This window comes from Acinetobacter entericus (assembly GCF_026168575.1).
Classification (GTDB): domain Bacteria; phylum Pseudomonadota; class Gammaproteobacteria; order Pseudomonadales; family Moraxellaceae; genus Acinetobacter; species Acinetobacter bouvetii.
On the sequence record NZ_JAPEQW010000001.1, the window covers coordinates 172,107 to 287,449 of the forward strand.

The 115,343-nt window shown below is 45.3% G+C and carries 104 protein-coding genes, 3 tRNA genes, 1 other RNA gene and 1 pseudogene (2 of these 109 cut by a window edge); 68 read left to right on the forward strand and 41 right to left on the reverse strand.

Annotated elements, in window-relative coordinates; translation table 11 throughout:
* Together OKC24_RS00860 and ypfJ are read left to right on the forward strand one after the other, a co-directional pair.
* On the forward strand, nt 1-90 hold the 3' end of the coding sequence (locus tag OKC24_RS00860; protein ID WP_130144154.1) for a DUF808 domain-containing protein. 855 nt of this gene lie to the left of the window's left edge; the window shows 90 of its 945 coding nt (coding positions 856-945); its start codon lies off the left edge, out of view; it ends in the stop codon at nt 88-90.
* 31 nt (nt 91-121) lie between these two features.
* Complete coding sequence (ypfJ, locus tag OKC24_RS00865; RefSeq protein WP_131275995.1) at nt 122-1,024, forward strand: KPN_02809 family neutral zinc metallopeptidase; 903 nt, start codon at nt 122-124, stop codon at nt 1,022-1,024.
* A gap of 77 nt (nt 1,025-1,101) precedes the next feature.
* On the opposite strand, the gene OKC24_RS00870 is transcribed toward ypfJ, so the two are convergent.
* A complete protein-coding gene (locus tag OKC24_RS00870; RefSeq protein WP_130144152.1) occupies nt 1,102-1,656 on the reverse strand; it encodes a hypothetical protein in 555 nt (184 codons plus the stop codon).
* A 227-nt stretch (nt 1,657-1,883) separates the two neighbouring features.
* Here OKC24_RS00870 and OKC24_RS00875 point away from each other — a divergent pair, with 227 nt between their 5' ends.
* The 7 genes from OKC24_RS00875 (at nt 1,884) to OKC24_RS00905 (ending at nt 11,693) form a co-directional block, all read left to right on the forward strand.
* A complete protein-coding gene (locus tag OKC24_RS00875) occupies nt 1,884-3,383 on the forward strand; it encodes a cation:proton antiporter (protein ID WP_130144151.1) in 1,500 nt (499 codons plus the stop codon).
* 403 nt (nt 3,384-3,786) lie between these two features.
* Nucleotides 3,787-4,020 carry a BapA/Bap/LapF family prefix-like domain-containing protein gene (locus OKC24_RS00880; protein WP_228257550.1) on the forward strand — a complete coding sequence of 78 codons (234 nt, stop codon included), beginning with the start codon at nt 3,787-3,789 and terminating at the stop codon, nt 4,018-4,020.
* Nucleotides 3,971-4,216 carry a BapA/Bap/LapF family prefix-like domain-containing protein gene (locus OKC24_RS00885; RefSeq protein WP_228257549.1) on the forward strand — a complete coding sequence of 82 codons (246 nt, stop codon included), beginning with the start codon at nt 3,971-3,973 and terminating at the stop codon, nt 4,214-4,216. The genes OKC24_RS00880 and OKC24_RS00885 overlap by 50 nt, the downstream gene beginning before the upstream one ends.
* Nucleotides 4,188-7,589, forward strand: coding sequence for an Ig-like domain-containing protein (locus tag OKC24_RS00890; protein ID WP_265464526.1), 3,402 nt, complete (start codon nt 4,188-4,190; stop codon nt 7,587-7,589). Before OKC24_RS00885 ends, OKC24_RS00890 begins: the two co-directional genes overlap by 29 nt.
* A gap of 9 nt (nt 7,590-7,598) precedes the next feature.
* Entirely contained in the window at nt 7,599-10,901 is a 3,303-nt protein-coding gene (locus tag OKC24_RS00895; RefSeq protein WP_265464527.1) for a BapA/Bap/LapF family large adhesin, read from the forward strand.
* 6 nt (nt 10,902-10,907) lie between these two features.
* Nucleotides 10,908-11,300, forward strand: a complete 393-nt coding sequence (locus OKC24_RS00900) for a type I secretion C-terminal target domain-containing protein (RefSeq protein WP_228257547.1) — start codon at nt 10,908-10,910, stop codon at nt 11,298-11,300.
* 72 nt (nt 11,301-11,372) lie between these two features.
* Nucleotides 11,373-11,693, forward strand: a complete 321-nt coding sequence (locus OKC24_RS00905) for an MGMT family protein (protein ID WP_130144150.1) — start codon at nt 11,373-11,375, stop codon at nt 11,691-11,693.
* A 48-nt stretch (nt 11,694-11,741) separates the two neighbouring features.
* On the opposite strand, the gene OKC24_RS00910 is transcribed toward OKC24_RS00905, so the two are convergent.
* Together OKC24_RS00910 and OKC24_RS00915 are read right to left on the reverse strand one after the other, a co-directional pair.
* Nucleotides 11,742-12,182 carry a universal stress protein gene (locus OKC24_RS00910; RefSeq protein WP_005008236.1) on the reverse strand — a complete coding sequence of 147 codons (441 nt, stop codon included), beginning with the start codon at nt 12,180-12,182 and terminating at the stop codon, nt 11,742-11,744.
* Nucleotides 12,183-12,486: 304 nt separating this feature from the next.
* Entirely contained in the window at nt 12,487-12,882 is a 396-nt protein-coding gene (locus tag OKC24_RS00915; RefSeq protein WP_130144149.1) for a hypothetical protein, read from the reverse strand.
* Nucleotides 12,883-13,063: 181 nt separating this feature from the next.
* Here OKC24_RS00915 and OKC24_RS00920 point away from each other — a divergent pair.
* Nucleotides 13,064-13,140: transfer RNA gene (locus tag OKC24_RS00920), tRNA-Met, on the forward strand.
* Nucleotides 13,141-13,386: 246 nt separating this feature from the next.
* Here OKC24_RS00920 and OKC24_RS00925 read toward each other — a convergent pair.
* Nucleotides 13,387-15,012, reverse strand: a complete 1,626-nt coding sequence (locus tag OKC24_RS00925; protein WP_130144148.1) for an NAD+ synthase — start codon at nt 15,010-15,012, stop codon at nt 13,387-13,389.
* Between the two features lie 369 nt (nt 15,013-15,381).
* On the reverse strand, nt 15,382-15,891 hold the full coding sequence (locus OKC24_RS00930) for a hypothetical protein (protein ID WP_130144270.1): 510 nt from the start codon (nt 15,889-15,891) through the stop codon (nt 15,382-15,384).
* A 144-nt stretch (nt 15,892-16,035) separates the two neighbouring features.
* On the opposite strand from OKC24_RS00930, the gene OKC24_RS00935 reads away from it, so the two are divergent.
* The 5 genes from OKC24_RS00935 to OKC24_RS00955 all read left to right on the forward strand — a co-directional run bounded on the left by OKC24_RS00935 (nt 16,036) and on the right by OKC24_RS00955 (nt 22,667).
* Complete coding sequence (locus OKC24_RS00935; RefSeq protein ID WP_252151875.1) at nt 16,036-17,526, forward strand: AAA family ATPase; 1,491 nt, start codon at nt 16,036-16,038, stop codon at nt 17,524-17,526.
* The gene (locus tag OKC24_RS00940; RefSeq protein WP_131275993.1) at nt 17,514-18,956 is read left to right on the forward strand and encodes a VWA domain-containing protein; all 1,443 of its coding nucleotides are present in this window, start codon (nt 17,514-17,516) and stop codon (nt 18,954-18,956) included. Before OKC24_RS00935 ends, OKC24_RS00940 begins: the two co-directional genes overlap by 13 nt.
* A 245-nt stretch (nt 18,957-19,201) precedes the next feature.
* Nucleotides 19,202-20,158: a metal-dependent hydrolase gene (locus tag OKC24_RS00945; RefSeq protein WP_005008248.1), complete on the forward strand. Its 957-nt coding sequence runs from the start codon at nt 19,202-19,204 to the stop codon at nt 20,156-20,158.
* Nucleotides 20,159-20,193: 35 nt separating this feature from the next.
* Nucleotides 20,194-21,057, forward strand: a complete 864-nt coding sequence (locus OKC24_RS00950) for an SDR family NAD(P)-dependent oxidoreductase (protein ID WP_265464531.1) — start codon at nt 20,194-20,196, stop codon at nt 21,055-21,057.
* Nucleotides 21,054-22,667: a flavin-containing monooxygenase gene (locus tag OKC24_RS00955; protein ID WP_131275991.1), complete on the forward strand. Its 1,614-nt coding sequence runs from the start codon at nt 21,054-21,056 to the stop codon at nt 22,665-22,667. The genes OKC24_RS00950 and OKC24_RS00955 overlap by 4 nt, the downstream gene beginning before the upstream one ends.
* Before the next feature lie 136 nt (nt 22,668-22,803).
* On the opposite strand, the gene gltA is transcribed toward OKC24_RS00955, so the two are convergent.
* The gene (gltA, locus tag OKC24_RS00960) at nt 22,804-24,081 is read right to left on the reverse strand and encodes a citrate synthase (protein WP_005008253.1); all 1,278 of its coding nucleotides are present in this window, start codon (nt 24,079-24,081) and stop codon (nt 22,804-22,806) included.
* A gap of 1,022 nt (nt 24,082-25,103) precedes the next feature.
* On the opposite strand from gltA, the gene sdhC reads away from it, so the two are divergent.
* The 13 genes from sdhC to pgaD all read left to right on the forward strand — a co-directional run bounded on the left by sdhC (nt 25,104) and on the right by pgaD (nt 43,585).
* Entirely contained in the window at nt 25,104-25,502 is a 399-nt protein-coding gene (gene sdhC / locus OKC24_RS00965) for a succinate dehydrogenase, cytochrome b556 subunit (RefSeq protein WP_035361753.1), read from the forward strand.
* Nucleotides 25,502-25,867 carry a succinate dehydrogenase, hydrophobic membrane anchor protein gene (sdhD, locus tag OKC24_RS00970; protein ID WP_004651296.1) on the forward strand — a complete coding sequence of 122 codons (366 nt, stop codon included), beginning with the start codon at nt 25,502-25,504 and terminating at the stop codon, nt 25,865-25,867. The genes sdhC and sdhD overlap by 1 nt, the downstream gene beginning before the upstream one ends.
* Before the next feature lie 12 nt (nt 25,868-25,879).
* On the forward strand, nt 25,880-27,778 hold the full coding sequence (locus tag OKC24_RS00975; RefSeq protein ID WP_130144144.1) for an FAD-binding protein: 1,899 nt from the start codon (nt 25,880-25,882) through the stop codon (nt 27,776-27,778).
* A 14-nt stretch (nt 27,779-27,792) separates the two neighbouring features.
* On the forward strand, nt 27,793-28,503 hold the full coding sequence (locus tag OKC24_RS00980) for a succinate dehydrogenase iron-sulfur subunit (protein ID WP_005008258.1): 711 nt from the start codon (nt 27,793-27,795) through the stop codon (nt 28,501-28,503).
* 843 nt (nt 28,504-29,346) lie between these two features.
* The gene (locus OKC24_RS00985; RefSeq protein ID WP_005008259.1) at nt 29,347-32,169 is read left to right on the forward strand and encodes a 2-oxoglutarate dehydrogenase E1 component; all 2,823 of its coding nucleotides are present in this window, start codon (nt 29,347-29,349) and stop codon (nt 32,167-32,169) included.
* A 16-nt stretch (nt 32,170-32,185) separates the two neighbouring features.
* Nucleotides 32,186-33,403: a 2-oxoglutarate dehydrogenase complex dihydrolipoyllysine-residue succinyltransferase gene (gene odhB / locus OKC24_RS00990; protein WP_005008262.1), complete on the forward strand. Its 1,218-nt coding sequence runs from the start codon at nt 32,186-32,188 to the stop codon at nt 33,401-33,403.
* Nucleotides 33,404-33,463: 60 nt separating this feature from the next.
* On the forward strand, nt 33,464-34,900 hold the full coding sequence (gene lpdA / locus OKC24_RS00995; protein WP_130144143.1) for a dihydrolipoyl dehydrogenase: 1,437 nt from the start codon (nt 33,464-33,466) through the stop codon (nt 34,898-34,900).
* A 176-nt stretch (nt 34,901-35,076) separates the two neighbouring features.
* Nucleotides 35,077-36,243 carry an ADP-forming succinate--CoA ligase subunit beta gene (sucC, locus tag OKC24_RS01000; RefSeq protein WP_130144142.1) on the forward strand — a complete coding sequence of 389 codons (1,167 nt, stop codon included), beginning with the start codon at nt 35,077-35,079 and terminating at the stop codon, nt 36,241-36,243.
* Nucleotides 36,244-36,255: 12 nt separating this feature from the next.
* Entirely contained in the window at nt 36,256-37,146 is an 891-nt protein-coding gene (gene sucD, locus OKC24_RS01005; protein WP_130144141.1) for a succinate--CoA ligase subunit alpha, read from the forward strand.
* A gap of 248 nt (nt 37,147-37,394) precedes the next feature.
* Nucleotides 37,395-39,851, forward strand: a complete 2,457-nt coding sequence (pgaA, locus tag OKC24_RS01010) for a poly-beta-1,6 N-acetyl-D-glucosamine export porin PgaA (protein ID WP_265464538.1) — start codon at nt 37,395-37,397, stop codon at nt 39,849-39,851.
* The gene (gene pgaB / locus OKC24_RS01015) at nt 39,851-41,719 is read left to right on the forward strand and encodes a poly-beta-1,6-N-acetyl-D-glucosamine N-deacetylase PgaB (RefSeq protein WP_130144139.1); all 1,869 of its coding nucleotides are present in this window, start codon (nt 39,851-39,853) and stop codon (nt 41,717-41,719) included. The genes pgaA and pgaB (OKC24_RS01015) overlap by 1 nt, the downstream gene beginning before the upstream one ends.
* Nucleotides 41,719-42,996: a poly-beta-1,6-N-acetyl-D-glucosamine synthase gene (gene pgaC, locus OKC24_RS01020; protein ID WP_130144138.1), complete on the forward strand. Its 1,278-nt coding sequence runs from the start codon at nt 41,719-41,721 to the stop codon at nt 42,994-42,996. Before pgaB (OKC24_RS01015) ends, pgaC begins: the two co-directional genes overlap by 1 nt.
* Entirely contained in the window at nt 42,983-43,585 is a 603-nt protein-coding gene (gene pgaD, locus OKC24_RS01025) for a poly-beta-1,6-N-acetyl-D-glucosamine biosynthesis protein PgaD (RefSeq protein WP_131275989.1), read from the forward strand. The genes pgaC and pgaD overlap by 14 nt, the downstream gene beginning before the upstream one ends.
* Nucleotides 43,586-43,593: 8 nt before the next feature.
* Here pgaD and pgaB (OKC24_RS01030) read toward each other — a convergent pair whose 3' ends face one another.
* The 4 genes from pgaB (OKC24_RS01030) to OKC24_RS01045 form a co-directional block, all read right to left on the reverse strand.
* Nucleotides 43,594-44,769, reverse strand: coding sequence for a poly-beta-1,6-N-acetyl-D-glucosamine N-deacetylase PgaB (pgaB, locus tag OKC24_RS01030; protein WP_252151874.1), 1,176 nt, complete (start codon nt 44,767-44,769; stop codon nt 43,594-43,596).
* Between the two features lie 350 nt (nt 44,770-45,119).
* Complete coding sequence (locus tag OKC24_RS01035; protein WP_265464544.1) at nt 45,120-46,829, reverse strand: flotillin family protein; 1,710 nt, start codon at nt 46,827-46,829, stop codon at nt 45,120-45,122.
* Nucleotides 46,830-46,928: 99 nt separating this feature from the next.
* A complete protein-coding gene (locus OKC24_RS01040) occupies nt 46,929-47,570 on the reverse strand; it encodes a YqiJ family protein (RefSeq protein WP_130144134.1) in 642 nt (213 codons plus the stop codon).
* Nucleotides 47,571-48,044: 474 nt separating this feature from the next.
* The gene (locus OKC24_RS01045) at nt 48,045-48,587 is read right to left on the reverse strand and encodes a hypothetical protein (protein WP_130144133.1); all 543 of its coding nucleotides are present in this window, start codon (nt 48,585-48,587) and stop codon (nt 48,045-48,047) included.
* A 323-nt stretch (nt 48,588-48,910) separates the two neighbouring features.
* Between OKC24_RS01045 and cysD the strand changes: the two genes are divergently transcribed.
* From cysD to OKC24_RS01060, 3 genes are all read left to right on the forward strand, one after another.
* Entirely contained in the window at nt 48,911-49,825 is a 915-nt protein-coding gene (gene cysD, locus OKC24_RS01050) for a sulfate adenylyltransferase subunit CysD (protein WP_005008282.1), read from the forward strand.
* Nucleotides 49,826-49,988: 163 nt separating this feature from the next.
* A complete protein-coding gene (gene cysN / locus OKC24_RS01055; protein ID WP_131275976.1) occupies nt 49,989-51,602 on the forward strand; it encodes a sulfate adenylyltransferase subunit CysN in 1,614 nt (537 codons plus the stop codon).
* 141 nt (nt 51,603-51,743) lie between these two features.
* Entirely contained in the window at nt 51,744-52,019 is a 276-nt protein-coding gene (locus tag OKC24_RS01060; protein WP_130144131.1) for a hypothetical protein, read from the forward strand.
* Nucleotides 52,020-52,022: 3 nt separating this feature from the next.
* Here the strand turns inward: OKC24_RS01060 and OKC24_RS01065 are convergent, their stop codons facing one another.
* Together OKC24_RS01065 and OKC24_RS01070 are read right to left on the reverse strand one after the other, a co-directional pair.
* Nucleotides 52,023-52,826 carry a hypothetical protein gene (locus OKC24_RS01065; RefSeq protein WP_130144130.1) on the reverse strand — a complete coding sequence of 268 codons (804 nt, stop codon included), beginning with the start codon at nt 52,824-52,826 and terminating at the stop codon, nt 52,023-52,025.
* 269 nt (nt 52,827-53,095) lie between these two features.
* On the reverse strand, nt 53,096-54,253 hold the full coding sequence (locus OKC24_RS01070; protein WP_131275975.1) for a sterol desaturase family protein: 1,158 nt from the start codon (nt 54,251-54,253) through the stop codon (nt 53,096-53,098).
* Nucleotides 54,254-54,548: 295 nt separating this feature from the next.
* Here OKC24_RS01070 and OKC24_RS01075 point away from each other — a divergent pair, with 295 nt between their 5' ends.
* From OKC24_RS01075 to OKC24_RS01085, 3 genes are read left to right on the forward strand one after another with little or no spacing between them, the layout of a single operon-like run.
* Nucleotides 54,549-55,079: a PadR family transcriptional regulator gene (locus OKC24_RS01075; RefSeq protein ID WP_130144128.1), complete on the forward strand. Its 531-nt coding sequence runs from the start codon at nt 54,549-54,551 to the stop codon at nt 55,077-55,079.
* Nucleotides 55,076-55,417 (forward strand): DUF3861 domain-containing protein, encoded by a 342-nt coding sequence (locus tag OKC24_RS01080; protein ID WP_131275974.1) that lies wholly within the window; start codon nt 55,076-55,078, stop codon nt 55,415-55,417. Before OKC24_RS01075 ends, OKC24_RS01080 begins: the two co-directional genes overlap by 4 nt.
* Nucleotides 55,410-55,670 (forward strand): DUF2798 domain-containing protein, encoded by a 261-nt coding sequence (locus OKC24_RS01085; protein ID WP_131275973.1) that lies wholly within the window; start codon nt 55,410-55,412, stop codon nt 55,668-55,670. Before OKC24_RS01080 ends, OKC24_RS01085 begins: the two co-directional genes overlap by 8 nt.
* Before the next feature lie 6 nt (nt 55,671-55,676).
* Here OKC24_RS01085 and OKC24_RS01090 read toward each other — a convergent pair whose 3' ends face one another.
* Both OKC24_RS01090 and OKC24_RS01095 read right to left on the reverse strand, forming a co-directional pair.
* On the reverse strand, nt 55,677-56,024 hold the full coding sequence (locus OKC24_RS01090) for a thioredoxin family protein (protein ID WP_131276077.1): 348 nt from the start codon (nt 56,022-56,024) through the stop codon (nt 55,677-55,679).
* Nucleotides 56,025-56,101: 77 nt separating this feature from the next.
* Complete coding sequence (locus OKC24_RS01095) at nt 56,102-56,620, reverse strand: N-acetyltransferase (RefSeq protein ID WP_265464551.1); 519 nt, start codon at nt 56,618-56,620, stop codon at nt 56,102-56,104.
* Between the two features lie 68 nt (nt 56,621-56,688).
* Here OKC24_RS01095 and OKC24_RS01100 point away from each other — a divergent pair, with 68 nt between their 5' ends.
* The 3 genes and pseudogenes from OKC24_RS01100 to OKC24_RS01110 all read left to right on the forward strand — a co-directional run bounded on the left by OKC24_RS01100 (nt 56,689) and on the right by OKC24_RS01110 (nt 59,156).
* Nucleotides 56,689-57,681 (forward strand): NAD(P)H-quinone oxidoreductase, encoded by a 993-nt coding sequence (locus tag OKC24_RS01100; protein ID WP_131275972.1) that lies wholly within the window; start codon nt 56,689-56,691, stop codon nt 57,679-57,681.
* A 233-nt stretch (nt 57,682-57,914) separates the two neighbouring features.
* Nucleotides 57,915-58,112: a hypothetical protein gene (locus tag OKC24_RS01105; protein WP_131275971.1), complete on the forward strand. Its 198-nt coding sequence runs from the start codon at nt 57,915-57,917 to the stop codon at nt 58,110-58,112.
* A 141-nt stretch (nt 58,113-58,253) separates the two neighbouring features.
* A pseudogene (locus OKC24_RS01110) lies at nt 58,254-59,156 on the forward strand (helix-turn-helix transcriptional regulator).
* A gap of 140 nt (nt 59,157-59,296) precedes the next feature.
* Here OKC24_RS01110 and OKC24_RS01115 read toward each other — a convergent pair.
* Both OKC24_RS01115 and OKC24_RS01120 read right to left on the reverse strand, forming a co-directional pair.
* Nucleotides 59,297-59,382, reverse strand: a tRNA-Leu gene (locus tag OKC24_RS01115).
* Between the two features lie 14 nt (nt 59,383-59,396).
* A tRNA-Cys gene (locus tag OKC24_RS01120) sits at nt 59,397-59,470 on the reverse strand.
* Nucleotides 59,471-59,622: 152 nt separating this feature from the next.
* Between OKC24_RS01120 and folD the strand changes: the two genes are divergently transcribed.
* Both folD and OKC24_RS01130 read left to right on the forward strand, forming a co-directional pair.
* A complete protein-coding gene (gene folD, locus OKC24_RS01125) occupies nt 59,623-60,471 on the forward strand; it encodes a bifunctional methylenetetrahydrofolate dehydrogenase/methenyltetrahydrofolate cyclohydrolase FolD (RefSeq protein ID WP_131275970.1) in 849 nt (282 codons plus the stop codon).
* A 181-nt stretch (nt 60,472-60,652) separates the two neighbouring features.
* Nucleotides 60,653-61,321, forward strand: coding sequence for a class I SAM-dependent methyltransferase (locus OKC24_RS01130; protein ID WP_130144121.1), 669 nt, complete (start codon nt 60,653-60,655; stop codon nt 61,319-61,321).
* 101 nt (nt 61,322-61,422) lie between these two features.
* On the opposite strand, the gene OKC24_RS01135 is transcribed toward OKC24_RS01130, so the two are convergent.
* From OKC24_RS01135 to OKC24_RS01145, 3 genes are all read right to left on the reverse strand, one after another.
* Nucleotides 61,423-61,854, reverse strand: coding sequence for a hypothetical protein (locus OKC24_RS01135; protein WP_130144120.1), 432 nt, complete (start codon nt 61,852-61,854; stop codon nt 61,423-61,425).
* 159 nt (nt 61,855-62,013) lie between these two features.
* The gene (locus OKC24_RS01140; protein WP_130144119.1) at nt 62,014-63,345 is read right to left on the reverse strand and encodes an MFS transporter; all 1,332 of its coding nucleotides are present in this window, start codon (nt 63,343-63,345) and stop codon (nt 62,014-62,016) included.
* Nucleotides 63,346-63,581: 236 nt separating this feature from the next.
* Nucleotides 63,582-64,901, reverse strand: coding sequence for an MFS transporter (locus tag OKC24_RS01145; RefSeq protein ID WP_130144118.1), 1,320 nt, complete (start codon nt 64,899-64,901; stop codon nt 63,582-63,584).
* A gap of 256 nt (nt 64,902-65,157) precedes the next feature.
* On the opposite strand from OKC24_RS01145, the gene glpD reads away from it, so the two are divergent.
* Entirely contained in the window at nt 65,158-66,690 is a 1,533-nt protein-coding gene (gene glpD, locus OKC24_RS01150) for a glycerol-3-phosphate dehydrogenase (protein ID WP_130144117.1), read from the forward strand.
* Between the two features lie 106 nt (nt 66,691-66,796).
* Here the strand turns inward: glpD and OKC24_RS01155 are convergent, their stop codons facing one another.
* Nucleotides 66,797-67,165, reverse strand: a complete 369-nt coding sequence (locus tag OKC24_RS01155) for a hypothetical protein (RefSeq protein ID WP_265464558.1) — start codon at nt 67,163-67,165, stop codon at nt 66,797-66,799.
* Between the two features lie 105 nt (nt 67,166-67,270).
* A complete protein-coding gene (locus OKC24_RS01160) occupies nt 67,271-69,103 on the reverse strand; it encodes a phosphoenolpyruvate carboxykinase (GTP) (RefSeq protein WP_130144115.1) in 1,833 nt (610 codons plus the stop codon).
* A 412-nt stretch (nt 69,104-69,515) separates the two neighbouring features.
* Here OKC24_RS01160 and OKC24_RS01165 point away from each other — a divergent pair, with 412 nt between their 5' ends.
* From OKC24_RS01165 to OKC24_RS01185, 5 genes are all read left to right on the forward strand, one after another.
* On the forward strand, nt 69,516-70,454 hold the full coding sequence (locus OKC24_RS01165; RefSeq protein ID WP_131275969.1) for a diacylglycerol/lipid kinase family protein: 939 nt from the start codon (nt 69,516-69,518) through the stop codon (nt 70,452-70,454).
* Nucleotides 70,435-71,205: a metallophosphoesterase family protein gene (locus tag OKC24_RS01170; protein ID WP_131275968.1), complete on the forward strand. Its 771-nt coding sequence runs from the start codon at nt 70,435-70,437 to the stop codon at nt 71,203-71,205. The genes OKC24_RS01165 and OKC24_RS01170 overlap by 20 nt, the downstream gene beginning before the upstream one ends.
* 199 nt (nt 71,206-71,404) lie before the next feature.
* Nucleotides 71,405-71,695: a co-chaperone GroES gene (locus OKC24_RS01175; RefSeq protein ID WP_130144112.1), complete on the forward strand. Its 291-nt coding sequence runs from the start codon at nt 71,405-71,407 to the stop codon at nt 71,693-71,695.
* Between the two features lie 67 nt (nt 71,696-71,762).
* Complete coding sequence (groL, locus tag OKC24_RS01180; RefSeq protein ID WP_131275967.1) at nt 71,763-73,397, forward strand: chaperonin GroEL; 1,635 nt, start codon at nt 71,763-71,765, stop codon at nt 73,395-73,397.
* 144 nt (nt 73,398-73,541) lie between these two features.
* Nucleotides 73,542-74,699 carry a helix-turn-helix transcriptional regulator gene (locus tag OKC24_RS01185; RefSeq protein WP_131276326.1) on the forward strand — a complete coding sequence of 386 codons (1,158 nt, stop codon included), beginning with the start codon at nt 73,542-73,544 and terminating at the stop codon, nt 74,697-74,699.
* 61 nt (nt 74,700-74,760) lie between these two features.
* Here OKC24_RS01185 and OKC24_RS01190 read toward each other — a convergent pair whose 3' ends face one another.
* Nucleotides 74,761-75,957, reverse strand: a complete 1,197-nt coding sequence (locus tag OKC24_RS01190; protein WP_131276325.1) for a hypothetical protein — start codon at nt 75,955-75,957, stop codon at nt 74,761-74,763.
* A gap of 63 nt (nt 75,958-76,020) precedes the next feature.
* Between OKC24_RS01190 and OKC24_RS01195 the strand changes: the two genes are divergently transcribed.
* Nucleotides 76,021-76,188, forward strand: coding sequence for a hypothetical protein (locus tag OKC24_RS01195; RefSeq protein WP_219189895.1), 168 nt, complete (start codon nt 76,021-76,023; stop codon nt 76,186-76,188).
* Here the strand turns inward: OKC24_RS01195 and OKC24_RS01200 are convergent.
* Nucleotides 76,185-76,679: a copper resistance protein NlpE gene (locus OKC24_RS01200; RefSeq protein WP_131276324.1), complete on the reverse strand. Its 495-nt coding sequence runs from the start codon at nt 76,677-76,679 to the stop codon at nt 76,185-76,187. The two genes, OKC24_RS01195 and OKC24_RS01200, sit on opposite strands and share 4 nt — an antisense overlap.
* A gap of 295 nt (nt 76,680-76,974) precedes the next feature.
* On the opposite strand from OKC24_RS01200, the gene OKC24_RS01205 reads away from it, so the two are divergent.
* On the forward strand, nt 76,975-77,535 hold the full coding sequence (locus tag OKC24_RS01205) for a 1-acyl-sn-glycerol-3-phosphate acyltransferase (protein WP_051065821.1): 561 nt from the start codon (nt 76,975-76,977) through the stop codon (nt 77,533-77,535).
* A 116-nt stretch (nt 77,536-77,651) separates the two neighbouring features.
* Here the strand turns inward: OKC24_RS01205 and OKC24_RS01210 are convergent, their stop codons facing one another.
* Entirely contained in the window at nt 77,652-77,993 is a 342-nt protein-coding gene (locus OKC24_RS01210; protein ID WP_131276323.1) for a hypothetical protein, read from the reverse strand.
* A gap of 266 nt (nt 77,994-78,259) precedes the next feature.
* Here OKC24_RS01210 and OKC24_RS01215 point away from each other — a divergent pair, with 266 nt between their 5' ends.
* On the forward strand, nt 78,260-78,715 hold the full coding sequence (locus OKC24_RS01215; protein WP_131276322.1) for a hypothetical protein: 456 nt from the start codon (nt 78,260-78,262) through the stop codon (nt 78,713-78,715).
* A gap of 177 nt (nt 78,716-78,892) precedes the next feature.
* Here the strand turns inward: OKC24_RS01215 and OKC24_RS01220 are convergent, their stop codons facing one another.
* Nucleotides 78,893-79,627 (reverse strand): sulfite exporter TauE/SafE family protein, encoded by a 735-nt coding sequence (locus OKC24_RS01220; RefSeq protein WP_265464565.1) that lies wholly within the window; start codon nt 79,625-79,627, stop codon nt 78,893-78,895.
* 312 nt (nt 79,628-79,939) lie between these two features.
* Between OKC24_RS01220 and OKC24_RS01225 the strand changes: the two genes are divergently transcribed.
* Nucleotides 79,940-80,161, forward strand: a complete 222-nt coding sequence (locus tag OKC24_RS01225; RefSeq protein WP_131276320.1) for a hypothetical protein — start codon at nt 79,940-79,942, stop codon at nt 80,159-80,161.
* 170 nt (nt 80,162-80,331) lie between these two features.
* On the opposite strand, the gene rsmD is transcribed toward OKC24_RS01225, so the two are convergent.
* Together rsmD and mrdA are read right to left on the reverse strand one after the other, a co-directional pair.
* A complete protein-coding gene (gene rsmD, locus OKC24_RS01230; protein WP_131276319.1) occupies nt 80,332-80,892 on the reverse strand; it encodes a 16S rRNA (guanine(966)-N(2))-methyltransferase RsmD in 561 nt (186 codons plus the stop codon).
* Between the two features lie 8 nt (nt 80,893-80,900).
* Nucleotides 80,901-82,949: a penicillin-binding protein 2 gene (mrdA, locus tag OKC24_RS01235; RefSeq protein ID WP_131276318.1), complete on the reverse strand. Its 2,049-nt coding sequence runs from the start codon at nt 82,947-82,949 to the stop codon at nt 80,901-80,903.
* Between the two features lie 242 nt (nt 82,950-83,191).
* Here mrdA and OKC24_RS01240 point away from each other — a divergent pair, with 242 nt between their 5' ends.
* The 4 genes from OKC24_RS01240 to OKC24_RS01255 all read left to right on the forward strand — a co-directional run bounded on the left by OKC24_RS01240 (nt 83,192) and on the right by OKC24_RS01255 (nt 86,102).
* Complete coding sequence (locus OKC24_RS01240) at nt 83,192-83,710, forward strand: hypothetical protein (protein ID WP_130147765.1); 519 nt, start codon at nt 83,192-83,194, stop codon at nt 83,708-83,710.
* A gap of 64 nt (nt 83,711-83,774) precedes the next feature.
* Entirely contained in the window at nt 83,775-85,091 is a 1,317-nt protein-coding gene (locus OKC24_RS01245; protein ID WP_130147763.1) for a DUF445 domain-containing protein, read from the forward strand.
* Nucleotides 85,092-85,168: 77 nt separating this feature from the next.
* The gene (gene adk / locus OKC24_RS01250; RefSeq protein ID WP_130147761.1) at nt 85,169-85,828 is read left to right on the forward strand and encodes an adenylate kinase; all 660 of its coding nucleotides are present in this window, start codon (nt 85,169-85,171) and stop codon (nt 85,826-85,828) included.
* An 85-nt stretch (nt 85,829-85,913) separates the two neighbouring features.
* Entirely contained in the window at nt 85,914-86,102 is a 189-nt protein-coding gene (locus tag OKC24_RS01255) for a hypothetical protein (RefSeq protein WP_130147759.1), read from the forward strand.
* Nucleotides 86,103-86,262: 160 nt separating this feature from the next.
* On the opposite strand, the gene nth is transcribed toward OKC24_RS01255, so the two are convergent.
* On the reverse strand, nt 86,263-86,952 hold the full coding sequence (nth, locus tag OKC24_RS01260) for an endonuclease III (protein ID WP_130147757.1): 690 nt from the start codon (nt 86,950-86,952) through the stop codon (nt 86,263-86,265).
* Nucleotide 86,953: 1 nt separating this feature from the next.
* Nucleotides 86,954-87,748, reverse strand: a complete 795-nt coding sequence (locus tag OKC24_RS01265; RefSeq protein ID WP_130147755.1) for an RnfABCDGE type electron transport complex subunit B — start codon at nt 87,746-87,748, stop codon at nt 86,954-86,956.
* 582 nt (nt 87,749-88,330) lie between these two features.
* On the opposite strand from OKC24_RS01265, the gene gdhA reads away from it, so the two are divergent.
* The gene (gene gdhA / locus OKC24_RS01270) at nt 88,331-89,674 is read left to right on the forward strand and encodes an NADP-specific glutamate dehydrogenase (RefSeq protein WP_005008365.1); all 1,344 of its coding nucleotides are present in this window, start codon (nt 88,331-88,333) and stop codon (nt 89,672-89,674) included.
* 121 nt (nt 89,675-89,795) lie between these two features.
* Here gdhA and OKC24_RS01275 read toward each other — a convergent pair whose 3' ends face one another.
* The 3 genes from OKC24_RS01275 to rlmH form a co-directional block, all read right to left on the reverse strand.
* Nucleotides 89,796-90,569 carry an META and DUF4377 domain-containing protein gene (locus tag OKC24_RS01275; protein ID WP_130147753.1) on the reverse strand — a complete coding sequence of 258 codons (774 nt, stop codon included), beginning with the start codon at nt 90,567-90,569 and terminating at the stop codon, nt 89,796-89,798.
* A 158-nt stretch (nt 90,570-90,727) separates the two neighbouring features.
* Nucleotides 90,728-91,504 (reverse strand): dioxygenase family protein, encoded by a 777-nt coding sequence (locus OKC24_RS01280; protein WP_130147751.1) that lies wholly within the window; start codon nt 91,502-91,504, stop codon nt 90,728-90,730.
* A gap of 113 nt (nt 91,505-91,617) precedes the next feature.
* Entirely contained in the window at nt 91,618-92,100 is a 483-nt protein-coding gene (gene rlmH, locus OKC24_RS01285) for a 23S rRNA (pseudouridine(1915)-N(3))-methyltransferase RlmH (RefSeq protein ID WP_005008370.1), read from the reverse strand.
* A 162-nt stretch (nt 92,101-92,262) separates the two neighbouring features.
* On the opposite strand from rlmH, the gene OKC24_RS01290 reads away from it, so the two are divergent.
* Nucleotides 92,263-93,207, forward strand: coding sequence for a M28 family peptidase (locus tag OKC24_RS01290; protein WP_130147749.1), 945 nt, complete (start codon nt 92,263-92,265; stop codon nt 93,205-93,207).
* A 602-nt stretch (nt 93,208-93,809) separates the two neighbouring features.
* Here OKC24_RS01290 and OKC24_RS01295 read toward each other — a convergent pair.
* From OKC24_RS01295 to OKC24_RS01305, 3 genes are all read right to left on the reverse strand, one after another.
* Entirely contained in the window at nt 93,810-94,187 is a 378-nt protein-coding gene (locus OKC24_RS01295; RefSeq protein WP_130147747.1) for a VOC family protein, read from the reverse strand.
* A gap of 182 nt (nt 94,188-94,369) precedes the next feature.
* Nucleotides 94,370-96,796, reverse strand: coding sequence for an endopeptidase La (gene lon / locus OKC24_RS01300; RefSeq protein ID WP_131276317.1), 2,427 nt, complete (start codon nt 96,794-96,796; stop codon nt 94,370-94,372).
* Between the two features lie 147 nt (nt 96,797-96,943).
* Nucleotides 96,944-97,531 carry a 5-formyltetrahydrofolate cyclo-ligase gene (locus OKC24_RS01305; RefSeq protein WP_130147743.1) on the reverse strand — a complete coding sequence of 196 codons (588 nt, stop codon included), beginning with the start codon at nt 97,529-97,531 and terminating at the stop codon, nt 96,944-96,946.
* A 305-nt stretch (nt 97,532-97,836) separates the two neighbouring features.
* On the opposite strand from OKC24_RS01305, the gene OKC24_RS01310 reads away from it, so the two are divergent.
* The 3 genes from OKC24_RS01310 (at nt 97,837) to OKC24_RS01320 (ending at nt 100,279) form a co-directional block, all read left to right on the forward strand.
* Nucleotides 97,837-99,069, forward strand: coding sequence for a YncE family protein (locus tag OKC24_RS01310; protein WP_130147741.1), 1,233 nt, complete (start codon nt 97,837-97,839; stop codon nt 99,067-99,069).
* 109 nt (nt 99,070-99,178) lie between these two features.
* Nucleotides 99,179-99,637, forward strand: coding sequence for a hypothetical protein (locus OKC24_RS01315; protein ID WP_130147739.1), 459 nt, complete (start codon nt 99,179-99,181; stop codon nt 99,635-99,637).
* Between the two features lie 285 nt (nt 99,638-99,922).
* Nucleotides 99,923-100,279 carry a DUF1304 domain-containing protein gene (locus OKC24_RS01320; RefSeq protein WP_130147737.1) on the forward strand — a complete coding sequence of 119 codons (357 nt, stop codon included), beginning with the start codon at nt 99,923-99,925 and terminating at the stop codon, nt 100,277-100,279.
* Between the two features lie 391 nt (nt 100,280-100,670).
* Here the strand turns inward: OKC24_RS01320 and ssrS are convergent.
* From ssrS to OKC24_RS01335, 3 genes are all read right to left on the reverse strand, one after another.
* A non-coding RNA gene (gene ssrS / locus OKC24_RS01325) (6S RNA) lies at nt 100,671-100,855 on the reverse strand.
* A gap of 99 nt (nt 100,856-100,954) precedes the next feature.
* The gene (locus OKC24_RS01330) at nt 100,955-101,242 is read right to left on the reverse strand and encodes a cell division protein ZapA (RefSeq protein ID WP_005008385.1); all 288 of its coding nucleotides are present in this window, start codon (nt 101,240-101,242) and stop codon (nt 100,955-100,957) included.
* A gap of 2 nt (nt 101,243-101,244) precedes the next feature.
* Nucleotides 101,245-101,796: a hypothetical protein gene (locus tag OKC24_RS01335; RefSeq protein WP_130147735.1), complete on the reverse strand. Its 552-nt coding sequence runs from the start codon at nt 101,794-101,796 to the stop codon at nt 101,245-101,247.
* Nucleotides 101,797-101,860: 64 nt separating this feature from the next.
* Between OKC24_RS01335 and OKC24_RS01340 the strand changes: the two genes are divergently transcribed.
* The 6 genes from OKC24_RS01340 (at nt 101,861) to OKC24_RS01365 (ending at nt 110,607) form a co-directional block, all read left to right on the forward strand.
* Nucleotides 101,861-102,478, forward strand: coding sequence for a UPF0149 family protein (locus OKC24_RS01340; RefSeq protein WP_130147733.1), 618 nt, complete (start codon nt 101,861-101,863; stop codon nt 102,476-102,478).
* 77 nt (nt 102,479-102,555) lie between these two features.
* A complete protein-coding gene (gene pepP / locus OKC24_RS01345) occupies nt 102,556-103,878 on the forward strand; it encodes a Xaa-Pro aminopeptidase (RefSeq protein WP_130147731.1) in 1,323 nt (440 codons plus the stop codon).
* A 742-nt stretch (nt 103,879-104,620) separates the two neighbouring features.
* Nucleotides 104,621-107,401: an ImpA family metalloprotease gene (locus OKC24_RS01350; protein ID WP_130147729.1), complete on the forward strand. Its 2,781-nt coding sequence runs from the start codon at nt 104,621-104,623 to the stop codon at nt 107,399-107,401.
* Between the two features lie 329 nt (nt 107,402-107,730).
* Nucleotides 107,731-108,939: a 2-octaprenyl-6-methoxyphenyl hydroxylase gene (ubiH, locus tag OKC24_RS01355; RefSeq protein ID WP_130147727.1), complete on the forward strand. Its 1,209-nt coding sequence runs from the start codon at nt 107,731-107,733 to the stop codon at nt 108,937-108,939.
* Nucleotides 108,940-108,941: 2 nt separating this feature from the next.
* Nucleotides 108,942-110,180: an FAD-dependent monooxygenase gene (locus tag OKC24_RS01360; protein ID WP_171457756.1), complete on the forward strand. Its 1,239-nt coding sequence runs from the start codon at nt 108,942-108,944 to the stop codon at nt 110,178-110,180.
* A gap of 178 nt (nt 110,181-110,358) precedes the next feature.
* Complete coding sequence (locus OKC24_RS01365) at nt 110,359-110,607, forward strand: hypothetical protein (protein ID WP_005008401.1); 249 nt, start codon at nt 110,359-110,361, stop codon at nt 110,605-110,607.
* A gap of 15 nt (nt 110,608-110,622) precedes the next feature.
* Here OKC24_RS01365 and OKC24_RS01370 read toward each other — a convergent pair whose 3' ends face one another.
* Both OKC24_RS01370 and rsmI read right to left on the reverse strand, forming a co-directional pair.
* Entirely contained in the window at nt 110,623-111,039 is a 417-nt protein-coding gene (locus OKC24_RS01370) for a hypothetical protein (RefSeq protein WP_131276315.1), read from the reverse strand.
* Nucleotides 111,040-111,235: 196 nt separating this feature from the next.
* Nucleotides 111,236-112,084 carry a 16S rRNA (cytidine(1402)-2'-O)-methyltransferase gene (gene rsmI, locus OKC24_RS01375; RefSeq protein ID WP_130147721.1) on the reverse strand — a complete coding sequence of 283 codons (849 nt, stop codon included), beginning with the start codon at nt 112,082-112,084 and terminating at the stop codon, nt 111,236-111,238.
* 10 nt (nt 112,085-112,094) lie between these two features.
* On the opposite strand from rsmI, the gene OKC24_RS01380 reads away from it, so the two are divergent.
* From OKC24_RS01380 to OKC24_RS01395, 4 genes are all read left to right on the forward strand, one after another.
* The gene (locus OKC24_RS01380) at nt 112,095-113,042 is read left to right on the forward strand and encodes a penicillin-binding protein activator (protein ID WP_265464571.1); all 948 of its coding nucleotides are present in this window, start codon (nt 112,095-112,097) and stop codon (nt 113,040-113,042) included.
* A gap of 39 nt (nt 113,043-113,081) precedes the next feature.
* Nucleotides 113,082-113,489 (forward strand): YraN family protein, encoded by a 408-nt coding sequence (locus OKC24_RS01385; RefSeq protein ID WP_130147717.1) that lies wholly within the window; start codon nt 113,082-113,084, stop codon nt 113,487-113,489.
* Between the two features lie 66 nt (nt 113,490-113,555).
* On the forward strand, nt 113,556-114,248 hold the full coding sequence (locus tag OKC24_RS01390) for a BON domain-containing protein (protein WP_130147716.1): 693 nt from the start codon (nt 113,556-113,558) through the stop codon (nt 114,246-114,248).
* Complete coding sequence (locus tag OKC24_RS01395; protein WP_130147714.1) at nt 114,238-115,119, forward strand: alpha/beta hydrolase; 882 nt, start codon at nt 114,238-114,240, stop codon at nt 115,117-115,119. The genes OKC24_RS01390 and OKC24_RS01395 overlap by 11 nt, the downstream gene beginning before the upstream one ends.
* A gap of 26 nt (nt 115,120-115,145) precedes the next feature.
* Here the strand turns inward: OKC24_RS01395 and nudC are convergent, their stop codons facing one another.
* Nucleotides 115,146-115,343 carry the final stretch of an NAD(+) diphosphatase gene (nudC, locus tag OKC24_RS01400; RefSeq protein ID WP_265464572.1) on the reverse strand. 579 nt of this gene lie beyond the right edge of the window, so 198 of the gene's 777 nt are visible here — the last part of the coding sequence; its start codon lies beyond the right edge, outside the window; the stop codon is at nt 115,146-115,148.

The window sequence follows — 115,343 nt, forward strand, 5'->3', positions numbered from 1 at the left end:
GCAGCCGGTTTGATTGTCCTGCTGATTGTTGCCTTAATTCAGAAAATTTGGCCAAAATCCAATAAAGCCTCATCTGAAGAAACACATTGACAGCAGAATTTAAAAAATAAGGAAGATCACTATGCGCTGGAAAGGCCGAAGGGTAAGCAGCAATGTTGAAGACCGCCGCGGCGGCGGAGCCAAAGCCGGCGGCATCAGTATTTTGGGCTTAGTGGTTGCATTTGTCGCGTGGAAATTTTTTGGCGCAGATCCGCAGCAGGCATATCAAGCGACGAAACAGGCCACCCAGCAGGCGTCTTCAGCGGAAGTAAAAGGGCTGGACAATCCGACGCCGGAACAGCAGGAAGCCATGGATTTTGTCGGAACGGTTTTGGCGGACACGGAAGATACCTGGTCTGAAATTTTTAAAACGCAGCTGAATATGCAATATGCAGCGCCTAAATTGGTGATGTTCAATGGCGCAGTCAACTCGGGCTGCGGCACAGCACAGTCGGCAATGGGCCCGTTTTATTGCCCAACGGATCAAAAAGTCTATATTGATACCGCATTCTTTAAAGATATGCGAACACAGATGGGCATTGTCGGCGAACAGAATCAGACTGAACTCCAGCGTCAGGATCAGGCTGGGGATTTTGCTCAGGCCTATGTGGTGGCTCATGAAGTTGGGCACCATGTGCAGAATTTGCTGGGCATTTCATCTCAGGTGCAGAAAGCGCAGACGCAAGCGTCTAAGGTTCAGGCCAATCAGCTGTCTGTACGCTTAGAACTGCAGGCAGACTGTTTTGCAGGCATTTGGGCCAATAAAAATCAGGAGCGCACACAGTTCCTAGAGCAGGGTGATGTTGAAGAAGCGATTGATGCTGCGCATAAAATTGGCGATGACTATTTGCAGAAAAGCGCAACGGGGCAAGTTGTGCCAGACAGTTTTACTCACGGCAGCAGCCAGCAGCGCATGCAATGGTTTGAGATGGGCCTTAAATCTGGAAAAATTGACAGCTGTGATACTTTTAAGGCTTCAAGCTGATTTTTGAAATGAACGGATCAAAAGAGGATAAAAATATCCTCTTTTTTTAGCTTTGGCGAAGGGCTGCGCTAAATAGCTTATTTATGAATGAATTTATTTAAATTGCGCAATATGCGGATGCTGACATACAGGGCGGCCAAGGCAAATAATCCTATGCCAAAAACCACATATTTCAGATTGGAAATATCAGCAGCATAAAACTGCCGAATTTGCGAGTTCGGGTATTGGAGCGACTGGCGCTGCTGGGTTCGGCTGTCAGTGAAATTTACCTTTTGAATATAATAAAAATTTCCCGCATGAATCAAATCGGCATCATGAATTTGACGGGTTTGCTGCTGGTTATAGTCATCAATGCAGATTTCAGGATAGTGCGCGCAGCTGGTTTTGGCGATATAGCCATTTTGCGCAATCGCAATATATGCAGCCTGATCCGGTTTTTGATTATTGGACAGCAGCACCAGCTGCTCTTTGGCTGTGGATTGCACATGTATTTTTTTTGCTTGCACAAAATTTTGTTCTGCCCGGAAAATTTCATTGCTTTTCGCCAGGCAGGTCAAAATTAAGGCTGCTGTCACAATAAAAATAACGGCGGCAAAGCAAATGCGGAAAATAAGCTTAATGGTATGATGCATAAGAAAAGCACAGACAGTATAAAGTTAAAGCGGATGCATAAAAATTCTGCATGAAGCGCTATGTTATCGCAATGCATGCATTTGTGAAATAAACTTAATTGATACATGTGGAGGCCTATACTTTTAGTACAATATTTTAAATATAAATGATATTTTTTAGATCATTTATCCTTTGAATAAATGCGTGGATTCCCCGCTATAGCGCGCAGCACAGAATTGGATACAGAATGGGAAACTATTTTTTCTTACAGGTCTTCACAGTCATTTTTGCACTCTCCATTGCAACGACGATTTTTAATAAGCGGATTTTAGACTTTCCGCAAGCCATTGGCGTACCGCTGGTCTCCGCGATTTTCGTGTTTATTTTACAGTGGGGCGCCAGCCTGCTGAATGGTAATCAATTTATCACCATTAATATCCATAATATTGAAGAAGCTGTCCGACATATTGATTTTTATGACTTTTTGATTAATGGTGTCATTTGTTTCATTCTGACTTCTTCTGCGCTGAAGTTTAAGGTTTCTGATTTACGCAGTTATTGGAAACCCATCAGTATTTTAGCCAGTATTGCTTTAGTGCTTTGCGCAACGTTTTTTGGCTTGGCCTTGTACGGCTATCAGTTCTTGGTGGGCCAGCCTGTAGAGTTGCTGGTGCTGCTGCTGCTGGGTGCGGCTTTAGGCGCAACTGACCCGATTGGCATTAAAGGCGTGCTGAGTTCGGTACGCGCGCCGCATCACTTGATCGTGAAGCTGGAAGGCGAATCCCTGTTTAATGACGCCATGTGTATTGCCTTATTCATGACGCTGATGAATGTGCTGCAAGGCGCGCATGTTACCGTTTTCGGTGTGCTGAAAACGCTGCTGTATGAAATTGTAGTGGCTGTCATTATTGGCTGGGGATTTGGGCAAGCGATTCTGCGCCTGCTGCGCGGCAAGCATGAAATGGAATCATTGATTTTAACCACTGCTTTATTGGCCTGCGGTTCTTATTTGGTAGCGCTGTTTGCGCATGCTTCTGCGCCTATTGCCTGTGTGATTGGCGGCCTGATTGTCGGCAACCGCTGGAAGGAAATTCTAGAAGCGCGTGAAATCCGCGAAATAAATCATTTTTGGCACACGGTAGAAGGCATTATCAATTCGTTCCTGTTTACCTTGATTGGCTTGGAACTGTTCATTCTCGATCTCAGTGTCAGCCTGATTTTAGGCGGCATTGTGGCGTTTTTTATCCTGCATGCTTCACGTTTTGCGGCCAACTACCTGTCATTCGCATTTTTCCCCAGTTTCCGCCATAAAAGCTATAACGGCAGTTTAGCTATCTTGTCCTGGGGCGGAGTGCGCGGCGGTATTTCGCTGGCGCTGATTTTAGCGGTGGCCAACGTGCCTGAACTGAGCGAATACAGCAGTATTTTAATTGGCTATACTTTTATTGCGGTATTGCTGTCAGGCATTGTCTGCGGTTTAGGCTTGCCAGCGGTGATGAATGCGTTTTATCACAACCCAAATGAAGAAACACAAGGCTTTAAAGGCTGGTATCAGCGCATGTGCCATAAAATGAACCGCAAAGGTTTTCAGTATATTGTGGGGGAAGATGCGTTTGGCAATGAAAATATTACGGTATATAAGCCGGAAAGTTTAATTGATGAAAAAGCGGATGATGGTGTAGCGGCTGTGCATAATCCTGAACGGGTGCAGGAAGTGAAAAGACTGGAACATCCAGATAACTTCTAAAGCGGTAAATGGCGGATTCGCAAGAATCCAGCATTGTGCAAAGGCGGAATTCCTGAAGAGGGATTCCGCTTTTTATCTTCAATTGGTGCTGCAGATAGGGCTGGCCCATGCAGCAGGCGCAGAAGGAAGCAAAAACCCCGTATGGTTACAAAAAATAGCGTGAAGTGAATCGCAAAAACAAGTGTTTGTTATTTATTGCTAATTTGAAAAATAAAATATGAAGATGCAAGTAAAAAAATGACCGCTTTCAAGCAATGCTAGCAATATAAAAAAAGCGTGATATAAAGCACACAATTAAAAATATTGCTAATGATTTGTATTTAAATAAATTATTAAATAAAACAAATCGTTAAAAAAATTAGAACTTAATAAGACCTTATTAAAAGAAATAGATAGTTTAGCTATGACGCAAATTTCTGTGATCGCGAAAGAAAGCCACACGCTGTTGAATCAGGTTGATTCCAATACTGTGAGCCTATCTGAAAATTCAGTTGTTGCTGTTAAAATCCCCAAAGAAGATGTTGCCTCGATTACCCGCAGCGGCGACAGCGCAATGATCAATTTAAAAAATGGTCAAGTCATTGTTGTTGAAAATTATTTCAGCATGGCCAATCCAGACAACAGCTTGGTTTTTTGAGGGTGAAGACGGAAGTTTGTATTGGGCAAAATTTACCGATGAAACAGGCGCAATTGCGGATGTCATTCAATATCAGCCCTTAAGTGAAATTGAGCCGTTGCTGTATAAAGATTCCTTAACGGGCGTGATTTTGCCTTGGGCGCTTGGCGCAGGCGGTGCCGGCCTGATTGGCGCGGCAGCCAGCGGCGGCGCCTAAAAAACTCACCGTTTTTGAAGTTGCGGATAATGCTGCGCCAAAGATCGGCAAGCTCGCATCAGGTGATGTATCCAATGATAAAACCCCTGTGGTATCCGGCAGCGGTGCAGAGCCAGGTGCAGCAATTAAGGTTTATGATGCTGGACAAGTGATTGCTTCGGCGACAGCAAAAGCAGACGGCACATGGAGTGTTGAAGTCTCCAAAGAACTGCTGGACGGCGCGCATTCAATTACGGTCACACAAACAGTGAACGGCGTAGAAGGGCCAAAATCGGATGTTTTGGATTTCACTCTAGATACGAAAGTTCCAGCGGTCAGTATTGATGATCTGGGTGAAACCAATAACAGTAAACCGGTGATTTTAGGTCAAACGAATGAACCGAAGTCTGAAATTGACGTCGTCATCAAAGATCAAAACGGCAATGTGATTGACGGCGGCAAAGGTGTTGTAGACGCTAACGGCAACTGGACGTATATGCCAAAGAATCCGTTGCCTGAAGGCGCATATGGCGTAGAAGTAAAAGCTAAAGATTCTGCCGGCAATGAATCGGCAGCATCAGGCAGCGGTTTAGTGGTCGATACTACGAAACCGGCTGTTTCAATTGATCCGCTTAAACCTACCAATGATGATACTCCTGCTATTCAAGGCGCTGCTGAAAAAGGCGCAGCGGTCAAAGTGGAAATCAAAGATGCTGGCGGCAATACCGTAGAATCCGGCAATGAAGCAGTGGATGGAAACGGCAACTGGACATATACGCCCAAAGCATCGCTTGCAGACGGCGCTTATACTGTGGCGGCCACTGCCACTGCCACTGATGCGGCGGGCAATAGCGCTTTTGCAGCAGATGCAAATTTAAAAATTGATACTGTGCCTCCGACGGTAGATATCAATGATTTATTTGCTGCAGCGGCATCCCGCATGCTGATGAGTGTTGCAAGCGCAACTGCATCAACTGTGCCGCAGACCAATCAAATCAAGCCGACTTTCTCTGGTTCATCAACCAAGAGTATTGAAGTCATGATCTATTTGCAGGATGGCACTGGCAAAACGGTGGATTCAGGCTTGGCAAAATTAGATACAGCAACTGGCAAGTGGACGTATACGCCATCGCATGATTTGGCAGAGGGCTATTACATGCTTCAAGCCATTTCAAAAGATGTGGCAGGCAACCAAAGTGAGCCGGCAGCCAAAGAATTTATTGTGGATATTCAATCGCCAATTATTGAAATTCAAGATGTTGGTTTAAGCAATGATGCGACTCCAGATGTGAAAGGCAAGGTCAATGAGCCGGCGTCTGCCGTGACAGTGAAAGTGGTGAATGCGGCTGGAACCATCATTGAAACAGGAAAAGCGGCAGTTGCATCAGACGGCACATGGAAATATACCGTCAGCGCAAATCTGGCCGATGGCGCTTATCAGATCACAGCCAATGCAAAAGATAAGGCAGGCAATGTCACAGCAGATGTCAGTGCATCAGCGCAAATTGATACCGCAGCGCCAACGTCAGTATTGACGGTTAGCCCAAATGGCGACGTGACAATTTCATTCAGAGAAACTGTGAAAGGTTTCGATCTATCAGGTATCACGGTACAAGGCGGTAAATTAACTCATTTGGTTCAGCAGGCAAACGGCAGCTGGACAGGCCACGTAACGGCAGACGGCACTACGGGCGCATCAGGCAGCGTAACTGTGAAAATTGCAGATGGCAGCTATACTGACTTTGCCGGTAATGCAGGCAAAGGTGCTGTTTCCGCAAGTGTGGATGTGCCAAGTCTTGACACAATTGCACCATTTGCATCTATTTCAATAGCTGCAGATGGTGCGGTCACTGTAGTTTTCAGTGAGCCGGTCAAAAGTTTTGAACCTTCAGATCTTAAAGTTGCGGGCGGGAACCTGCTGGATTTAACCGAGCAGCCAGACGGCAGCTGGACAGGCCATGTTGCCGCAAATGGCACTACAGGCGCTTCAGCCCAAGTCGGGATATCTATTTCAGCTGGGGCATATACAGATTTGGCCGGCAATTTAGGGCAAGCTGCATCAGGTTCTGCAGTTGTGCCTAGCCTGGATACGACAGCCCCTGCGCCAACTTTAGCTTTAGATGAAAATGGTCATTTAACCATCACCTTCAATGAGCCGGTGAAAGGCTTTGATGCTTCTGATGTCAAAATGGATGGCGGTACCGTCAGTGGCCTGAGCCAGCAATTGGACGGCAGCTGGATAGGTAAAGTGACAGCCCATGGAAATACAGGTCTGCCTGGCAGTGTTGTTGTCTCTATTGCGGACGGCAGCTATACAGATCTCGCAGGCAATGCCGGCAAAGGCGGATTTATTTATGCAGCGGTTCCAAGTGTAGATACTGCAGCACCAGCAGCAAGCATCAGCATTGCGCTCGATGGTGAGGTGACGATCAGCTTCAGCGAGCCGGTAAAAGGCTTTGACGCATCGGATGTGAAAGTTGCAGGCGGCACATTGCTTGATTTAGTACAGCAGCCAGACGGCTCTTGGAAAGGCCATGCTGTGTCAAATGATCCAACAGGCACACCTGGTAAAGTTGAACTTAGTATTGCTACAGGTGGATATACAGATCATGCGGGCAATCCAGGTCAAGCCGCTGCACAGTCACAAACTGTGCCAAGCATTGATGTCACAGCGCCGTCATCATCTATTCAATTAAGCGCGGATGGCGATATTGTCATTTTATTCCATGAACCGGTAAAAGGCTTTGATGCATCGGATGTGAAAGTGGCGGGCGGCACATTGATCAGCTTAACAGAACAGGCTGATGGAACTTGGACAGGCAAAGTCGCTGCCAATGGCACTACTGGCACAGCGGGAAGCATTGCCGTTGAAGTTGCAGCCAATAGCTATACTGACCTTGCAGGCAATGCTGGCCAAGGCTCAACAGCAGTTCAAGTGATTCCGAGCATCGACAGCACAGCACCAGTTTCGGCCATGACGCTGGATGCGGACGGCAGCCTCCGCATCAGCTTCAGCGAAGCGGTAAAAGGCTTTGACGCATCAGATGTGCAAGTGTCGGGCGGAACTGTCAGCGGCTTAAGCCAGCAGGCGGACGGCAGCTGGACAGGCCATGTAACGGCGGACGGCAGCACGGGCGCTTCGGCGCCAGTAACGGTCACGGTTACCGACGGCAGCTACAGAGACCTTGCCGGCAATGCAGGCAAAGGCAGCAGCGCGAATAATGTCAGCGTGCCAAGCATCGACAGCACCGCGCCGGCAGTAATGATTGGTTTAGATGAAAATGGCTTGGTTAAATTCACTTTCAGTGAAAAAGTATTCCACTTTAATGCAGCAGACGTTAACGTTACAGGCGGCACTTTAACTGATTTTGTAAAAGTATCAGATACGCTGTAGACCGCAAAAGTGCAGCCAGCGGTTTCAGGTGTGACCAACTTTGTTAAACTTGCCATTGATGCCGGTTCCTATCAGGATCAAGCCAGCAATCAAGGCCTGAAAGGAGATGCCAGCGGCGATATTATTCCGCCGACAGTTGGGATTGATGACTTTGATTTCTTTGCAGCATCATTTGCCGCGCCAGTTGCAATGTTCGCTGCACGCACAATGCTGGCTGCTGCGCCATTGCCGCCAGCAACGAATAATCCATCACAAACGTTCTCTGGCACATCCACGAAAAGTGTTGAAGTCAGAATCCATATTTATGATTCTTCAAATCAGCTGATTGATTCGGGTTTGGCGAAACTGGATACAGCAACCGGGCGCTGGACATTTACGCCATCTAAACCTTTGGCAGATGACTTGTTTACGCTTGAAGCGATTTCTACTGATGCCAGCGGCCTCGTCAGCGCTCCGTCGTATAAAGATTTCATTATTGATACGGTGAAGCCAGAGATTGAAATTGATCAAGCTGGCACAGCTGCAGATGCGGCTCCAAGCTTTAGCGGAAAAACAGAAGCGGGTTCAACGGTCACTGTGACAGTAAAAGACAAGGCTGGCAATGTTGTTGAAACGGGTGCAGGCATCGTAGATGCTCAAGGCAGCTGGACATACAGCGCGAAGGCGCTTGCAGATGGTGACTATACTGTAGAAGCGGCAGCCAAAGACCGCGCAGGCAATGTGAGTGATAAAGCCTCGACACCGCTGACAGTGGATACTCAAGCTCAGCTTGACGGTTTGACAGTCACAGCAAATGCAGACGGCACGGCAACGCTGAGCGGCAAAGCAGAACCGGGTGCGACAGTGGCCGTGAAAGACCCGAACGGCAAAGACATTCCAGTCACGGTCAATCCAGACGGCACATTCACGGCATTAGTTCCTGCGCCGGCAGCTGAAGGCATCTACACAGCCATAGCAACAGATCAGGCAGGCAATCAAAGCCATACAAGTGATGATTTAACCGATGCCACTGTGCCTGGATTGCTGACAGCAGAAGTGAATCAGAATGATGGCGCAACAGTCTTTGGTCAGGCGCAGCCGGGTGCATTGATTACTGTTTACAGTACTGATGGAAAAACGGTATTGGGCAAAGGCACGGTTGATTCTTCTGGCCGGTACACAGTCAGCCTGAATCCTGCGCAAGTGGATGGTGAAAGCGTTAAAGTGACTGCAAAAGATCCTGGAGGCGAGTCATTGCCGAAAATGGCATCTGCGCCTGATCTCTATGCGCCAGATGCACCTGCAGCTCAAGTGACGGCGGATGGCAAAGCCATAACAGGATCTACAGAGCCCAATGCGGAAATTACGGTTTATGGCGGCAGCAAAGGTACGACTGTGCTGGCTGTCGGTAAGGCCGATGCCAATGGCGGCTATACCGTTGCATTGAATCCTGCTTTGGTGGATGGCGAAGCCGTTAAAGTCACGGCAAAAGACCCAGGCGGCGAATCTCTGGCTGCTCCTGCTATTGCCCCTGATTTGTATGCGCCAGCAGCGCCTGAGGCCGCCTTGGATGCTCAGGGGGAAAATGTCACAGGCTATTCAGAGGCTTTTGCTGAAATCACCGTCTATTCTGCAGACGGCAAAACGATTTTGGCGCAGGATAAAGCGGATTCAGCAGGGCATTTCAGTATTCAGCTTCCTTCAGCGCTAACAGATGCACAGCAGATTTTGGTGACTGCGCGGGATAAGGGCGGTGAATCTGATCCGAAAGCACTGATTGCACAAAGCATTGCAATGGATGCTGCAGATAATTTAGTTACTGCAAATGTGAACTTTATCTATCCGGTTGAAGAAACCCGCACATCGAAGCTTTTCAATGTGTTTGATGCGGTCAATATCGGCACGAAAACACATGCCGGCTATTTCAATGTAGGCGATCAAGAAATTGGTGAAGCGACCATCAGTGTAAAAACAGGCTCATTGGTGAATCTGTTTGATAAAGCGGAAATGCGTTTGTTCCAAATGGATGCAGATGGCAGCTGGAAGCTGATTGCATCGAATAAAGATTCTGGATTGCTGGATATTTTTGGACTATTTGGAAAAGGCGCTGCAGTGCGCGCCAATAATCTTCAGCCGGGCAATTATAAGTTTGAATTTGTCGGCGGCTCGGCGATTGGCCTATGCACTTCAGTCAGCGCAAATCTGTCGCTGAATGTGTTTGATACTTCGGTCAATCCGGCGGTAAGCGGGACTGCTGAGGCAACTGGAAACGTCATCAGCGATACTGATTCGGTATATGGAAAAGACAGCGTTCCTGCTGGCTCGGTCATCAGCAGTGTAAACGGCCAAGCGGTAAATGGCGCCACGGTGATTGACGGCGCTTACGGCAGCTTAACCATCCAGAAGGACGGTTCTTACAGCTATGCGCCAAAAGCAGATGTGGCGGCAATCGGCAAAGCGGACGTGTTCAGCTATACCGTCAAAGATCCTGCCAGCGGGAAAGAAAGTGCGGCAGAGCTGATCATTCATATTGGCACACAGAGTGATCTGGCGCTGAACTGGAATGACAGCCATCCAAAAGAGGATGCTTCTACAGTCGCAGCGACAGACAACAAGGACTTCATTGGCGTTGATGCATCAAATACAGTCACGGCCGGAAAAGCCGGCTCTATCAGCTATAGCTGGGCCATAGGCGCGGGCGGAACAAAGTCCGGCTCAACCAAACTGACGGTTGCTGACGGCACCATTGAAGATGTGAAAATCAGCTTTGGTTCGGTTCAGCTCGCATCTTTCTTGGGCGGAACAGTGGTCAATATCTATGACAAAGCGCATAAATTGATTGCCACAACTGGCGCCTCAACGCTGATCGATATTATTACCTTGCTGCCAAATGGAAACAGTTTGAGTTTGAACGGATTAAAAGCCGGCGAATATACTGTTGAGGCCATTACAAACAAGGGCTTCAGCATCTTTGGCAGTGTTAGCGCGACCATCAGCCGCAGCGTGATTGATCTGGATGACTTTACGGTGAAATCTGCCGCTGTGCAAAGCAAGGGCAATATCTTCAGTGACAATGACGGCCACGGCACAGATACGCTGGCCTCTAAATACACAGATCTGTATATCTCGAAAGATGGCGGTTTGACTTACACCGCGGTGAAGAGCACGGGAACTGAGATTGAAGGGCAATACGGCAAACTGAACCTGAAAGCGGATGGCAGCTATACGTATACGGCCACCGATGCAAAAGCGCTTTCGGGCCATTCAGAAGAATTTACCTACAAGCTGGCTGCGCCAAATGGTGATGCGTCTACTGCTACACTGAGCATTTAAGCCAGTGTGAATTTTACTGCAAGTACAGGCAATGATGTGATCACCAGTACCGCTGGAAATGATGTATTTAATGCCAAAACGGGCGCAGATACTATCATTTTCAAAGTGCTGAACAGTTCAGATGCTGCTGGCGGCAATGGCCATGATACATGGGCGGACTTCAGCAAAGCGCAAGGCGATAAGATTGACGTCAGTCAGCTGCTGCAAGGGCAGGGTATCGATAAGAGCAATATTGGCCAGTTTATTTCTGTTGCAGGCGATGGGAAAGGCAATACCATTATCAGCATTGACCGTGACGGCCTGTCTGCTAAAGCGCATGATAAGGTGGAACTGCTGACACTGAAGAACACCGACATTGGCCTCCAGGAGTTGCTGGATAACAATCATCTGGTGTTCTAATTTTACCGCGATGGTGCAACAATAAGAGAGCCTTAAGGCTCTCTTATTCATTTCTAGGCGCAAAAGCATTATATGGCAAAGCACAGTGACGAACTTGCTCAGCAGATCCTGGCTGTGGTTGACTTGATTCCGCAGGGGCAGGTGGCATCGTATGGTCAAGTGGCGCGTTTGGCGGGGTTGCCTCAGCATGCGCGCTTGGTCGGCTACGTGCTGAAGCACCTTGATGCAGGCACAGATTTGCCATGGCATCGGGTGATTAACAGCCAAGGGAAAATCAGCCTAGGCAAGTTGGATGATGATGGGGCTAATGTGCAGCAGCAGAAATTATTGGCGGAAGGTGTAGCCGTCATCGCCGGAAAAATTGATTTGAAAAAATATCAATGGAAAGGATGAGTCTTGCAAGACAGCGCCTGCAAGACTGTATTTGGACATAGCAATGATTTATTTGCGGACAACCATCACAGGAATGTCAGATGAACCCAAGACGCTTTGCGCAACACTGCCGAGGAAAAATTTCTTCAGCCCTGTACGGCCATGAGAGCCAATAATAATCAGATCTGCTTGAGCATCTTGAGCTGCTTTGACAATTTCAGTATGCACTGTTTGCCCTTCAAGCAGTTTCGTTTCAACATCAATGCCCTGCGCCGCTAATTTAGATTTGACGGCACTTAAATTATCCACAATCGATGTGCGCGCACGTTCAATCAGGTCATTGGTTTGCGTTGCAGAAATATATTCAGCCGCGATATACGGATCGAGCACCATGACTTGAACGACGGTAATTTTACTGTTAAATGTTTTAGCAAAATCAGTCGCTTTTGCCACGGCGGCAAGAGAAGTTTCGGAACCGTCTACAGGGACTACAATATTTTGAAATGACATGATAATTCTCCTTATTTTTCAGCATTTTTAGAGCAGGCACATACTGCTCATTGTATATAAAACAATAGCCTCAGCTTGATCATAGCGCGAAACAAAATGAAAGAAAACCTAGCAAACTCATATGGATATTTTAAAGATTATCAAATAATTCAAAGAATATTAATAACTTATCTGTGTACAGTTTGTTGCTAAAATGTGTTGCTGATATTTTATTCAACTAAAGTTTAAGAATGTTTTTTATTAAGCCGGCTTAAGGAAAATAAAAAGTAGGCCAAAAACTTGCTTTGGCCTGCTTAGAATTGGCTTATTCACATTGAATTGATTTTTCATCTAATTTTATCATCGGCGCATTATCTTGATAAAACGCTAATATTTGCTGCTTTTCATCGCCAAAGAGCTGCTGCTGCAGCTGGGAAATTTTCTTTTCACTGAGGTGCAAATGGGCGCAATGCAGTGCAATTTGGTTTTGCTTGGCAATTGCAAGGCGTGTCGGGCCATCCTGATCGCTGTAATGACGCAGCAGCTGCTGCGCTTTGCTCAGCTGTGCAAGGCTGCGCTTCTGCTGCATGCTGAGCAGCGATTGGCTATTAATCCATTTTGCAGCATCCATGCGTACGCCATTGTAATCGACAAAAATAGGGGAAATGAGCTGGCAGCCGGCAAGGCTCAGCACTAGGCTTAATAAAATGGTCTTTTTCAATTTTTTTTACCTTTGGAATAACTGTGTAATTTTTAAATAAAAATGTGAAAATCGCCATAAATAATTGCTTTGCTGCTTATTTTTTAGCAGCTTGATGCGGGCTTGATTAAAGTCTGCGCATTTCTGCAGAAAAAAGCTTGACGATGCCTGCTGAACTTTAGATAATGCGCACACAGTTTAAGGCTATGTAGCTCAGTTGGTTAGAGCACCGCACTCATAATGCGGGGGTCACAAGTTCAAGTCTCGTCATAGCCACCATTTTAAAAGACCAAGCTCTCAGCTTGGTCTCTTTTTTTGTCTGAAGAAAAGTGCCGCAGAGTATTCTTCAAATCATGTTTTAATGTTTCACTGTATGCGAATTCATGTCCTTACAGTGAATGAATAATACAGCAAAAAAGGCGGCTTAAATATCTCTGCTGCTGACCGGATTGCCAGAGGCAAAGATGAAAAGCAGCCGCCATAAAAAAGCCCAAATTTCAGTTTGGGCTTTTTAATAAACGCTGCTTAAATACCGGGTTTCCAGCCATTGACGATTGGGTAGCGGCGTTCACGGCTGAAGGCGCGTGAACTGATGCGCGGGCCAATTGCGCCTTGACGGCGTTTATATTCATTGAAATCGACTAAGCGGATGACTTTGGCAACCACTTCTGCATCGAAGCCTTTGGCAATAATGTCATCTTGGCTCATGTCTTCTTCAATGTAGGCATATAAAATGGCGTCCAATACATCATAAGCAGGCAAAGAGTCTTGGTCAGTTTGATCTGGGCGAAGTTCCGCAGAAGGCGGGCGGGTAATCACACGCTCAGGAATCACCGGTGTTTCTGAAATGCTGTTGCGGTATTTTGCCAGCTCAAACACGATGGTTTTATATACATCTTTCAGCACCGCATAGCCGCCAACCATGTCGCCGTATAGGGTGCAGTAGCCGACCGACAATTCAGATTTGTTGCCGGTTGACAGCACCAAATTTCCGAATTTATTTGACAGCGCCATCAGCAAAGTGCCGCGTGAACGCGCCTGCAGGTTTTCTTCGGTTGCATCCGCGGGCGCATTGCCAAAGAACGGATAAAGTGTCTGCATGAAGCCGGACACAATCGGGTTGATTTCGGCGATGCCGAAAGTCACGCCCATGTTTTTCGCCTGTTCCGCCGCATCTTCAACACTGATTTGCGCGGTGTAGGTATAGGGCATCATCACTGCCTGCACTTTATCAGCGCCAATCGCGTCGGCGGCAATCGCCAAGGTCAAAGCCGAATCAATACCGCCGGATAAGCCTAAAATCACGCCTGAAAAGCCTGAACGCTGCACATAATCACGGGTTGCCAGTACCAGGCTTTGGTAAATTTCAGCCATGGTGCCCATGACAGGGGTAATCGCGCCTTTGATAAACGCTTTTTGCCCCGTATCATATTCAGCGATATACAAATCTTCTTTGAAGCTCGGCGCTTGCAGCGCGATTTCACCGTCTTTGCTTATCACGAAGCTGGTGCCGTCAAAAATTAAATCATCTTGACCGCCGACTTGGTTGCAGTAAACCAAGTTCAAATTCATTTGTTTGGCCAAAGCCGACATGGTTTCAATGCGGTGCTGCGGTTTGCCGACTTCATAAGGCGATGCATTCAGCACCAATGCCGTTTCAACATTCAGCTGCGTCAATTGCTGAACCGTTGGCAGCGCCCAGACATCTTCACAAATCAGCACGCCAAATTTGTGGCCGAGGTATTCAAAGACCAAATGCTGATGGCCTTCAGTGAAATAGCGCTTTTCATCAAATACGCTGTAATTCGGCAAGTTCTGCTTATTGTAGATGCCCAGAACCTGACCGTCTTTCATGACGGCAGCGGCATTATAGCGCTGGCCGTCTGCTGTTTGATTGACAAAACCGAAGACTAAAACGATGTCTTTAATTTCTGCCAGTTTGTCAAAAGCCTGCTGAGTGCGTTTGCTGAGGCTTGGGCGCAGCAAAAGATCTTCTGCTGGGTAACCTAAAGTAGAAAGTTCAGGAAAAACAATAATATCGGCATTTTGTTTTTTCGCTTGATTTGCCTGCTCCAGCATTTTTTCGGCATTTGATGTCAAGTTGCCAGTATGTGGAGAGAATTGGGCAAGCGCAATTTTAAAACTATTCATTCCAACTAAATCCTATTCCTATAGGGGGTGAATGCACTAAAAAAACTGATTTTTATTATGAGTATTATTCAGCAGAGTGCATTTTGATACTAAAAATACAGCCATAAAGGCTTAAAAAACATCATTTAAGCGATGATATAAAAATCTTCTTGCGCTTTGTAAAGCATTTCAGACCTGAGGCTATTTTAGCTGAAATTGACTTAGATGCTAGAGCCAATTCAAAGGTTTTAAATCGAATATGAGCAGGAACTATGCCAATCGCGGCGCTGCTGCATCTACTGGGTTAAATTTGTTAAAGAAATAGCGCTCAAGGATGAAAATTTCAGGCGGATAAAGGCCGAAATATCGGAGTGCATAGAAGAAAAAATGCTATGGGCGCGGCCGCCTGTCCTCGGGGAACAAGATCATGTTGCGAATGCGCTTAAAAAAGATATCACGGGCGATATCTCCCTGCTGTTCAATATTGTAGTCAAAGTACTTCTTACCGGCCTGAAGCCGATATGCGTAGGGATTGTATTTGCCGAAACTTAAAAAGAAAGCGCTTTGCAGCAATGCGCCCCGCAGCAGGACATTGATGTTTTGCTGATACTGATAAATATGCGCCATTTCATGAATAAAAAGCCCTTGATAGGGAAGGCTCTCCAATGAATAGTCGTTGCTGAAGCAAGGCGAACGGGCGTGAATATTGCCGCTGGGCGCCATTACAATATGCCTGGGCTGCCACGGCAAATACGGATGATTCATCACTCTGACTTTAGAGTAGTCAATCAGGCCGCCAAAAACGCTTTGGCACAGCGCAATCTCGCCTGACGTCAGCCCGCGGCATTTAAAGCGTTCCAGCTTTAAAAGTCGAATCAAGAGCGGCATAAAATTGAACATAGGGCAATGGCGGTGGCTGAGTACTGCCGATAAAGATAGCAAATTTTTAGGGCTGATTTTTAAAATCGTTAAATTTCGCAAACCGCTATTGCGCCGTTACAATAGGATTCTCTTTTTTCAGTGATGTTTTTTATGAAAGCGCGAATGCATGCACTCATTTCCCAAGTCAGTGAACAGATGTATGAGCGCGAGCAGATTATGGCGCTGAGTCTGCTGGCAGGCATTGCAGGCATGAATACCTTTTTGTACGGTTCACCGGGTACAGCCAAAAGCCTGATCTCCCGCCGCATAGCTTCTGCTTTTGAAGTAGGCGAATATTTTGAATGCCTGATGAACCGCTTCAGCACGCCGGAAGAAATTTTTGGCCCGGTATCGATAAAAGCTTTAAAGGATGATCAGTATCTGCGTAAAACAGAACATTATCTGCCTAAGGCCGATTTTGCTTTTTTAGATGAAATTTGGAAGGCCAGCCCGGCCATTTTAAATACGCTGCTGACACTGGTCAATGAAAAAACTTTTAAAAATGGCGACATGATTCAGCATGTGCCGTTAAAAGTATTAATGAGCGCGTCCAATGAAATTCCTGAACCCAATCAAGGTTTAGATGCACTGTATGACCGCTTTATCCTGCGTTTAGTTGTGCCGCCTATTCAGCAGGCGCAAAATTTCCATGCTTTGCTGCAAGCCAAGCCCAGCGCAGCCAAAATAGAAGCGGCGGATGACCTGCGCATTAAAAAGCAGGAACTGCAGCAGTGGCGCGAACAAATCCATCAGGTGCAGCTGCCGGCGGAAGTTTTGAAAATTTTTGATGCGGTCAAGCAATCTTTAACTGACAGCTTTGAGGAGCATGCCGTTTATGTCTCTGACCGGCGCTGGCAGCGCGCAGCGTATTTGCTGAAAGCTTCCGCTTTTATTAATGACCGCACTGAAGTGAATCTTTTGGATCTGTTTATTTTAAAGCACTGCTTATGGAACCAGATAGATGACATTGATTTTGTTGCGCAGATCATAGAACAGGCGATTTTAGAGATTGGCTTGGATTCAGATCTGGATTTGGCCAGCAGCATTGCGCAAAAAGAAGATGCCGAACAGCGGATTCTAAATCATTTTTATTATACCGATGAGGTTTATGAGAGCTATTTGATCTGCGGCCGTGAGTATTTAAAAGCCGTGACCAACTTGGATCATCATTATCAGGATAAAGTACTGTATTTAGAGCTGGATAAAATGGACAGCAAAAAAGATTTCTTTGCCGTGGATGAAAGCGGTGAGGAAATCCGCGGCATCGTCTGCAATTTCAATGGCGGGCGGCAGTGCACGTTAAAAGGCGGCTATTACGGTTTAGAAGAAGCGGTGACACCTTATATTAAATATCCGAAGGGCAGTGCGCGTACCCAGCTGTCAGCGCAGGTTCAATATGACCTGCTGCATGAGGTGCAGGCGCTGCAAAGCAAGCTGAGCCAAGATTATGCCGTGCTGCGGCAGAGGGTTGAAACGGCATCAGCGCATTTTGATTCAGACTTTGCCGCGCAGGAAGATTCAGCCAAGCTGAAAGCACAGCTGGCTCTGACGCTGCAGCGTTATGATCTGCAGCGTCAGGACTGCCAGCGGTTGGAACGCTTATGCCGAAATTAAAGCTGCAGTCTGCCCAGCAGACAGCCAATGCGCTGACGGCAGTTACCGATCAGCTGTATGAGGAACTTCGCCAGTCCACATTAAAGCATTGGCTGGACGATGAAAAAGCGGCCAAGAAAATAGATGAAAAAGTGCATGCATGGGCTTATCAGGCTAAATCCAGCCTAGATCAGCAGCACCCTTATCAGGCGGTACAGCAGCAGCTGGAGGCATGGTTGGAAAAAAAGGCGGTTTCAGGCATTGAATTGGAGCTGATGCAGCAGCAGTTTCAGGATTTTCAGCAAGGGCTGGGCATTCCTGTTTTGGGGGATTTATGGCAATTTCAGCAAAATGCAGTGCAGTCCAAAACCGCACTGCATCTGCAGTTTCAGCTGCTGCAGGAAAAATGGCAGCGCAAACTCACTGAAGCTGTTGCACAATGGGAATTTGAACAGCTGGCGCTGCAGCGTGATGCCTTTTTAGATGAAATTAAGGACTTTTTAGCCGCTTTGCAGAAAATGGCGAAACATAAGGATGCCTTTGGCGCAGATACCGGCATCTTTATTGATTACTCTAAAGGGCAGCTGACGGAACAGGATGTACAGCAGTTTGAAATGTGGAGCAATTATTTAGCGCAGGACAAAGCGCTGCAGAAGCTGTGCCAAATAATGGGCAGCGCCGAGCCTTCCAAATATAAACGCAAACCTTTAGCGGTGAATCCTGTGCAGGCGCAGCAAGCCCTGCCGGATCAGCGCGCCTTTGAAGAAATTACCGGCATCCATTTGTCTCAGCATTTGAATTTGGCGTTGCCCAGTGAGCTGGCGCTGCTGTCAGATCTGGATTTGCAGATTTTATTTGATCTGAAATATTTGGAATCGAACCTTTTGGGATTTCATTTGCAAGGCGAACAAAGCGGGCGCGTGATTGATGATCCGCGCCGGACCCGTAAAATGCGGGGTGAAAAAGGCCCGATGATTCTGTGTCTGGATACCAGCGGATCTATGCATGGACAGCCTGAATTGATTGCCAAAGCCATCAGCTTGTATTTGGCCATGCAGGCCATGAAATCTAAACGGCCCATGCATATCATCAACTTTTCGACCAATTTAACGGCCTTGGAGTTGCAGCAGGGCGATGCGCTGGATGACGTGATTCATTTTTTAAGCCAGTCCTTTCATGGCGGCACGGATATTGTTCCCGCCATGCAGCATGCGGCAGACATGCTGCGCCAGCCGAATTTCAGCCATGCCGATGTGTTGGTGATCTCGGACTTTATCATGGGCGGTTTGCCGCCTGAATTAATGGAAGGCATTGAGCAGCTGCAGCAGCAGGGGGTCGGCTTTTATGCGGCGGCTATTGGCAACTTCCGTATTGACCATCTGAATGACGCCTTGTTTGACCATCAATGGGTGTATCAGGCGAATACCGGAAAAGTAGAACAGCTGAATTAACTGGATCAGCAGGAGTGCAAAAAAGGCCCTGACCTTAATTGATATAAAGTTGGCATTGAATGAAAATTTCAAGGCCTTATTGTCTGACAATATTTTCAATCGGCAATATTTGCCAATTCAAAGATCATTTCTGCAAATGGCTTCATGGCGCGCATGTCTTAATTTTTGATCATATCCCTCAGTATTGTTTGCTGAGACTTGATGCTTTCGCAATTGAATGCGAATACAAAAAAAGAGTAAGCGCTATGCAAATAATCAGTCCAATCAAAAAAGCATTCAGCAGCGTATTGGCTGGCCCGGTTTTTAATGCCGCCAAGCAATCCGCCATTATCCCGATCCGGCACATGAAGTTTGAATTTGAGCCAGAGAAGATTGATCCTAAATTTTATATGAATGCAGAACTGGCCAGCGCCTATTTTGCATCGCTGTCGATTTTTCTGACTTTTGGCGAAGATCTGGTGATTGATACGGCGCGCTATCACCGCGATTTTGTGAAAGATCCTTTGCTGAAGCAGCGGGTAACCTCATTAATTGGCCAAGAAGCGCTGCATTCTAAGCTGCATGAAGAAATGAATGATGCCTACATGGCGATTGATCTGCCGGTGAAGCTTTTCCGAACCTTGGCGGGCTATGTCTTTGATTATGGCTTTAACCGCCTGCCGCAGCCGATGAAACTGTCGCTGATGGCGGGCATAGAGCATTTTACCGCCGTGCTGGCGGAATACATGATGAACCATGAGCAGATCTTCTTTGATTCTCAGGATGAAAAGCAGCGCGCTATTTGGTTGTGGCACATGCTGGAAGAGTCAGAGCATAAGGATATCGCCTACGATGTCTTTCAAAACCTGTCCAATAACTATGCGCTGCGGGCGGCGGGATTCTTTGCAGCCCTGACCACCATTTTAGTGCTGATTTCCGCGGCTTCACTTGTGGTGCCGTTTTACCGCAAGCCTTCCAATCTGATCAGCGGCGCATATTGGAAAGATGTGCCGCGCAGTTTTCAGCTGATTTTTGGCTTAAAAGACGGCGTTTACGGCAGCAGCTGGAAGCATATTTTTGACTATCTTCGTCCGGGTTTTCACCCGAATGATTATGATACTTCGGCATTTTTAGAGTATTACAAAGAGCGCCTGCTGCATCCGGAAACTGGCGTGCTGACGCCGTATTTTATCAAAGAATTCACACCGGCTTTAAAAGCGTGAATTGCGCAGAAGACAAAAAGAAAAAGGAAAAGATCATGGGATTCTTCAGTAAAAAGGCCATGCCCAGCTGCAATGCTTATGCGGTGATTACCGGCGCAGGCAGCGGCATTGGCCGCAGTTTTGCATTGGAAGTGGCGCGGCGCGGCGGCCATATTGTTTGCGCGGATATTAATTTGGCGGCGGCGCAGGAAACGGCCGATTTGATTCAGTCTCTGACTGTATCCAATGCTTATGCAGTGCAGTGTGATGTTGGGGTGAAAGAGCAGATGCAGGCGTTGTCTGAGCAGTCCGAACAGCTGCTGGGCCACCCTGTCACTTTGGTGATTAATAATGCAGGCGTGGGGCTGGGCGGCAAGTTTGATGAAGTCACTTTAGATGACTGGCAGTGGTGCATGCATGTTAATTTGTGGGGCGTGATACATGGCTGCCATTATTTTGTGCCGAAACTGAAGCAAAATGGCGGCGGAGCCATTATTAATGTCGCTTCAGCTGCGGGTTTTACGGCAGCCCCTGAAATGACAGCTTATAACGTGACCAAGTCCAGTGTGCTGGCCTTATCAGAAACCCTGTCTGCAGAGCTGCGCGGCGCCAATATCCGAGTCAATGTGCTGTGTCCGACGTTGGTGCCGACCAATATCATGAAAAATGGCCGTTTGCCGGAAAGCTATTCGGGGCTGGCGGACAAGCTGCTGATGAATCATGCTTTTACCACCAGCGATGCTGTGGCGCAGAAAGCCTTGAATCAGCTGGATGCCAATAAGCTGTATACCATTCCGCAGCCGGACGCCAAGCTGTTTTGGTGGATGAAGCGACTGTCACCGCAGCTGTATGCCAAACTTTTGGGAGCAGGCTATCCCTTATTCAACCGATATATGAAAAAAGCGGGAGCTGCGTCATGAATATGCCAACTGTATTGGATGCGGAAAACTTAATAGAGGAATCAGAAGGTGGCGCTGCGCAGCAAAAAGCGCCAAAAAAGACAGCAGCCAAGCGCAATCTAAAAACCAAAACTTTAGCGCAGGCGGAAAATAGCAAAATTCAGCAGCCGTCTGCCCATATTCATCTATATGACACCATCGTTGTCGGCGCTGGCATTTCCGGCATTGCCACTGCGCATAAGCTGATGCAAGTCGGCTATGAGGATTTTATCGTACTGGAAAAAGCCGGCCGTGTCGGCGGAACGTGGCGTGAAAATACTTATCCGGGCTGCGGCTGTGATGTGCCATCCGCGCTGTATTCCTTTTCTTTTGCGCCTAGCCATCAATGGAGCAATCTGTTTGCCAAGCAGCCTGAAATTTTAAGTTACTTGGAATACGTGATAGAACAGTTTGATTTGCAGGATAAAATTCTGCTGAATCATGAACTGCAGGATGCGGTTTGGCAGGAAGATCAAAAGCGCTGGACACTGCAGACCTCACAAGGCGAGTTTTGGGCAAAGACGGTAATTTTTGGCACAGGCCCAATTACCGAACCGTCATTGCCAGCACTCAAAGGGATTGAAAGCTTTCAAGGTGAAATGTTCCATTCCGCACGCTGGAATCATGATTATGATTTAACGGGAAAGCGGGTGGCGGTGATTGGCACAGGCGCTTCGGCGATCCAGTTTATACCGCAAATCCAGCCATTGGCCAAACAGCTGCACGTCTTTCAGCGCACAGCGCCTTGGGTGCTGCCCAAAGCGGATATGCAGCTGGGGGATGGCATGAAAAAATGGATCGCTCGGTTTCCGGCTGTTCAGCAGGCATGGCGCAAGAGTGTCGCGCAGATTCTGAATGGCATTAACTTTGGATTGCGCCATCCTAAAGCGCTGGAGCCGGTCAACTTTATCAGCCGGCAATTGCTGAAGCTGCAAGTGCAAGATCCGCAGCTGCGCCAAAATATCACCCCAAATTTTTCTATTGGCTGCAAGCGGCTGCTGTTTGCCAATAATTACTATCCTGCTTTGCAGCAGCAGAACGTCAGCCTGATTCCATACGGTTTGGTGGAAATCGACGGCAATACCGTTGTGGCCGCCAATGGTGAACGGCATGAGGTTGATGTGATTGTTTGGGGCACAGGTTTCGAGGTGTCGCATCCGCCAGTTGGCAAGCGGGTGCGCAATGAACAGGGGAAATATTTGTCTGAACTTTGGAAAAACAGTTCACCGGAAGCCTTTCTGGGCGCCAGCCTTGAGCAAGTGCCGAATGCCTTCTTAATTTTAGGCCCGAATATTTTGGTGTATGACTCCTTTATCGGCATTGCTGAAGCGCAGGTCGAATATATCGTCAGCGGCTTGCTGCAGATGAAAGAGTATCAGTTCACTAAATTCAGCATCAATCCAAAGGTTATCGAGCAGCACAATCATCAGGTGCAACAGGATTTGAAGACTACCGTTTTTAATGCAGGCGGCTGCAGGAGCTACTATTTGGATCAAAACGGCAAAAATTTTGCGGCGTGGCCATGGTCGCTGGCGCAATTAAAACAGCGCTTAAAATCACTGAATTTGAAAGATTATGACTTAGAATTTTAAGCGCCGGCGTTTTTAAAATCACAGCCGTAAAAACCCAAGAATTTGTCTTGGGTTTTTTAATTTTAGACCTTTTAAATCCGCATAAAAAAACCGCCACAAAGGGCGGTTTTTTAAATCCACGGTTAATTCTAAAGAATTAACGGCCTTGGATATCGCGCTGAGTTTCGCCAGTGTAAAGCTGACGAGGACGGCCGATTTTGTAAGGGCCGCTGTGCATTTCTAACCAGTGGCTGATCCAGCCAACAGTACGTGCAAGCGCGAAGATTACAGTAAACATTTCTGTTGGGATACCAATCGCTTTAAGGATGATGCCTGAGTAGAAGTCTACGTTCGGGTAAAGGTTGCGTTTGATGAAGTATTCGTCAGAAAGCGCAATGCGTTCAAGTTCCATCGCAAGCGCAAGCTGTGGATCATTGATGCCAAGTGCAGCAAGAACTTCGTCGCAAGTTTCTTTCATAACTTTAGCGCGCGGGTCGAAGTTTTTGTAAACACGGTGACCGAAGCCCATCAGTTTAACTTCTTTAGTCTTCACTTTTTCCATGAAGCCGGCAACGTTTTCTACAGTGCCGATTTCATCAAGCATCTTAAGAACAGCTTCGTTCGCGCCGCCGTGAGCAGGGCCCCAAAGCGCAGAGATGCCCGCAGCGATACATGCATATGGGTTAGCGCCAGTAGAACCCGCTAAACGTACTGTAGAAGTAGACGCGTTTTGTTCGTGGTCAGCATGAAGCGTGAAGATGCGGTCCATTGCTTTAGCAAGAATCGGATCAACTTTGTAATCGCGGTCTGCAGGAGTCGCGAACATCATGTGAAGGAAGTTTTCAGCGTAGTTCAAGTCGTTACGTGGGTAAACAAACGGTTGACCGATTGTATACTTGTAGCTCCATGCAGCCAAAGTAGGCACTTTAGCAATTAAGCGGATCGCTGTAATTTCACGGTGGTCAACGTTTTCGATGTCCAAGTTGTTGTGATAGAACGCAGAAAGCGCGCCAACAACACCAACCATGATCGCCATAGGGTGAGCATCACGGCGGAAACCGTTGAAGAAACGGCTAACTTGGTCGTGAACCATAGTGTGGTTACGAACTTTAGCGTCGAACTCTTCTTTTTGTTCAGCGTTTGGAAGTTCGCCGTTCAATAGGAGGTAACAAGTTTCTAAGTAGTCTGCTTTAGTCGCAAGCTGGTCGATTGGGTAACCGCGGTGTAAAAGAACACCCTTGCCGCCATCGATGAAAGTGATTTTAGACTCGCACGCAGCAGTAGCCATAAAACCAGGATCAAAAGTGAAGTGACCTGCGGCCAATACATCTTTAACGTCGATTACATCTGGGCCCAATGTGCCGCTGTAAATTGGTAATTCAATTTCTTTGCCATCAAGCTGTAAAACGGCTTTCTTGCCAGTTGCTTCAGACATTCAATAGATCTCCTGTCCTGGTGAATGTTTATCTGACTCGCAGTGCTAATCTTTTAATGCACGAATCAGACGGATCAAAAATTTGCTCTAAGATTAGAGAGAACTGAAATTTTGTCAATTATACTTATGGATAAAAGTGACGTTCATACAGATGATTAGTCAAAAATTATTCCGATAGAACATGAATAAAATCACAGCATCGGGACGGTATAATAAGTCATATTGGAGGGAAGGTGCAGAGGAAAATACCGATGCTGCTTTAATTGTAAGCAATTTTTAATTCCTAAAAACTCTGAGAATTTTCAAAAATTCAAGCAACTTTGATGCTTAAAATATTATAAATCTCGTAACTTACAGCGTTTTAAATTTTAGGATTGCTGTTTTCTTATTCATATTAAAAAGCGCTAACTGTAAATGTTTTGCTGGTTTGTTTGGTTAAAAAATGACTGATTAATTGTGGTGAAGTGCGTGTTAAATCGTCAAATGTGCGCCTGTTTAGGCTGAAATTGGTGTTTATCTATGCAAAGATTGCGAGTTAAGGAAGAGTTATGCACAGACTAAGTGTTTCTTTCAGTTCATGATATTTTAACTTTATTCTCTTAAATAAATAATAATTATTTATTTAATAAATGATTTATTGGTTATAGCTATTATAAAAAGAAGAAATAAATGCAGGGCAAAGGCTTATCTGTGTTCATCTTTAGTCTAAATTTTGAAAAAACATTCTAAAGCCAAAAACGATTAATATTTTTAAGATTTAACTTTTTAAAACCAATAACATAGTCATTTTCTTTAAGCGCTTTTACTTCTTATATCGGGTAAAGTAGTTGTTAATGATTCTTATTTAAAGGTTTTTTTGTTCATTCAGCAAATGTCATTGTTTGTATTTTAATAGTTCACGTTTTATAATTCAGTGTCGTTAAATGTTTGGGTCATGACTTTACTATATGTTTTGGCTCAACAATGCCAGCTTTCCTTCGAATTAATTCCAACAAACTCCGGATGGAGTTTTTACTTACAGGATGCCCGCTGTGAAAAGCAACAGACCTGTCAATTTGTCCATGGGTCAAGTTTTAGAAGTAAACTTAAAATCCCCTGTGGCTATTGCATCAATTCTACACCGTCTTTCTGGTGTCATCGTATTTTTACTCGTACCGGTACTTTTGTGGCTTTTAGACAAATCTTTGTCTTCACCAGAAGGTTTTGCGCAAGTTCAAGCAATCTTCGGCGGCTTCATTGTGCGTTTTGTCGTATGGGTATTTGTAGCTGGCTTAATTTTCCACTTTATTGCAGGTGTTAAGCATTTACTTGCTGACCAAGGCATTGCTGAAGAGCTGCAAAGTGGCCGAGTAGCATCTACTATCGCATTAATTTTGTCTGCAATCGGTATTGTTGCAGCATTTGTATGGATCGTACTCTAATGAAAAGTGCTACTGGTTTTTCGGGTTCAGGTTCTCGCGATTGGTTTATCCAGCGTTTGAGTGCTGTTGTGCTGGCTGTTTATACCGTTGTGGTATTTGGCTGGATCCTGTGTAACGGCGGATTCAACTTTGAACAGTGGTACGGCTTTATGATGACATTACCAATGAAGATTTTATCTTTATTGGCAGTCTTATCTCTTGTTGCACACGCATGGATTGGCATGTGGCAGGTGTTCACAGATTATGTGACGACTCGCCAAATGGGTCCTTCAGCTTCAGGTTTACGCCTTGTGCTGACATCGGCAGTGATTATTGCTGTATTTGCATATGCAATCTGGGCAATCCAGATTTTTTGGGCGAATTGATAGGAAACAATCATGGGCGCTATTACCCCTAAAGAAGATTACACAAATATTCCACACCAAACTTTCGATGCAGTCATCGTTGGCGGTGGCGGTTCAGGTATGCGTGCTTCATATCAGCTTGCTCAAGCGGGCTTGAAAGTTGCGGTACTGACTAAAGTATTTCCAACACGTTCTCATACGGTTGCGGCGCAGGGCGGCATCGGTGCATCTCTTGGCAACATGCAAGAAGATAACTGGCACTACCATTTCTATGATACCGTTAAAGGTTCTGACTGGTTAGGCGACCAAGACGCAATCGAGTATATGACTCGTGAAGCGCCTCAAGTGGTTTATGAATTAGAACATTTGGGTATGCCATTTGACCGTAACGCAGACGGTACAATCTACCAGCGTCCATTCGGTGGCCACGCAGCGAACTATGGTGAGAAGCCAGTTCCGCGTGCTTGTGCTGCTGCTGACCGTACAGGTCATGCGCTGCTGCATACGCTTTATCAAAGCAACGTGAAAATGGGTACACAATTCTTCGTAGAATGGATCGCGCTTGATTTAATTCGCAACGAAGCAGGCGATGTGCTGGGCGTGACTGCCATTGACCAGGAAACAGGCAATGTTGCTGTATTCCAAGGTAAAGCAACATTGTTTGCTACAGGCGGTGCTGGCCGTGTTTACCGTGCATCTACCAATGCTTATATCAATACTGGTGACGGTCTTGGTATGGCTGCGCGTGCGGGCATTCCATTGCAAGATATGGAATTCTGGCAATTCCACCCAACAGGTGTGGCGGGCGCAGGCGTATTGCTGACTGAAGGCTGCCGCGGTGAGGGGGCAATCCTTCGCAATGATTCGGGCGAGCCGTTCATGGAACGCTATGCACCAACTTTAAAAGACTTGGCGCCGCGTGATTTCGTATCGCGTTCAATGGACCAAGAGATTAAAGAAGGCCGCGGCTGCGGTCCGAAGAAAGACTACATCTTGCTTGATATGACGCACTTGGGTGCTGAAACCATCATGAAGCGTTTGCCGTCTGTATTTGAGATTGGCAAGAAATTCGCGAACGTGGATATCACTAAAGAGCCAATTCCTGTTGTACCGACAATCCATTACCAAATGGGTGGTATTCCGACGAATATTCATGGTCAGGTTGTTCTGCCTGAAAGCCGTGAAACTGTAGCGCTTGAAGCGAATTACAACAAAGAAACGGGTATTTATTCTCACAATGCTGGTGACCGCAACTTCACAAAACCTGTGAAAGGCTTCTATGCAATTGGTGAATGTTCTTGCGTGTCTGTACATGGCGCAAACCGTTTAGGTACAAACTCGCTGCTTGACTTGGTTGTATTTGGTAAAGCTGCTGGCGAACACATCATCGACTACGTGACTAAGCATCACGGTGATGAATATGCGCCGCTTCCAACGACTGTATTTGAAGATACCTTTAAGCGTATGGCTCTTTTAGATGAGTCAACTTCAGGTGAAAATGCGCAAGACGTTGCCGATGCAATCCGTGACATCGTTCAAGACCACGCTGGTGTATTCCGTACATCTGCATTGCTTGAAGAAGGTGTAAAACAGATTCTTGCCATTGAACCGCGTGTTCGCAACATTCATTTGAAAGACAAATCTAAAGTATTTAACACTGCGCGTATTGAAGCTTTAGAAGTCGCTAACTTGTATGAAGTTGCTAAAGCAACGTTAATTTCTGCAGCTGCTCGTAAAGAGTGCCGCGGTGCGCATACAGTGGTGGATTTTGAATTGTCGCCTGATCATGCAGACTATCCGTATGGCCGCCGTGATGACGAGTGGATGAAGCACACATTATGGTTCTCTGCGGATAATCATCTTGAGTACAAGCCAGTGCGCTACAAGCCGCTGTCTGTTGATGCAATTCCACCTAAACCGCGTACATTCTAATTAGGAGAAGTAAGATGAGTAGAGGTACTCGTACATTTAATATCTACCGCTACGATCCTGATAAGGATAAAGCACCGTACATGCAGACTTTTAAACTTGAGTTGACTGACAAGCACCGCATGCTGCTTGACGCTCTTCTTGCGTTGAAAGTGCAGGACGAATCTTTAACTTTCCGCCGTTCTTGCCGTGAAGGCATTTGCGGTTCGGATGGCGTAAACATCAATGGCAAAAACGGTTTGGCGTGTCTTTGGAACCTGAACGATTTGCCAAACGAAATTACAATCCGTCCTTTGCCTGGCCTGCCAGTGGTAAAAGATTTGGTTGTGGATATGAATCAGTTCTACGATCAGTATGACAAAATTCATCCATTCCTGATCAACAACCAGCCTGCGCCTGCAAAAGAGCGTTTACAGTCTCCAGAAGAGCGTGAACACTTGGATGGCTTGTATGAATGTATTCTTTGCGCATGCTGTTCAACTTCATGCCCATCATTCTGGTGGAATCCGGACAAATTCTTGGGTCCGTCTGCATTGCTGAATGCATACCGCTTTATTATTGATTCTCGTGATACAGCAACTCAAGAGCGTTTGGCTCGTCTTGACGACCCGTTCTCTTTGTTCCGCTGTAAAGGCATCATGAACTGTGTGTCTGTTTGTCCTAAAGGCTTGAACCCGACTAAGGCAATCGGTCACATCCGTAATATGATGTTTGATCACGCTGGCTAATCAGGCTGATTCAATAAAGCGCATCTTCGGGTGCGTTTTTTTTTGCATGCTGTGGCGGGTCATTCAGCAGTTTAAGCGGCAGTGTATGGGCTGCTTATGGAAATGATTGTTTTAAGCTATGGCTGGAGCGGGTTTTTTAAAAACAGCGCCGGAATGGTATGGTTTTAGTGAATTGCTGTGGTTTGGGTGAAATAGGCTGGTTAAAATATGATGGAATAACTGTTTTGCGCTGTTAAAGGGTGATGAAAATGTTATCATATAACGTGTAAGGGGCGTAAATGGCTGTAGAAAGCATATTCACGCTCTTTTTTATTAAGCGGTTTGCGTTAAAAAAATGCAAAATAGACTTTTGTCTAAATTGAAAGATCAATTTATATGACGCACCATATCTTAGTAGAAAATAGCGCTATTGTATTTCGCCAGTTTATAGGAGGTATGTGTCAAAAAAATCAATTGAAATAGCATAACGTGTTAGCATTTATCGCACTGTTATATGTGAAAATTGGGCAGAAAAAACGTACATTTTTTCAACATTTAGCGGCCATGAGACGGTATATAAAGGTAAGGAAGTCGATTTAGAAAAAGTAAAGCGCAGAGATTATTTTTTCTAAAACGATTTGCAAAAAATTGCCCGGTTTTGGCCGGGTATAACAATGAGTAATGATGCCGCTGAGGGGCGTTATTGTTCATTAATCACATTGGGAACTCCTGATGTAGTGATAACGCGCCTCATGGCTTAAGCCGAATGGGGACTAATGTCATGTTACCAATTTGACATTAATGATCATGGGTTCGCTTAAAAAGCATCCTGAAATGTTTTTGCAATAGGAAATGGGTCCACAAATGCAAGAAGTTGCTGACGCACTGCGTCTTGACACTGAACTTTCCGCTGACAGTGCAGCGTATATTGAAGAACTTTACGAGCAGTATTTGACAGCTCCAGACTCAGTAGAAGCTGACTGGCGCGCATACTTCGATAAATTCCCTAAAGGCGATCAGCCGCACAGCAATGTACGTGAGCAATTCCTATTATTAGGACGTAATTCAAGCCGTGTTCAGCCTGTGGTTCAAAGCGCAGTAAGTTCTGAGCATGAGCGCCGTCAAATTGGCGTATTACAACTCATTGCTGCTTACCGCAACCGCGGTCACCAAAAAGCAAAACTTGATCCGCTTGGTTTAGCTAAACGTGAAATCGTGCCGGATTTGGATCTTGCGGCGCATGGCTTGACTCAGTCTGATCTAGATACGCCTTTCAATACAGGCAACTTGGCGATTGGCAAAACTGAAGCCACTCTGGGTGAAATGGTTCAAGCCATGGAAGCGACTTATTGCGCTTCTATTGGTGCAGAATACATGCACATTGTAGATACCAAAGAAAAACGCTGGATTCAACAGCGCCTTGAGGGCGCCCGCGGTCAGTTCGGCTATAACGCAGAACAGAAAAAGCATGTTTTAGAGCGCTTGACAGCTGCTGAAGGCCTGGAGAAATACCTTGGCAATAAATTCGTTGGCGCAAAACGCTTTGGCGTAGAAGGCGGCGAATCATTCATTCCTATGGTGAATGAGCTGATTCAGCGCGCAGGCTCTGTAGGCTGTAAAGAAGTTGTGATCGGCATGCCTCACCGCGGCCGCTTGAACCTTCTTGTTAATATTATGGGTAAAAACCCGGCGGATCTTTTCGGTGAATTTGAAGGCAAATCACTGCATAAAAAAGGTTCAGGCGACGTTAAGTACCACCAAGGCTTCTCTTCAAACGTGATGACTCCAGGCGGCGAAGTTCACTTGGCATTGGCGTTTAACCCATCACACTTGGAAATCGTAGGGCCAGTAGTTGAAGGTTCTGTACGCGCACGCCAAGTACGCCGCAAAGACATTGGCGGTGATGATGTATTGCCGGTGATTGTACATGGTGATGCTGCATTTGCGGGCCAGGGCGTAAACCAAGAAACTTTCCAAATGTCGCAAACTCGCGGTTATACAGTTGGCGGTACAGTTCACATCGTTGTAAACAACCAAGTGGGCTTTACGACTTCTGATCCGCGTGACGCGCGTTCTACAGAATATTGTACTGACATTGCGAAAATGATTCAGGCGCCAATCTTCCATGTCAATGGCGATGATCCGGAATCTGTATTGTTTGTATCGCAATTGGCGCATGACTTCCGTCACACCTTCCGTAAAGATGTTGTGATTGACATGTTCTGCTACCGCCGCCGCGGTCATAACGAAGCGGACGAGCCAGCAGCAACTCAGCCAATGATGTATCAAGTGATCAACAAAAAAGCGACTACACGTACGCTTTATGCAGATCAATTGGTTCAACAAGGTGTATTAGACCGCGCTTCTGCTGATGCGATGGTTGAACAGTACCGTTCTGACCTTGAAGCAGGCAAGCACGTTGCAAATGCATTGGTGCTAGAGCCAAACACAAAAATGTTTGTGGACTGGACTCCTTACTTGGGTCATGAATACACAGACAATTGGGATACAACTTTCCCAATCGAGCGCTTAAAAGAGCTTGGCACTAAAATGCGCGAGCTTCCTGAAGGCTTCGTGATGCAGCGTCAAGTATCTAAAGTGATTGATGACCGCCTGAAAATGCAAACGGGTGAAATGCCGCTGAACTGGGGCGCTGCTGAAACTTTAGCATACGCGACTATTTTGGATGAAGGCTTCCTTGTTCGCTTAACTGGTGAAGACGTTGGCCGCGGTACATTCTCACACCGCCATGCAAAACTGCATAACCAAGTAGACGGTTCAACTTACATTCCATTATGTAATTTGAAAGAAAACCAGCCGCGCACTGCAATTTATGACTCTTTATTGTCAGAAATGGCGGTTCTTGCATTCGAATACGGCTATGCAACAACACTTCCGAAGAGCTTGGTCATTTGGGAAGCTCAATTCGGTGACTTCGCAAACTGTGCACAGGTTGTCATTGACCAGTTCATCGCGTCTGGCGAGACCAAGTGGGAACGCGTATGCGGTCTGACTATGCTGCTTCCTCACGGTTTTGAAGGTCAAGGTCCAGAGCATTCATCTGCACGTTTAGAACGTTTCTTACAGCTTTGCGCTGAAGACAACATGCAAGTGATGACTCCGACAACTCCGGCACAGATTTTCCATGCGATGCGCCGTCAAGCATTGCGTCCAATCCGCAAGCCAATGATCATCACATCGCCGAAGTCTCTTCTTCGTCACAAACTTGCAACATCTACTTTAGATGAGCTTGCAACTGGCACATTCCAGACTGTGATTGACGAAATCGACAGCATCAGCAAGTCAGACGTAACCCGTCTTGTGCTGTGCGGCGGTAAAGTTTATTACGATCTGCTTGAAAAACGCCGTGAAAAAGAACTGAACAACACAGCAATCGTTCGTATTGAACAATTGTATCCATACCCAGAAAAGCGTATTGCTGAAGTGCTTGCTTCTTATCCAAACGTTACTGAAGTGGTTTGGGCTCAAGAAGAGCCGAAAAACCAAGGTGCTTGGCTGTTCATTGCGCCGCGTCTGTATGACGACGTGATGAAAGCGGGTAAACAAGTACGCATCAGTTATGCAGGCCGTGAAGCTTCAGCTGCGCCGGCTTGCGGTTCACCATATTTGCATGCAAAACAACAAGCTCAGCTCGTAAATGACGCTTTAGCGATCGTAGCTGAATAACAGGAGATTCTTAGTAATGGCAACCGAAATTAAAGCACCGGTATTCCCAGAGTCAGTTGCTGACGGCACAATCGCAACTTGGCACAAACAGCCTGGTGAAGCGGTATCACGTGATGAAGTGATCTGCGATATTGAAACAGATAAAGTTGTTTTAGAAGTTGTTGCTCCTGCTGACGGTACAATTGCATCTATCATTAAAAATGAAGGCGACACAGTGCTTTCTGCTGAAGTGATTGCACAGTTTGAAGAAGGCGCTGTTTCCGGCGCTGCTCAAACTCAAGCAGTTCAATCTGAAGCAAAAGTAGAACAAGCTGCTGCGCAGACTCAAGCAGGCAACGCGCCTGTTGTTGAACGCGCTCAGCCTGTTTCTGACCAAGCGCCTGCAGTCCGCAAAGCGTTGACAGAAACTGGTATTGCTGCTTCTGACGTATCTGGTACTGGCCGCGGCGGCCGCATCACGAAAGAAGATGTTGCGAATCATCAAGCTAAACCTGCTGCTCCAGCAGCTGCGCCTCTAAGCGTTGCAGTTGGCGAGCGTGTTGAAAAACGCGTTCCAATGACCCGCCTTCGTAAGCGTGTTGCTGAGCGCCTGCTTGCTGCAACTCAAGAAACAGCAATGTTGACTACGTTCAACGAAGTGAACATGAAACCAATCATGGAAATGCGCAACCAATACAAAGACGCTTTTGAGAAGCGTCACGGTGCGCGTCTTGGCTTCATGTCATTCTTTGTTAAAGCGGCGACTGAAGCGCTTAAACGCTACCCAGCTGTAAATGCATCGATTGATGGTGAAGACATCGTTTACCACGGTTTCTATGACATCGGCGTTGCTGTATCTTCTGACCGCGGTCTAGTGGTGCCTGTTCTTCGTGATACAGACCGCATGAACTATGCAGAAGTAGAAAACGGCATCCGTGCATACGCTGGTAAAGCGCGTGACGGCAAGCTGGGTATTGAAGACATGACTGGCGGTACCTTCACCATTACTAATGGCGGTACTTTCGGTTCATTGCTTTCTACACCTATCTTGAACACGCCGCAAACTGCGATTCTTGGCATGCACAAAATCCAAGAGCGCCCTATGGCGGTGAATGGTCAAGTAGAGATCTTGCCGATGATGTATCTAGCGCTTTCTTATGACCACCGTTTAATCGATGGTAAAGAAGCTGTAGGTTTCCTTGTAACAATTAAAGAATTGTTAGAAGAGCCAGCTCGACTCATCCTTGATCTTTAATACTTCAGAATAAATCCATGGGCTTAGGGCGATCCTCTAAGCCCATTTTTGGAGATACACATGTCTCAACAGTTTGATTTAGTAGTAATTGGCGGCGGCCCAGGCGGTTATGAAGCTGCTATCCGCGCCGCTCAGCTAGGCTTTAAAGTTGCCTGCATCGAAAAACGCGTTCATAAAGGCAAGCCATCTTTAGGCGGCACTTGCTTAAACGTGGGCTGCATTCCATCTAAAGCATTGCTTGACTCATCGCATCACTATGAAGATACGCTTCATGGCTTGGATGTTCACGGCATTTCAGTTGAAAATGTTCAGCTTGATCTTCAAAAGCTTTTGGCTCGTAAAGATAAAGTTGTCGACAACCTGACTGGCGGTGTTGCACAGCTGCTGAAAGGCAATGGCATTGAATGGCTGCAAGGCACAGGTAAATTGCTTGCGGGCAAAAAAGTTGAATTCACGCCTTTAGAAGGCAGTGAAGTTCAAGTTTTAGAACCTAAATTTGTCATTCTTGCGACAGGCTCTGTACCTGTAAACATTCCAGTAGCTAAAGTGGATGAAGACTTAATTGTTGATTCAACTGGCGCATTGGAATTCCAAGAAGTGCCTAAGCGTTTAGGTGTGATTGGTGCCGGTGTAATCGGTCTTGAACTGGGTTCAGTATGGCGCCGTCTAGGTTCTGAAGTTGTTGTATTTGAAGCAATGGATGCATTCTTGCCAATGGCGGATAAAGCTTTGGCGAAAGACTACCAAAAGCTTTTGACTAAACAAGGCTTAGACATTCGCGTTGGCGCTAAAGTTGCTGGCACAGAAGTGAATGGCCGTGAAGTTACTGTTCAATATAACCAAGCTGGCGAAGATAAAACTCAAGTTTTTGACAAGCTGATTGTTTGTGTAGGCCGTAAAGCTTATGCAGAAGGTTTATTGGCAGAAGATTCTGGCATTAAATTGACTGAGCGCGGTTTGGTTGAAGTCAATGATTGGTGTGCAACTTCTGTTGAAGGCGTATACGCAATTGGCGACTTGGTGCGCGGTCCAATGCTTGCACATAAAGCAATGGAAGAAGGCGTAATGGCTGTTGAACGTATGCACGGTCATGCAGCGCAAGTCAACTACGACACCATCATTTCAGTCATTTACACTCACCCAGAAGCGGCGTGGGTAGGTTTGACTGAAGAGCAGGCAAAAGAGAAAGGCCACGAAGTTAAAACTGGCCAGTTCCCATTTGCGGTAAACGGCCGCGCTTTGGCTGCGAACGAATCTGCTGGTTTTGTGAAGTTTGTTGCGGATGCGAAAACTGACCGTTTATTGGGTATGCACATCATTGGCCCTGGCGCTTCGGATATTGTACACCAAGGCATGATTGCGCTTGAATTTGTATCATCTGTTGAAGATTTGCAATTGATGACTTTCGGTCACCCGACCTATTCAGAAGTGGTTCATGAAGCTGCGCTTGCAGTGGATGGACGAGCGATTCACGCGATTCAGCGTAAGCGCAAATAAGATGAAGAAAAGAGCGGCTTAGGTCGCTCTTTTTGCATTTGGTGGTTGTTTTTATTTGAACAATCATCTAAAAATAAAGATAAGAAAGTTTTAAAAAAGTCCAATATGTTTGCTGAGATAGAGAACATGTTTGGTGCAACAAAAAAGTAAATAAGCAGCAATAAAAAGGTTAATCGATGAATCTACATGAGTATCAAGCGAAAGCGCTATTAAAAAAATATGGAATGCCGGTACAGGAAGGCATTTTGGCCACCAATGCAGAAGAAACCCTAAAAGCATTTGAACAGCTGGGTGGTAAATTTGCAGTATTAAAAGCGCAGGTGCATGCAGGCGGCCGCGGTAAAGCAGGCGGCGTAAAAGTCGTCAAAACAGCGCAGGAAGCGGCAGATTACGCCAACAGCATTATTGGTACACGTTTGGTGACCTATCAAACAGATTCAAACGGCCAGCCTGTGAACAGCATTTTAGTGGCTGAAGATGTGTACCCTGTCGAGCGGGAGCTTTACTTGGGCGCAGTTGTAGACCGTTCCAGCCGCCGCGTGACCTTCATGGCCTCAACCGAAGGCGGTGTGGAAATTGAAAAAGTTGCAGAAGAAACCCCTGAAAAAATCATTAAAGTCGAAGTTGATCCACTCGTGGGGCTATTGCCATTCCAAGCGCGCGAAGTCGGCTTTGCTTTAAATCTGAAAAATGAACAGATCAATCAATTTGTTAAAATCATGACAGCTGCGTATCAGGCGTTCATTGAAAATGATTTTGCGCTGTTTGAAATTAATCCTTTGTCTGTGCGTGAAAATGGTGAAATTCTTTGCGTAGATGCCAAAGTGGGCATTGATTCAAATGCGCTGTACCGTCTGCCTGAAATTGCTGCCATGCGTGATAAATCGCAAGAAAACGAACGTGAATTGAAAGCGTCTGAGTTTGATCTGAATTATGTGGCATTAGAAGGCAACATTGGCTGCATGGTCAATGGTGCAGGCCTTGCCATGGCAACCATGGATATTATTAAGCTGTATGGCGGCCAGCCAGCTAACTTCCTTGATGTGGGCGGCGGTGCAACCAAAGAAAGGGTGATTGAAGCGTTTAAAATTATTTTATCGGATAGCTCTGTAAAAGGTGTTTTGATTAATATTTTTGGCGGCATTGTACGCTGTGACATGATTGCTGAAGCAATTATTGCTGCGGTTCAAGAAGTGAATGTAACTGTGCCTGTCGTGGTTCGATTGGAGGGGAATAACTCCGAGCTGGGCGCAAAATTGCTTGATGAATCAGGTTTGACTTTAATTTCTGCGAATGGCCTTGCCGATGCTGCAGAAAAAATTGTTGCTGCAGTAGAAGCTTAAGGAGTAGCCATTATGAGCGTATTAGTAAATAAAGACACAAAAGTATTGGTACAGGGCTTCACCGGTAAAAACGGCACATTCCACTCGGAACAGTCGATTGCCTACGGCACAAAAGTGGTTGGCGGCGTCACGCCGGGCAAGGGCGGTCAAACCCACCTGAATTTGCCTGTGTTTAACACCATGAAAGAAGCCGTGAAAGAAACCGGCGCAAACGCCACCTCAATTTATGTGCCTGCGCCATTTGTCTTGGACTCCATTATTGAATCCATTGATTCAGGCATTGAATTGATTGTAGTGATTACTGAAGGTGTGCCGACGCTGGATATGCTGAAAGCCAAGCGCTATTTAGAAACCTATGGCAATAATGCGCGCTTAATTGGGCCAAACTGTCCAGGGATCATTACTCCGGGGCAGTGTAAAATTGGCATTATGCCGGGCCATATTCACCAGCCGGGTAAAATTGGCATTATTTCACGTTCAGGCACATTGACCTATGAAGCGGTGGCGCAAACGACGAAACTCGGTTTAGGCCAATCGACCTGTATCGGCATTGGCGGTGACCCGATTCCGGGGATGAATCAAATTGACTGCTTAAAGCTATTCCAGGAAGATCCGCAAACTGAAGCCATTATCATGATTGGCGAAATTGGCGGCACGGCTGAAGAAGAAGCTGCGGAATATATTCAGGCGCATGTGACGAAACCCGTTGTGGGCTATATTGCAGGTGTAACTGCGCCGAAAGGCAAACGCATGGGGCATGCGGGCGCTATTATTTCTGGTGGAAAAGGGACAGCTGAAGAAAAATTTGCGGCTTTTGAAAAAGCGGGTATGGCGTATACGCGCAGCCCTGCAGAATTGGGTTCTACCATGCTGCAAGTGCTGAAAGATAAAAATATTGCTTAAGCAAGAGACTTAGGCTGTGTTCATCAGCTGCAAGAAAGAGCCCCTTTAAAGGGGCTTTTTTGTACCTGTAATAAAAGCAAGAAACTTCAAATACATAACGATACTCTTCTTATTGATTACTTTTTAAACACTTTCTTACATAAAAATGATGGTTCAGGCGAAAATTTGGCCAAACTTATTCTATATACTGTGAAGCATGTCACATTATGTGGCTGCTTATAAATATAACTTTCTTAATGTGAATAATCATGATCAATAAGACATATTTAGGCCAATTTTGTTTTTTATCGATTTTGACGAGTCTTCCAGTATTAGGGCAGGCTGATGATCTTGTTGATCAGCAGCGGGAAATAAGTGTTGCTGAAATCCGTGCCGGTAATACCGATCAAGGCTTTAATCAGTTAAAGGCATTATTGAAGCTGTATCCAGATAATCAAAAGTTAATCGCAGACTATATGGCGCTGCGCTACGCAAATGCAAAATTTTCAGCAGATGATGCCGCATATCTGACACAGATTGTGCCGGCTGAATTCCCAGGCTACGGCAAAGTCAGTGTGATTAAAGGGCTGCGTGATCTGAAGCAGTATGATCAGGCGCTGCAGTGGACAGAAAAGTTTTATCAGACGGATCTATCTGAGCAATGGCCCATTTGGCAAGGCGTTTTGCTGGCTGAGTCAGGGCAAAAGCAACGCGCGAGAGAAAAGTTTGCCCAGATGGATTTGCAGTTTTTTGAAGCCGATTATTTATCGCAGCTGGCCTATGCTTACCGTTTATTGGAAATGCCCGCCGATTCATTGCATGCCGCTCAGCTGGCGCTGGACAAAAAAACGGATACTGATACTCAAGAACAGTATGTGCTGGCATTAATGCAAAACAGTGATTTTGTGAAAGCCGAACAATATATTCAGTCCAATGGCATGATTGCTTCCCGTCCGGCATTGCAGCATCTTTTGAAGATGAATGAATTTTCACAGCGCATTCAGCAAGGCATTCAAGCATCCAAAAATGCATTTGATATGAAGCGAGGAGTAGAGGCTTACGCATCTTTGGACAGCGTGATTGCGGATATGCAGGCTTATGAACCCTCTTTGCCCGCAGATGAAGACAGTAAGCGCAAGTTTTATTATGAATACATTTTTGCCTTAAATGCCAGAAATGCCTCAAAGCAAGCGATTGCGCAAGTCAGCAAAACTGGGCTGGATGCGATGGAAATGCCCGCTTATGTCCGTCATGCGCTGGCAGACAGCTATTTAAAAATCCGTCAGCCAAAACGGGCGGAGCAGCTGTATAAGAGTTTGTTTGCGGAAAAAAACTATGCGGACTATAACGTGTATTCAGGGCTGTATTACAGTTTGATTGAGCAGGAAAAATTTAAAGAAGCCAATCAGCTGATTGATGAAATGGATAAACAGCTGCCAACCTTTGTGTACAGTAATGCCAAAGGGGTGGATAAAGCGCCGCATGATGACCGTACAGAATTTATTGCCCTGAAAGGCCTGAACTATGCCTACAGAAATGAACTTGGCAAGGCTGAGCGGTATTTTAATGAATTGACCGCTAAAGCGGCGGGCAATATCGGCTATCAAAACAACTTGGCGCAAATTCAGCGCTGGCGCCAAAAGCCTGAGCAGTCACAGCTCACTTTAGATCAATTGAACAGCCTTGAACCAGTCAGTCAGGCGACGCAAATTAACCGCATGCAGAACTTTCAGGCGCTGAATCAGGTTCAGGCATGGCGGGCGATGAATCAATATCTGTTCAAGAATTTAAGCGAAGATACTGGTGTTCAGCAAAGCAAGAAAGAATTGGATGACCGCGATCGGGCGACGATCCAGCATCAAAGCTCTTTTTCAAAAAGTGATTCAGACAATGACGCGCTGCTGGGCCGCTTAAAAGGTTCCCGCGAACAGGAGAACTGGACGCGCATCAATAGTCCTTGGTTCTATGAAAATTTCCGCCTTTTTGCAGATCACAGCAACCGCTGGGCAAAGTATGAAACAGGAAAATTGAAAGATCAGCGCATTGGTGCGGGGCTGGAATGGTCTTCAGACCGTAAAGCCGCATCTGCTTTGCTGTCACAGAGTACGGACGGCGACCGCTTTGGCGTTCAGCTGAACTGGGCGCAGCGGCTGAGTGATCATTGGGATTATGCGCTGGGCTATGACAGCCAGGCGGATATTCCGCTGCAGTCTTTGGCGCAGGGCCATGAAGGCCAGTCGTATCTGTTCGGGATGAATTGGCAGCAGAACGAATCGCGCAAAGCCGGCGCGGCTTACCAATTGACAGATATCGATGATGGCAATACCCATCAGGAGCTTTCAGCCTACTTTAAGCAGCAGCTGCAGCAGTCGCCGCATCATATTACAGCGGCAACAGTCCGCGGCTTTTATGGTCAAAATGACCAGATTGATGTGCCGTATTTCAACCCTGAGCATAGTTACAGCGCAGAGATTACTTTAGAACACGACTGGATGACTTGGCGAAATTATGAACTTCATTTTAATCAGCACTTCGCAGCAACAGTAGGCACATTTGGGCAAAACGGCTACTCCGGCAAAGCGCTTTACAATATTTATTATCAGCATGACTGGCAGCTGTCCCGAACCTGGAAACTGAATTATGGCATAGGCTGGGGTTCACATCCGTATGATGGCGATGATGAAAATAGAACCTATGCCACGCTTGGATTTGAGGGGCGCTTCTAATGAAAAAACAGTTTAGACAGCTATTTTTGAAGCAAAGCTTAGTTTTGGGATTGCTGCTGCCATTCAGCGCAACTGCGCTGCAGGCAGCGAAAACCGCTGCGGTACGGATCAATGCGCCTTTGTCTTTGAGTGAAGAACAGCAGCGCCAAAATCAATTTGTCACGCTTACTTTTCATGATGTGCGTGACGATGTGGCTAAAAGCGGCGACCGTGATGTATATGCCATCAGTACGCAAAACTTAGGACAGTTTTTTGCTTGGATCAAACGTGAGGGCTGGCAGCCAATCCGTTTACAGGACGTAATGCAGGCGCGGCTGAAGCAGCAAAAACTGCCTGAAAAAGCCATTATGCTGACCTTTGATGATGGCGCGCTCAGCAGTTACAGCAAAGTCTTCCCTTTGCTGAAAGCCTATAGCTATCCAGCCGTATTCGCCATTCCAACCAGCTGGATTAACGGCAATACCAAAGATGCTTTTGAGGCGTATGGTGAAGGCAGTTTAATGAACTGGGGCCAAATGCGCGAAATGCAGCAGTCCGGCTTGGCAGAGTTTGTCTCGCATTCAGATAATTTGCATCGCGGCATTTTGGCAAATCCGCAGAAAAATATGGAGCCGGCGGCGATTACCCGGGAATACCTGCCTGCTGCAAACCGCTATGAAAATACGGCAGAATTTGAAAAGCGCATTGTGAATGATTTGCAAAAATCCAAACAAGAACTTGATCTTCAATTAGGGATTAACAGTTTGGCGATTTTTTGGCCTTATGGCGCTGTTACCCCTGAAATCGAAGGATTGGCGCGTCAAGCTGGCTTGCCGATGTCTTTCAGCTTAGGCAATGTGGTCAGTTTAGCGGATTCCATTCAGACTTATCAGCGCATACTGATTATGGACAATCCGAGTCCTGAACAAATTCATCAGAATATGGATGATTTTATCAGTGAAGCTCGCGCGCCGTATAAGCAGCGTAAAAGTTTTTTAAGCTTTAATCTGGCGGAACTGCAGTCAAAAACTCCTGAGGAATTTGACCAAAAGCTTGGTCAGCTGCTGGATCAAGTTAATGCATTGAGAAGCAATACACTGCTGCTGCAGGCTGCAATTGATCGAGACGGCGATGGGAAAATTGATGCGCTTTTTTTTCCCAATTCAAAGCTGCCGATGCAGCAGGACTTGCTGAACCGTACCGTATGGCAAGCGAGAACCCGCATTTCAAACAGGGTGTATGCTGAACTGCCGGTCAGTCTGCAACTGCAGCAGGGCATTAATTTAGCTGATCTGACAGCAGACTTAATGAAGAACAACAGTTCACTGGAAGGCCTGATTTTAGATCCTGGCAATGCGCTGGACTGCGCCATTAGCCAAGCGCAGTGGACTGACGCTTGCACACAGCAAGTGAAACAGGTCATTGCCATCAAAGAGCAGAGCAAAGCGAGCGCGCATTATTATTCCAATATCAGCAATGATAATCAGACAGCCCTAAAGCTGAGTTTAAAAGGCAATCACTTTGCAGGCTTAAAGCCTTTAGTCACACAGGCCTTAACATCATCGGATTTTTTGTATATCAGCCTGAACCCGGTGCAGCAGCCGGAAACGTTTAAAGCATTTGTCAAAGCGCTGAATAGCTTAGGCGCAGAGCAAAAGCAGCGTTTAATTGTCAGTTTAGATATTAATCCGAAGATGAGCAGCAAAGACTGGGCGCGCTATCAGCAGAATTATCAGATGCTGCGCGCCGCCTCCATTCAAAAGATTGGCGTCAATAATTACCTGCTTCAGGATGGAGCGAGGGTACAGCAAAATCTGTATAAAAATTTAAGCATGAATGGCAGTCCTCTGACCTACCGCGATCCTTATCAGCAAGGAGGAACCAGGTAATGGAACAATGGATAACAAATTTGAGTTTTAATGACTTATTTTTTGGCTTTGCCTTTTTATATCCGCTGTTTATGGCGTGGATTTGGATTGCCGGCGGCATCTGGTTTTATTTAAAGCGTGAATGGAAACAGCCGGAATTGCCCGTGCCAAGTAATGCCGGCTGCAGCATTATTGTACCGTGCTTTAATGAAGAAGCGCAGGTGCATGAAACCATCCGTTTTGCCATGCAGACACAGTATCCGAACTTTGAAGTGATTGCGGTAAATGACGGCAGCCGAGACAGGACGGGTGAAATTTTAGACCGGCTGGCGGAACAGTATCCCAAACTGCGCGTGGTGCATCTGGCGGAAAATCAGGGCAAAGCTTATGCGCTGCGGGCTGGCGCAATGGTCAGCCAATTTGAGTATTTGGTTTGCATCGATGGTGATGCGCTGCTGCATCCGCATTCTGTACTGTGGATGATGCACCATTTAACCCGATTCCCGCGGGTGGGCGCGATAACCGGAAATCCGCGCATCGTGAACCGTTCCAGCGTTTTAGGCAAAATTCAAGTTGGAGAATTTTCTTCAATCATTGGCTTAATTAAGCGCGCGCAGCGGACGTATGGCCGTATTTTTACGGTATCAGGCGCTATAGCGGGTTTCCGTAAAACAGCCTTAGACCGGATCGGCTACTGGCGTGATGACATGATTACAGAAGATATTGATGTGTCGTGGCGCTTGCAGTTTGATCATTGGGATTTGCACTATGTGCCGCAAGCGCTGTGCTATATCTACATGCCTGAAACGTTTAACGGCTTGTGGAAGCAGCGCCTGCGCTGGGCGCAAGGCGGTATTGAAGTGCTGTTTGCGTATTTGCCGAAAATCTGTAAATGGCATTTAAGGCGCATGTGGCCAATTGCTTTTGAATCCATCATCAGCGTGCTGTGGGCGTACACCATGTTTGGGATTTTTCTGCTGTATTTCTATGGGCTGTTTTTCTCGCTGCCAGGCGAATGGGCAATTCAATCGCTGATTCCGCAATGGTATGGCGTGATCTTGGGTTTGACCTGTTTAATCCAATTTTTGGTTAGCCTTTGGATTGACCGGCCTTATGATAGGCACCGCATGCTGCGCAATTATTTCTGGGTGATTTGGTATCCGCTGTTCTTCTGGATCTTGGCCATGCTGACAACGGTATTTGCCTTGCCGAAAACCATTTTTAAAACGCAGAAACGCGCCCGCTGGGTCAGCCCAGACCGCGGTTTTAGAGGGGAGGAAAACAATGAGCCAAGTTAATGATCTAGCGCAGAAGCCAGCCAATGCTGCTAAATTCCGCATCATCGAAAATGAGTCATTGCTGGAACTGCCGGAATATATCGATGTTCATGGTCCAGTACAGAAGCCAGCCAATGCCGCTGAATTCCACATTATCAAAGATGAGGCTTTGCTGGAACTGCCTGAATATATCGACCAGCCTGAATATGTACGCCGCAAAACGGCAGGCTATAGCTTAATGGCTGTTGGCTGGATGTTTTGGATGTGGCTGTTTATGCCTATATTAACCCTCATGTTCTGGTGGTTTGAAGGCGCGGTGGCGTATACGCAGGTCATTGAGCAGATACAGCCTTTGACTGGCATTTCTATCTTGAAGCTGATGGCCTGCATTGGCATTTTGATCGGCTGCCTATTTATCTGGGCCGGTTATAACTGGGTGCGTTTTCATGGCAAAGACCGGCGCAAGGCGCCAGACAATGTGAATGATGCTGCTCTGGCGCAAAGCTTTAATGTCCAAGCGGGCGATATTGCGAAAATGCGTCAGTCCAAGAATATGACCCTGCATTACTCAGAAGAAGGGCGGCTGGAGAATTATAGAATCAATCGCTAGAGAATGGATTATTCAGCTTTTGCAAATGCATTTTTCAGCTGCTTGGCATCAGGATGCCCTTGCACAAAGTCATCAGGATAATAGCCTATATGCTGAACGCCGTTCTGTTCCAGCAATTGTATGGTATCGATTAACTCTTCATCAGATATTTGATTTTGATGATTCCAGTCAGTGGCTTGCAATTCAAAAATGGTACGGCTCAAATTCGGGTCGTATTTTTTTGCCCGCTGAATCAAGTCTAAATAAAATTGACGGTGATCGTCAGCTTTTTCCATATAGGGCATCGCCATAATGGCATTATAGTCATAGTGCTGATAGGTGCCGGCATTGGATTGGCTGAACCATTTTTCACTGTCTGGATTCAGTACGGCTTCTGCATACATATTGCGGGCAAAGCGCAAATTCGGCTGGCGCTGCTTCAATATTTCGCTGATGCCTGCGGCGAATTGATCTAGATAGGCGGTTTTATAGCGGGAAAATTTTAACTGATGCGGATGTTCCGGCTGCCCAATTAAGGATGCGCTGTTAAGGCTCCATTTTTGATAGGCGGCATGGGCCGGCGCGCTATCATCTTCAAAATCGCTGAGGGTAATATCATCATGATACAGAATGCCGTCAACCGGATTCCGCTGAATGAAGTCTAAAAATATTTCAGCGGTATACTGCAGATTTTTTGCATCAAAAGGCGAAATACGGATGTAGCCTTTCTTTCCGCCGCTATTCTGCACGTACTGCAATTGGTATTTTTCAGGGAATTCCCACGCGATTAATGGCATCCAGCCATACACCGCCTGAACTTTCGTATGCTGGCGGATATCCAGCAGCACGCGGTGAAATAAATCTTCGCGCAGCGGGATGTGCCTGTTTTGAAAATAAACGGCATTGGCGGAACCATTGGCATCTGGATCGGCAAAGGCCTGCAAAAAAACAGTATTGGGCTGAATGGTCTGAATGCGGCGGATAAGTTCCCGAAGATTGCGTTTTTGCTGTAGGGGATTGGCATCATAAACGTAGTCTAAATCAATATGCATGATGCGCATGTTCTGCTGCTGGGCAGTCCGCAGTCCAGCTGTTTTTTGCCGCGCAGGCGCAGACACTGCATAGCGCTTCACTAAGTCTTGAATGGGATGCTGCGCAATTTGGACAGTTTCGGCATTGCAGGATCCTGCAATTGCTAAACCCATGCAGGCCAATATGCTCAGCAGCCTCGGCTGCATAAATAAAAAGGGTTGAAATCTTAGTTTTTTTTGCGCCAGTCTATGCGGCTTTAACTCACACATTGGCGATTTTTTTGAACGCTTGAATTGCATTTCTTGATCTTTTTTTGATGTATTTGGTGTTATTAATATAGAGGGATGCAATGAAAGAATGAAAGTGTGATTTGGTTGACGCTTTGTTGCTGATGCGGTCTTGCCGGTTTTTCAAGAGCCGGTGCTGTTTTCAGGGGGCTGAATAGGAGGCACATCATAGCCTGTTATAAAAAAACTGCGGCCATTCAGCCGCAGTTTTAAAGGGAACATCGCGCTGGCCTGAATCAGCCCGTTTTTTGCTTTAAGCTCTGGGTGAGTCCATTAATGTCGCCGCCCTGAATGCCCAGTTCGCTCATTAAGCTGTCAATCAGCGGCGCTTGAGAGCGGTAGCGCAGGGCGCTGTTAACGACTTGATCAGACAAAGCCACATTGCTTCCGTCATGCTGCGCATCGCCTTGGCAAGAAGAGCCATGGCTGCCATGCAGGCCATTCACCTGCAGAATCTTAATGTCGTCAATATTTTCCATCGGCTTGACGCTTTCACGGATAATTTCCGGCAAGTATTTCAGCATCGCTAAACGGATCTGCATTTCAATTTGCTCAGAAGACAGCACATTATTTGCTTCATTCACAGCGCGAGTACCTTCTGCATCAACTTGGTACTGTTTTTCCATGGCTTGCGCCAAAAGCATTTTCGCATCGGCTTCGCCTTTGGCTTTTAAGCGGGCCTGTTCCGCAGACGCTTCCGCGGCAATCCGGATAGCCTCAGCATCATCTGCCGCTGCTTGCTTGCCTGCTTCTGCCGCTACCGTAATGGCAATCGCATCCTTTTCTGCCGCCTGTTTTGCTGCGACTAATTCAACGGCTTTTTGACGTTCTGCGCGCTGTGTTTCACGGACCGTGATGACTTCTTCTTCAGCTTTTACCGCTTCTGCGCGGGCGCGGTCAGCCTGCGCTTTGGCTTCTGACTCTTCGCGGGATTTTTCAGCAATAGCAATCGCTCTAATCTGCTCGGCCAGCTCAATGGTTTTTTTCTGTTCGACCTGCGCCTGTTCAATAATTTGCGATTTTTGAATATTTTGATTTTCTACATCACGCGCTGCAGTAATGCGCTTTAAATCCACTTCACGCTCTGCTGCAATGCGGGCTTCTTCAGCTTCACGCTTTTTACCCGCTTCCTGTGTTGCAATCTCAGCCAGCTGTTCTGCTCGGCGCACTGCAATTTCACGCTCCTGCTGCAATTTGGCATATTCTTCTTCACGTAAAATTTGCAGGCGCGCCTGTTCAGCTTCTAAGTTTTTCGTCTTGATGGCAAGATCTGCATCCTGCTCAATCGCATTGCGCTTGCGGCGGCGGTCTTCAATGGTTTCAGTCAGCTTGGTTAAGCCTTCCGCATCGAAGGCATTTTGCGGGTTAAAGTACTTAAATCCTGTCTGATCCAGCCCCGTCAAAGACACGGTTTCCAGTTCCAAACCATTTTTATGCAGGTCTTCAGAGACCACCTGCTGCACTTTTTGCACAAAGTCGACCCGTTTTTCATGCAGTTCTTCCATCGCCATTTCGGCAGCCACCGCACGCAGCGAATCCACAAATTTGCCTTCCACTAAATTTTTCAATTCATTGGGCGACATGGTCTTTTGACCCAAAGTTTGCGCTGCTGTTGCAATAGATTCGGCTAATGGCTTTACACGCACATAGAATTCAGCCATCACATCTACACGCATGCGGTCGCGGGTAATTAAAGCTTGATCATCTGCGCGGCGCACTTCCAGGCGCAACGTATTCATGTTGACAGGAATAATTTCATGAAGGACAGGCAAGACAATAGCGCCGCCGCCTAAAATCACCTTTTCTCCGCCAAAACCAGTGCGCACAAAGGAAATTTCCTTGCTGGAACGGCGGTAAAGCCGGGCAAGAATAAAACCGATAAAGATGAAGGCGGCAAAGATTATGCCTGCTGTAAGCAGAATGCCGCTTGGAATTAAATCGAGCATGTTATTGTTTCTCTATAGTTGTCTGTAAAGTAAAAATTGTATTTAAATCATGTTTTAATGCATTTGGCTGCTACGATGGGGGCATGTACTGTCAAAAACTTAGGCTGTTGGGTTTGCCTGAAAACCAATTTGAGTTTTTTGCGTTAACACAACAGACTGACCCTGCTTGAACGTTTCATCCTGTTCCGGTTCAACCATGACATAGTGCAATTGGCCAAATTGATCATAGACTTTGGCTTGAGCGGGGGAATTCGGTTTTGCATGACCTAATACAATCACTGCAGTACGGCCAATAAGTTCATCACTGTAAATTGCTGTAGTTTCATCTTGCGGCAATATTCTGGCAATCAGCTGGGTGCTCATACGCACCAGCGGCATACATAAAAATAAGCAGGCTGGGGCAATCACCCAGGCGTTAAAAGTCATGGAGATATAATGCAGCATGAGGCCCTGAATAATGAATCCAGTCAGACTGTAAACGGTCAGGAAAATAATCAGCCAAACAAATAAAGGAACACGCCCCCAATACATCCAGTCCAGAACTTTCATAAATACAGACTGATCAGCATCAATCGCTAAATCGGTTTGATGGCCAGTGTCGCCAGGAAGGAATTGATCCAGCACGCTATGTGAGCTGCCGCCGATCAGCACCAGCACCATTTCAAAGAGGCCAAAGAAAAACATTAGGCAGAGGCTAATGCTGAAGACAATATTAGACGGGTGTGTAATCAATTCCCACATTATATTTATCTCTATATTTTGCTTATAAATTATATGAAAATTCTAGTAACTGGCTGAGTGTTTTCATTTGCTAAAGATATCATTTAATTTTACTAAAGTATAATAAAAAGAATAAGAAGAGCCACATTTCAGTCCTAAAATATACCGAACTGTCTATTTACACAATCACGTATTTATTTATGGGTTTTAAACAGTGTTAAAGCCTATTGCCTTCGGTGATTACTCTCGTAGTTTGCATCCAAGCCGGATGCAGGGAGACACTGGCTTAATGGCAGGCTGAATCATAAAAATCACAGCTCTATTTTTAGATGAGCATGTTCAGTAAAAGCGCTGTCTGCCGTATTTTTTTAGACTCAAGCTTCTGCGGTGAGGAAGGGTTATAAAATGGCTTTGTATGAGTACCGCTGCGGCAAAGCACTCATACTCTGGGGCTGACGTATGCTGTCATTGAAGGCTAATTTTTTGATGCGCTTCTTAAAGCAACGCGGTTTGAATGCGGACCTTCATATTTAGCGCTTCCTGAATGAGATAAGACTTCATCCACTGCACTTGCTGGCCCGTCGGATTGGTTTTCACGGCGCTGTTTAAAAAGCTGAGCGCTAACTGGCTGAGCAGCTGCTGTTCAATCGCGTCTTCCAGCTGCTGCGCGTTGGAGGCTAAAGGCATGCTGACAGTATAAAAGCCTTTAGGGTAATTATAAAAGGCATACAGCAGATTGAAGGCCCGCTGATCGCCTTTTAAATTGCCAGCGCCAATTTCATAGCTGCTGTCTTGGTTGCTATGGGTTAGCCCGATCATAAACTGCCATTGACCATCCGAAAGTCTAAGTCCAAATTGCAGACCGATTTGATCTGCAGTCAATTCATGCTGTGCAAAATTATTCAATGCAGCGCCGTTTTCATTTAATGCGTCCTGCAGGGTCAGCATATTGCGGTTATGCAGATAGATAAAGCTTGCAAGCCGAGCTTGTTCTAAACGCGCTTTTAAAGTATCAATGTCAAAATCGCTATAAGGCATCGTGAGTCTTTTGCTGGGGGAACTGCCTGTACTCTAGGCAGGAAAAGGCGGAATGAAAAGATTTGGCTTAGAGTATTTATCTATGACATTATTGCTCACGCTTTTGAACTTTTTCCTGTAAATCAGGGCATAATAGCTGGCGCTGATTTTTAAGCTGCTGTTGATTAATCAAATTCAATAAGCTTTATCAGAAAACCTCTATATGACGAATTTGCATATCAATATAATAAAACAAGCAATAGTTGAGATAACTAAATCACTATAATGAATATAAATTTTCAAAAGTGTCATAAGTACACGTTTTTTCTAAGCTGGTGTTGTCCATGTCGTTAAATGAGGAAAGACTTACTCATCTTAAACAGCTAGAAGCTGAGAGTATTCATATTATCCGTGAAGTTGCTGCTGAGTTTGAAAACCCAGTCATGCTTTATTCTATTGGTAAAGATTCTGCAGTGATGCTTCATCTTGCATTGAAAGCGTTTTATCCTGCCAAACTTCCATTCCCGCTGCTGCATGTCGATACAGGCTGGAAGTTTAAAGACATGATCACTTTCCGTGACAACATGGCTAAAGAACATGGCTTTGATTTGATTGTGCATCAAAACAAAGAAGGGAAAGATGCAGGCGTCAATCCATTTGATTACGGCAGTTCAAAATATACTGACATCATGAAAACTCAAGGCTTAAAACAAGCACTTGATAAATATCAGTTTGATGCTGCTTTCGGCGGCGCACGCCGTGACGAAGAGAAATCACGCGCCAAAGAGCGTGTGTATTCTTTCCGTGACTCTAAACACCGCTGGGACCCGAAAAACCAGCGCCCTGAGCTTTGGAATCTGTACAACGGCAAAGTGAACAAAGGCGAAAGTATTCGGGTATTCCCATTGTCGAACTGGACTGAGCTGGATATCTGGCAATACATCTACCTTGAAAATATTAAATTGGTTCCTTTGTACTTGGCTGCAGAACGTCCAGTGGTTGAGCGTAATGGTACACTCATCATGGTGGATGATGAACGCATGCGTTTGAACGAAGGTGAAGTGCCGCAAATGAAATCGGTGCGTTTCCGTACTTTGGGCTGTTATCCATTGACCGGTGCAGTTGAATCAACTGCAACAACGCTGCCGGAAATTATCCAAGAGATGCTTTTAGCAACCACATCTGAACGCCAAGGCCGCATGATCGACCATGACGAAGCAGGTTCGATGGAAAAGAAAAAGCAGGAAGGTTACTTCTAAGAATCTCGAAATCTCCCTTGCACAGCAGTGCTGCTCACCCTCTTTGATAAAGAGGGGGGAACTCCCAAAAGTAAACGGAGCAAGTCTCCCTTAACAAAGGGAGATTTAGAGGGATTAAAAGATTCAGAAACCGATTTCTAAAGAATATGTGGAGCTTTGAGCAATGTCTCATCAATCAGAACTTATTAGCCAAGACATTTTGGCTTATTTAAAACAGCACGAAAATAAAGACTTATTGCGTTTCCTCACTTGCGGTAACGTGGATGACGGAAAATCGACTTTAATTGGCCGTTTGCTTTACGATTCAAAATTGATTTATGAAGATCAATTGCAAGCGGTAACCCGCGACTCTAAAAAAGTCGGCACGACGGGCGATGCGCCTGACTTGGCCTTACTTGTAGATGGTTTGCAAGCAGAACGTGAGCAGGGGATTACCATTGATGTAGCTTACCGTTATTTCTCAACGGAAAAACGCAAGTTCATCATTGCCGACACCCCAGGGCACGAACAGTACACGCGCAACATGGCGACAGGCGCGTCGACTGCGGATCTTGCCATCATCTTGATTGATGCGCGTTATGGTGTGCAGACGCAAACCCGCCGCCACTCATTTATTGCCAGCCTGCTGGGCATTCGCAACATTGTGGTTGCGATTAATAAAATGGACTTGGTGGAATTTTCTGAAGCGCGCTTCAATGAAATTCAGGCCGAGTACAACGAGTTCGTCAACCAATTGGGTGAGCGTAAGCCTGCCAATATTATCTTCACGCCAATTTCTGCGCTGAACGGTGATAACGTGGTAAACAAGTCGCCAAATACACCGTGGTACCAAGGTCAGACTTTAATGGAGACTTTGGAAACTGTTGAAATTTCGCATGATACTGGCAAGCACGGATTCCGTTTCCCAGTTCAGTACGTCAACCGTCCTAACCTCGACTTCCGCGGCTTCTGCGGTACGATTGCGCTAGGTGAAGTGAAAGTCGGCGATACCATTACTGCATTGCCATCGGGCAAGTCTTCAACAGTGAAAGAAATTGTCACTTTTGACGGCAACTTGGATCATGCTGTTGCAGGTCAAGCTGTGACTTTAACACTGAATGATGAAATTGATATTTCACGCGGCAACGTGCTGGTAAAAGCAGGCGAACAGCCGTTAATTTCACGTTCTGCTCGCGCATCTGTGGTATGGATGACCGATCAGCCATTGGTTGTGGGTAAACTGTACAATGTGAAGTTTGGCACGCAAACGATTCCTGCTAAAGTGGCAAAAATCAACTACCGCACCAATGTCAACACATTGGAAAAAATGCAAGTTGAAGAGCTTGAGCTTAATGCGATTGCTGACGTCACCATCGAATTTGATGCGCCAGTGGTATTTGACCGTTATCAAGACAGCCGTTACACCGGTTCTTTCATCTTCATTGACCGTTTGAACAACGTGACTGTTGGTGCAGGTATGGTTGAGTCAGCAGTGGAATGGACTGCACACAGCGAGCCTGTAACTGCTGAAGCGCGTGCTGCACGTTTGGGTCAAAAACCTGCTGCGGTAACTGTGACTGCAAAAGCCCTTGAAAATGCACAAGCGATTGAAAGCTTGTTGATTCAACAAGGTGTAGTTGCGATTGCGAAAGCAGGTTTGACTACTGAGCAAGTTGCTCTCGTTCGTGAAACGGGTGTGGTTGTGATTACCGATGCTGCTGAAGGCACAGATGTAACTTACACAGTAGACACTGCTAAAGAAGTCGCTGAGAAAATTGTTGAGTTGGTTCGTCTGTAATAGATTGAGCTGATAAAAAACCCGCCTAGTGCGGGTTTTTTATTGTTTAGAAATTAATTGCTTAAAAATGAAGCATTTAAATTTTGTGTGATGATTCATGTAAATACTTTCTCTATAAAATGCCTAAATAGAGGGCTATTTATGAAAAAGTTATTATTTTTAATGGGGTTGTGTGCATTCACGTTTAGTGTTGATGCAAAGCAGAGTAGTCAAAGTGCTGAAGCAATTAAGCAGAAGATTATTCAGAAATCGATTGAAAATTATTCTGGAAATTGTCCTTGTCCCTACAATACTGCAAGTAATGGCAGTCGTTGTGGTAAGCGCAGTGCCTACAATCGAGCAGGTGGTTATGCTCCACTTTGTTATCCTGAGGATGTAAGTGATCGGATGGTGAAAGAATATAAGGGAAGAGGGTAATCTTTATTCATCTATATTTATGCATTCATGTAATTTTAAAATCTTATAAATAAAAGGTTTATCGTCCAAAGTTTGAATTTCAACATCAACTATGAAGGCAACGCCGTAGGGATGTTGGTTAAATAGCATTTCTTTTTTTAATTCATCATTTGCAAATCTAATTTTAATTGTATTTTTTGAAATGGACTCAATTACCCCTTTATCATTATTGGTATTTTTTGTTGAGGAATTTGTTTGTGTGAATACAAGTAAAACCTGTTCTTTGATATTGGTTTTGGGGGTGGGTCTAAACTCTTTGATAGATTGAGCCTTGTTATAGATATCTTTAGCATCTGAAGAGTTAATTGTTACATTGACAGTGCAATTATTACCAAAATTTATTCCTTCAAAGCTAATTTTACCATTTTTATCATTAAGAATTGGTTCTACTAATCCTTGAATATTACTTAGAGTTGAAGTACTTATTTTCTCTTCTTCAATAATTGCATGAGTTGAATTGTTCTTTAAAAGATTAATGGTATTGGCGATATGTTTTGTGAAATCTAATAAAGTGTTTGCATGTTCGGCAAAAGCTAGCAAAGTAGGGCTATATGCTATTAAGTCTGTAATAATTGATCCTGAACGGATTTCATTAACAAATAATTTAATATCATCAGGTTGTAAGTGATTTTCAGCTGTTCTAATGTAATTTGAGTATTCAGAGTTAACACTATCTAAACTATTAATGTAGTGTGCTAATTCGATTTTATTTGAATATTCTATATGTATTTGCAACTTTGATTCATCAAACTTAACTATAGTTTCCATAGGTAATTTTTCTAAAGTATTTGTATGTATTTTATACATATTTTATTGAAAAAGAACTCTGACTAATGTCTATTAAAAAGTATTTTCTAGTAGTTTGAAAATATGTATATTTAGTCCATTAATGGTTAAATTTTAAAATCTATTGTTCTAGGATATGTCTTAACTAATCTTAAGTTGTATTTTTGCTATGCCAAATTCAGATCTTCTCGCAGCTAGTGACAGCCCTGCCAAAACACGTAAATGTCTATTAGAAGCAGGGCTCATTCCACTTAAACAGAATCTTTGCCAAAACGCTTCTTCAACTTATTCACATAACGCTTAAAAGGCCAAGTAAACTGCTTCACAAAACTATTGGGAATCTTATAGCCGACTGTGCCGTAAACACTCGCCAAATGATTAGGCATATACACCGACTTAAACATCACATCATAGAGCGGGATAAAGGCTGCATAATTTTTATCAATCGCAGGCTTTTCTGAAGAATGATGCCAGTGATGAAATTCAGGTGTCGCAATCAGCCAGCGCAAATACGGAAAGCGAAAACGCACATTCGAATGAATAAAAATCGCGTGAAAGGAAATAAACACCAAATAAGCAAACACCGCAGAGGTATGAAAGCCTAAAAGGAAAATAGGCAAAGTAGCTATAAAGCGCGTCATAATCACTTCTACAAGATGCAAACGCGAAGATGCCAGCCAGTCCATATGTTCACTAGAATGGTGAATGGCATGAAAACGCCACAGAAAATTCACCTCATGCATCGCGCGGTGCAGCCAATAAGTAGTGAAATCCACCACAATCAGCAGTTCTATAAACTGCAGCCAAATCGGCTGGGCCTGCACATAAGGCACTATCGGATTATGCGGTAAATGCGTAATCCAGTATTGAATAGGCATCACGGTTAAAAAAGAAAACAGCTGAATCCCCACATGGCTGAACATAAAATATTTCATGTCGGTCACCCAGCCCACACGCAACAGCTTTTGATCTTTATTCTTAGCGAAAAAGCCTTCTAGCGGTATAAACACTGCACCCAAAATAATTAGCGTAATTACAAAATAGTCAAAGCCTGCATAAAACGGCAAGGCAGGCAGGGCTGGAGCTTGGATTAAGCCGCAGCCTAAAACCACGGCAATTAAAGAAAAACACAGCCCATAAAAACCATATCTATTTTGCTTAAAAATGGCGCTGTAGGCGCCAAAACCCGCACCAATGAAAATACCGGCCAACAGGCAGTAATAAAACACCTCATAGTGCCTGCTGTATAAAGGCCGAAGTTCTGGAGTGGTTAAAACACTGGGAAATAAAAAGCAGAGCGCTGCAAATATGCTGAGGAGTCCTAGGGACATCGACATAAACGCGCTGACTTTTCCATGACCAGCATTGAGCTCAAGATTTTCAAATTTGCTTCTAAGATGGTCGGTCATTATTTTTATTCTTTCTATCGAGTTAATGGCTTTGTTATCAATACATTTTAAATGCATGCCTGAATTATATACAAAACTGACAGTTATAGCAGTTTTGAAGCGCTTTTTCTGATGCCCGTCCATCTGCGCCTGATCATCAAGGATGTCAGTTTGCTTCTATGCATGCTTATTGCTGAGCGGCTTTCTGCATGCAATATTTTAAAAGGAGAGGGATTTTTGTAATCGGGATTGCATCTTTAATGATATAAAGATATAGTTAAGATATATCTTAATAATAGTAAGTTGTATCTTAACTATGTCTAAAGCCATTGATTCAGAACCTCTTGCGGGTTTAGAGCAAGTTTCAGCTCCGCGCAAACGCTTATTTGAAGCAGGGCATATGAAACTGCTGGTGCTGCATCTGATTTCACAAGCGCCTAAGTTCAGCTATGACCTTATTAAAGATGTCGGCGCAGTGGTTGGCGGCGGTTACAGCCCCAGCACCGGCACGATTTACCCAACCTTAAACTATTTAGAAGAACAGCAGTACATACACGCAGAACTAAATACAGATGAGCGTAAACAGTACAGCATTACTCAAATTGGCATACAGCACCTCGAGGCAGAAAAAGCAACTGTAGAGAAAATTCTGTGCCGTTTTGATACCCGCAAGCAAATTCATAACAACGAACAATACGTCGATATCAAACGCGCGATGGAAAACCTGAAAGCCGCATTGCGCATCAAAATTCAGCACTGCGAGCTGACACCCGAACAAGTGTTTGCCATTGCAGAAAAAATAGATCAGGCGGCAGTCGAAATCAGCCGTATGGAGGTGACTCAATGAAACAGCATCAATATGAAGTGACGGTAAAACACATGGCTGATGCGCAAGGCAACCCATCTGCTTATACAGAAGTCTTGCAGTTCAATGCTTATAACCATGACGATATCTTTAAAGTCTTAGAACATCTCAGCAAAGCCAATATATTGGATGACGAGAAGACCAAAGCTTTTGCTGTTGGCCTGAAACTGTTTGGTGAAACTTTGCTAGAAAATAAAGACATTCCTTTGTTTAAAGAATTCATGCCGCATTTTTCGCAGTTTATGAAGGCATTGAAACAAACCGTTAAGACACAAAATGCTCAACAGGCAGCATTAGAACAGGGTGAAAATCATGCATAATCTCCCAAAATTTCATCCCAAGCATATGACTTGGCTGATGCCCTTGATTCTGTCAGGCATCATGAGCGGCTCCATCTCATGCTTTAACATGATTTTGAATAAGGGGTTGATCGATGGCTTTTTAGGTCTTTGGCTGCATGCGTGGGGCATGTCATGGATGATGGCCTTTCCATTGATTCTGATTGTCTTGCCATTGGTGCGCAAATTGCTGATGCAGTTTGTGCAAATGCCGCCAGAGCCCTCTGCAAAATAGTTTGAATTAGCGGACAGCATGTTCTTGGATCACATGCTCAACCATGGCCTGAAGCTCAGTCAGCGTTTTCACGCCAGCAATACGTTTTATCACTTGCCCGCGATAAAAAATTAATGTTGAAGGCAAACCGTAGACGTTATAGAGCAAAGTCAAAATGGGTGATTGATCCACATTCACTTTGCCAAATTTAATATCATTATGCTGTGCTGATATTTTCGCCGCGCATTGCTCGAATACAGGAAAATTTTGCACGCAAGGCGCGCACCAGTCTGCATAGAAACGAATGACGGCAACACCATCAAACCATTCAAATTCACTGTAATTGTCTTCGCTGTATACCGTAACTGCAGGTATTGCTGTCTCCTTATGCCGTAAAGTTGAGGCTGCATAAACCGCCATTCTGTATCCAGAAGAATGACTAAAAGCCGGGTTTAATTTTTTGGCGTAGAGTGTTTTGACCAGGCCATGCGGTATTCAAGATGTCCTGTGTGTTCATCCATGCTTTCGCCGGTTATGCAAAACCCGTGAGATTGATAGAATTGCACAGCAGATTGATTTTCCGAATAAACGTCTAAGTAAAGGGCATCGCATTGCTGCTGCAGCGCGTGCAGCAGCTGAGTGCCTAAACCGCGGCCTTGCGCATGCGGCGCAATGAACAACGCGGCGAGGTAAGAGTCATCCCGCAGCAAAGAAGCAAAACCGAGAACTGCAGCATGCTCTTCAATAATAAAATTTTCAGCCAAGGGCAGGTAGGTCTGCTGCATGGGAGTGAGCTGACTTTGCCAATAGTCTGCTGGAATAAAATCATGCGCCAGCAGGGAGGAATCCAGCCAAATTTGCAGCATAGCGGGGATATCTTGAGCCTGCGCAGGCCGTATGACTGTCATTTTTAGCGCTGTATCATCTGAATGAATAGTATGGGGATTATACATAAGTTCAGAGTGATTCATTCTGCTCCGTTTATATGTTCAAATAGGCCCTGGATAGATGAATAGTCAAGAATTGAAAAGGAAGTAAGATGTCACAGGAAACCATGCAGCAAGTCATTATTACAGAGCCGGGCGGTGTTGATAAACTCGCTTATGAAACGGTAGCCGTGCCTGCCGCAAAAGCAGATGAAGTCTTGGTCAAAGTGCATGCCTTTGGCATTAACCGTCCAGACATTTTGCAGCGCCAGGGTTTGTATCCAATGCCCAAAGGGGTAACCCCGGTACCGGGATTGGAAGTGGCGGGTGAAGTGGTTGCTGTAGGTGAAGATGTCACTTTATTTAAAGCTGGAGATAAAGTCTGCGGTTTAACCAATGGTGGCGGTTATGCAGAATATTGTGTGGTGCCTGAAAGCCAAGCCATCAGCATTCCTGAAAATGTCAGTTTTGCACAAGCAGCCGCTATTCCGGAAACCTTCTTTACAGTATGGGCGAATGTGTTCCAAATGGCGCATGCCAAAGCAGGTGAGACCGTATTGGTGCATGGCGGCGCCAGCGGCATTGGCACCACGGCGCTGATGCTGTGCAAATCACTGGGTCTTAAAACATTTGCAACAGTCGGTTCGGATGAAAAAGCCGCGGCGATTTCAGACCTAACCACAGCCATTAATTACAAGACACAAGACTTTGAACACGTGATTAATGAGGCGACTGGTGACGGCGGTGTCGATGTGGTGCTGGATATGGTCGGCGCGCCGTATTTAGAAAAGAATCTGAATTTGCTGCGCCGGGATGGCCGCTTGGTGTATATCGCGTTCTTAGGCGGCGCGAAAGCCAAAGAGGTGAAGCTCGGTCAAATTATGATGAAGCGCCTCACGATCACGGGTTCAACCATGCGCGCGCGCAGTACTGCAGAAAAAGCCGAAATTGCGCAAGGCTTGCAAGCGCATGTCGTACCGTTATGGGCAAAAGGTGAATGTCTGCCAATGATTTATAAAACCTTCAAATTTGACCAAATTCAAGATGCGCATGCAAGCATGGATACAGGGGAGCATGTGGGGAAAGTTGTGGTAACAATCTTGTAATATTTTTATCATATAAAAAGCAGAGCCGGCATCATGTCGGCTTTTATTTTGTTTAAATTTGTCCAAACAATAAAAATAATGTACTGAAAAAATAAAAATAATTTAACAAAGATTAAAAAATGACAACTGATCGACACAACCTGTCAAAACTGAGGTGTACATTTAGAACTAAATTTAAACCTGACAAATTTACGTGGTTTTAAATGAAAAATAAAACAGAAAAGAGGGTTGTCATGAAAATTTTATCGACATCATATACACCTGCGCATGGTTTCCGTGCGCTTAAACGCTTGCATAAGGCGTTTATTTATAATTACATTTTGCGTGATGATTTACATAAAATGTATAAGGCTTTAATTCATTTTGAGCGCTATATTGAACGTTTAGCGCATCAGCAAACTGCCGTAAAGAAGAAATCTAAAAAACAGTGATTGCTTTTTGATAAAACATGACATCACTTAAAAGCAAAACAGTTATTTTTACTCTATATTTTCAATTGCTTATATTGAATGTAATGCTTGGGTATTCGGCTATAAATAAAGGCGCAACATTGATTGCGCAGCGAGGGTAATATGAAGCGTAAAGCTTCAACACATGAACGCCTTGCGGAGCGTTTAGCGAATATTTTGACTAAATTAAATACTGGGTATCAATTGGGAGTTGCAGAACTGGCACATGAATTTCAGGTCAGTACGCGAACAGTAGAGCGGGATTTTGATCGCCTCAACACCTATTTGCCGTTGCTTTAAGATGAAAGCAGTAAAAAGTACTTTTTGGATCCCGTGTATCTGGGGCGTTTTAAGCTGCAAGATATTCAAAACTTTGCGCAGCTCTCTGGAATCAGTGCGCTTTATCCATCTTTGGATATGTCCTTTTTGCGTGGCTTGCTGGATGAGCGCGCCAGCCAAGTTTTTTCTGCCAAGGGCTATTATTTTGAAAATGCAGGGCAATTTGCTGCCCATTTTCAGGTGCTTGCAGAGGCCATCCATCAACGTAAACATATCAGTTTTATTTACAATTCCAGCTTAAGGCTTGTACAGCCATACCGCTTAATTCACTATCAGGGGAACTGGTACTGGGCTGCCTCATGTGATGGGGAGCTTCGCGCTTATCGCTTAAGTAAAATTGATCAGGTTACACAGCATGAGGCCATGCAGTTTGCACATGACCCTGAAATTTTAATGCAGCTTGAGGAAGATGAAGGCATCTGGTTTGGAAAACATAAACAAGAAGTGCTGGTGTCAGTCCGGCCTGAGGTGGCTTTGTATTTTAAGCAGCGGCATTTATTTCCAGAACAGAGTATTGAGCAAGAAGATACCGCCGGCACTTTACTGATTTGTTGCCAAATCCGGCATGAAATGCAGCTTCTACCTCTGGTTCGGTTTTGGATTCCTTATATTAAAATCATTCAGCCAGCGCATTTTCAACAAAAATTGGAACAGGATTTACAGCAGTATTTGTTTCCAGTGGCTTGATTTAAATCTATTATATTTTTATAAAGAGGGCCATGCGCGCTCTTTTTATTTTAAGCTGAATTGTGGAACATGGAATTTTAGGCATAAAAAAACCAGCTTAAGCTGGAAATTTTATTGCACCATTTTAAGAAGTATTAAAATGGTGCCCGAGGCCAGACTCGAACTGGCACGCTTTGTGGGCGGGGGATTTTAAATCCCCTGTGTCTACCGATTTCACCACTCGGGCATTTTTAACAAGATTGGAGGCGGAGGTCGGAATCGAACCGGCGTACACGGAGTTGCAGTCCGCTGCATGACCACTCTGCCACCCCGCCACGTCTTGTTGATGCGTATATTATCAAGCTCTGAAAAAAAAACAATAGTGGATTCATTCGTATGCGCATAAAAACAGCATATAGCGGAAAATATTTAAAATAATCATGTATTATGTGCAAAATTGATTCATATCAACACTTGGAGATGTGCCGTGGCATTAGTTTTAGATGGTCGTGCATTGGCAAAACAAATTGAAGCTGATTTGTTGACTCGCGTAGAAGCGTTAAAAGCAAAATCAGGACGTACCCCAATTCTTGCGACTATTTTGGTCGGTGATGACGGTGCATCTGCAACTTATGTTCGTATGAAAGGCAACGCTTGCCGCCGTGTTGGTATGGATTCATTAAAAGTTGAATTAGGTAAAGACACCACCACTGAACAATTGCTGGCTGAAATTGAAAAATTGAATGCCAATCCGGATGTACACGGTATTTTGCTGCAGCATCCGGTACCTGCTCAAATTGATGAACGCGCTTGTTTTGACGCGATTTCCTTAGCAAAAGATGTTGATGGCGTTACTTGCCTTGGCTTTGGCCGTATGGCGATGGGTGAAGCTGCCTATGGTTCTGCTACACCTGCAGGCATCATGACCATTTTGAAAGAAAACAACATCGAGATTTCAGGTAAACACGCTGTAGTTGTTGGCCGTTCTGCAATTTTGGGCAAGCCAATGGCAGCAATGCTGCTTGAAGCCAATGCAACCGTGACCATTTGCCATTCACGTACTCAAGATTTAGCAAGCTTTGTAAAACAAGCAGACATTATTGTGGGCGCTGTAGGTAAAGCGGAATTGATTCAAAAAAATTGGATCAAGCAAGGTGCTGTCGTTATTGATGCCGGTTTCCATCCGCGTGATGGCGGCGGTGTGGGCGATATTCAGTTGGTGGGTATTGAAGAAGTTGCTTCTGCGTATACGCCAGTTCCAGGCGGCGTGGGCCCGATGACCATTACCACGCTGATTCGTCAAACTGTTGAAGCTGCTGAAAAAGCTTTGGGTTAATTTCATTGGGATGTTCCTTCTCTTGCACCATATATGGCTCAGGGAGAAGGCTAGGATGAGGGTGATTTTTTATAAATAATCCTCTCCCTAACCCTCTCCTTTAAAAAGGAGAGGGAACTTCCAATCTTAATTTAGGCTTTTATCACACTAAAATTCTGCATATTCGAAAAATAAAATTCTGATGAGCTGTACTTTCCAATTTCCTAAAGCCCCTGAACATTTAATCAAAGCTTTGCATGATGTGATTCCACACTGTGAATTGCATGCACAGCAGCTGCCTGAAACGCCTATTTCACTGTGGTTAATCCCGCCCGTATTTCCAACGGATAAACTGGATGATGAAGTCATTCGCCGTATTTGGAATGATACGCCGTATTGGATCTTTTGCTGGGCATCTGGTTTGGCAATGGCGCAGTGGCTGCTGGCAGAGCCGCATCATGTCAAAGATAAAGTCGTGCTGGATTTTGGCGCTGGTTCAGGCGTGGTGGCTATTGCTGCGAAAATGGCAGGGGCAAAACGGGTGATCTGCTGTGACATCGATCAAGTCAGTTTGGATGCCTGCCGCGCCAATGCGGAACTGAATGATGTAGAGCTGGAATATCTGGATGATCTGTATAAAGCTGAGCAGGTGGACATCTTGCTGGCTGCTGATGTGCTTTATGACCAATGCAACCGTTTTTTCTTAGATGAGTTTTTAAAATTTTCCCCAGAAGTGTGGGTTGCAGACAGCCGAGTAAAGAATTTCAGCCATCCCAAATATGAAAAATTGGATGAGCGCAGCGCAACAACCTGGCCAGATTTAGATGAGTCTCCAGAATTCCGTAATGTGAGTTTTTATAAAACATTATAGAACGTGAATAAAATAAGACGCTTCGAGCGTCTTATTTTTGCATAAAAATTTGCCTATTTAGAACATTGCTTTATGTTAAGCATGTTGATGCGGAAGACTGATTAAGAGCAGGTGTAGCGAACCACACGCAACGTCGCAGGGCGGGCATCCAACGCTTGCTGAGCGCCTAAATTATCGGAGTTTCGCAGGTCAGGCGTGTTGGATAAACCAAAACTGGCGCGGCTATTGCCAATTTGACGGCCAAATTGTTCTGTCTGGGCTGCGGCAGGGTTCGCAATTTCATTAATGCTCAAGATGCTCAGTTTAAAGGTTTTATTGATTCCCAGTACTTTTTGGCAGGCGCGCTGTAATTTATTTGCATCCAGCTGCTGATTTTGACGGCCAGCCAAAGTGTAGGCCAAAGTGGCGGAATCTGCTGTTTGGCTTTCAATTTGATAGCCCGACTGCCCGTTATACGCGCGTGGAGCGCTCTGGCATGCAGTTAAAGTGATTGCCGTCAAACCTAAAGCTAAAGTCTTATATATGATTTTCATGTGCATCTGCCTATGTTGTTATCTTTTTAGTATGCCATAAGCCCGCTGTTTTCTCGATGTGGAATTTGCTGGATTTTTCAACCGCTGGGCAGTTGCTGACAGCATAAAAAAAGACCCTCGCATCATCATAATTCGAGGGTCTTTTTTTAATGGATCAACTTAATTATCCGTAATCATGCTGTGCTTTTTGGTGTCTTTCATAAAGATATAAGTGATTAATGATAGGCCAATCATGAAGGTAATGTAGTAGAAGAAGTAATTTTCATGACCTGCATTTTTAAAGCTCAATGCAACAAGTTCCGCGGTGCCGCCAAAAACGGTATTGGCGATTGCATAAGGCAGGGCAACACCCAAAGCGCGAATATGTGGAGGGAACAGTTCAGCTTTCACTACGGCGTTAATCGCTGTATAGCCAGTCACAATCACCATTGCGCTCATGCACAGGAAGAATGCAGTCATTGCATCGGTTGTGCCGCCCAATGCATTAAAGATTGGCACAGTGAACAGCACGCCCAGTACACCAAAGGCAATCATAATCGGTTTTCGGCCAACTTTATCGGATAGTGCGCCAACAGCAGGCTGGATTAACATGAAGATGAAAATGGCTGCCGTTGTAATTTCTGTTGCAGTGGTTTTTTCAAAGCCAGATGTATTCACTAAGTATTTTTGCAGATAGGTTGTGAATGTGTTGAAGGCTAAAGTACCGCCGGCAGTCAGCATGATCACTGTAAATGCCTGTTTGGGATATTTGGTGAATAAAGCCAAAGCGCTAGATTTTGGGCCGCCATTTTTGGCCTGTTCCTGCGCTTCTTTTGATGACTGCGTTTCGACTAAGCCGCGGCGGATCCAGAATACGACAATCGCCAGCAATGCGCCAATGAAGAAGGGAATACGCCAGCCCCAGTCGCCAAGCGCCTGCTCAGATAAGGTGCGCTGCAGAATAATCAGGACGCAAAGCGCGAGCAATTGGCCTGAAATTAAAGTGACATATTGGAAGCTGGAGAAGAAGCCGCGATGATTTTTTCCTGCCATTTCCGTGAGGTAGGTTGCGCTGGAGCCATATTCTCCGCCGACGCTTAAGCCTTGAATCAGGCGGGCGAACAGCAGAATTGCGGGGGCAAGCATGCCCACTGAATCGTAGGTGGGTGCGCAGGCAATCATCAGAGATCCGATGCACATTAATGATACTGAAACGGTTAAGCCTGCTTTACGGCCTTTCCGGTCTGCGTAAATTCCCATAATCCATGCGCCAATTGGACGCATCAGGAAGCCGAGCGCAAATACAGCGGCGGCTTGCAGCAGTTTTACAGTGCTGTCGCCTTCTGGGAAAAATTTCGGTGCAAAGTATAAGGTAAATGCCGCATAGACATACCAGTCATACCATTCGACTAGGTTGCCGGCCGAGCCGCCAAGGATAGATTTGACACGAGTTTTTCGGTCAAACTGCTCTGGTGCAGTTTGAGTGGGCGTGTTTGACACAACATTCTCCATAGAATGAAGGCAAAACATATCCATTTAAGTTCTGTATAAAACTTAAATACATATATTTTGTGAAAATGGGAGATGGAATTATATTTTGCAATTTATACGCTTTTTCACGTATAAAATCATGAGACTTTAGTCTAATAATAGGGTTGTAACTGAACAGTTGTTCTGCTTTTATTATGTGAACTGTTAAGTAAAACTGAAAAACCTCTCAGTTGAGAGGTTTTTGGATTGGGCTGAAATTAATGCTCTTTAATTTGCGAATGATGCTTGGTGTCTTTCATGAAGATATATACCAGCAGTGAAATGAAAATCATAATGGTGACGTAAATAAAGAACCATGATTCATGTCCGGCTTCTTTAAAGCTGAGCGCGAAGAATTCTGCAGTCCCGCCAAATAGGGTGTTCGCCAGTGCGTAGGGCAATGCAACGCCAAGTGCGCGGATATGCGCAGGAAACATTTCCGCTTTTACTACGGCATTAATTGATGTATAGCCAGTAACTATGATTAAGCCGGCTAAGCATAGCCAGAAGGCGGTCCAGTAGTCTTGCGTATTCGCAAGGGCATCAAATAAGACATAGGTAAAGAGGACGCCTAAGACGCCAAAAGCGATCATGATCGGCTTGCGGCCAATTTTGTCGGACAGTGCGCCGGCGGCAGGCTGCAGGCACATAAAGATAAATAAAGCCAATGTGGTAATTTGCGTGGCGGCGGGTTTGCTGAACCCGGATGTATTCACCAGATATTTTTGCAGATAGGTGGTGTAGGTGTAGAAGGCCAATGTACCGCCGGCGGTTAAAAACAGAACGGTAAAAGCTTCTTTCGGGTAGTGTCTGAACAGGGTAAAGAGGCCGGATTCGGGCAGATTTTTTTCATTTTGAGCATTTTTAAAGGATTGCGTTTCCATAAGTCCGCGCCGGATGCGGAAGACTACAATGGCTAGGCAGGCGCCAATAAAGAAGGGGATGCGCCAGCCCCAGTCGTGCAGCTGTTCCTCGGTCAGCAGCCATTGTAAAATCAGCAAGACACACAGTGCGGTAAGCTGGCCTGCAATTAAGGTGACATACTGGAAGCTGGAAAAAAATCCGCGCCGGTTCCGGTCAGCCATTTCACTTAAATAGGTGGCGCTGGCGCCGTATTCACCGCCGACGCTGAGGCCTTGAATGAGCCGTGCGATCACAAGAATAATCGGGGCAAAGACCCCGATTTGGTCATGCGTAGGCGATACCGCAATCAAAAGTGATCCTATGCACATGAGGGTGACAGACAGTGTTAAGCCTGATTTTCGTCCCTTTTTGTCTGAGTAAATCCCCATAATCCATGCGCCAATCGGCCGCATGAGGAAGCCGACGGCAAAAATGGCTGCGGCTTGTAGCAATTGTGCAGTTTGACTGCCTTTTGGGAAAAAAGCGTGGGCAAAATACAGGGTGAATGCTGCGTAGATATACCAGTCATACCATTCCACCAAGTTGCCTGCAGAACCGCCAAGAATGGATTTAACCCGTGTTTTGGTGTCTAAATTAGGCTGTATTGCTATTTCTTCAGTCATGATGAAATCCATTTTTTATTCTGTTTATTTATCTTATGCTTCAAAATTGAATGAAATGTAAACAAAATAAACAATTTGTATATAAAGTGTACTTTGTGTTTTGGCTGCCGAAGTTATGATTTGAAATAATTTTCACTTAAATAAACAGGCTGGCAGGCAAAGATTTCGTACCGTTTGCGGTGAGTTTTTGTTATGTTGAGAGCTTGATCACAAGAATGGCCGCGTTAGCGCCAAAGAATAAAAAATACTGCTGCTGAAGGAGGCGCATATGAATGATAATCACATCCTCTATGATATTGCAGTAATTGGCGGAGGCATCAATGGCGCGGGAATTGCGGCGGATGCCGCTGGACGGGGGCTGTCAGTGTTTTTATGCGAAAAAGATGATTGGGCTTCACACACATCTTCAGCCAGTTCCAAACTGATTCACGGCGGTTTGCGCTATTTAGAGCACAAAGAATTTCGGCTGGTGCGTGAAGCGCTGGCGGAACGGGAGGTGCTGCTGAAGAAAGCGCCGCATATTATTCATCCCATGCGTTTTATCATGCCTCATCAGCCGCATTTACGGCCAGCTTGGCTTATTCGAACAGGATTATTTTTCTATGACCACTTGGGAAAGCGGGAAACTTTGGCTGGGTCGAATTTGGTTGACTTTCAGGCTGTCAACAGCCCTTTGAAAGCTGAAATAACCCGCGGTTTTGAGTATTCTGATTGTGCTGTGGATGATGCGAGGCTGGTGGTGCTGAATGTGATGCAGGCGCGGGAACTGGGCGCAAAAGCCGTCACCCGCACGCGGTGCCTTGGGGCGAAAAGAGTACAGTTGAATACATTGCAGAATATTTGGCAAATTGAATTGGAAAAAGAACAAGGCGCTTATCAAATACAGGCCAAAGTGCTGGTAAATGCTGCTGGGCCGTGGGTGGCTGAGTTTATTCAGCAGGATTTGCATCTGAATGCGCCTTATGGCATCCGCCTGATACAGGGCAGCCATTTAATTGTACCAAAGCTGTATGACGGTCAAAAAGCGTATATTCTGCAAAATGACGATCAACGCATTGTGTTTGCGATTCCGTATTTAAATAAGTACACATTGATCGGCACCACAGACAAAGAATATCTGGGCGATCCAAACCGTGTTGAAATTACCGATGAAGAAATAGCGTATTTGCTGGACGCATCCAACGATCACTTTAAAACGCAGCTGAGCCGTAAAGATATCATCAGCACTTTTTCTGGCGTTCGCCCATTGTGCGATGATGAATCGGATAATCCCTCGGCAGTGACGCGCGACTATACACTTGCTTTGAGCCAAGAAAATGACGGAGCGCCGCTGCTGTCTGTGTTCGGCGGTAAATTGACAACCTACCGGAAGCTTGCGGAATCAGCCATGGGTCATGTGCAGGCATTTTTTCCTGAAATGAAAAAAATGTGGACAGCATCGTCGGTTTTGCCCGGTGCGGAAAATTTCAGTTCAGCTGAAGATTTGGCTGCCCAAATTCAAGATAAAGTCAGCGGCGTATCGGCTGAGCTTGCTGCGCGCTGGGTAAATGCATATGGGACGCGGATCTGGAAATTTATTCAGCAGGCGGCATCTGTGCATGAACTGGGGCAGGATTTTGGTCATGGGCTGTATGCACAGGAAGTGGATTATTTGGTTGAATGTGAGTGGGCTGTCAGTGCGGAAGATATTTTAAAACGCCGAACCAAACTGTATTTGGAATTCTCTGCGGATGAGTCTCTGCAGCTTGATCAATATTTGCAGGCATTGCACCAGCGCCGTGCGCAGGAAGATGCCGCTTAATTCCAGCAATTGCAGATACCCATGCTTTGATTTTGATAAGCTGGAATCAATTTCCTTTCAAAAAAGCCGCAATTAAATGTGCGGCTTTTATTTGGCATGGCGGAGATTAAATCTCTATGCCGCCCAGCGCCTTGCAGTCGACAGGCGTTTTCCATTTTACTGCCGTTCCCCAAACTACTGGGCGGACAAAGCGCCAAGGCCAGAAACCAAAACGTTGGCTGGCATTGTAGTTGATGACCACATTGCCGCCGACTTGATGCGCGCGATCTGCAAAACGCGGATAGAGTTCAACTACACTGCCGTAAGTGCCTTTAGCAACTTTGATGCGCTTTTTGATTTCAAATTGAGTTGAATCGGGTGTGCCTTTGATTGCGCAAACGTGAAGTGCTGGCTGAGTTGCTGCGGCTTCTGTTTGAGCCATGGCAAGGCTTGATAAGCCCAGTAGACCAATTGTTAGTGTAAGTTTTTTTAGCATGAATTACCCCTTGATAAATTTTTGTTGAGTTATAAAGTTTTAAAATTATAAGCAGATTAAAAAAAGACCGCTTGCGCGGTCTTTTTTAACTTAATCTAAAAAGAATTAAGCAGATTTTTTAACAGCTTCTAAAAGCTCATCTTGACGGGCTTTAAGCGCTTTTGGCAAACGGTCGCCAAGTTTGTTGAACAGCTCAGTGTGGCTTTCAAGCTCTTTGATCCACTGGTCTTTGTCTTGTGCAGTGACAAGATCAAATTGTTCTTTCGTGAAGTCTGAACCAGTCCAGTTCAATTGTTCATACGTTGGAACGCGGCCAATTGGAGTATCAATTGCAGTCGCACGGCCTTCACAGCGGTCAATGATCCACTCAAGAACACGCATGTTTTGACCGAACCCAGGCCATACGAAGTTGCCTTCAGCATCACGGCGGAACCAGTTCACGTTGTAGATGCCTGGAAGTTTGTTGCCTGCAGCTTCTGCTTTAGCAGCAACTTCTTCACCAAGCTCTAGCCAGTGGCTGAAGTAATCCGCCATGTTGTAGCCTGCAAATGGAAGCATTGCGAATGGGTCACGGCGAACGACACCTTGTTGGCCAACAGCTGCGGCAGTGGTTTCAGAACCCATGGTTGCAGCTTTATAAACACCGTCTACCCAGTCAAATGCTTCTGAAATTAGAGGCACTGTGTCTGCACGGCGGCCGCCGAAGATGAATGCAGAAATTGGCACGCCTGCTGGATTTTCCCAGTCAGCGTCAATTGAAGGGCATTGGCCGGCAGCAACAGTGAAACGGGCGTTTGGATGCGCCGCTTTTTCACCAGCAACATGCGGCTGGCCTTTCCAGTTGGTCAGGTTGGCAGGCGCTTCTTTAGTCAGGCCTTCCCACCAAACTTCACCGTTGTCTGTTACAGCAACGTTGGTATAGATGACATCTTTAGTCAATGTTGCCATGCAGTTCGGGTTAGTCTTTGTATTTGTACCCGGCGCTACACCGAAGAAACCAGCTTCAGGGTTGATTGCGTATAGACGGCCGTCTTCACCTGGTTTGATCCAAGCAATGTCGTCACCAACAGTTTCGATTTTCCAGCCTTCGTAGCCAGCTGGCGGAATCAACATAGCGAAGTTGGTTTTACCGCATGCAGATGGGAAAGCCGCTGCGATGTAGTGTTTTTCGCCTTGCGGGTTTGTCACGCCAAGGATCAGCATGTGTTCCGCTAACCAGCCTTGCTGACGGCCCATAGACGATGCAATACGTAAAGCTAGGCATTTTTTACCTAACAATGCGTTGCCGCCGTAACCAGAACCGTAAGACCAGATTTCGCGGGTTTCTGGGTAATGAACGATGTATTTTTCAGGGTTGCAAGGCCATGCAACGTCTTTTTGACCTTCTTCAAGCGGCGCGCCTACAGTGTGTACGCAAGGAACGTATTCACCGTCAGTACCAAGAACGTCGTAAACAGCTTTGCCCATGCGCGCCATTTTGCGCATGCTGACAGCAACGTAAGGAGAGTCAGTGAGTTCGATGCCGATGTGCGCAATATGAGAGCCTAAAGGACCCATAGAAAAAGGAACAACGTACAAAGTGCGGCCTTTCATTGCGCCGTCAAATAAGCCGTTCAGGCGGGTGCGCATTTCAGCTGGAGCTTCCCAGTTGTTTGTTGCGCCTGCATCTTCCTGCTTTTCTGAACAAATATATGTACGGCCTTCCACACGAGCAACGTCAGAAGGATCAGAATTAGCAAGATAAGAACCAGGATGTTTTTCTTGGTTAAGCGCTTGCATAGTGCCGTTAGCGATCATCAAGTCGATATAACGTTGATTTTCTTCTTCGCTGCCGTCACACCATTCAATTTTCGCTGGTTTCGTTAATTTTGCAATTTCTTCCACCCAAGCAATAAGCTTAGGGTGACGAACGAATTCTGGTGCGTTCACTTGGGTCATGGTGAGGCCTATCTCAAATATGTACAAACTGTACAAAGTCTAATCTGGGCAACGGGGTACATTGCGCAGATGAAATATGAAAAAAAGTGGCGCTATTAAAGCATAATTTCATAAAAAAAATAAGACTAAAGATGGGGTGGATTTATTTTGGAATATTATGGTATTTAGATTTAATTTCTTTTATAAACAATAATTTGCTTATTTTTTGGTGTGATTTTTAATACATTTATATAATTTATGAGGATTATTCATTATATTAATTTTGTTAAAAAACAATAGTTTGATATTTGGTTTTATTTGAGAATTATTATTGATTAAATAAATGGCGGTAATTCGAATTTTACATAAAGGAACAGTTAACCGCTGATAAATTCGACAAAATTAGAATAACAGCTTTAAAAATGCATAAAAAATGTCAAATCAAACGCAGCCGCTGTCGATTATTTATAATCGAAACTCCGGTTTTCATGCAGTCAATAAAGATGAAATTTATGAAGAGCTTATTCGGCTGCTGACCGCTTATGGTTATGAAATTCAATCCTTTGAAATGAGCCGCTTTTCCAGTTTTGCGGCTCTGATGCAGCAAGTGCTGCCGCGGCATCAAGAGCGCGGACGTTTAGGAATTGTGGTGGCGGCTGGCGGTGATGGAACGTTGAATGCGGTCGCTGGTTACTTAATGAAAACAGCAGTGCCTATGGGAATCTTGCCTTTAGGCACTTTTAATTATGTAGCGCGGGTTTTAGGCATTCCTCTGGATCTTTTAGAAGCAGCAAAAGTGATTGGGGAAGGCGAAGAGCGCTTGGTGCATACGGCATTAATGAATGATCAAATTTATCTGAATAATGCCAGTCTTGGCTTGTATCCGCTCTTTATTCAAAAACGTGAATTGTATAACCGCTATCTTGGCCGTTTTCCTCTTAATGCATATACATCCGGCTTGGATGTGCTGATTCGTGACCGTGAAGAGTTAAAGCTGCAAATTGAGGTGGATGGCGTGAAATATCCAGTCAAAACACCGCTGATCTTTTTTGGCAATAATCAGCTGCAGCTGGCGGATTTAAATCTCAAAATCGCAGAAAGCGCGGCGCAAGGGCGGGTAGCGGGTGTGGTTGTCGCGAAAAGTGATAAATGGACGCTGTTTAAAATGCTCTGGCAGTTAATGAAGGGCAGTTTAGAGCAAGCGCCTGATGTCTACAGCTTTGATGCCGATCATGTGGTGATTCATGCTACGCGGAAAAAACTGACGGTTGCCTTGGATGGTGAAATTGTCGAAATGAAGCCGCCGCTTCACATCAGTGTCAAAAAAAATGCATTAAAGATCAGGGTGCCGCATGCTGCTGCATCTATCTGATTTGCATTTCGGCACAGAACGGCAAGGCTGTATTGATGCCCTTCAGCAGTTTTGCCGGGAGCATAAGCCGGAAGCTGTGGTCATCAGCGGTGACTTAACTCAGCGTGCGCGCTATCGGCAGTTTTTCGCCTGTAAGCAATTTTTGGACAGCTTGAATTTGCCTTATCTGGCGGTGCCGGGGAATCATGATATTCCGCTGTATCATGTATGGAACCGCATATTCAGTCCTTTTGCCCGTTATCAGCTTTTTTTTGGCAATCTGGAAGAGACTTTGGAAACGGAACATTTTTACATTGTGGGGGTAAACAGTATCCGGCGGCGCTACCATACTCGCGGGCACATTTCGTTAGAACAAATTCAATTGATTGACGCTAAACTGCGTCAGGCGCCTGAACATAAACTGAAAATTATCGCAGCCCATCAGCCATTTTATACTGCCCCAGATGATCTGCATGGCATTCATGATTGTCCGCTGCTGGGGCGCATGGCTTTGGAAACATGGAGTAAAAGCGGTTTATATGGTTTGCTGCACGGCCATCTGCATCAGTTTGCAGTCTATGATTTAAATCAAATTTATCATTTAGGCGCGCAGCACCCAGTCCTGGATATTCATGCAGGAACAGCAACGTCTTACCGGCTGCATGGCGGTTTGCCGAATAGCTTTAATGCGATTGATCTGCAGGGCGATGTTGCGCCTTACTATTTTGATCAGGCCTCTCAGCTGTTTTTAACCAGCCAGATCAGGCGCTGATTGGCCTGAGAAGCTTGAAGCGGATGGAATCTGAATAAAAAGAAAGCGAATTTAAAAATATTTTTTAATTTTGCCCTTGAAGCGTTTTTTTCCATCCCCACAAAAGTGTCATATCAAAATTTTGTCGATGACCCAGGAATAAGAAGTCATCTTCACATTGTAATCAATGACATTAATGCAAATGTCTATGGAGTTAGAAATGAGCAAGATTCGTCCTTTACATGACAACGTTGTTATCCGCCGTGTTGAAAAAGAAACTAAAACCGCGGGTGGTTTAATCTTGAGTACTTCTGCAGCTGAACAGCCAGCTCAAGGTGAAATCATTGCAGTTGGCAACGGCAAAGTAACAGACAGCGGCGTTCGCGCTTTAGACGTAAAAGTGGGCGACAATGTACTGTTTGGTGCATATGCAGGCACTAAAGTGAAAGTTGAAGGTGAAGAACTTCTTGTAATGAAAGAATCTGATATTTTAGCGGTTCTTGAAGGTTAATTCAGAACATTCTTTTGCTGTTTAAGCAATACAATTGATTAAAATTTAAGAATATTTGGAGTTTAGCATGTCAGCTAAAGACGTAAAATTCGGTGATTCAGCTCGTTCTAAAATGATTGCAGGCGTAAACGTGCTTGCAGATGCTGTAAAAGTAACTTTGGGTCCTAAAGGCCGTAACGTTGTGATCGATCGTTCTTTCGGTGCGCCGCACATCACTAAAGATGGTGTAACTGTTGCGAAAGAAATTTCTCTAAAAGACAAATTTGAGAACATGGGCGCTCAATTGGTTCGTGAAGTATCTTCTAAAACCAATGACATCGCTGGTGACGGTACAACAACTGCAACTGTACTAGCTCAAGCAATTTTAAATGAAGGCATCAAGTCTGTAACAGCGGGTATGAACCCAATGGACTTGAAACGCGGTATTGACCTTGCTGTTAAAGCCTTAGTTGCTGAAATTAAAGCAACAGCAAAACCTGCTTCTGATACTAAAGCGATTGAACAAGTCGGTTCAATCTCTGCAAACTCTGACGAAACTGTAGGTAAACTCATTGCACAAGCAATGGAACGCGTAGGTAAAGAAGGCGTGATTACCGTTGAAGAAGGTTCAGGCTTTGAAGATGCTTTGGATGTTGTTGAAGGCATGCAGTTTGACCGTGGTTATATCAGTCCATACTTTGCAAACAAACAAGATACATTAACGGCTGAACTTGAAAATCCGTTTATCTTGCTTGTTGACAAAAAAATCAGCAACATCCGTGAATTAATTACTGTGTTAGAAGCTGTAGCTAAAACAGGTAAACCACTTTTAATCATCGCTGAAGATGTTGAAGGTGAGGCCCTAGCTACACTTGTTGTTAACAACATGCGCGGAATTATCAAAGTATGTGCGGTTAAAGCACCTGGTTTTGGTGACCGTCGTAAAGCAATGCTTCAAGATATCGCAATCTTGACGGGCGCGACAGTGATTTCTGAAGAAGTAGGCATGACTTTAGAGCAAGCTTCTCTTCAAGACTTAGGTACTGCGCACAAAATTACTGTATCTAAAGAAAACACTGTGATTGTTGACGGTGCTGGTGATGCAGCTCAAATTGCTGAACGTGTCACTCAAATCCGCGCGCAAATTGAAGAATCATCGTCTGAATACGACAAAGAAAAACTTCAAGAACGTGTTGCTAAATTGGCAGGCGGTGTAGCTGTAATTAAAATTGGTGCAGCGACTGAAGTTGAAATGAAAGAGAAAAAAGACCGCGTAGATGATGCGCTTCATGCAACACGTGCTGCGGTTGAGGAAGGTGTGGTTGCTGGTGGCGGTGTTGCACTGGTACGTGCTGCAGCTGCGCTTGATGGCGTAAACGGTGCGAATGACGATCAAAATGTGGGTATCAATATTTTACGCCGTGCGATTGAAGCGCCGCTTCGTCAAATCGTTGCCAATGCGGGTGATGAGCCTTCAGTTGTGATCAACGCGGTGAAAAATGGCGAAGGCAACTTCGGTTATAATGCTGCAACTTCTGAGTATGGCGACATGCTGGAAATGGGTATTCTTGACCCTGCAAAAGTAACGCGTTCTGCACTTGAGCATGCTGCATCTGTAGCAGGTTTAATGTTGACAACCGAATGTATGATTACTGACATTCCAGAAGACAAGCCTGCAATGCCTGATATGGGCGGCATGGGCGGTATGGGCGGAATGATGTAATTCATTCTGATCATCCGATCTAAAAAAATCCCCGCAATGTGCGGGGATTTTTTTATCATTATTATTTGATAAAGATTGCAATTTTGACTTTAGTTCAGATCACTATATTATTTAGAAAGACTTAAATATTTTAAGGGGCATTCAATGAATTCAGACGTTGAAAATGCAATCATTGGATCAGTCTATGATGCAGGATTGGATGCCTCGCTTTGGCCTGGAGTCATCGGTCAAATTGTTGAATATACCCACAGCAAGACAGCTATATTGACAGCGCTTGACCAGCTGAATCCCAATTCTAACTTTGTGTATACATGGAATATTTTTCATGCAGGGATAGAGGATTATCAAAATGAACAAGGAAAGCTGATTGATATGCGGCAGTACATGCCGCTTTGGAAACAAATGGGTATTGGAGACGTCATCCATCAGGATTTTCCCCGTTATGCTGAACTGCCGGATCAGGATGAAGGCAGTTTTTATGAGAAATGCCTGAAAGCCACTGGCATCTGCTATATCGCAGGAGTGCTTTTGGATCAAGGTGAATACCGCAGTGCTGTTCTTGGTGTACACCGTTCAGCGAATGAGCCGGTTTTTCAGCAAGAGGAATTGGATTTTTTAAAGCGGATCGGCGTGCATATCCGCAGAGCGCTTCAGATTCACAAGCAGCTCAGTTTTGCCCGAATTGAAAACCGAAATTTATACAAGATGCTGGATACGATTAAAGTCGGCATTATTTTAATTGATGAATACAGCCGGTTTTATTATTCAAATAATCGCGCACAGCAGCTGATGGAACAGAATAAGATTTTTGAATTTGATCAGCACAATAAAATTTGCGTCGCTAAGCCTTATCAAAAGAAGTTTGAGCAGCTGGTGCAGGCAGCTCAAGCTGATCATAAACACAAGAACAGGGACATTGGCGGTGTACTTGCACTGGAAAATGCTGAAGGGCAGCAGTTTATGATCACTGCAACACCGTTCAGCAGCATGAACAGTTTGGCAAGTTTAGCCGATCAGGAGTTGAATTATGTCGTGCTGTCTATTTCTGATATGGAACAGCGCTATGCCTTGGCAGTGCCTTTTTTAAAGGAGGCTTATGCGCTCTCTGCAAGGGAATGCGAAATATGCGAGCTGTTTGTAAATGGCTTAAATTTAGAAAAAATTGCAGAAAACTGCAGTTTAACCATGAATTCAGTCAGAACCTATGTCAAAAATATTTATGCCAAAATGCATTGCTGCTCTCAGACTGAATTGCTGCATAAATTGATGGGTATGACTATTCATTTTGAGCATGTTTATTAAAAAAGACCTTGGAAAACCAAGGCCTAAATGCAAGCTGGAATCAAACAAAAATAGACTACACCTAAAACCGTGTGAAAACCCGCGGATCTTCATTTTCATACTGAATTGTGGCAGTCGATCCATTAATCACATAGCTGAATGTATCTAAACTTGGCGGATTATAGGAGGAATCGACCAGTCCAGCACAGCCATTCGTGTCATATGCAACACTTGCAGCCTTCAGGCTGCCATTGGCTGCTGTATAGGTGCCAGATTCAATGCCGGGTGAGCTGCAGTCGTTTCCTGCAGTTTCTATATGCATATAAGAGCCATCATTAAAGAATGTGACAAGCTGACTGCCAGATTGCCAAGAACCGGCTAGGCTGCCCGATGTATTGTTCACCCGTTTAAAACTAAAGCTTTGATCGCCTTCTTTAAAGACTAAAGTATCTGCTGTTGAGCCATACTGTAAGCTGGCGGCAGCTGAAGGATTGGAGAATCCCCATTCACCGTTGGTATCAACTTCAAAGTCCTGTGTTCGGCTTAAATTGCCGTTAACGGCATTCCAGCTTAATTGGCCTTGTTCAATGCCTGATTGGCCGGAGTCGTCAGCAGCGCCAATTTGCCCGAATGTGAAATTAAAGACGTTCAAATCACTGGAATTCGGTGCTTTGCCTTCGATATACAGCACCACTTTAATATTATTGGTTTTATCTTCATATAGCCATGCGCCAGTACTGTCTTGAATAAAGCTGTTAAAAAAATTGCTTTTAGCGGTGTCTTCAGAAACTAAGGTTAAGCCTGAATTCTGCAGCACTTGCAGAAGGGTTGCATCCTGTACAAAAGATTCTGTCGGTAAGCTTAAATTAATGGTTTTGTTTTTCAGCGCAGCAATCACAGCATCGCTGATCGTGATGCCGTTGCTGTGATCATGATCTGAATCTAAAGACTGCAGCAGGATCAGCAGATTAGTGCGAATGCTTTCAACTGCGGACAGTTCAATAGGCGTAATATGCGCTTGCGCAGCAGCACTGCCGAGTTTTATATCTCCCAGATAAAATGTGACCGAGTCTCCAGAGTTGTATTGAAATTCACCTTTCACATTGGTGCTGCCTTTAACCCCGCTGCTGGTTTCATAACGGACATTGCTGACAGGGCCATCGGTTAAAACGCCTGTTTTTAGGCTGGAAGAAGGCGGATTGCTGCTGTCATCCGAAGAATCACTGCCGCAGGCTGCTAGTAAACAGGACAAGCTGATTGCCAATAGAGTCTTTTTCATGATATTCCCTAAGTTGTTTTTAGCTATAAAGCGATCTTATGTTTTATTGTGCAAGCTAATCTTATGGGGCGTTTTGCGGCTTTGAATATCCTCAAATGGGGAGAAAAGATATATTTTTTTAGCAGGGGTGCTGGGCCGGATATTTGCGTCAGCCTTGGGGTTTTCATGAAGACGGCGATGAATGAACCCGCCGTGCAGCATGTCTTTGATGGCTTGATATTGAGCGCTTAGTTTGCCTCTTTGGTGAGTTTATAGTTGAGCTGGCTGTCGATAGCTTCGCCTGTTTCCATATCTCTGGCTTCTGCAAAGTTTTCACCAATGAAAAATTTACGGTTTTCAGCGGCCTTGTCTAAAGTGATGATGGATGGATTTTTTGTATCAAAACTGAAAGACCCTTTGCTTTTGAATTCTTTTCCAGCCCCTTTGCCCAGGTACTCCTCTGTTAATTCATAGGTTTTATCTGCCTTTAATTCCAGCTCCATTTTGATGCCTTCACAGTCCGCGCAAGGGAAGACTCCTTTGTATTCTCCGGCCCAATCAAGAGAGGTCTCTGCTGTGTCGCCAGCCGCTAGCGGTTGGGATGCGGCAGTGCTTTCAGCCGTTTGAGCCGCGGATTCTTGCGGGGCTGTTTGAGCAGATTCCTGAACTGGCTTATTTTCAGGTTTAGAGCATGCGGTCAAGGCGAAACCGCTTAAGGCGAAGATAAAGACGAGTTTTTTCACAAGTTTTCCTTTCTTTTGTTGTGCATGGGCCTAAATTTAAACAATAGGCCGAATAAAAAAATGAGCTTATTGTAAATCGCTACTTAAATTAAACTTAAAATTACTTAAATGGTATTGTTCTGTGTGCGTAAGGCAGGAGGCAGAAAGCTTAATTATTTATACATTTATATATTAATTGGGTGATAATTGATCAATATAGGCTGGTTTAATTATTTATTGCCGTTAGAATTTGCGCCTGATCAAAGTGTATACGGTACAGCGCGTGTTTGAAAAATTTGCAGAAAAAAGCCTGAATATGATGGGATGGGAAATTGATAACCATTGGCCGCTGGATTTGGCGCAATGTGTCATGATTGCTGCGCCGCATACCAGCAATTGGGATGCGCTTTATGCACGCTTGGCATTGAAAGCGCTTGGAGTGAATGTCCGCATCACGATTAAAGACAGTTATATGAAGTTCCCGCTTGGGCCATTTGTCCGCGCAATGGGCGGCATCGGCATTGACCGCAGTCCCAAAGCCGCGGGTGAGCAGCGTTTGAGCATGGTTGATGTGATGACCAATCTATTTAAGGATCATGCTGAGCTGGTTATGCTGGTGACCCCTGAAGGCACCCGTTCGAAGCAGGAAAAGTGGAAAACAGGTTTTTATCATGTGGCTTGCAATGCAGGAGTACCTATTGCTTTGGCATATATGGATTATGAAAAGAAAAAGACTGGCGTAGGTAAAATTGTTTATCCGACAGGGGATTATGAAAAAGACATGGCTGAAATTATGCAGTTTTATGCGCAAATCAGCCCCAAGTTCCCTGAGGACTTCAGTGTAGACGGCCGCTATTATTCGGCTGCTGAGCAATAGGGGCGTGATCCAATTGCGGCTGACATAAAACCGCAGTAAAAAGCCGGCAACTTTGCCGGCTTTTTGATGGGCTGAAGTTTTCATTCAGTCCATGGGAATCTGGATTTCCCTTGGCATTATGGCGTGTTTTCCTGTTCGGGCTCTTGCGAGATGCCGCCGAGATTTTGGCATGCATCTTTATAAATATCATACTGCTGTTCAACAACAGCGCTTAAGGGAATATCGAAAAGCATTTCGCCATTTTTATAGCTTTCTATATAATTTTCCGCTTTTTGCTTTGCACTGTGCAGCAACTGTTCATGGTAGCTGGTGATTGGGGAGTGAGCCATTTGGCTGCTTTCAATATTGCTGCAATGAAAGCTGTTCAGCAGCTTTTCTGCTTTTTTTATGTCGCGCGAAGCGCTAATCGAGCAGCCTGCCAAGACAACAGCTGTGGCAAATATGGCGAGCGATTTCATAATTTAAAATATAGAGATGCATTGAGGGTCAGTATTGTATGAATTTTCAGGCGGCTTGTTAGCATCGAAGTGTTTTAAATGCATAAATTATACTCAGTCAGGGCGCATGATGGCCGCGCTGCAAGATGCATATCAGTGCAATGCATCTGGTAGAAAGAAAGGATGCTGTGTTCATTCTGGATAAAATACCCTGCTGCAAGATAGACATGTCTCTGGCTTTTTTATATAAGTGATTTAATTGACTTGGTTTTTAAGAATGATTTTGCATGCTTGATTTGTGCAGTGTGAATTATTGGGGCATCTTGCGTATCCTGCTGATGGGTTTTACGCTCAGCCTTTGCGCAAGCGCATCCTTCAGCCAGATGCTTGACGGTATAATTGTGATGGATGAAAGCTTAGAAAATTTGACTGAACAGGAACAGCGGAAAATAGCGTTAAATACGGCGAATGAGCAGCAGCAATATGGCCTGCTTCATAATGCTTTTTTTGAAAATGATATATTTGAAATTTATAATTATACGGCTTATGAAGCGGGCGCCGCGCAAAATAAGTTGCTATTAGGGGATGCTGAACATATAGGCTGGCAGGATTTTGGAATTTCTTTTGGCTATGGCGTTAAGGTGAATTTGAATTCTCAGCACAGCATTGGCTATGAATATCTCTCGAACTTTCCTTATGACCGAGGGCAAATTATCCGTTTCTTTTGGACTGCGGTGTTCTAAGGAAGAGCAGCTGAATTTTGGGCGGAACCGTTTTTGGGATTTATAAAATGGCGGAGCCACGGTCTGAGCAAAATGGCAGCACCGCAACAGCACATGACAGCATTTTCATCAGCCGTTTGCCGCGCTTTTCAGTATTTTAGCCCGCTGCGCTTATGTTTCTGCTGTAAGGGCAATCGTTTATGAAATGATATTGGTCAGCAGTAAAAAGCAGCCGGATGCAAACAGCAGGCTGAGCACAGTATGCTTAAACTGCCGTTCTGAAATCTTGTAAAACAGCTTTGCGCCAAGAATAGCCGGAATACTGACCGTCAGCAGCAAGACTCCCATATAGGGCAAATGTATGCGGTGAATTGTACCTTGCACAACATAGCTCAGTAAGGTAAATACCTGAATGGCAAAATTAAAATGGCGCAAAATATAGCGCTGTTCCGCTTTAGGCAGGTTTTTCAGCATCACCCAGGCGGATGGCAAAGCGCCGCAAAAGCCGCCCAAACCGCCCAATATTCCGCCAATAAAGCCAATACTGCTGTCTGATGCTTTTCCAGCGCGCTGAATGCTTTTGATTTGCGGACTAAACAGCATAATAGGGCACCACAATACCAAGAACAGGCCTAAGACCAATTTAAAGGTTTCAGGCTGGATCATTGCAAGCAAGTATGCGCCGAGCGGTACGCCAAGGAGGCCTGCAATGATGTAGGGCAGCACCAGATTTTTAGAAAAGCGAAGCTGCTGTTCATTCAACAGTGAAATAATGTGGCTCCAGACAGAAGCAAAAACCACCAAGGGCGCAGCCAATTGCGGCGGTAAAATCCACACCCAAAAAGACATGGCAATCAAGGCAAAGGCAAAGCCTGTCAGCCCCTGAACAAAGCCTGCCGCCACTGCGCCAAAAATAAATAAAAGCCAAGTCATAATGTAGTTCATTGAAAATGCAGGGCTAGTGTAAAGGCATGTATGCGGCGCAGTGAAATCATTCTTTTGACTATATAAAGCAGCAATACGGTATTTCATGCAGATTGAAGAGGCATAGAGCCTATGGGCTGGCTTGCTGCAAATGATGAATTTTTTGATACAAGAAACTTACATTAAATGCGATTCATCTTCATGGCTGTGCGCAATACTGAAGATCAGCAAGCAATTCCAGAAAATGCGGACTGTCTATCTCAAAATTGATTTAAGGCAGACATTCCATAATCAAATTGAATGGGATCGTGAGGTGATGAAATGATGAAAAAAATGATTTTGCTTTCTGTCCTTGCCGTGACATTGACCGGCTGTGTCGTTGCGCCATATGACAATGATTATCCGCGAGATGGAAGACCGCACTCAGGGCAGCATGGTGACCGTGATCATCACAGTGACCGGGACCGAGACGGCCATCCAGACTGGCGCCATCAGAACCGGCAGGGTGATGACCGTCAAAGTGACGGGCGCTTTCCATACTGAAAGCATGAAAATCGGCACTGGCGGAAAGTTTATGCAGATTCCTTCGGGAATGGTCTAGGCCTATTGCGGTAAATATGCTGCAAGACCTTAAATTGTGCCTGCATTTGACACTAAAAAGGACGCGTTTTTCGCGTCCTTTTTTTTGATTATTTAATGATAAAAGGTCAGTTTTAAAGCGCAGCTGATTTTTGGAATAAGCCAGCGCGGACAGTGCCGGCTTTGGTTTCTTTAATTTTACTCCAGCTGCTGGGAAGCTTCAGCTGTGAAAGATCCCGGTCTGCTTCAACATAAATCAAGCCTTGATCTTTAATCAGCGGGTCAGCGAGGGCAGCCAATTGTTCCCATAAATCCAAGCTATAAGGCGGATCTAAAAAGACCAGATCAAACTGATCCTTAAGGCTTGGCAGCGCCTGCTGCGCAGTAGCAATTTTCAATTTGGCGTGCTGTGACGTAATTTTCAGCAGCTGCAAATTATCGGTTAAAAACTTCGCCTGGGTGCGGTCAGGTTCAATCATTACCACTTGTGACGCGCCTCTGGACAGCGCCTCGAAGCTCAGTGCGCCAGAACCTGCGCAAACATCTAAAACGTTTGTATTCTGAATGTCCCACATCAGCCAATTGAACAGGGTTTCTCTGACCCGGTCTGGCGTAGGGCGCAGGCCTTCAATGCTGGCAAAGGGAAGCTGGCGGCGTTTCCATTCTCCGCCAATAATACGCAATTGATTTTTCATTGTTGATTTTACTCGTCATCATCAGCGGGCTGGCTGGCTGGTGTCACAGAATGGGCATTGCGGTTTTGCGCAGCAGCAGGCGTATTGCTATGTGCGGCACTGCTGGTAGCATTTTGACCGCTGGCATTGCTTTGAATTGGATTTTCACCGCTTGGCAATTCACTTGGCTTAATGCCGGCTGTCATTAAGCCGCCGCTGACTTGAGCCGCAGATGGGCGGATTGGGGATTTATTGTGTTTCAGCAGCCAATAATCAAAAATTGGACGGGCCAGCTGAGCAGCAGAGCCGCCGTGCTTCCCGTTTTCCCAAATGACTGCGATTGCAATTTCAGGTTTATCCGCTGGCGCAAAACCAACGAATAAGCCATGATCCAGCTGGCGTTCGGTCAGCAGCGCTTCGTTATAGCGTTTGCCTTGCGCAATACTTTTGACCTGAGCTGTACCGGTTTTACCGGCAATTTTATACATGGGCGTGCGGATGCGTCGGCCGGTACCTGTTTCAATCACATCCACCATTGCATCACGCATTTTGACCCAGTCTTCGGGCTTGCCGTTAAACATAATTTTGCCGTCTGGCGCATTATGTACGGTATAAGGTTTAGTCCCTTTGCTTTCGCGCAAGACATGCGGAACGACATGTTGGCCTTCATTTGAGGTGATGGCTGTTGCCATTGCCAATTGCAGCGGGGTCGCGGTAAATGCGCCTTGACCAATACTGACGGAGATGGTTTCGCCTTTCAGCCATTTGGTTTTACGGGTCCGCAGCTTCCATTCTTGGCTTGGGTATAAGCCTGTGCTTTCACTTGGCAAATCGACGCCGGTTTTTTCACCGAAACCGAATTGGCGCATCCACGTATTCATGCGGTCGATGCCCATTCGGTAGGCCAAAATATAATAATAAGTATCGCACGAGACCACTTGCGCCTTATGCAGGTTGACAGAGCCATGCCCGGATTTCCGCCAGTCACGGAAACGGTGTGAGTCACCCGGCAAAGAAAAATAGCCAGGATCGGAAATGGCCGTGCTCCAGTCCACCAAATTATAATGCAGGCCGCCTAAGCCAAACATCGGCTTAATGGTAGAGCCTGGCGGGTAAGTTCCTTGCACAGCGCGGTTATATAATGGCTGATCCAAATTATCCCGCAAAGCGGAATAGTCTTTACTGCTGATGCCCGTCACAAACAGGTTAGGGTTAAAGCTCGGGCTGGAAACCAAAGCCAGAATTTCGCCTGTACGCGGGTCCATCGCGACAATCGCGCCGCGGCGGTCCGCCAGCTGCTCAGACGCCACCACTTGCAGGCCATAGTCTAAAGATAAATACAGATCATTGCCGCGGATCGGGTCTTTGCGGCCTAAGTGGCGCAGCACATTGCCGTGCGCGTCCGCCTCGACAGACTCATTGCCCGGCAGGCCATGCAGCAAATCTTCATAATATTTTTCGACCCCGATTTTCCCAATCAGGTTGGTGCCGGCATATAAGTCTTTATTAATACTTTTTAATTCTTTGTCATTAATGCGCCCGACATAGCCAATGACATGGGCAAACAATTCGCCATGCGGATAATAGCGGGTCATTTGGGTTTCTATGTTGACCCCGGGAAACTGGAATTTTACTTCACTGAAACGCGCAATTTCAGTTTCATTCAAATTGAGCTTGAGCGCGACCCGTTCAGTTTTCTTGGCGGTCTGAATGCGGCTTTTGAAGCGGTCAATATCTTCTTGCGTCAGATTGATAATGGGAGTCAGGCGCTGAACAGTATCATCAATGTCTTCCACATCGGCACGGCTCATTGTGGCTGAGAAAACTGGATAATTGTCGGCTAACAGCACACCGTTGCGGTCGTAAATATAGCCCCGCGCCGGCGGCAGCGGCTGCAGGCGGACACGGTTTTTATCTGAATCAGTGGCAAACTTATCGTAATTGAAAATTTGCAGATAAGAATAACGTGAAACCAGCAGTAATAAAAAAAAGATGACAATGCCCAGTGAGAAATAAATTCGATTGCGGAAAATGCGCTTTTCTTGCTGTACATTTTTTAAAGGAAAGTGCTGCTTCATACGCGATCGACTTGAGATACACAAAGGGGAAATTAAGGCTGACCATTCTACCGCAAGTTCTAAAAATTTGATAAGCCAATTCGGAACTGCTGTGTAAGTTTTGCTTAAACTTTGACTTTGCAGACACTAAAAAAATGCAGTGCTGTATATAAGAGTCAATATTATTCTGCTAAAGTCGGAAAGCATAAAAATAGGACTTATTACAACTAAAAAGCCTGAAAATTAAGGATAATGGTGAAATAATGAACAAAGCATATTCTTTGTTGGTATTGGCATTTATTGCAAATGCAGCGTCAGCGCAGGAAGGCGGCTTTCTGCCGGAAGCAAATTTAGCAGGCGCTGATGCGGCTAAGCTGAATGTCGGGGCCGGATTTACGCAGAAATTGATTCATCTGAATACAGAATGGGTGAATCCATACGGCATCGCTTATGCTAAAGCGGGTGTATTTCTGAATGGGGATAAAACCTTTGGCGGGCAAGTTGGTTTCCGCCACCCTGTGCATTTCACTGGAAAAGATAAGAACGGCTACTATTTGGGCGTCTATGCAGGCCATATTGAAAGTAAAGATGTGGGCGATGAATTTAAAAGCCGTTTAGGCGGCGGTGTAGATTTGGCATATGTTATGCTGAGCAAAGAACGCATCAGCACCTTCAGTGTAGGAATTGGCGCGGGTGAAAAACTTACCGATAATAACGGTTATACGGTTGCGGAAACTGAACCGAAGCTACAATTTTCCTATACTCTAAGTATAGGATTATAGAGAAAATATCCGACTTTGTTTACATTTGTGTTCCTCTGAATAAAATTAAATATGGAAGTTATGCATGCTTGAGTACGTCAATGAGTTATGGCTAGCCTTTTTGAAACGGCCGGATTTTTGGGCTGTACTCAGCATTATTCCTGTAACAGCTTTTGTAACTTGGGCGCATGTATGGATGGCGCTGAAAATGGTGTTCTATCCAATTAATTTTTGGGGATTTCACCTTGGCCCGCTGCCTGTCGGCTGGCAGGGCATTGTGCCGCGCAAGGCAGGCCGCATTTCCGGCATCATTACAGACAATACTTTATCTAAGCTGGGTTCACTGCGCGAATTTCTCGATGCCATGGATCCTGAGGATATGGCGCGCATTATTGGCGAACAGGTTGGCTTTGAACTGGAACATCTGATTGATGAGGTGATGATTGACCGCAATGCGGTGCTCTGGGAAAACTTGCCTTATTCCATTAAGCGCCGCATTTATGCGCAGGCCAATAAGCAAATGCCGGGTATCTTAAAAGAACTTGTGACTGAACTGACCATGAACGTTGAGTCACTTGTGGATATGCGTGAAATGGTGGTGAGCCAGATGGAGGGCGACCGCCGCTTAATGGTGCGCATGTTCCTTAAAGTTGGGCAAAAAGAAATCAATTTTATTTGGCATATCAGCGCGCTGATAGGAATGTTCTTCGGGGTGTTCCAAATGATCGTTTGGTTTGTGGTGCCTTGGCATTGGACTGTTCCGTTCTGGGCATCGGTGTGGGGCTTTTTGACCAACTGGATTGCCATTTGGATGGTGTTTAATCCACTTGAGCCGCATATCATAAAGTATCCGCAATTCTTTGAATTAACAAAGAATCGTAAATTTCCATGGATTAAACCCGTCATTCCGCGGATTGGCGCTTATAATATTCAGGGTGCATTCATGAAGCGTCAGGAAGAAGTGTCGGATGTATTTGCCAGTGTGGTGACGGAAGATCTGATTACTTTAAAATCCATCATGACTGAAATGATGTACGGCAGTAAAAAAGACAAGACTCGCCGTATCGTGAAGCGCCATATCAACGAAATTATGGAAACTCCATTGGTCAGAACATCTTTGCAGCTGTCTTTAGGGCCAAGAGAGTATGCAAAACTCAAGACAGACTTGATTGATCGCTCAATTGAAATTACGATGGTGCCTGTATGCGACCCTGCGTTTAATGCGAGCCGTGCACAGAAAATCTTTCAAATGTTCAGAGACCGTATCCGCGAGCTGACACCGAAGGAATTTCAAAATCTGTTACGTCCTGCATTTCAGGAAGACGAATGGATTTTAATTGTTTTGGGTGGGGTTACTGGCTTTATTGCGGGTACCATACATTTGTTTGTGGCTTTCTTATAATTAGATGCTGAACCTATGTCGAATTTTTTGACATGATCACGGCGTCAAATACATTGTTTAAATGAGGATGTTTTTTTATGCGCATTATATTACTCGGACCACCTGGAGCAGGTAAAGGTACACAGGCTCAGTTGATCTGTAAGCGCTACAATGTCCCACAAATTTCAACCGGTGATATGCTCCGTGCTGCAATTCGTGAAGGAACTGAACTTGGTCTGCAGGCTAAAAGCGTGATGGACAATGGCGGTCTTGTATCTGATGAGCTGATCATTGGTTTAGTGAAAGAACGTATTGCACAGCCTGACTGTGTGAACGGCTGCATTTTTGATGGCTTCCCGCGTACTATTCCTCAAGCGGAAGCGCTTGAAAACGAAGGTATCAGCATTGATCACGTGATTGAAATTGATGTGCCGGATGAAGAAATCGTTAAACGCCTGTCTGGCCGCCGTCAGCATCCAGCGTCTGGCCGTGTATATCACATTGTCTACAATCCGCCAAAAGTGGAAGGTAAAGATGATGAAACGGGTGAAGACCTTGTTCAGCGTCCAGATGATTTAGAAGCGACGATTCGTAAGCGTTTAGGTTCATACCATACTGAAACTGAACAGCTGGTCGGTTTTTATCAAGGCCGCGCGGCTTCAGGCGAGAATGCGCCAACTTACGATAAACTAAACGGTTTGCGTCCAATTGATGAAGTTCAAACTGATCTTTTTGCTATTTTAGACCAGTCAAAATAATCCGTTTTTACGGGTTTTGACTTTCAAAGAGTCCTAAGTCATATTAGGGCTCTTTTTTATTGCGCTGTTTTTTGGAGATTGGGCTGTGGAGCATATTGCGGTTATTTTGGTATTGGCGGCAGCTGCAGTAGTGGTTTTGGGCATGCTGTATTACAGCTTTAAGCTGCTCAAAAAGACACAGGAACAGGAAAAACTGGAGCGCCGCAATCAGCCTGTTGAGTATCAATTGCACCCAAAATTGAAAAAAGAACAAGAGCAGCAAAAGAAAAAATAGCAGGCGCACAGAACAGCAGCATGCAGAGTCTATTCATTAAAAGCACAATGCTTGCAGTGGGCGGATTGCCATTAAGCGGCTGTTCATTTCATTGCCTTAGCCCAGCAGACGCCCAATTGAGGCATTTTGAGTTAGATCTAGCCATGCCGATTTTAAAAAATCATGCCTCAATATTTTTGACGGCGATTGTGCGGGCTGCGCCAAATTCGAAACGGTCTGGCCAGTTGCAGACATCGGAGACAATGCATTCACCGCATTTAGGTTTACGCGCAGTGCAGCAGTAGCGGCCGTGCAAAATCAGCCAGTGATGTGAATCGACAATAAATTCTTTGGGGATGACTTTCACCAAGCGGTGTTCGACTTCCAGCACATTTTTCCCTACAGCTAAGCCTGTCCGATTCCCTAAGCGGAAAATATGCGTATCTACCGCCATGGTTGGCTGTCCAAAGGCAGTATTCAATACTACATTGGCTGTCTTGCGCCCAACGCCGGGCAGCGCTTCCAAATCCGCACGGTTACCCGGAACAGTACTGTTATGTTTTTCGATCAGCATTTTACAGGCTTTGATGACATTTTCCGCTTTGGAATTATATAAACCAATGGTTTTGATATATTCCTTTAAGCCTTCAACACCCAGCGCGTAGATGGCTTCTGGCGTGTTGGCGACCGGAAAGAGTTTATCGGTGGCCTTATTTACACTGACATCTGTCGCTTGCGCAGACAAAGTGACGGCAACCAGCAGTTCAAAAGGGCTTGAATAATTGAGTTCTGTTTTAGGATTGGGGCGCTGTGCGCGAAGCCGTTCAAAAAAAGTTTGAATCTGCTTCTTAGTCATGTTTTTGACGGCCATATTATTCCCCTTGCAGTGCATTCAGCTGCTGGTTTAAATCTTCCAGCAGCGCCCGTTTGTTGGCATCTTCACGGACACTGAGCTGTTTTTCCAGTTTCTTAATCTGGGTGCGGATTTTAGCCAATTCAATGGTGGCTTTAGCATCCTGCACTAAGTTTTTTCTATCTGTTTTTTCAGTCAGTTCAATGTCGGGAACGCTATCGGACTGCGTTGAAAAACGGGCAAAGAGCGCCGTATCAATTTCAGCGCGAACGACAGGGCCTTTGCGGTTGATGCGGCGTTTTTCTTCACGCTGAATATGCGCATAGTAGCGCTGGCGCAAATCCTGCTGCTCCTGCGCGCGCAAGCTTTCTGTCGGCAGCGGCTGCACATCTTCAATCAAATCAATGCAGTCAACTGGGCAAGGCGGAATGCACAGTTCGCATCCAGTGCAGAGGTCAGTCAGTACTGTATGCATCAATTTGCCTGAACCGATAATGGCGTCCACTGGGCAGGCGCTGATGCATTTGGTGCAGCCAATGCATTCATCTTCACGGATGACTGCTTTCATGCGCTGTGGACGGCCATCTTGCTGTACAGGCCAAATGCTCTCTTCTGCCGGCAAGGCCGCCCGGTTCAGCAATGTAGCAAGCGCATCAGCAACAGGCTGGCCGCCAGGGATGCATTTATTGGCTTCCTCACCTTCAGCAATGGATTTTGCATAAGGCAAACAGCCATCTCGATGTCCGCAAAGTCCGCATTGTGTTTGCGGGAGCAGGGCATCAATTTTTTGGATGAGGGAAATTTGTGTATTCATGGATAACCGGAAATGCTGTGCAGTCAGCGTGAAACAAAATGCTGGAGTGCAATATTAGCATGTTTTAACAATGATTTTTGAGGCTGTTTTTTGAGCGTAAATGAAAAAGCCGCCGCTTGTCTTTGATCTATGATTGTTGCCGTTTGCATGCTTTACGAAATGCTTTCATAAAAGCAATGCCCTAAAAGTATTAAGTCCTAGGGCATTTCACGATAAAAAGAAGCGCTATGTATGCTGAATGCGTCTATGCCGAAGGCTGATTAAGCGGAGGGATGTCCTTTAGCAAGAGGGCCGCAACACAGCAAAGCACAGTCGTTACAGCGCAAGGAATTGCACGAAAATGGTTCTTTTTATGCGTTATTATCGAGCAAAATATTACATTAAATTATTCTAAAAAGTTATTTCATTTATAATAAAAAAGACTATTAGATTAAATTAAATCTATGTTCTATAAAGAAAATTAAGTTTTTTTTAGAAAACTATTGCTGAAATGATGCAAAAGATATTTAATATTTTGCGCCAAAATATATCACTGATTAAAATTTTGATCGATTTTGATCCATTTCTGCTGAGGATTAAGCGTTGAAATACAACAGCCTTAACGACTTTCTTGACTACGTAAAAACACGTGATTCACATCAACCCGAATTTCTTCAAGCTGTTGAAGAAGTTATGACTAGCCTTTGGCCGTTCATTGAAAAGAATCCGCAATATGCTGACTATGGTTTATTAGAACGCCTTGTTGAACCTGAACGCGCCATTCAATTCCGTGTGTCTTGGGTAGATGATAAAGGTCAAACTCAAGTGAACCGCGCTTTCCGTGTTCAATACAATTCAGCAATTGGCCCATTTAAGGGCGGCATGCGTTTCCATCCGTCTGTGAACCTTTCAATTCTTAAATTTTTGGGCTTTGAACAGACTTTTAAAAATGCCTTGACTACACTGCCTATGGGCGGCGGTAAAGGCGGTTCAGACTTTGATCCTAAAGGTAAGTCTGAAGGCGAAATCATGCGTTTCTGCCAAGCGCTGATGATTGAGTTATACCGTCACTTAGGCCCTAACACTGACATCCCTGCGGGCGATATTGGTGTGGGCGGCCGTGAAGTTGGCTATATGGCCGGCATGATGAAGAAATTAAGCAATGACACGGCATGTGTATTCACTGGCAAAGGCTTAACTTTCGGCGGTTCGCTGGCGCGTCCTGAAGCGACTGGCTACGGCACTGTGTATTTCGCTGAGGAAATGCTCAAGACCCGTGGCGACAGCTTTAAAGATAAAGTGGTCACGATTTCAGGTTCTGGCAACGTTGCGCAATATGCAGCTGAAAAAGCAATGTTCTTAGGCGCGAAAGTGGTATCACTGTCTGATTCTGCCGGTACTGTATACGTTAAAGACGGTTTTACAGATGCGCTTCTGGTTGAAGTGATGGAGCTGAAAAACGTCAAGCGCGGCCGTATTTCTGAGTTTGCGTCTAAACACGGTTTTGAATACCTTGAAGGCAAACGCCCGTGGTCTATCAAGTGTGATATTGCACTGCCATGCGCAACTCAAAATGAATTGGATGCTGACGATGCTGCCGCGCTGCTTGCTAATGGCGCGATCTGTGTAGCGGAAGGCGCGAATATGCCGTCTACATTGGATGCAGTAGAAAAATTCGTTGAAGCGAAGATTCTTTATGCGCCGGGCAAAGCCTCTAATGCGGGCGGTGTTGCGACTTCTGGGCTTGAAATGTCTCAAAATGCCATCCGTTTAGGCTGGACTTTTGAAGAAGTGGACGAGCGCCTGCATGCCATCATGAAAGAAATTCACCGCAACTGCGTGAAATACGGTACAGAAGCTGACGGCACTGTGAACTACGTCAATGGCGCCAACATTGCAGGCTTCGTAAAAGTTGCTGATGCCATGCTGGCTCAAGGCGTATATTAATCTGATTCACAGCGCTGTGTTGACGCCGATCAGGATCAACATGGTCAGCTGAATAAAAAAACCGAGGCCATGGCCTCGGTTTTTTTATGCTTTCAATCACAGATTAAGATCTGACAAGCATTTACAAAGAACCTTTGACTGCTTCACGTTCAATGATCATGTCTTGAACATAAGCATATTTAGATTGATCCGCAGCTGGGTTTTTAATTTCATAACGTTTGATGCGGACAACTTGGCGTTCTGCAGGGTTATGAGTGTAGCCTTCAATGCCGCTGTAGAATAAAGTCCAGTCTTTATCAACCTGTGTTTTTACGCCATTTTCGGCATATTTGATTTCACGCACTTGCAGGCAGGTTTGCGGCGCGACGCCAACGCATTTTTTAGTCTCTGGGCTGATTTCTAAGAAAATAGTTTCACCTTGAGTCTGATATTTCGTTTCAGGCGTCATCTTTCCGGTAAATACATACTGTTTGCCATCTGCAGCCGTTACAGTCAGTGTCGGCTGGTCGGCATCATTCAGGTTCAAGACAAACGGCACTTTGCTGCTTTGGAAAATAGAGACTGCCAAGCGTTCCTGCTTCATGGCTGCATCAGGGCAGGCCATTTGCGTAGACATCATCGACCCCGTCACAATTTGATTGCCTGCCACTTTCCAAGAGCCGCCCATTGTATTGCAGCTGGTAGAAATGCTGAGGCGGCCTTCAGAACCGAAATTAAGCACAAGCGGTTTCGGCGCGCCTGTATCGGTGCTCCATTGATAAGACGCTAAAGTTTGATCTGCATTTTGCTGCTGAAGAACAGACACTGCTAAATCTCCTACTTTTTGGATATCGCTGGATTGACACGCAGCTAAAGCAAGGGGGAAAAGTGCGATGGCTAAATATTTCAATTTCATTGTCTGCTCAACGTATTATCTGAATTAAGTAATTGATTTGAAAACAAGATCAAGCATATCGCATTCAAGTTTAAAAAAAATGGATACATTCGGCCCTTTTAGGTATCAAAATGTATCAATTAATATTTATTTGTTAACTTATAAATAGTTTTTATGTATTAATCAAAGCGGTAAATGTCCATGCCGAGTGACCCCATGCTGAAGCTGCTGTGCACGATGCTGAAACGGTGGCCTGTGCCCATAGCAAAGAACAGCGGCGCAAAGTGTTCCAGCGTCGGATGGTTGCGTTCAGCATAGGGAATCGTTTGCCAGTCCAATACAGCATCATAATCACTGTGGGCCAGCTTGCTGACCACATAATTGCGGAATACTGACGCCCATACCGGGACTGGAGCCGGCTGGCGGTTCCATGAGAGTTCACGCAGGTTATGGGTAATGCTGCCAGATCCAATAATCAAAATTTGTTTGCTGCGCAAAGGCGCAAGCGTCTGGCCGATTTTGTAAATATCTTGCGCTGACATGCTGATTGGCAGGGCAATTTCGACCACAGGAATATCTGCCTGCGGATACATATGCAGCAGCGGCATCCATACGCCATGATCATGCGGGCGCGTGCTGTTGGCGTGGGCGGAAAAACCCGCTTCTGAGAGCATATGCAGAATATTTTCTGCCAATTCAGGATGGCCGGGTGCAGGATAGCGGATATCGTATAATTCAGGCGGGAAACCGCGGAAATCATGCCATGTTTCCGGACGCACGCCAGTGTTGACTTCCAGCGCGCTGCTTTCCCAATGCGCTGACATCACAATGATGGCTTCAGGTTTAGGCAGATTTAAGCTCAGGCGTTCCAAAGCGGGGCCGACTTGCTCAGGATTAATTGCCAGCATGGGCGAGCCATGGGAAATAAATAAGCCGGGCAGGGTTTGCAGATTCATTTGCTGTACGCCTAATTAACTGTTCTTTAAGTATTTTGACAAAATTTTAAGATGCGATAAATACCGGATTAATCAACAAAACGTTGCATAAATGCAACGTTTAAAGGAAGGCATTAGCCCGCGCGGTGGTAGGGGTGGTTGTGGTTAATGCTCATGGCGCGGTACAGCTGTTCAATCAGCATCACGCGGACCATCGGATGCGGCAGTGTCAGTTTGGATAGCGACCAATGCCAAGCAGCCGCTTTGCGGACCGCTTCTGAGTGCCCATCGGGCCCGCCAATGGCTAATACAATATCATTGCCTTCCAGCATCCAGCCTTTCATGGTTTCAGCCAGTTTTTCTGTGCTGAATTCACGCCCGCCCACTTCCAGCGCTATCAGAATTTCATTGTGCTTCATGGCATTTAAAATACTGTCGCCTTCAATCTGGCGGTATTTCAAAATATCTGCTTCTGAATCATTTTTACCGCGTTTTGCCATCGGAAGTTCAATAATTTGAGTTTGAACAAAAGGCTGAATGCGTTTGAAATAGTCTTCAAAGCCAGTCAATACCCATGCAGGCATCTTTTGGCCAATGGTGATAATGCGGATTTTCATAGCAGGCTGTAATGAATGTAAAGCGCCATTATAACGAGAAATAACGCTTTGCTGAGATCAGAAACAATTTGCAATTGAATTGGCTTAGCCATTATTGCTTTAATATCTGGAAAGCGTGAACCTGTTCACACAACTTGAGAAATAATAATAAGGAAGTTTGCGATGAAGAAATATAAAATCATACAGCTTGCTGGGCAGAGTTTCTTCAGTTTCATGGCGGTTATGGCCGCTTCATCTGCGCATGCCGCTGCAATTAAAAATGCAGAACCGCAGAATTTAACGGTTTATATGGAACAGCTGCTGGGTGACGGCGATTATCGGAATTTTAAAGATGTGAGGGAGCTGAACCGGGTGTCTTCATGGATCCGCGAGCAGATGCGGCTCTTTGGCATTCCATGCCAATATCAGACCTATAAGGTGAACGATGAGGCTTACCGCAATGTGGTGTGTTCACTCAAGGGCAATAGCGCTGAAAAAATCATTGTGGGCGCGCACTATGATGTTTTTGAAGATAAGCCCGGCGCGGACGATAATGCATCTGGCGTGGCTGGAGTAATTGAAACAGCGCGCATTCTGTCAGCGGAAAAAAGCAGTCTAAAAAATACCGTCGATTTTGTGTTTTACACCTTAAATGAAGCGCCGTTTTCAGGTACGGAAGATATGGGCAGCTATGTGCATGCAAAATCGATTGAAAAGCAAAATCAAGCAATTAAAAGCATTTATATCTTGGAAAATATTGGCTATTTTGATCCAAACCTGGTGCAGGAATATCCGATTGGCCTGAAATGGATTTATCCGGATCATGGCAATTATATTGCGGCCGTTGGCAATTTGCAGTCCCGTGAGATTACAGCCGGTTTTTGCGGCGCAATGAAGAATTTAAATCAGCTGCAATGTGAACGGCTGATTGCGCCATCCTTTGTTCAGGCAATGGACTTCTCTGACCACAATAATTACTGGGCTTTTGATTTGCCGGCAATTGTCATTACGGATACGGGCGTATACCGCAATAAAAATTATCATACCGATAAAGACACGATAGACAATGTGGATGTCGGAAAAATGGGGCAGGTGGTAAACGGCTTAGTGCAAACTATTTTAAAGTGATATCCGATGCCCGCATTTTTAAGCAAATTCAAGAATGAATCTATTTGCATATTTGCTGGATTTAGAAAGCCTTTGCATAAAAAACGCAGTCCTGAAAGCCTTTGGACTGCGATAAAAGATCACCTGCCTGGAGATGCAGATGACCATTTTAGGACTCATAAATTTTTAAGCTTAGAGCCTACATGGAACATACAGCGCAGTATGTCTCTACTATTAACATGGAGGTAAATCACCGTTTTTCAAGAGCAGCTCTCCAATTGTGAAGGGTTTAAAAGAACTGGATATTTCAAAGCTTTAAATTTATATATTGTAGTTTGAAACGCTGCATGCTATGGCTTAAAGTAAGTTTTCGGCTGCATTTCCCATCACGCCACGAAGAAAACAATCAATATATTTAAAAACGGCTCTGAAAGATTTACTGTACGCCTAAATTGCCCTTTTGGGAATATCTGTATAAATTTTAAACAAAAAGAGTGCGCATTAGGCATTCTGCACAGCATTTCTCTAGCGGGCAAAACTCATGATAGGCCGCGTTTCATATGCTGGGCGATGACGAATAAAAAATAGAGCGATACCGCCCCATTATCCAGCATCAGCTGGCTCTATTTCATTGAGTGAATGCCGAACAGATTGCCCTCTGTGTCGAGCCCTAAGACAATATGGCCATATTCGCCAATCGACATTTTTGCTTGATGAATTTTTCCGCCGGCGGATTCAATTCGAGCCTGTTCTATGGCGCAATCTTCACTGCTGAAATAAACCACGGTGCTGTTGCCTCCCGCGGGTACACCGTCCATTTTCACCAATGTGCCGGTTGTGCCGTATTGGCTCATGTCGGAAGGGAAGGCCCACATGAGCATATTGGAATTGTTTGGATCCCCCAGCAGGCTTAATTCAACCGAGAGTAAGGTTTCATAAAATTTTTTGGCTCTATTCATATCATTGACATAAATTTCAAACCAGCAAACAGGATTTGACATATTGATTGGCCTTTAAAATTTGAATGCAAGTGTGATCATTAATTGATCTGATTTATTATGCGTGAAATGCTTCAGAGTGGAGTTTTAATTTTGTAATAGGCAGTGCCGCTTCTAAAGCTGCTGCGCTGAAATGCAAAAAGAGCGCCGAAGCGCTCTTTTTGCATGTGGTCATTGATCAGTGCTTAATGGCGGGCTGCTTTCACTTCACCAGAAGCCTTCACAATCGGCGCCTTAGGCAAGGGTTTCGGCATATCCACTAAAGCCAATGGCAGAATCTCATCGATGCTTTTCACCGGCTTAATTTCTAGGCCTTCTTTGACATTGTCTGGAATCTCAGCCAAGTCACGCACGTTGTCTTGCGGGATGAATACCAGTTTAATACCGCCGCGGTGAGCAGCCAGAAGCTTCTCTTTTAAACCGCCAATACGCATTGCACGGCCGCCTAAGCTGGTTTCACCTGTCATTGCGATATCTGGACGGATTGCAATGCCAGTGAATGCAGACACTAGGGCAGTGGTTAGCGCCAAACCAGCAGACGGACCGTCTTTTGGTGTTGCGCCTTCTGGTAAGTGAACATGCACATCGGTTTCTTCAAAGCGAGATGCTTCAATGCCTAGCTCATCAGCACGGGTACGGACTACAGTCATCGCAGCAGTAATCGATTCTTTCATTACATCGCCCAATGAGCCAGTGGTAATGAATTTACCTTTACCTGTAACAGCTGCAACTTCAATGGTCAGCAATTCACCGCCAACAGAAGTCCAAGCCAAACCATTTACACGGCCAACTTGCGCTTCTTCTTCCGCCATACCAAAGTCAAACTTATGTGGACCTAAGTAGTCTGGAAGATTCGCTGAATTTACATCAATTTGAAGATTCTTCGCTTTCTTGCTAACCGCTTCTTTTACCACTTTACGTGCAATTTTAGACACTTCACGCTCAAGGCTACGTACACCAGCTTCGCGGGTATAACGCTGCACGATGTCGCGAATTGCTTCTTCATGCACGGTAAGCTCTTTAGCGCGCAGGCCATTGTTCTTAATTGCTTTAGGAACAAGGTAGCGTTCGGCAATATTCACTTTTTCATCTTCGGTATAACCCGGCAGACGAATCACTTCCATACGGTCTAACAGCGCTTCTGGAATATTCATGCTGTTTGCAGTACAGATGAACATCACTTCAGATAAATCCAGATCAAGATCTAAATAGTGATCGTTGAATTTATTGTTTTGTGATGGATCCAATACTTCAAGCAGTGCAGAAGCAGGATCGCCGCGGTAGTCTTGCGCCATCTTGTCGATTTCGTCGAGCAGGAACAATGGGTTCTTCACGCCGACTTTTGTTAAAGACTGCACAATTTTACCTGGCATCGCACCGATATAAGTACGGCGGTGACCGCGGATTTCCGCTTCATCACGCACGCCACCAAGCGCCATACGCACAAACTCACGACCTGTCGCTTTCGCAACCGATTCACCCAGTGAGGTTTTACCTACACCCGGAGGGCCGACTAAGCACAGGATCGGGCCTTTGAGTTTTTTCACCCGTGACTGCACTGCCAGATATTCCACAATGCGGTCTTTTACGTCATCTAAGCCGTAATGGTCTGCATCTAAAATTTCTTGCGCTTTGCTTAAGTTAATGCTGACTTTGCTGGCTTTATTCCAAGGCGTATCTAAGATGGCCTCGATATAATTACGCACCACAGCCGCTTCACTAGACGCTGGCTGCATGGCTTTAAGTTTGCGGAATTCAGCTTCCGCTTTTTTACGCACATGTTCAGGCAAATCTGCTTCTGCAAGGCGTCTTTCAATTTCTGCAACGTCGTCTTCAGCGCCGCCATTCATGTCGGAAAGCTCGCGCTGAATGACCTTCATCTTTTCATTGAGGAAGTATTCGCGCTGGTTTTTTTCCATTTGGCGTTTAACTGAATCATGCAAAGTCTGTTCAATCTGCTGCTCTTCAGACTGCTGCAGCAGGTAAGTCATCAATTCCTGCAAATGCGCTTCGAATTCATCGTGTTCTAAGAATTTTTGCTTCACATCAATATTCAAAGGTACACGGGTTGCAACGAAAAACAGCAATTGCAATAAATCATCAATTTTGTTGGCTGCTGCAATCAGCTCACGCGCATTGCGAAGTTTCGCTTCTGCATATTGCGCGAACATGGTGCGCAATTCTTCAATGCGTGATTCATGCTTTTCGCTTTCGGCTGCAACAGTCATTGGGCTTAAGCTATGTTCTGCAGACAGGTATTCATCATTGTTGATGATTTTGACCAGCTTTGAACGGTGCAAGCCTTCAATTAATACTTTGATGCAGTTTTCATCATTTTCGTGATTCACAACTTGCACAATCTTCGCGACAGTACCGTATTGATATAAATTGTCGTGATCAATTTCTTCTGTAAGCGAATCTTTCTGTGCAACTACAAATACGAGATTGTCACTGTTACGAGCCACGTCCACTGCATTGATCGATTTTTCACGACCCACAAATAACGCAATCTGCATGTGAGGATAGACCACCACATCGCGCAGCGCCAAAAGTGGCAATACACTTGGAACCTGAGGCTCTAAGGTTTCTTCATTCATAATAATTTCAGACATGGGCACTCCTAATGAGTGACAACGGTGTTGCCATGTTTTTTATAGTGATGGGTATTTTAAAAATTACAAGGGTATGGCGGAATAAATTGTATGAAAAATGAGTAAACATCTGATTTTAAATTAGTCTAACCTGTCAAAATGATCAATTTAACGCGGAAATCGCAATAAGGTTTGCGGGGTGAGCAAGGCGTCCAAAGGCTGATCCCAAGATTCACGGGGCAAAGTTTCACGGATCAGCTGAAAATGATGCGCAAGGCTCAGCCTGAAAGGATGCTGCGGCGCTGAAGCTAATGTTTTATCGTAATAGCCGCCGCCCATGCCAATGCGTGTGCCTTGTCCGTCGCAAGCCAATAAAGGCATGATCAGCAGATCCAATTTGGACACATGCAGGCCGCGTGAGGACATCGGTTCTTTCATGCCTAAGGGGTGGTGTGAAAATCGCTGGCTGAAATATTGATGCTGAGAGATTTGAACCCATGACAGGCGCTGATTCATATTGCAAATCATGGGCAAATACAAGGCTTTACCTTGAGCAAAGCAGTACTGCATAATTTTACGGGTCTGAATTTCACCAAAGGCATGGAGATAAATGCCGATCTTTTTGGCCTGCTGAAATTCGGGCAGCCGTATGATGCGATTTAATACCGCCTGTTCCGATTGCCTTTGCTGAAATTTGCTTACAGCACGGCGCTGTTTGCGCAGGTCTTTTCTAAGCGTGTTTAAATCGTAGGACATGCGGCTTTATGTTTCAGAATTTTTTATAGTTTAATCCTTCAATGTTAAACAGCAAGTGCGGAGCAGCATCTATTTGAAATATTCATCTCGATGCAGGCATGCTTCCGTTTATCTAAATTGCCGGTTTTGGTGAATATTTCATCGGATTTTATTGTGCACTTATATCTATACATTTGTATATTTATTCATGCGCCAGGCATTGATATAAAGAAGAGTGCTTGTTGCAGACGGCGATATCAAAACATTTTGAACAGCTGTAAATTAAAGAAAAATCAAAAAAATCAGCAGATTGCTGGAGAATAAAAATGAAATGGAAAGCAAAAGTGAAGCATCACGTAGCGCAGCTGCTGATTTTGACGGCAGCCGGTTCTGGCGCAGCCATAGCTGCTGCGCCAATCAATAGTCAGCAGGTCTTTTTTGTCGGCAATAACTGGGACGGCACGGTGACCGTGATCCGATCTTCCGGCGATTTTGGAAAGATTGGCGTCATCAACATGATTCCAGACCGTAAAGAGCGGCTGCTGGAAATCCACTTAAATCCTGTGAAATTGATTGCCTACACTTATATTCAATCGACTGCAGGAGAAGGGCACGATCAGCTGGTGGATGACATGTATTCCACACCAGACGGCAAATCGGTCGTGGCTTCCCGTCCAAGTTTTGCAGATGTGGTTTCGATTAATATTGCAACTGGAAAGATTAACTGGCGCACGCCAGTAGAAGGCTTCCGCGCTGACCATATGGCGGTGTCTCCGAATGGACAGCAAGTGGCGGTTTCGGCTTCTTCAGGCAATGTTGTGCAGGTTTTGGACATCAATAGCGGCAAGGAATTGGGCCGCTTTGCCACAGGGGATAAACCGCATGAAAACATTTATTTCGATGGCGGCAGCAAGATTTTGAACTCGGCAATCGGCAATGTGGAAACTTCAATGGATGCTTCATGGCAGGACTTTACCAAGGGCAAGCGCTATCTTACTATTGCCGATGCAGGCAATTCTAATGTGCTGAAAAAAATTGATTTCCGTCCGGCATTGGACGCTGTTGGGCGCAAAGACTTATCCAATGCGGTACGGCCAATTGTATTCAGCAAAGATGAAAGCAAGATTTATGCGCAGGTTTCATTTTTCAATGGCCTAGTGGAATATGATTTAAATCAAGATAAAGTGACTCGTATTGGGCAGCTGCCAGGCAGTTCAACAATTCCTTCTGACCGCAGCAAATGGGTCAATGATTCACGTCATCACGGCTTATCCATCAGCAGTGACGGCGAGAAATTATGTGTCGCGGGAACCATGGATGACTACGCCACAATTGTAGACCAGAAAACCTTAAAAGCAGGCAAACTGATTGCTGCCGGCAAGCCCTACTGGGCGACCCGCAGCCCGGATGGAAAAAGCTGCATCATCTCTGAAAGCGCTAATGACGCCGTGACAGTGATTGATTTTGAAACAGGCGATAAGGTGCTGAGCGTCCCTGTAGGCAATCATCCGCAGCGTGTGCGCATCGGCTATGCGCCTGCAGGCTGGCCTGCGCAATAAAAAGAGCGGATGAGCTGAGAACAGGCTGGAAGCCAGCCTGTTCTCTAAGATGCGCAGTTCCGCTGACGCATTGAATACGGCAAATGAATGAAAATAAAAAAGGTGAACTATGCTTTCTCGAGCGCAATTGGGCGTGGCCGCTTCCATCGGGTTTGTGGTGATGTCGGCTTGGCTTGCTTTTTTAAAGCCTGATCCAGCGGCATTGTTGAAGAATTCACAGCGCACTCAGCCTGCGGCGATTGAAAATAAAGTATCAGCAGCAGAAGCGCCAAATTCTCTGCAGCCAGTGCCGGAAAAAAAGCAGGAATCCTATCTGCCGGATCACGCGGCATTACAGCAGCGCGACAGGTTATATAAAGAGTTTGAAGGCATCAGCATAAGCCTCAGCCATGGCCAGCAGCCCGATGCGCGAAAAGTGCATGAGCTGCTGCAGCAGCAAATGCAGCTGGTGAAATCTGGAGTGCTTTCAGCGCAAGACGCCATCAATTATTGTCAATTTTTAAGCAAAATCATGCCGGAAATGGATCAGCAAATAAACCGCTATATTCAGCAGCTGGAAAAATTGTAAAAACAGAGTTTTCGGCTGTTTGCTAGATCAATTTAAGGGGTGAGCGCTTGAACGCACTTGGGCAGCCTTTCATTTGGATCAAGCTGTTTTGCGTAGGCTGAAGAAAGCGCTGCTCAGTTCAGTGACTGGCTAAGTCATGTTTACAGGGTGAAAAAGTCCGTATTTCATTAGAAGATGGCTTGCAGTCATGGTCAAAAAATTAAATCGTTTTAAATTGCTGAATCGATTATTTTAAAATGACCAGAACGAAATTAATAAACAGCATGGAACAGAAGGAAAAGAAATATGCTTTCTCAGATATTGATTGTGATTATTGCTCTTTTGCACATCTATTTTTTGGTTCTGGAGATGTTTTTGTGGCAGAAGCCAGCGGGTTTAAAAGCATTCGGAAATACGCCAGAAAAGGCTGCATTAACGAAAGTATTGGCTCAGAATCAGGGGCTTTATAATGGTTTTTTAGCTGCAGGGCTGATTTGGTCGCTGCTGGTATCGATGCCATTTTCATTCATGCTGGCAAACTTCTTTCTGATCTGTGTCTTAATTGCAGGAATTTATGGCAGCGTCACGGCGAGCCGAAAGATTCTCTATATTCAAGCGCTTCCTGCTTTAGCAGCGTTAATTCTATTGAATTTAGGTGTATGAAAATAGCGGTGAGCCTGTTGCAGGCGGATGAATCATGCTTTTACATTCCGTTTACAGGGGCTCGCAGGTTTGACAGGGATTGCAATGCGCAGAGATCACTAATTGGGGATGACTCTGTAAGTCGGCAATAGGCCTGAATATTGCACATCTGATTTATGGAATTTTACCGATCTACGGAGGATGCAGCAAAGCGCTAAAGTGGCAGGATACGCAGCTTATCGCGATAGAACAGAATTGTGTTTTAGATTTGTGATTCAAAACTAGAAGCTTGCATTCTGATGAACCGGCCGGACGGGAAAGCGTCACATGTTTTGAGCGAAGGATGGCAAAGCAATTAAAAGAGGAAAATTTGCTGGAAAGCGTTCGATAAATTTGAATAGTTTGAAATTGAAATAGCTCCGGAGATGCCGCTGCATGTGTCGTTACCCTGAACCCGATGAGTTCAAGGTGGACGCGACGTATACTTGCTGGGTTTCCCATACGGAGATGGGCATACGCTCTAAATATACAGAACACGATCCATAAGTGTTAGTATCGGCAGGGGAATAGACCCGCTGGCGAACACCCCAGAGTTAGAGCAAGTATAACCAATAAAGCGCTAGAGGCAAATCATCTTCGGCATAAGATGCGTAAACTTCTTTTGTATTTGGCTGCGCTTTATGCAAAAGATCCCGCTTATTCAGCGAGATCTTCAGCTTCTTCCAAAATAGTCTGCAGCAGCCGTTCACAGTGTTCATATTCCTGCAGGCTTTTATTCATGCTCAGCACTTCCTGCATCAGCTCCAGCGCCACCATAATAATCAGCTTGCTGGGTTCCATGCGCGGCGCTTTGCGGCGGAATTCATCATATTTATCGTTGAGCAGCTGGGCTGCACGTTCTAAATCAGCCTGCTGACTAGCTGTTGTCGCTAAGCGGAAGTTATGGCCAAGGACTTTTAAATCGACAGCAATTTGTTCAGTCATGCTTAAACTTCCTCGTTTGCGTCAGTTGGGTGGGCCAATTGCTGGATTTCCTGCGCATGCTGATCTTGGGCAGTGCCTAAAACCGCTAAGCGCTGAATAATGGCTTCAACTTTGGCTTTGGCATGTTCATTTTTCTGCAGCAGGCGCTGACGTTCTTGCTGCAGGGATTGAATTTCCTGCATGGCATGGCGCTGTTCATTTTGCATTTTTTCTTTGACCAAACGCAATTCATTGCGTTCTGCCAAAATTTCCTGAAACCGGTTTTTTAAATCGGTGCAGCTTTTTTCCAAACGGCTGTAACGGTCAGCCAAAGAGGTTGCATCATTATTCAGGTGCTGAAATTGAGAACGGGATTCGGTTAATTGCTCTGTCAGCGTATCAATTTCTTCTTGTTTGTGCGTAATGATGCCGTTTTTATGCACAATTTGCGCATGATGCTGTTCATTTGCAGAATTTTTATCTTCTGCAAGTGAGGCGTTTTCACTTTCATAATGCGCAAGTTTCGTTTTTAAAACGTTCAGATGCGCTTGCAGACGCTGTAATTCTTCTAACATATCGTGGTCGCACAGTATTGCAAACAAAGGTAATATATAAGAAGTATAGAGATTGGATAAACGAATGCAAGACGATATTTCAGGTTGGTCAGAATGGAACCGCAATTTTAGTGAGATCGAAGAGATTTCCAGCCCCAGCGAATTGCACGGCTTGCTGACAGGCATTGTCTGTGTGACGCAGGTGCCGACGCGCGAAGAGTGGCAGCAGATTTTAGCGACGCTTGAAGTGACTGAAATCAGCGATGAAGCAATTGCGGCTTTAACCGACGAAACCGAAGACATTGCGCATGCGCTGTCTGAAGATGAGCTGGACTATTTACCGCTGCTGCCGGATGATGAACACAGTTTGTCTGAACGGGTTCAAGCCCTTGCTGACTGGTGCGCAGGCGTGGTGTTAGGCTTTGGCTTGGCTTCAGGGCATTTGCGCGCAGAAGAGCAGGAATTGATTGAGCATCTGCAGGATGTCGCTTCGGTTGAATTTGATGAATCGGATGATGATGACGAAGGCGAAGAAAGCTATCAGGAACTGTACGAGTTTGTACGGCTGATTCCAGTCAGCCTGTCGATGGGCCGCAAAAAAATTGAAGTGGCTGAAAGCCCGCTTTTGCAGTTGTTTTCTGCCAAAAAATCGGCTGGTGCAAATAATGTTGTAGAAATGTTTACACCGCACCGTCCAAGCTGATTTTGGGCGTTTTATCCCGCTTTCAGCATTAACTTTGACTATTTTATTTTTATTTAAGAGCGATAAGAAGTATTCAGATGAAGAAATTGACTCAAGCTGACTTTCAGGAACGCCGTGATATTCTTGCAGGTGAAATGGGACTGCGCAGCATCGCGATTATTGCAACGAGCAAAGAAGCAATGCGCAACCGCGATGCCGACTACAAATTCCGAGCGGACAGCAGTTTCTTTTATCTGACTGGCTTTGCAGAGCCTGAAGCGGTTGCAGTGATTGAAACCTTTGACAGCGAAGAAGACGGCTATACCTACAGCCTATTCTGCCGCGAACGCGACCGTGAAATGGAAATTTGGCATGGCTACCGTGCAGGTGTGGACGGCGCTGTCGATGACTATGAGGCCGATGAAGCGTATGCCATTGATTTGCTGGACGAAGAAATTCTTGAAAAATTGCAGAACAAAGACAAATTGTTTTACCGCATTGGTCAGCAGGCCGATTTTGATGCGCGTGTTGCTAAATGGATTGCCGCTGCGGGCGGTGAATCCCGCAAGGGGGCATCTGCACCCGCTCAGGTGATTCAGCTGGACCGCATTGTCGATGAGCTGCGTTTGCATAAATCTGAAGATGAGTTGGCGCTGATGCAGCTGGCATCTGATATTTCTGCAGAAGCGCATACCCGCGCCATGCAAACGGTTAAGCCCGGCATGATGGAATACGCGCTGGAAGCTGAACTGAATTATGTGTTTGGCAAAAATGGCTGTGTACCTTCATATAACAGCATTGTCGGCGGCGGTGAAAACGGCTGTATTCTGCATTATGTGGAAAACAACAAAGAACTGAAAGATGGGGATCTGGTGCTGATTGATGCAGCATGTGAGTACCAGCTGTATGCCTCCGACATTACCCGTACTTTTCCGGTGAATGGTCAATTCAGTCCTGAACAAAAAGCGCTGTATAATGTCGTTTTAGATGCTCAACTTGCCGCCATTGATGCCGTGCGTATTGGCAACTCTTATAAAGAGCCACATCATGTCGTGGTACGTATATTGGTGCAAGGTTTGCTCGACCTTGGCATTATGCAGGGTAACATTGACGAAATTATTGCCGCTGAATCATTCCGTCAGTTCTATATGCATGGCACTGGCCACTGGCTGGGCATGGATGTGCATGATGTCGGTGCATATAAGCAAGACGGCGAATGGCGTGCTTATGAAGAGGGCATGGTCGTCACCGTTGAGCCGGGGCTGTATATTGCGCCGGACGATGAAACTGTCGATGAAAAATGGCGCGGGATCGGAATCCGTATAGAAGATGATGTGGCTGTAACCAAAGCTGGCCCGCGTGTACTGACTGCCGCAGTGGTCAAGTCGGTGGAAGACATTGAAGCGCTGATGGCAAACTAAGTTTAAATTCTACAAAGACCCGGTCATCTGATCGGGTTTTTTCTGTCTAATGATTTTTATTGAGTATTTAAATTTTCATCACCATTTTTATGACTTATCTATTTTGATTATTGTGTTGCTGGTAGCCTGTTATATCGAGCTAAATCGCAGTCATTTTACAAAAATTAAAAAGACTAGGTGTTTGATCAAAAACTAAAAAAAAGAATAATGATTGTAATTTTAATGGCAGTTCACACTTCTGATCTATAGAGGTGATGAGTGCAAATTATGGATGATAATTTGTGTGTTTTATATTGTCTTTTTATCGTAAATATTCAATTGAGCAGGTGAAATATAATTGCTTGTGTGGTGTGTCAAATTTAAGCTGTAAACTTGATAAATGAATCTCGATTTAATATTTAATTATGATTTGTTTGGTGCTAATAAATGTTGTTTATCTATATGATAATATTTGAAATTTGTAAAAAACATACATAAAATTAAGATGCTTTTAATATTGGATAAATCAAACAATTTGATGTTTTTTTTTGTTCTCTTGTGGTGATTTAAATCGTCTATGCCTGATGAAGTTTTTTCGCCAGCCATTAGGTATCTATGGTTTAGGAGTGTCTAGTTTATAAGTTTCGTACAGGCTTATTGCGTTTACTTATTTGACCGCTTCTCCCACGATCAAAAATCAATGAATTGATGCATGAGTTGATAAAAAAGTGAATTAAATTGAAAGATACATGGTGGTAATTGTATGAAACAGATGATAAGCATGGCCCTTGCGGTCAGCATGGCAGGTCTTGTTGCCTGCGGCGGGGGAAGTGGAAATGCTGACAGCAGCTCACAAAATAGTGGGAGTGAAACGAGTTCTTCAGTAGGGAATCCCGCACCTACAACAAATCAGCGGATTTCAAGTGCATTGCTGAGCGGCAATGTTTCAGGCTTAGAAAGTACAGATAAAAAGATGCTCTTAGAGCAAGCTATAACTGAAGCTAATGCACAAAATAATTACATCAGCGGTGTACTAAGCTCAATTTACGCTGGCAATGTTGATCCGACCTTGAACATTGGGACAGGCACCAGTACATCAATCGGTGTCCAGTCTGCCACAACAGCGATTCCGTATATTGTTTCTAACGGTGGCCGTGGTATGGCAGCTTTGACCAGCTTAGGCAAAGGCCGTGGCATGGCGTATGGTGCCAATGTGCTGAATTGGATGGCAAATAACAATAAAGAAACACAGCACTATCCACTCTTCTTGCGCGGATTTACATGGTTAGTCACAGGCTCAGCAACAGGGGCTTTGCCTAGTACCATTAAATATGTGGCCGCAGGTTATGATTCTGCAACGGTCAGTAAGTTCATTACCCGTACTGGTTCTGCAGGGCAGGCGCTTAACTGTAATGTGACGGACAGCAGTAATGCTTGCTGGGAAGAAGCAGACTTGATTGTGTTTGGCGGTAGTGTGGCTGCCAGTAATGAATTGGGTACGCTGGTGCGTAAATATCTGGATGCTGGAAAATCTGTCATGTACATGCAGCCGGGCTGGACTGAAGCGGCAGGCGGCAGACAGGTAGTAACTGCTATGGGTATGACCATGGGCGGCTATCCAGGTAATTACTATGCTGGTGAAAATAACGTCAAAGTTGAAGGGAAAACAACAGCAGAAGCGCTCGATTACTTGATGATCACAGGTGTTAAATTCTCAAGTTTGATTACATCTTTAGAATTGCTAAAAAATGACAATCCAGCAGTGAATTTGACGGAAGATACTTCACCTGTTACGCCGTTTTCAAATGTGATGACTGAGCTTTCAACGCTAAACTCTTCAAATATTAATATTTTTGACGGCGACCGTTCATACCTGCTGTACCGTTTGTTAGTGCTTTGGGCAGATATGGAGCGTCCATCTACAGTATATGGTTCAATCAGCCGCAGCAATCCTGCGAGCTTTATGAAAGCTTATGCAAGTGATGCTTTCCAGTGGTATGCCCGAAGTTCATCAACTGCGACTGCAACTGGTCAAGGCGACTATATGCCAGCTTCTGCACAGCTGTTAACACCGAGTACTTCAGCTGAAGTGGTTGAAGTCACAATTCCGCAAAACAGCGGTGTGACTTTAATTGGCCGCGGCGCATTGCCGGGCAAAGCAGTTGAAATTGAAGTAGTGGATGCAGCAGGTGTTGGTAGTCTTAGTGTGCAAACCAGCTTGTTGCGCACATGGGGTGATCCGCTGACTGATGCATCGGACCGTTACCCGCGTCCGCTGCGTCCTCAATCATTCACAGTAAAATTGAATAATGGTGTGAACTATTTTACAACACCAAACGGCGGTCCATTGATGCTGAATTATAGCGGTGCGACTGCAGATTCAGTAGTGAAATTGCGCATTAAAGGCACGGTGAAATATTCACACTTTGACTATACGCGAGAGCCTAGCACTAGTGAAATTTCTGATGCGGCTGCGGCTCTAACTGCGGGTACATACGGCTGGCAAACGACTAAAGTGATTGGCGGCGAAATTCAGCAGGTGATGAAGTATGCTAAGACTGCCATTGGCAGCATTGCGCCTGAAGCTTATGCCAACACATATATTCGTGATGGGCTATTTAAGAGTAACCATATTACCAACGGCTATAATGATGCAGGTATGACTGCAACGGTTTCATCAGTGTGTGGCGGCTTAGACTGGACTTGTGACGGCAGCGTGCATAAAGAGCCGGTGGTGCAGCACTTTGTGGGCTGGATTGCTACATGCGGTTTCTTGTGTTCAGGTAACCCGATTGATGGTTCTGCTGGTGTCGGCTTAGGCTGGGGTTATGCGCATGAAATGGGCCATAATACTGTTCAACGTATTATGCGTATTACACCAAATGGGACTAACGGCTGTGTCGTTGAATGTGACAACAATATTTTGGCTAGCGCTACAGCAATGCGAGTGTTGGAAACTTTAGGTGTTGCTGTAGATAATGGCCATCCTTTGGATTATGCTGGTACATATAACGATATTATCGCAGCGCGTAAACTTGGCTTAAGCAATGCAGCATATTTGACAGAAATGCAAAACCGCATTTGGTCAAGTATGGGCTATCAAAATAAAATGCGCACACTGCATTTCCAATTGGGCTTCCAGTTTGCTAAATACCGCGTGGGCTTGAACCAGCCGACTATGACGTCAACTTTGGATTATTTAGCATTGCTGACTAAAGGCGACCGCCTGGTTAATAAAACGTTTACTGTTGATAGTGCATCTAAATATGCGATGGGGCGCTACACTGCTGCAACTGCAAAAACAATTGCTAATCACGACTTGCTGTATGTTTTAAGTTCAAAAATCATTGGCAAAGATATGCGTAATATCTTCTGGATGTATGGTATTCCTTTAAGCAATGATGCATTGAATTCTGTGTCTGATTTGGGCTTGGCTATCGCGCCATACAGCTACTATGCATTACCTGTCGGTAAACATAATACGCTGACAGCAGGACGCTGGATTGATTTGAGCAACAATGCAACACCTGCATGGCCCTTCTAAGACTGGACTGGTATTCACTGCCAGCTTAATCTCAAAGTCTTTATGACTTTAAACTGAGCCTAAACCTTTTTTCGCATCTAAGCATCGCGTTAAAAGATTGAAGGCTCAGTTTTTTTATGTCCAAAATTTGAAGCGAACCTGCGATATAGAGCAATCATTTATAGATTACAATGACTTGTCTTGGAATCGTTTAAGTACTCAACCCCGCAACAAATTGCTAATTCATTATAAAAATGCATGTCCTTGATGTAATATAAAATCCATTACAGATTATACGTATTTCGAATGAATCTCCTGAATTCGAGTACCTCATAAAAAAGGATGAAAGCATGCAGCAAGAAGTCATTATTGTTGGCGGCGGTATGGTCGGACTGAGTCTGGCGCTTATGTTGGCAAAAGCAGATATTGGCGTGAAGCTGCTCGAAGCGATTCAATATCCAGATTATGATGATGCCAATCTTGCTCCCTATCATTCCAGTTTCGATGCGCGAAACAGCGCACTGTCGCGCCGTACTGTGCAGATTTATCAAGAACTTGGCCTTTGGGATGCTTTGCAGGAACACGCAACGCCTATTTATGAGGTTCACATTACAGAACAGGGCAGTTTTGGCAAAGCACGCTTAAAAGCAGAACAAGAAAAAGTCGAAAGCTTTGGGCAAGTGATTGAAAATGCATGGTTAGGCCGTGTGCTCTTGCAGCAAGTTAAACAAGAAGCGTTGATTGAACTGATTGATGGCGTGCAAGTCACCTCTTTAACTCAAGATGCAGATTGGGCATATATTGAAGCCATCCGCGGAGCAGAAAAGGCTGCACTGCAGTCAAAATTAGTGATTGCGGCTGATGGCCGCGATTCCTTCTGCCGCAAAGCTTTAGGCATTGGCGTATCTGAACATGATTATGATCAAGTGGCGATCGTCACCACTGTGCAAACCTCAAAACCGCACAACCATGTTGGCTTTGAGCGTTTCAGCCCGCTGGGGCCTTTAGCGCTGCTGCCATTGCCGGGTGAATACCGTCGTTCTGTGGTATGGCCTGTGCAGAAAGGCACAGAAGGCGAATGGCTGGGCGATGAAAATGATCAGCACTTTTTAGATGCCTTGCAGCAGACTTATGGCGACCGCGCGGGCAAGTTCCAAAAAACGGGCAAGCGCTTCAGTTTCCCGCTGTCACAAGTATTGGCAGAAAAGCAGGCAGTCGGCCGTGTCGTACTGATGGGCAACGCCGCGCATACCATTCACCCGGTTGCAGGACAGGGCTTTAACCTGTGCATGCGGGATGCTTATGTGCTGCGCCGCTATTTAATCGAGCAAAATACTCAAGCCTCCGACTTCGGGGACGCCGCCATGCTGCTGGATTATGAAAAATCCCGTATGACCGATCAGCAGCGGGTGATTAAATTCTGTGATTCTGTGGTACGCGGTTTCAGCAACCAAAATCCAATCTTAAAACTGATCCGCAACACAGGATTGGTGGCATTTGACACGATTCCCGGCATTAAGCCTTTGGTCGCAAATTATGCAATGGGACTGAAAGCATGAATATGAAGAATGATCAGGTGTTGGATGCGGTCATTATTGGCGGCGGTTTGGTAGGCGGCTTAGCAGCGCTGCTGTTAGCGCAAGGCGGCGTACAGGCTACTGTTTTAGATGCGGCGCCTATTTTAGATACAGAGAAAAACCTTGCAGTAGCTAATCCTCGGGTGCTGGCTCTAAGCCAAGCCACTATTCATTTGCTGAAAACAGCAGGTGTTTGGGAGAAATTAGCCCGCCAGATGCCCTATAGCGGCATGCAGGTGTGGAATAAAAATGGCTATGGCGAAATCAATTTTGGACATGCTTCTGAGCGCACCCCAAGTGCAGAGCAGGCGCTGGGTTCAATGGTGGAACCCAGCATTTTGAATTTGGCGATACAGCAGCAAATGCTGGAACAGCTTAAAGACTATCGAACTCAAGTCAAAGTCATTCGAGTCGAAGAAGGTGTCGGCATTTGGCATATTCATTTGGCGGACGGCACTCAGCTGAAAACCAAATTGGTGATCGGGGCAGATGGCGCCAATTCTTTTGTCCGTGAACAAGCTTTTATTGATATTGATGTGCTGGATTATCAGCAGGCAGGCATCAGCTGCGCGATCCGCACCGCGCAGCCGCATTTGCATATGGCGCGTCAGATTTTCTTGGAAACTGGGCCGCTGGCATTTTTGCCGATGGCGAGCTTAAGCGCTGAGCAAAACGGTTATTGGCAATCGATTGTTTGGACGTTGCCAGACGATTATGCAGACGAATATGCAGCTTTATCCGATGAGGATTTTAAGGCGCTCTTAACCCGTGAAAGCCATCACATGCTGGGAGAAGTGCTGGATGCAACACCGCGGGCCAAATTCCCTCTGAAAGCGCGCGCGGCACAGCAGTATGTAAAAGCCGGTTTAGCGCTGATTGGCGATGCTGCCCATGTGATTCATCCGCTGGCAGGTCAGGGCGTGAATATTGGATGTTTAGATGCTGCTGTGCTGTGCGATGCGCTGCTGCATGACAAGGCGCGCGGCGTATGGGCGCATGAGCAGACCTTAAAGCGCTATGAGCACCGCCGTAAAGGGCAAAATGATGCCATGATGCACAGCATGTCTGCTATTGGCTGGCTGGAAACTACAGCATTGTTCCCCGTGGTTTGGGCGCGCAATTTTGGCTTGAAGCAAGTCGAAAATCAGCACATTTTAAAAGACGCGTTTATGGCTCAGGCCAGCGGCTTGTCTTCTTTGAAAGAGACCCGTTATTGCGCATAAGCTGAAATAGCGAGTTTTTTAAGCATCTGTAAATGCCTGATTACGATTTTGATCAAAAAAGATACGATTTTATGGTGATTAGCTCTATGCGAAAGCTAAAGAGATTGATAAATTTCTTCTAAATCAAAATCAGGTTTTTGCCTGACCAGTACAAGCAGTCATTCGTGGGGAGAGCAAGATGACAGAAATGAATGATTATGATGAATCAGAAGATTCTGCAGTAGATGATGATGAAGCGAAAGCAGCCGAAAAAGGCGCTTCAGATGCATCAGAAGGCGCATCTGACGGTGATGTTGCAGAAGCGGAAACATTGACAGTCACTGCTAAGCTGAAACAGCGTCAGACATTGGAAGATGAAGTGGCAGCATTCTTGGCGCGCGGCGGCAGGATTACTGAAGTGCCGCCGGATGAAAACGCGCACGACTGATAAAAAACACTGCTTTTAGGCAGTGTTTTTCTTTTGTGTGTATTTTTTGCTGATGGCGTAGAGCGGATAAAATACAAAATGCGCCAGCAGCATAAACATGCAGTTGATGATCAGAGCTCCCCAGTAAGGCGGAGCATGCATTGCCCTAATAAAGGCAATGAATGCTTGAAATACTAAAATAGCGCTGAGAAAAATATAAGGCCAATAGCGCGGCGTCTGCCAAAGAGGCGTAAGTCGCAAAATATTGCCGGCAATAAAGTAAATCGAAAAAATACCGCAAGTGATGAATACGGCCTGAGCATCCGGTGTCATCATCTGATCAAAAATATAATGCGGATAGGGCTTTGAGCCATAATATGAAATATGCAGCAGTCCAGTCAGCCAAAAGAGATTGAATAGATAGACCGGTTTAAACGTGAGTTTTGCCATCATGCGGTTATTGCTATTGAAGTGCTGACCATCATTCTAAAAGTATGGCATCACGCCCTCAAGGATTAAAATGCGGACTCAATAATTCCGCTGCTTAGACGCTGTTTCTATATATTTAAGTGCTAAGAAAAGCATATCCATGACCAATATTGAACATGCCTTTCTTATCCGCAGAGCCGCTTATATCTTACTCTGCGGATTAGGATTCATCAGCGTTTTGAGTGAGTTCCAAAGCGCGCTGATAGGCGACTTTCTTTTTAATGCCGGTTAAGTCGGCGGCTAACTGAGAGGCCGCTTTCACCGATAAGTCCTGCAGCAGCCGGGTCAGCAATTGATCCAGCTTTTCCTGTTCCAAATCTTTTTCTGCAGTTGCGCCGCCAATCACCAAGACAATTTCGCCTTTTTGCTGATTATGGTCAGATTCCACAAAAGTCACCAATTCGCCCATCGTCATTTTTTTAATGGTTTCAAAGGTCTTGGTAATTTCACGGGCAAAGCCGACAGGCCGCTCTGCGCCAAACACCTCAGCCATATCTTTTAAACACGCGACAATACGGTGCGGCGCTTCATAAATAATCATGGTCTGGGTTTCATCTTTCAGCTTGTGCAGCGCCAAAAGGCGCTGTGACTGTTTTGACGGTAAAAAGCCTTCAAAGCTGAAACGGTCGCTGGGCAGCCCCACGGCACTGAGCGCAGCAATGGCGGCGCAAGCACCTGGTACAGGAATGACTTGAATATGGTGTTCTTGCGCGGCACGCACCAGCTTAAAGCCCGGATCGCTGATCAGCGGTGTGCCGGCGTCACTGATTAACGCCATATCTTCGCCATTTTTCAGGCGCTGAATCAGCTGATCAATTTTATTACTTTCGTTGTGATCATGGCAGGCGGTTAGCGGTGTTTGAATATTAAAGTGTTTGAGTAATTGCGCAGAAGTTCGTGTATCCTCTGCGGCAATAATATTAACCGACTTCAGAACATTAATTGCACGATAACTAATATCATCTAAGTGCCCGATTGGAGTCGCAACAACAAATAACTGAGCACCCATAGGTTTCTCCATGTTTAAGAATAAGCGGAATAATAAGAAAAATTTACTTGTATTGGCGTTGATGGGAGGGATGACTTACGCCCAAGCAGAGGTTTTGGTTATTTTACCCGAATCTGGCCCCATGGCGCGAGCGGCATCGAGCATCAAGCTGGGTTTTCAAAGCGCATATGCGGCGTCTGGCCATTCAGAACCCCTTAAATTTGTGAATTCCGATCAAAAACACATAGCTAAAGTACTGAAGAAAAATATTACAGCAAAGACCAAGCTGATCGTGGGGCCTTTGGCGCGCGCAGAGGTGGATGCGCTGATGAAAGCCAGACTTAAAATACGGGTTTTAACACTGAATGAAGGCGCCGTGCAGGCGGGCAATATCACGCAATTCAGCCTCGCGAAAAAAGATGATGCGCAAGCCTTGCAGAAAATACTGGCGGAAGACCGGATGCAGGAGCTGCTGGTGCTGCGTCAACCGGGTGCGGAAACAGAGCATGAGCTGTTCTTAATGTCTTTGGTCACGCAGGCGGGCTTGCAAATGCAAGTGGTACACGCGCCGCCGAAAAAATTAAAAAGGCATCAGGCATTGCTGCTGCTGGGAAATAATGAGTGGATGAATGGGCAGCAAAAATTGCCGAAAAAACAGATTTATACCGTATCCAATGCCATTGAGGAAGATCAGCCGATTCCGAAAGGCATGAAATTCTGCGATACGCCTGCGCTATATCGCGGTCAATGGGCGGAACTGTACAGCGCTTATCAGCAGCATCCGGTCACAATGCCTTATCAGCGCATGCTGGCCTTTGGCGGCGATGCATGGAGCATTGCGCAGCTGTATTTGCAGAACCCAAAACTGAAAGAAGCGGTTTTTGAGGGGAGAACTGGGCTGATCCAAATTAACGGCAACCACATTCAGCGTACACCGCATTGCTATCACAATACAGGAAAAGGCGTAACGGTCATTTAAATGCATTGAATTTATTCATTTTAAAAGGAAGCAGAATTGATGCAGATGGGGCAATGGGCTGAACAGCAGGCGCTTAAATTGGCCGAGCGGCAGGGTTTTTCCTTGGTGCAGGCCAATTATCACAGCCGTTTTGGTGAAATCGATCTGATTGTGCAGCGCGGGCAGGAACTGCTGTTTATTGAAGTCAAAGCGCGGTCTAAAACGGCATATGCACAGGCTTCTGAAACCGTTTCTATACATAAGCAGCGTAAAATGCTAAAAACTGCCCTGTATTTTCTGAATGAACAGCCTAGTTTCCAACAGTATTTTTGCCGCTTTGATGTGATTTGTTTTGATTTTTATCAACGGTTTGCAAAATCACTACAGCATGATTTTTCCAATTTCACTTATGATTTGCAATGGATAGAAAATGCTTTTACTTTTGATCAAGAGTTTATTAATCTTTGAACAAATATACTGTGTAAATGCATAGATAGAAATCGACTGAAAAAAAATATTGAGGAGTCATGCTGAGTGGTTAAGCGTATTGCAATGACAATGTTATGTGTCGCAAGTTTATCAGGATGCGCAAGTTTTATTTCCGGCGGTACAGGCACAGCGCCTGTAGGCACAGAAAGCGGTGCGCGTTCTTTAGGTCAGGTTTTTATTGATTCTTCAATTGTTAGAACAGCAAAAATTAATTTATATAAATTGGATGCGCGCTTTAAGCAGGCCCGTGTCAACATCGACAGTTTTCATGGCAATGTGCTGCTGACGGGGCAGGTTCCCGATGAGCACCTTAAGCAGCTGGCTGAAGACAATGTTAAAGCCATGAGTGATGTGAAAAGCATTCACAACTTTATTACTGTCGGCAATCAGATCAACTATAACACCATTATGCAAGATACGGCTGTGACAGCGAATACTCGCGGGCTGATTATGAAAGCGCCCGTGGTTTCGGACAGCAAAGTCAATATTCATACCGAAGATGGCGTCCTGTATGTCATGGGGCGTTTGAATACGGCAGAAATCAATGATTTAAATCAGGTGCTGCAGCAAGTGGGCAATGTGACCAAAATTGTGACTTTGGTGGATAATATTGATCAAGGCCTTACGCCAGCCTCAACTGCGTCAAGCTTTTCAGCACCGATGGTCAATGGCGCTGTAGAAGCGCAAACTCCCGTTGCTATAGACCCGGATACAGCTGAACCGAATAATGCACCTTAATGTGAAAAGCTGGAAAAAGCAGCTCCATCAGAAAATTGAACTTGCGAAATTCATGTATCGGAATTTCCGCATTTATGACTTTGGCAGTTATGCATTAAACCGGTTAACGCCAAAGCAGGGCTATACCGTACAGCACAATGTGCCGTATGGCCTAAAAGCGCGCCACCGGCTCGATTTATACCGAAGCAGCGCGCCGCGCCAGCAGCGCCCGCTGATTGTTTTTGTGCATGGCGGGGCATGGATGCATGGGGATAAAAAGGATTACAGCTTTATCGGCGAAGCTTTTGCCAAAGAAGGATTTGATGTGGCGGTGATTAACTACCATCTTGCGCCTAAGCATATCTTTCCAAGTTACATTGATGATTTGAGCCTGGCGCTGAATTTTCTCAGCCAGTCACAGCAAAAATTGCAGATAGTCGTCGAGAACATTGTGCTGATGGGGCATTCTGCAGGCGCATTCAATGTCATGTCGGCTCTGTATAATCCGCACCCGTATCCGCTGCAAAGCAAGGATAAGATTCGGGCGATTATTGGTTTAGCTGGGCCCTATCATTTTGATTATAAGGGCGACCCGCTTTGCGCCGATGCCTTTGATCAGAACCTGCCGTATCAGCAGGTAATGCCGTACTATTTTGTGGAGCAAAACACCATTAAGCATTATTTGTTTACGGCAGCCAATGACAACATTGTCGGGCACAGCAACAGCATGGATTTTGATGCCAAGCTGCGGGAGCGGGGCAATTACAGCCAGCTGATTTCTGTGCCGCGGGTTGGGCATATTACGATGATTGGTTCTGTTTCCAGTTTGTTCAGCCGTTTTTTTAGCACTAAAACAGCTATTATGCGCGCCTTGGACGATGCATTAAAATAAACGGCTGAAACGCATTTGGCTGTAGCTTAAAGCCAAGCCTGCGTATCATCTGCAACAGCCGTGCCATGAATCGCATGCATGATCATGGCATGAGCAATACTGCCTTTAAATGGAATTTCCGGCAGCTGATCAAATTTAAAGAAGGCAGCATCACTGATTTCTTCGGGCTGCAGTTTAATTTCACCCGCAGCGTATTCTGCTTTAAACGCGATCATTAAATTGCT

Coding starts and splice junctions, on each gene's coding strand:
- ypfJ (WP_131275995.1), top strand. CDS start 122: ATGCGCTGGAAAGGCCGAAGGGTAAGCAGCAATGTTGAAGACCGCCGC.
- OKC24_RS00870 (WP_130144152.1), bottom strand. CDS start 1,656: ATGCATCATACCATTAAGCTTATTTTCCGCATTTGCTTTGCCGCCGTT.
- OKC24_RS00875 (WP_130144151.1), top strand. CDS start 1,884: ATGGGAAACTATTTTTTCTTACAGGTCTTCACAGTCATTTTTGCACTC.
- OKC24_RS00880 (WP_228257550.1), top strand. CDS start 3,787: ATGACGCAAATTTCTGTGATCGCGAAAGAAAGCCACACGCTGTTGAAT.
- OKC24_RS00905 (WP_130144150.1), top strand. CDS start 11,373: ATGGCAAAGCACAGTGACGAACTTGCTCAGCAGATCCTGGCTGTGGTT.
- OKC24_RS00910 (WP_005008236.1), bottom strand. CDS start 12,182: ATGTCATTTCAAAATATTGTAGTCCCTGTAGACGGTTCCGAAACTTCT.
- OKC24_RS00925 (WP_130144148.1), bottom strand. CDS start 15,012: ATGAATAGTTTTAAAATTGCGCTTGCCCAATTCTCTCCACATACTGGC.
- OKC24_RS00930 (WP_130144270.1), bottom strand. CDS start 15,891: ATGTTCAATTTTATGCCGCTCTTGATTCGACTTTTAAAGCTGGAACGC.
- OKC24_RS00935 (WP_252151875.1), top strand. CDS start 16,036: ATGCATGCACTCATTTCCCAAGTCAGTGAACAGATGTATGAGCGCGAG.
- OKC24_RS00940 (WP_131275993.1), top strand. CDS start 17,514: ATGCCGAAATTAAAGCTGCAGTCTGCCCAGCAGACAGCCAATGCGCTG.
- OKC24_RS00945 (WP_005008248.1), top strand. CDS start 19,202: ATGCAAATAATCAGTCCAATCAAAAAAGCATTCAGCAGCGTATTGGCT.
- OKC24_RS00950 (WP_265464531.1), top strand. CDS start 20,194: ATGGGATTCTTCAGTAAAAAGGCCATGCCCAGCTGCAATGCTTATGCG.
- OKC24_RS00955 (WP_131275991.1), top strand. CDS start 21,054: ATGAATATGCCAACTGTATTGGATGCGGAAAACTTAATAGAGGAATCA.
- gltA (WP_005008253.1), bottom strand. CDS start 24,081: ATGTCTGAAGCAACTGGCAAGAAAGCCGTTTTACAGCTTGATGGCAAA.
- sdhC (WP_035361753.1), top strand. CDS start 25,104: ATGCCCGCTGTGAAAAGCAACAGACCTGTCAATTTGTCCATGGGTCAA.
- sdhD (WP_004651296.1), top strand. CDS start 25,502: ATGAAAAGTGCTACTGGTTTTTCGGGTTCAGGTTCTCGCGATTGGTTT.
- OKC24_RS00975 (WP_130144144.1), top strand. CDS start 25,880: ATGGGCGCTATTACCCCTAAAGAAGATTACACAAATATTCCACACCAA.
- OKC24_RS00980 (WP_005008258.1), top strand. CDS start 27,793: ATGAGTAGAGGTACTCGTACATTTAATATCTACCGCTACGATCCTGAT.
- OKC24_RS00985 (WP_005008259.1), top strand. CDS start 29,347: ATGCAAGAAGTTGCTGACGCACTGCGTCTTGACACTGAACTTTCCGCT.
- odhB (WP_005008262.1), top strand. CDS start 32,186: ATGGCAACCGAAATTAAAGCACCGGTATTCCCAGAGTCAGTTGCTGAC.
- lpdA (WP_130144143.1), top strand. CDS start 33,464: ATGTCTCAACAGTTTGATTTAGTAGTAATTGGCGGCGGCCCAGGCGGT.
- sucC (WP_130144142.1), top strand. CDS start 35,077: ATGAATCTACATGAGTATCAAGCGAAAGCGCTATTAAAAAAATATGGA.
- sucD (WP_130144141.1), top strand. CDS start 36,256: ATGAGCGTATTAGTAAATAAAGACACAAAAGTATTGGTACAGGGCTTC.
- pgaA (WP_265464538.1), top strand. CDS start 37,395: ATGATCAATAAGACATATTTAGGCCAATTTTGTTTTTTATCGATTTTG.
- pgaB (WP_130144139.1), top strand. CDS start 39,851: ATGAAAAAACAGTTTAGACAGCTATTTTTGAAGCAAAGCTTAGTTTTG.
- pgaC (WP_130144138.1), top strand. CDS start 41,719: ATGGAACAATGGATAACAAATTTGAGTTTTAATGACTTATTTTTTGGC.
- pgaD (WP_131275989.1), top strand. CDS start 42,983: ATGAGCCAAGTTAATGATCTAGCGCAGAAGCCAGCCAATGCTGCTAAA.
- pgaB (WP_252151874.1), bottom strand. CDS start 44,769: ATGGGTTTAGCAATTGCAGGATCCTGCAATGCCGAAACTGTCCAAATT.
- OKC24_RS01035 (WP_265464544.1), bottom strand. CDS start 46,829: ATGCTCGATTTAATTCCAAGCGGCATTCTGCTTACAGCAGGCATAATC.
- OKC24_RS01040 (WP_130144134.1), bottom strand. CDS start 47,570: ATGTGGGAATTGATTACACACCCGTCTAATATTGTCTTCAGCATTAGC.
- OKC24_RS01045 (WP_130144133.1), bottom strand. CDS start 48,587: ATGCCTTATAGCGATTTTGACATTGATACTTTAAAAGCGCGTTTAGAA.
- cysD (WP_005008282.1), top strand. CDS start 48,911: ATGTCGTTAAATGAGGAAAGACTTACTCATCTTAAACAGCTAGAAGCT.
- cysN (WP_131275976.1), top strand. CDS start 49,989: ATGTCTCATCAATCAGAACTTATTAGCCAAGACATTTTGGCTTATTTA.
- OKC24_RS01060 (WP_130144131.1), top strand. CDS start 51,744: ATGAAAAAGTTATTATTTTTAATGGGGTTGTGTGCATTCACGTTTAGT.
- OKC24_RS01065 (WP_130144130.1), bottom strand. CDS start 52,826: ATGGAAACTATAGTTAAGTTTGATGAATCAAAGTTGCAAATACATATA.
- OKC24_RS01070 (WP_131275975.1), bottom strand. CDS start 54,253: ATGACCGACCATCTTAGAAGCAAATTTGAAAATCTTGAGCTCAATGCT.
- OKC24_RS01075 (WP_130144128.1), top strand. CDS start 54,549: ATGTCTAAAGCCATTGATTCAGAACCTCTTGCGGGTTTAGAGCAAGTT.
- OKC24_RS01080 (WP_131275974.1), top strand. CDS start 55,076: ATGAAACAGCATCAATATGAAGTGACGGTAAAACACATGGCTGATGCG.
- OKC24_RS01085 (WP_131275973.1), top strand. CDS start 55,410: ATGCATAATCTCCCAAAATTTCATCCCAAGCATATGACTTGGCTGATG.
- OKC24_RS01095 (WP_265464551.1), bottom strand. CDS start 56,620: ATGAATCACTCTGAACTTATGTATAATCCCCATACTATTCATTCAGAT.
- OKC24_RS01100 (WP_131275972.1), top strand. CDS start 56,689: ATGTCACAGGAAACCATGCAGCAAGTCATTATTACAGAGCCGGGCGGT.
- OKC24_RS01105 (WP_131275971.1), top strand. CDS start 57,915: ATGAAAATTTTATCGACATCATATACACCTGCGCATGGTTTCCGTGCG.
- OKC24_RS01130 (WP_130144121.1), top strand. CDS start 60,653: ATGAGCTGTACTTTCCAATTTCCTAAAGCCCCTGAACATTTAATCAAA.
- OKC24_RS01135 (WP_130144120.1), bottom strand. CDS start 61,854: ATGAAAATCATATATAAGACTTTAGCTTTAGGTTTGACGGCAATCACT.
- OKC24_RS01140 (WP_130144119.1), bottom strand. CDS start 63,345: ATGGAGAATGTTGTGTCAAACACGCCCACTCAAACTGCACCAGAGCAG.
- OKC24_RS01145 (WP_130144118.1), bottom strand. CDS start 64,901: ATGGATTTCATCATGACTGAAGAAATAGCAATACAGCCTAATTTAGAC.
- glpD (WP_130144117.1), top strand. CDS start 65,158: ATGAATGATAATCACATCCTCTATGATATTGCAGTAATTGGCGGAGGC.
- OKC24_RS01155 (WP_265464558.1), bottom strand. CDS start 67,165: ATGCTAAAAAAACTTACACTAACAATTGGTCTACTGGGCTTATCAAGC.
- OKC24_RS01160 (WP_130144115.1), bottom strand. CDS start 69,103: ATGACCCAAGTGAACGCACCAGAATTCGTTCGTCACCCTAAGCTTATT.
- OKC24_RS01165 (WP_131275969.1), top strand. CDS start 69,516: ATGTCAAATCAAACGCAGCCGCTGTCGATTATTTATAATCGAAACTCC.
- OKC24_RS01170 (WP_131275968.1), top strand. CDS start 70,435: ATGCTGCTGCATCTATCTGATTTGCATTTCGGCACAGAACGGCAAGGC.
- OKC24_RS01175 (WP_130144112.1), top strand. CDS start 71,405: ATGAGCAAGATTCGTCCTTTACATGACAACGTTGTTATCCGCCGTGTT.
- groL (WP_131275967.1), top strand. CDS start 71,763: ATGTCAGCTAAAGACGTAAAATTCGGTGATTCAGCTCGTTCTAAAATG.
- OKC24_RS01185 (WP_131276326.1), top strand. CDS start 73,542: ATGAATTCAGACGTTGAAAATGCAATCATTGGATCAGTCTATGATGCA.
- OKC24_RS01190 (WP_131276325.1), bottom strand. CDS start 75,957: ATGAAAAAGACTCTATTGGCAATCAGCTTGTCCTGTTTACTAGCAGCC.
- OKC24_RS01195 (WP_219189895.1), top strand. CDS start 76,021: ATGGGGCGTTTTGCGGCTTTGAATATCCTCAAATGGGGAGAAAAGATA.
- OKC24_RS01205 (WP_051065821.1), top strand. CDS start 76,975: ATGATGGGATGGGAAATTGATAACCATTGGCCGCTGGATTTGGCGCAA.
- OKC24_RS01210 (WP_131276323.1), bottom strand. CDS start 77,993: ATGAAATCGCTCGCCATATTTGCCACAGCTGTTGTCTTGGCAGGCTGC.
- OKC24_RS01215 (WP_131276322.1), top strand. CDS start 78,260: ATGCTTGATTTGTGCAGTGTGAATTATTGGGGCATCTTGCGTATCCTG.
- OKC24_RS01220 (WP_265464565.1), bottom strand. CDS start 79,627: ATGACTTGGCTTTTATTTATTTTTGGCGCAGTGGCGGCAGGCTTTGTT.
- OKC24_RS01225 (WP_131276320.1), top strand. CDS start 79,940: ATGATGAAAAAAATGATTTTGCTTTCTGTCCTTGCCGTGACATTGACC.
- rsmD (WP_131276319.1), bottom strand. CDS start 80,892: ATGAAAAATCAATTGCGTATTATTGGCGGAGAATGGAAACGCCGCCAG.
- mrdA (WP_131276318.1), bottom strand. CDS start 82,949: ATGAAGCAGCACTTTCCTTTAAAAAATGTACAGCAAGAAAAGCGCATT.
- OKC24_RS01240 (WP_130147765.1), top strand. CDS start 83,192: ATGAACAAAGCATATTCTTTGTTGGTATTGGCATTTATTGCAAATGCA.
- OKC24_RS01245 (WP_130147763.1), top strand. CDS start 83,775: ATGCTTGAGTACGTCAATGAGTTATGGCTAGCCTTTTTGAAACGGCCG.
- adk (WP_130147761.1), top strand. CDS start 85,169: ATGCGCATTATATTACTCGGACCACCTGGAGCAGGTAAAGGTACACAG.
- nth (WP_130147757.1), bottom strand. CDS start 86,952: ATGGCCGTCAAAAACATGACTAAGAAGCAGATTCAAACTTTTTTTGAA.
- OKC24_RS01265 (WP_130147755.1), bottom strand. CDS start 87,748: ATGAATACACAAATTTCCCTCATCCAAAAAATTGATGCCCTGCTCCCG.
- OKC24_RS01275 (WP_130147753.1), bottom strand. CDS start 90,569: ATGAAATTGAAATATTTAGCCATCGCACTTTTCCCCCTTGCTTTAGCT.
- OKC24_RS01280 (WP_130147751.1), bottom strand. CDS start 91,504: ATGAATCTGCAAACCCTGCCCGGCTTATTTATTTCCCATGGCTCGCCC.
- rlmH (WP_005008370.1), bottom strand. CDS start 92,100: ATGAAAATCCGCATTATCACCATTGGCCAAAAGATGCCTGCATGGGTA.
- OKC24_RS01290 (WP_130147749.1), top strand. CDS start 92,263: ATGAAGAAATATAAAATCATACAGCTTGCTGGGCAGAGTTTCTTCAGT.
- OKC24_RS01295 (WP_130147747.1), bottom strand. CDS start 94,187: ATGTCAAATCCTGTTTGCTGGTTTGAAATTTATGTCAATGATATGAAT.
- lon (WP_131276317.1), bottom strand. CDS start 96,796: ATGTCTGAAATTATTATGAATGAAGAAACCTTAGAGCCTCAGGTTCCA.
- OKC24_RS01305 (WP_130147743.1), bottom strand. CDS start 97,531: ATGTCCTACGATTTAAACACGCTTAGAAAAGACCTGCGCAAACAGCGC.
- OKC24_RS01310 (WP_130147741.1), top strand. CDS start 97,837: ATGAAATGGAAAGCAAAAGTGAAGCATCACGTAGCGCAGCTGCTGATT.
- OKC24_RS01315 (WP_130147739.1), top strand. CDS start 99,179: ATGCTTTCTCGAGCGCAATTGGGCGTGGCCGCTTCCATCGGGTTTGTG.
- OKC24_RS01320 (WP_130147737.1), top strand. CDS start 99,923: ATGCTTTCTCAGATATTGATTGTGATTATTGCTCTTTTGCACATCTAT.
- OKC24_RS01330 (WP_005008385.1), bottom strand. CDS start 101,242: ATGACTGAACAAATTGCTGTCGATTTAAAAGTCCTTGGCCATAACTTC.
- OKC24_RS01335 (WP_130147735.1), bottom strand. CDS start 101,796: ATGTTAGAAGAATTACAGCGTCTGCAAGCGCATCTGAACGTTTTAAAA.
- OKC24_RS01340 (WP_130147733.1), top strand. CDS start 101,861: ATGCAAGACGATATTTCAGGTTGGTCAGAATGGAACCGCAATTTTAGT.
- pepP (WP_130147731.1), top strand. CDS start 102,556: ATGAAGAAATTGACTCAAGCTGACTTTCAGGAACGCCGTGATATTCTT.
- OKC24_RS01350 (WP_130147729.1), top strand. CDS start 104,621: ATGAAACAGATGATAAGCATGGCCCTTGCGGTCAGCATGGCAGGTCTT.
- ubiH (WP_130147727.1), top strand. CDS start 107,731: ATGCAGCAAGAAGTCATTATTGTTGGCGGCGGTATGGTCGGACTGAGT.
- OKC24_RS01360 (WP_171457756.1), top strand. CDS start 108,942: ATGAAGAATGATCAGGTGTTGGATGCGGTCATTATTGGCGGCGGTTTG.
- OKC24_RS01365 (WP_005008401.1), top strand. CDS start 110,359: ATGACAGAAATGAATGATTATGATGAATCAGAAGATTCTGCAGTAGAT.
- OKC24_RS01370 (WP_131276315.1), bottom strand. CDS start 111,039: ATGATGGCAAAACTCACGTTTAAACCGGTCTATCTATTCAATCTCTTT.
- rsmI (WP_130147721.1), bottom strand. CDS start 112,084: ATGGGTGCTCAGTTATTTGTTGTTGCGACTCCAATCGGGCACTTAGAT.
- OKC24_RS01380 (WP_265464571.1), top strand. CDS start 112,095: ATGTTTAAGAATAAGCGGAATAATAAGAAAAATTTACTTGTATTGGCG.
- OKC24_RS01385 (WP_130147717.1), top strand. CDS start 113,082: ATGCAGATGGGGCAATGGGCTGAACAGCAGGCGCTTAAATTGGCCGAG.
- OKC24_RS01395 (WP_130147714.1), top strand. CDS start 114,238: ATGCACCTTAATGTGAAAAGCTGGAAAAAGCAGCTCCATCAGAAAATT.